The 114,008-nt window shown below is 70.0% G+C and carries 98 protein-coding genes, 1 tRNA gene, 2 pseudogenes and 1 riboswitch (2 of these 102 cut by a window edge); of the genes and pseudogenes, 63 read left to right on the forward strand and 38 right to left on the reverse strand.

Translation table 11 applies throughout. The features are described 5' to 3' along the window. Positions 1 to 488, reverse strand: a pseudogene (gene cobA, locus IB242_RS00515) (uroporphyrinogen-III C-methyltransferase) (its annotated part extends 298 nt beyond the left edge of the window); the annotation flags it as partial. Between the two features lie 206 nt (positions 489 to 694). Between cobA and IB242_RS00520 the strand changes: the two are divergent. Beyond that, a complete protein-coding gene (locus IB242_RS00520) occupies positions 695 to 1,678 on the forward strand; it encodes a LysR family transcriptional regulator (protein WP_192275247.1) in 984 nt (327 codons plus the stop codon). A gap of 135 nt (positions 1,679 to 1,813) precedes the next feature. Then, a complete protein-coding gene (locus IB242_RS00525; RefSeq protein WP_192275248.1) occupies positions 1,814 to 3,487 on the forward strand; it encodes an FAD-dependent oxidoreductase in 1,674 nt (557 codons plus the stop codon). Between the two features lie 37 nt (positions 3,488 to 3,524). Here the strand turns inward: IB242_RS00525 and IB242_RS00530 are convergent, their stop codons facing one another. From IB242_RS00530 to IB242_RS00540, 3 genes are read right to left on the reverse strand one after another with little or no spacing between them, the layout of a single operon-like run. Next, on the reverse strand, positions 3,525 to 4,259 hold the full coding sequence (locus IB242_RS00530) for a phosphoadenylyl-sulfate reductase (RefSeq protein WP_192275249.1): 735 nt from the start codon (positions 4,257 to 4,259) through the stop codon (positions 3,525 to 3,527). Positions 4,260 to 4,287: 28 nt separating this feature from the next. Then, on the reverse strand, positions 4,288 to 6,021 hold the full coding sequence (gene cysI, locus IB242_RS00535; RefSeq protein WP_192275250.1) for an assimilatory sulfite reductase (NADPH) hemoprotein subunit: 1,734 nt from the start codon (positions 6,019 to 6,021) through the stop codon (positions 4,288 to 4,290). A gap of 20 nt (positions 6,022 to 6,041) precedes the next feature. Further along, a complete protein-coding gene (locus IB242_RS00540; RefSeq protein WP_192275251.1) occupies positions 6,042 to 7,889 on the reverse strand; it encodes an assimilatory sulfite reductase (NADPH) flavoprotein subunit in 1,848 nt (615 codons plus the stop codon). Between the two features lie 206 nt (positions 7,890 to 8,095). On the opposite strand from IB242_RS00540, the gene cysD reads away from it, so the two are divergent. The 8 genes from cysD to IB242_RS20780 all read left to right on the forward strand — a co-directional run bounded on the left by cysD (position 8,096) and on the right by IB242_RS20780 (position 19,109). Next, positions 8,096 to 9,007 (forward strand): sulfate adenylyltransferase subunit CysD, encoded by a 912-nt coding sequence (gene cysD / locus IB242_RS00545; protein WP_192275252.1) that lies wholly within the window; start codon positions 8,096 to 8,098, stop codon positions 9,005 to 9,007. Next, positions 9,007 to 10,896 (forward strand): sulfate adenylyltransferase subunit CysN, encoded by a 1,890-nt coding sequence (gene cysN, locus IB242_RS00550; protein ID WP_192275253.1) that lies wholly within the window; start codon positions 9,007 to 9,009, stop codon positions 10,894 to 10,896. The genes cysD and cysN overlap by 1 nt, the downstream gene beginning before the upstream one ends. 130 nt (positions 10,897 to 11,026) lie before the next feature. After that, positions 11,027 to 12,112 (forward strand): efflux RND transporter periplasmic adaptor subunit, encoded by a 1,086-nt coding sequence (locus tag IB242_RS00555; RefSeq protein ID WP_192275254.1) that lies wholly within the window; start codon positions 11,027 to 11,029, stop codon positions 12,110 to 12,112. Next, complete coding sequence (locus IB242_RS00560; RefSeq protein ID WP_192275255.1) at positions 12,109 to 15,246, forward strand: efflux RND transporter permease subunit; 3,138 nt, start codon at positions 12,109 to 12,111, stop codon at positions 15,244 to 15,246. The genes IB242_RS00555 and IB242_RS00560 overlap by 4 nt, the downstream gene beginning before the upstream one ends. Further along, a complete protein-coding gene (locus IB242_RS00565) occupies positions 15,239 to 15,793 on the forward strand; it encodes a GNAT family protein (RefSeq protein WP_192275256.1) in 555 nt (184 codons plus the stop codon). The genes IB242_RS00560 and IB242_RS00565 overlap by 8 nt, the downstream gene beginning before the upstream one ends. Before the next feature lie 136 nt (positions 15,794 to 15,929). Then, the gene (locus IB242_RS00570; protein ID WP_192275257.1) at positions 15,930 to 17,429 is read left to right on the forward strand and encodes an alanine/glycine:cation symporter family protein; all 1,500 of its coding nucleotides are present in this window, start codon (positions 15,930 to 15,932) and stop codon (positions 17,427 to 17,429) included. Position 17,430: 1 nt separating this feature from the next. Continuing rightward, complete coding sequence (locus tag IB242_RS00575) at positions 17,431 to 18,297, forward strand: RNA methyltransferase (RefSeq protein WP_192277594.1); 867 nt, start codon at positions 17,431 to 17,433, stop codon at positions 18,295 to 18,297. Beyond that, positions 18,276 to 19,109, forward strand: a complete 834-nt coding sequence (locus IB242_RS20780) for a class I SAM-dependent methyltransferase (protein ID WP_192275258.1) — start codon at positions 18,276 to 18,278, stop codon at positions 19,107 to 19,109. The genes IB242_RS00575 and IB242_RS20780 overlap by 22 nt, the downstream gene beginning before the upstream one ends. Positions 19,110 to 19,185: 76 nt before the next feature. On the opposite strand, the gene IB242_RS00585 is transcribed toward IB242_RS20780, so the two are convergent. The 4 genes from IB242_RS00585 to IB242_RS00600 form a co-directional block, all read right to left on the reverse strand. Continuing rightward, positions 19,186 to 20,592 (reverse strand): M28 family peptidase, encoded by a 1,407-nt coding sequence (locus IB242_RS00585; RefSeq protein ID WP_192275259.1) that lies wholly within the window; start codon positions 20,590 to 20,592, stop codon positions 19,186 to 19,188. Positions 20,593 to 20,767: 175 nt separating this feature from the next. Next, the gene (gene mscL, locus IB242_RS00590) at positions 20,768 to 21,190 is read right to left on the reverse strand and encodes a large-conductance mechanosensitive channel protein MscL (protein ID WP_192275260.1); all 423 of its coding nucleotides are present in this window, start codon (positions 21,188 to 21,190) and stop codon (positions 20,768 to 20,770) included. A 76-nt stretch (positions 21,191 to 21,266) separates the two neighbouring features. After that, complete coding sequence (locus tag IB242_RS00595; RefSeq protein ID WP_192275261.1) at positions 21,267 to 21,971, reverse strand: fumarylacetoacetate hydrolase family protein; 705 nt, start codon at positions 21,969 to 21,971, stop codon at positions 21,267 to 21,269. 378 nt (positions 21,972 to 22,349) lie between these two features. Next, positions 22,350 to 22,634 carry a hypothetical protein gene (locus IB242_RS00600; protein WP_192277596.1) on the reverse strand — a complete coding sequence of 95 codons (285 nt, stop codon included), beginning with the start codon at positions 22,632 to 22,634 and terminating at the stop codon, positions 22,350 to 22,352. A gap of 66 nt (positions 22,635 to 22,700) precedes the next feature. Between IB242_RS00600 and IB242_RS00605 the strand changes: the two genes are divergently transcribed. Next, positions 22,701 to 23,051 (forward strand): Rieske (2Fe-2S) protein, encoded by a 351-nt coding sequence (locus IB242_RS00605; protein WP_192275262.1) that lies wholly within the window; start codon positions 22,701 to 22,703, stop codon positions 23,049 to 23,051. A gap of 7 nt (positions 23,052 to 23,058) precedes the next feature. On the opposite strand, the gene lepB is transcribed toward IB242_RS00605, so the two are convergent. The 5 genes from lepB to thiS all read right to left on the reverse strand — a co-directional run bounded on the left by lepB (position 23,059) and on the right by thiS (position 27,744). Beyond that, positions 23,059 to 23,688: a signal peptidase I gene (gene lepB / locus IB242_RS00610; RefSeq protein WP_192275263.1), complete on the reverse strand. Its 630-nt coding sequence runs from the start codon at positions 23,686 to 23,688 to the stop codon at positions 23,059 to 23,061. A gap of 131 nt (positions 23,689 to 23,819) precedes the next feature. After that, positions 23,820 to 25,670: an SLC13 family permease gene (locus IB242_RS00615; RefSeq protein WP_192275264.1), complete on the reverse strand. Its 1,851-nt coding sequence runs from the start codon at positions 25,668 to 25,670 to the stop codon at positions 23,820 to 23,822. Between the two features lie 147 nt (positions 25,671 to 25,817). Continuing rightward, positions 25,818 to 26,582 (reverse strand): tRNA (guanosine(46)-N7)-methyltransferase TrmB, encoded by a 765-nt coding sequence (gene trmB / locus IB242_RS00620; RefSeq protein ID WP_192275265.1) that lies wholly within the window; start codon positions 26,580 to 26,582, stop codon positions 25,818 to 25,820. Between the two features lie 124 nt (positions 26,583 to 26,706). After that, positions 26,707 to 27,501, reverse strand: a complete 795-nt coding sequence (locus tag IB242_RS00625) for a thiazole synthase (protein WP_192275266.1) — start codon at positions 27,499 to 27,501, stop codon at positions 26,707 to 26,709. A 42-nt stretch (positions 27,502 to 27,543) separates the two neighbouring features. Next, the gene (gene thiS, locus IB242_RS00630; protein WP_192275267.1) at positions 27,544 to 27,744 is read right to left on the reverse strand and encodes a sulfur carrier protein ThiS; all 201 of its coding nucleotides are present in this window, start codon (positions 27,742 to 27,744) and stop codon (positions 27,544 to 27,546) included. 143 nt (positions 27,745 to 27,887) lie between these two features. Between thiS and IB242_RS00635 the strand changes: the two genes are divergently transcribed. From IB242_RS00635 to IB242_RS00660, 6 genes are all read left to right on the forward strand, one after another. After that, positions 27,888 to 29,681: an autotransporter domain-containing protein gene (locus IB242_RS00635; RefSeq protein ID WP_192275268.1), complete on the forward strand. Its 1,794-nt coding sequence runs from the start codon at positions 27,888 to 27,890 to the stop codon at positions 29,679 to 29,681. Between the two features lie 80 nt (positions 29,682 to 29,761). Beyond that, positions 29,762 to 29,835: transfer RNA gene (locus IB242_RS00640), tRNA-Gly, on the forward strand. Between the two features lie 84 nt (positions 29,836 to 29,919). Further along, the gene (gene rimK / locus IB242_RS00645) at positions 29,920 to 30,795 is read left to right on the forward strand and encodes a 30S ribosomal protein S6--L-glutamate ligase (protein WP_192275269.1); all 876 of its coding nucleotides are present in this window, start codon (positions 29,920 to 29,922) and stop codon (positions 30,793 to 30,795) included. 331 nt (positions 30,796 to 31,126) lie between these two features. Next, positions 31,127 to 31,603, forward strand: a complete 477-nt coding sequence (locus IB242_RS00650) for a hypothetical protein (protein WP_192275270.1) — start codon at positions 31,127 to 31,129, stop codon at positions 31,601 to 31,603. Positions 31,604 to 31,614: 11 nt separating this feature from the next. After that, entirely contained in the window at positions 31,615 to 32,298 is a 684-nt protein-coding gene (locus IB242_RS00655) for a response regulator transcription factor (protein WP_192275271.1), read from the forward strand. Continuing rightward, positions 32,285 to 33,631, forward strand: a complete 1,347-nt coding sequence (locus IB242_RS00660; RefSeq protein ID WP_192275272.1) for a HAMP domain-containing sensor histidine kinase — start codon at positions 32,285 to 32,287, stop codon at positions 33,629 to 33,631. The genes IB242_RS00655 and IB242_RS00660 overlap by 14 nt, the downstream gene beginning before the upstream one ends. An 81-nt stretch (positions 33,632 to 33,712) precedes the next feature. Here the strand turns inward: IB242_RS00660 and IB242_RS00665 are convergent, their stop codons facing one another. Then, entirely contained in the window at positions 33,713 to 34,312 is a 600-nt protein-coding gene (locus IB242_RS00665) for a DUF4124 domain-containing protein (protein ID WP_225539930.1), read from the reverse strand. 71 nt (positions 34,313 to 34,383) lie between these two features. Continuing rightward, positions 34,384 to 35,211 carry a methylenetetrahydrofolate reductase [NAD(P)H] gene (gene metF, locus IB242_RS00670; RefSeq protein ID WP_192275273.1) on the reverse strand — a complete coding sequence of 276 codons (828 nt, stop codon included), beginning with the start codon at positions 35,209 to 35,211 and terminating at the stop codon, positions 34,384 to 34,386. A 204-nt stretch (positions 35,212 to 35,415) separates the two neighbouring features. Between metF and IB242_RS00675 the strand changes: the two genes are divergently transcribed. From IB242_RS00675 to IB242_RS00705, 7 genes are all read left to right on the forward strand, one after another. Further along, positions 35,416 to 36,339, forward strand: coding sequence for an alpha/beta hydrolase (locus tag IB242_RS00675; RefSeq protein WP_192275274.1), 924 nt, complete (start codon positions 35,416 to 35,418; stop codon positions 36,337 to 36,339). A 211-nt stretch (positions 36,340 to 36,550) separates the two neighbouring features. After that, positions 36,551 to 37,594, forward strand: a complete 1,044-nt coding sequence (locus IB242_RS00680) for a histidine kinase (RefSeq protein ID WP_225539932.1) — start codon at positions 36,551 to 36,553, stop codon at positions 37,592 to 37,594. Then, positions 37,591 to 38,328, forward strand: coding sequence for a response regulator (locus tag IB242_RS00685; RefSeq protein ID WP_192275275.1), 738 nt, complete (start codon positions 37,591 to 37,593; stop codon positions 38,326 to 38,328). Before IB242_RS00680 ends, IB242_RS00685 begins: the two co-directional genes overlap by 4 nt. A 157-nt stretch (positions 38,329 to 38,485) precedes the next feature. Continuing rightward, on the forward strand, positions 38,486 to 39,229 hold the full coding sequence (locus IB242_RS00690) for a metallophosphoesterase family protein (protein ID WP_192275276.1): 744 nt from the start codon (positions 38,486 to 38,488) through the stop codon (positions 39,227 to 39,229). Positions 39,230 to 39,319: 90 nt separating this feature from the next. Next, positions 39,320 to 39,883: a DUF1190 domain-containing protein gene (locus IB242_RS00695; RefSeq protein WP_192275277.1), complete on the forward strand. Its 564-nt coding sequence runs from the start codon at positions 39,320 to 39,322 to the stop codon at positions 39,881 to 39,883. 1 nt (position 39,884) lies between these two features. After that, positions 39,885 to 41,069 (forward strand): glutathionylspermidine synthase family protein, encoded by a 1,185-nt coding sequence (locus tag IB242_RS00700; RefSeq protein ID WP_192275278.1) that lies wholly within the window; start codon positions 39,885 to 39,887, stop codon positions 41,067 to 41,069. A 55-nt stretch (positions 41,070 to 41,124) separates the two neighbouring features. Then, a complete protein-coding gene (locus tag IB242_RS00705; protein WP_192275279.1) occupies positions 41,125 to 41,484 on the forward strand; it encodes a hypothetical protein in 360 nt (119 codons plus the stop codon). Positions 41,485 to 41,608: 124 nt separating this feature from the next. Here the strand turns inward: IB242_RS00705 and IB242_RS00710 are convergent, their stop codons facing one another. Continuing rightward, the gene (locus IB242_RS00710; RefSeq protein WP_192275280.1) at positions 41,609 to 42,034 is read right to left on the reverse strand and encodes a helix-turn-helix domain-containing protein; all 426 of its coding nucleotides are present in this window, start codon (positions 42,032 to 42,034) and stop codon (positions 41,609 to 41,611) included. 165 nt (positions 42,035 to 42,199) lie between these two features. On the opposite strand from IB242_RS00710, the gene IB242_RS00715 reads away from it, so the two are divergent. From IB242_RS00715 to IB242_RS00730, 4 genes are all read left to right on the forward strand, one after another. After that, positions 42,200 to 43,111, forward strand: a complete 912-nt coding sequence (locus IB242_RS00715) for an SDR family oxidoreductase (protein ID WP_225539934.1) — start codon at positions 42,200 to 42,202, stop codon at positions 43,109 to 43,111. A 156-nt stretch (positions 43,112 to 43,267) separates the two neighbouring features. Then, the gene (locus IB242_RS00720) at positions 43,268 to 44,626 is read left to right on the forward strand and encodes an MFS transporter (RefSeq protein ID WP_192275281.1); all 1,359 of its coding nucleotides are present in this window, start codon (positions 43,268 to 43,270) and stop codon (positions 44,624 to 44,626) included. Positions 44,627 to 44,653: 27 nt separating this feature from the next. Next, on the forward strand, positions 44,654 to 45,211 hold the full coding sequence (locus IB242_RS00725) for a DUF3228 family protein (RefSeq protein ID WP_192275282.1): 558 nt from the start codon (positions 44,654 to 44,656) through the stop codon (positions 45,209 to 45,211). Between the two features lie 130 nt (positions 45,212 to 45,341). After that, positions 45,342 to 46,031 (forward strand): hypothetical protein, encoded by a 690-nt coding sequence (locus IB242_RS00730; RefSeq protein WP_192275283.1) that lies wholly within the window; start codon positions 45,342 to 45,344, stop codon positions 46,029 to 46,031. A gap of 58 nt (positions 46,032 to 46,089) precedes the next feature. Here the strand turns inward: IB242_RS00730 and IB242_RS00735 are convergent, their stop codons facing one another. The 3 genes from IB242_RS00735 to ahcY all read right to left on the reverse strand — a co-directional run bounded on the left by IB242_RS00735 (position 46,090) and on the right by ahcY (position 48,994). Continuing rightward, positions 46,090 to 46,752: a polymer-forming cytoskeletal protein gene (locus tag IB242_RS00735; RefSeq protein ID WP_192275284.1), complete on the reverse strand. Its 663-nt coding sequence runs from the start codon at positions 46,750 to 46,752 to the stop codon at positions 46,090 to 46,092. Positions 46,753 to 46,863: 111 nt separating this feature from the next. Further along, positions 46,864 to 47,442 carry a hypothetical protein gene (locus tag IB242_RS00740; protein ID WP_192275285.1) on the reverse strand — a complete coding sequence of 193 codons (579 nt, stop codon included), beginning with the start codon at positions 47,440 to 47,442 and terminating at the stop codon, positions 46,864 to 46,866. 109 nt (positions 47,443 to 47,551) lie between these two features. Then, positions 47,552 to 48,994, reverse strand: coding sequence for an adenosylhomocysteinase (ahcY, locus tag IB242_RS00745; RefSeq protein WP_192275286.1), 1,443 nt, complete (start codon positions 48,992 to 48,994; stop codon positions 47,552 to 47,554). 38 nt (positions 48,995 to 49,032) lie between these two features. Further along, positions 49,033 to 49,135, reverse strand: a riboswitch (S-adenosyl-L-homocysteine riboswitch). 139 nt (positions 49,136 to 49,274) lie between these two features. Between ahcY and IB242_RS00750 the strand changes: the two genes are divergently transcribed. The 5 genes from IB242_RS00750 (at position 49,275) to IB242_RS00770 (ending at position 59,527) form a co-directional block, all read left to right on the forward strand. Further along, positions 49,275 to 51,785 (forward strand): prolyl oligopeptidase family serine peptidase, encoded by a 2,511-nt coding sequence (locus IB242_RS00750; RefSeq protein ID WP_192275287.1) that lies wholly within the window; start codon positions 49,275 to 49,277, stop codon positions 51,783 to 51,785. Positions 51,786 to 52,093: 308 nt separating this feature from the next. Continuing rightward, positions 52,094 to 54,808 carry a phosphoenolpyruvate carboxylase gene (ppc, locus tag IB242_RS00755; RefSeq protein WP_192275288.1) on the forward strand — a complete coding sequence of 905 codons (2,715 nt, stop codon included), beginning with the start codon at positions 52,094 to 52,096 and terminating at the stop codon, positions 54,806 to 54,808. Positions 54,809 to 54,829: 21 nt separating this feature from the next. Further along, positions 54,830 to 57,787, forward strand: coding sequence for a tetratricopeptide repeat protein (locus tag IB242_RS00760; protein ID WP_192275289.1), 2,958 nt, complete (start codon positions 54,830 to 54,832; stop codon positions 57,785 to 57,787). A 52-nt stretch (positions 57,788 to 57,839) separates the two neighbouring features. After that, entirely contained in the window at positions 57,840 to 59,027 is a 1,188-nt protein-coding gene (locus IB242_RS00765; protein WP_192275290.1) for an OmpA family protein, read from the forward strand. A gap of 119 nt (positions 59,028 to 59,146) precedes the next feature. Continuing rightward, positions 59,147 to 59,527: a DUF6180 family protein gene (locus IB242_RS00770; protein ID WP_192275291.1), complete on the forward strand. Its 381-nt coding sequence runs from the start codon at positions 59,147 to 59,149 to the stop codon at positions 59,525 to 59,527. A gap of 63 nt (positions 59,528 to 59,590) precedes the next feature. Here the strand turns inward: IB242_RS00770 and IB242_RS00775 are convergent, their stop codons facing one another. Continuing rightward, on the reverse strand, positions 59,591 to 60,523 hold the full coding sequence (locus IB242_RS00775) for a hypothetical protein (RefSeq protein WP_192275292.1): 933 nt from the start codon (positions 60,521 to 60,523) through the stop codon (positions 59,591 to 59,593). A 148-nt stretch (positions 60,524 to 60,671) separates the two neighbouring features. Then, positions 60,672 to 61,883: a methionine adenosyltransferase gene (gene metK, locus IB242_RS00780; RefSeq protein ID WP_192275293.1), complete on the reverse strand. Its 1,212-nt coding sequence runs from the start codon at positions 61,881 to 61,883 to the stop codon at positions 60,672 to 60,674. A 200-nt stretch (positions 61,884 to 62,083) separates the two neighbouring features. Here metK and IB242_RS00785 point away from each other — a divergent pair, with 200 nt between their 5' ends. The 3 genes from IB242_RS00785 to IB242_RS00795 all read left to right on the forward strand — a co-directional run bounded on the left by IB242_RS00785 (position 62,084) and on the right by IB242_RS00795 (position 65,807). Further along, positions 62,084 to 63,826, forward strand: a complete 1,743-nt coding sequence (locus IB242_RS00785) for a lysophospholipid acyltransferase family protein (RefSeq protein WP_192275294.1) — start codon at positions 62,084 to 62,086, stop codon at positions 63,824 to 63,826. Then, entirely contained in the window at positions 63,823 to 64,635 is an 813-nt protein-coding gene (locus tag IB242_RS00790) for a UDP-2,3-diacylglucosamine diphosphatase (protein ID WP_192275295.1), read from the forward strand. Before IB242_RS00785 ends, IB242_RS00790 begins: the two co-directional genes overlap by 4 nt. Positions 64,636 to 64,724: 89 nt before the next feature. Continuing rightward, positions 64,725 to 65,807: a metal-dependent hydrolase gene (locus IB242_RS00795; RefSeq protein WP_192275296.1), complete on the forward strand. Its 1,083-nt coding sequence runs from the start codon at positions 64,725 to 64,727 to the stop codon at positions 65,805 to 65,807. A gap of 168 nt (positions 65,808 to 65,975) precedes the next feature. Here IB242_RS00795 and IB242_RS00800 read toward each other — a convergent pair whose 3' ends face one another. The 4 genes from IB242_RS00800 to IB242_RS00815 form a co-directional block, all read right to left on the reverse strand. Then, the gene (locus tag IB242_RS00800; RefSeq protein WP_192275297.1) at positions 65,976 to 66,791 is read right to left on the reverse strand and encodes a class I SAM-dependent methyltransferase; all 816 of its coding nucleotides are present in this window, start codon (positions 66,789 to 66,791) and stop codon (positions 65,976 to 65,978) included. Between the two features lie 304 nt (positions 66,792 to 67,095). Further along, the gene (gene dusB / locus IB242_RS00805) at positions 67,096 to 68,094 is read right to left on the reverse strand and encodes a tRNA dihydrouridine synthase DusB (protein WP_192275298.1); all 999 of its coding nucleotides are present in this window, start codon (positions 68,092 to 68,094) and stop codon (positions 67,096 to 67,098) included. A gap of 52 nt (positions 68,095 to 68,146) precedes the next feature. After that, positions 68,147 to 69,112 carry a ribokinase gene (locus IB242_RS00810; RefSeq protein WP_192275299.1) on the reverse strand — a complete coding sequence of 322 codons (966 nt, stop codon included), beginning with the start codon at positions 69,110 to 69,112 and terminating at the stop codon, positions 68,147 to 68,149. A 49-nt stretch (positions 69,113 to 69,161) separates the two neighbouring features. Beyond that, positions 69,162 to 70,460, reverse strand: coding sequence for a nucleoside transporter C-terminal domain-containing protein (locus IB242_RS00815; protein WP_192275300.1), 1,299 nt, complete (start codon positions 70,458 to 70,460; stop codon positions 69,162 to 69,164). Between the two features lie 222 nt (positions 70,461 to 70,682). Between IB242_RS00815 and IB242_RS00820 the strand changes: the two genes are divergently transcribed. The 4 genes from IB242_RS00820 (at position 70,683) to IB242_RS00835 (ending at position 73,753) form a co-directional block, all read left to right on the forward strand. After that, positions 70,683 to 71,657, forward strand: a complete 975-nt coding sequence (locus IB242_RS00820) for an aldo/keto reductase (RefSeq protein WP_192275301.1) — start codon at positions 70,683 to 70,685, stop codon at positions 71,655 to 71,657. A gap of 122 nt (positions 71,658 to 71,779) precedes the next feature. Continuing rightward, a complete protein-coding gene (locus IB242_RS00825) occupies positions 71,780 to 71,974 on the forward strand; it encodes a hemin uptake protein HemP (RefSeq protein WP_192275302.1) in 195 nt (64 codons plus the stop codon). A 159-nt stretch (positions 71,975 to 72,133) separates the two neighbouring features. Then, a complete protein-coding gene (locus tag IB242_RS00830) occupies positions 72,134 to 72,736 on the forward strand; it encodes a Hemin transport protein (RefSeq protein WP_192275303.1) in 603 nt (200 codons plus the stop codon). A gap of 72 nt (positions 72,737 to 72,808) precedes the next feature. Beyond that, a complete protein-coding gene (locus tag IB242_RS00835; RefSeq protein ID WP_192275304.1) occupies positions 72,809 to 73,753 on the forward strand; it encodes a DUF6607 family protein in 945 nt (314 codons plus the stop codon). A gap of 290 nt (positions 73,754 to 74,043) precedes the next feature. Here the strand turns inward: IB242_RS00835 and IB242_RS00840 are convergent, their stop codons facing one another. Genes IB242_RS00840 through IB242_RS00850 form a run of 3 tightly spaced genes read right to left on the reverse strand, consistent with a single transcriptional unit; the run spans position 74,044 to position 76,519 of the window. Then, positions 74,044 to 75,144 carry a PDZ domain-containing protein gene (locus IB242_RS00840; protein WP_192275305.1) on the reverse strand — a complete coding sequence of 367 codons (1,101 nt, stop codon included), beginning with the start codon at positions 75,142 to 75,144 and terminating at the stop codon, positions 74,044 to 74,046. Positions 75,145 to 75,170: 26 nt separating this feature from the next. After that, the gene (locus IB242_RS00845) at positions 75,171 to 75,881 is read right to left on the reverse strand and encodes a hypothetical protein (RefSeq protein WP_192275306.1); all 711 of its coding nucleotides are present in this window, start codon (positions 75,879 to 75,881) and stop codon (positions 75,171 to 75,173) included. Next, the gene (locus tag IB242_RS00850; RefSeq protein ID WP_192275307.1) at positions 75,878 to 76,519 is read right to left on the reverse strand and encodes a sigma-70 family RNA polymerase sigma factor; all 642 of its coding nucleotides are present in this window, start codon (positions 76,517 to 76,519) and stop codon (positions 75,878 to 75,880) included. The genes IB242_RS00845 and IB242_RS00850 overlap by 4 nt, the downstream gene beginning before the upstream one ends. Before the next feature lie 130 nt (positions 76,520 to 76,649). Here IB242_RS00850 and IB242_RS00855 point away from each other — a divergent pair, with 130 nt between their 5' ends. The 8 genes from IB242_RS00855 (at position 76,650) to IB242_RS00890 (ending at position 82,380) form a co-directional block, all read left to right on the forward strand. Continuing rightward, positions 76,650 to 77,603, forward strand: coding sequence for an SPFH domain-containing protein (locus IB242_RS00855; protein WP_192275308.1), 954 nt, complete (start codon positions 76,650 to 76,652; stop codon positions 77,601 to 77,603). Between the two features lie 2 nt (positions 77,604 to 77,605). Beyond that, a complete protein-coding gene (locus tag IB242_RS00860; RefSeq protein ID WP_192275309.1) occupies positions 77,606 to 78,037 on the forward strand; it encodes an NfeD family protein in 432 nt (143 codons plus the stop codon). A 117-nt stretch (positions 78,038 to 78,154) separates the two neighbouring features. Beyond that, positions 78,155 to 79,273, forward strand: coding sequence for a glycine cleavage system aminomethyltransferase GcvT (gcvT, locus tag IB242_RS00865; protein ID WP_192275310.1), 1,119 nt, complete (start codon positions 78,155 to 78,157; stop codon positions 79,271 to 79,273). A gap of 8 nt (positions 79,274 to 79,281) precedes the next feature. Beyond that, positions 79,282 to 79,899 (forward strand): 2-hydroxychromene-2-carboxylate isomerase, encoded by a 618-nt coding sequence (locus tag IB242_RS00870; protein ID WP_192275311.1) that lies wholly within the window; start codon positions 79,282 to 79,284, stop codon positions 79,897 to 79,899. 91 nt (positions 79,900 to 79,990) lie between these two features. Next, positions 79,991 to 80,386, forward strand: a complete 396-nt coding sequence (gene gcvH / locus IB242_RS00875; RefSeq protein WP_192275312.1) for a glycine cleavage system protein GcvH — start codon at positions 79,991 to 79,993, stop codon at positions 80,384 to 80,386. Between the two features lie 160 nt (positions 80,387 to 80,546). Continuing rightward, a complete protein-coding gene (locus tag IB242_RS00880; protein WP_192275313.1) occupies positions 80,547 to 80,969 on the forward strand; it encodes a hypothetical protein in 423 nt (140 codons plus the stop codon). A 290-nt stretch (positions 80,970 to 81,259) separates the two neighbouring features. After that, the gene (locus IB242_RS00885) at positions 81,260 to 81,730 is read left to right on the forward strand and encodes a hypothetical protein (RefSeq protein WP_192275314.1); all 471 of its coding nucleotides are present in this window, start codon (positions 81,260 to 81,262) and stop codon (positions 81,728 to 81,730) included. A gap of 113 nt (positions 81,731 to 81,843) precedes the next feature. Continuing rightward, on the forward strand, positions 81,844 to 82,380 hold the full coding sequence (locus tag IB242_RS00890; RefSeq protein ID WP_192275315.1) for an SRPBCC family protein: 537 nt from the start codon (positions 81,844 to 81,846) through the stop codon (positions 82,378 to 82,380). 583 nt (positions 82,381 to 82,963) lie between these two features. On the opposite strand, the gene IB242_RS00895 is transcribed toward IB242_RS00890, so the two are convergent. After that, positions 82,964 to 84,367, reverse strand: coding sequence for a serine hydrolase domain-containing protein (locus IB242_RS00895; protein WP_192275316.1), 1,404 nt, complete (start codon positions 84,365 to 84,367; stop codon positions 82,964 to 82,966). 78 nt (positions 84,368 to 84,445) lie between these two features. Here IB242_RS00895 and IB242_RS00900 point away from each other — a divergent pair, with 78 nt between their 5' ends. The 5 genes and pseudogenes from IB242_RS00900 to IB242_RS00915 all read left to right on the forward strand — a co-directional run bounded on the left by IB242_RS00900 (position 84,446) and on the right by IB242_RS00915 (position 88,693). Further along, a complete protein-coding gene (locus IB242_RS00900; RefSeq protein ID WP_192275317.1) occupies positions 84,446 to 85,048 on the forward strand; it encodes a LemA family protein in 603 nt (200 codons plus the stop codon). Positions 85,049 to 85,139: 91 nt separating this feature from the next. Further along, positions 85,140 to 87,095, forward strand: a complete 1,956-nt coding sequence (locus tag IB242_RS00905) for a M48 family metallopeptidase (RefSeq protein ID WP_192275318.1) — start codon at positions 85,140 to 85,142, stop codon at positions 87,093 to 87,095. A 633-nt stretch (positions 87,096 to 87,728) separates the two neighbouring features. Then, a pseudogene (locus IB242_RS00910) lies at positions 87,729 to 87,842 on the forward strand (transposase); the annotation flags it as partial. A gap of 37 nt (positions 87,843 to 87,879) precedes the next feature. Beyond that, positions 87,880 to 88,005: a hypothetical protein gene (locus IB242_RS20610; protein WP_255523457.1), complete on the forward strand. Its 126-nt coding sequence runs from the start codon at positions 87,880 to 87,882 to the stop codon at positions 88,003 to 88,005. Positions 88,006 to 88,243: 238 nt separating this feature from the next. Continuing rightward, on the forward strand, positions 88,244 to 88,693 hold the full coding sequence (locus IB242_RS00915) for a DDE-type integrase/transposase/recombinase (protein WP_192275319.1): 450 nt from the start codon (positions 88,244 to 88,246) through the stop codon (positions 88,691 to 88,693). A gap of 154 nt (positions 88,694 to 88,847) precedes the next feature. On the opposite strand, the gene IB242_RS00925 is transcribed toward IB242_RS00915, so the two are convergent. Together IB242_RS00925 and IB242_RS00930 are read right to left on the reverse strand one after the other, a co-directional pair. After that, positions 88,848 to 90,020 (reverse strand): acyl-CoA desaturase, encoded by a 1,173-nt coding sequence (locus IB242_RS00925; RefSeq protein WP_192275320.1) that lies wholly within the window; start codon positions 90,018 to 90,020, stop codon positions 88,848 to 88,850. A 1-nt stretch (position 90,021) separates the two neighbouring features. After that, positions 90,022 to 91,116, reverse strand: a complete 1,095-nt coding sequence (locus IB242_RS00930; protein ID WP_192275321.1) for a ferredoxin reductase — start codon at positions 91,114 to 91,116, stop codon at positions 90,022 to 90,024. A 98-nt stretch (positions 91,117 to 91,214) separates the two neighbouring features. On the opposite strand from IB242_RS00930, the gene fabR reads away from it, so the two are divergent. Further along, entirely contained in the window at positions 91,215 to 91,880 is a 666-nt protein-coding gene (gene fabR, locus IB242_RS00935) for an HTH-type transcriptional repressor FabR (protein WP_192275322.1), read from the forward strand. A gap of 317 nt (positions 91,881 to 92,197) precedes the next feature. On the opposite strand, the gene IB242_RS00940 is transcribed toward fabR, so the two are convergent. Further along, positions 92,198 to 94,528 (reverse strand): FdhF/YdeP family oxidoreductase, encoded by a 2,331-nt coding sequence (locus IB242_RS00940; RefSeq protein WP_192275323.1) that lies wholly within the window; start codon positions 94,526 to 94,528, stop codon positions 92,198 to 92,200. A 201-nt stretch (positions 94,529 to 94,729) separates the two neighbouring features. Between IB242_RS00940 and IB242_RS00945 the strand changes: the two genes are divergently transcribed. From IB242_RS00945 to IB242_RS00980, 8 genes are all read left to right on the forward strand, one after another. Next, complete coding sequence (locus IB242_RS00945) at positions 94,730 to 96,106, forward strand: MFS transporter (protein WP_192275324.1); 1,377 nt, start codon at positions 94,730 to 94,732, stop codon at positions 96,104 to 96,106. Between the two features lie 97 nt (positions 96,107 to 96,203). Continuing rightward, positions 96,204 to 97,376: an NAD-dependent epimerase/dehydratase family protein gene (locus tag IB242_RS00950; RefSeq protein WP_192275325.1), complete on the forward strand. Its 1,173-nt coding sequence runs from the start codon at positions 96,204 to 96,206 to the stop codon at positions 97,374 to 97,376. 264 nt (positions 97,377 to 97,640) lie between these two features. Continuing rightward, positions 97,641 to 98,006 (forward strand): DUF1304 domain-containing protein, encoded by a 366-nt coding sequence (locus tag IB242_RS00955; RefSeq protein ID WP_192275326.1) that lies wholly within the window; start codon positions 97,641 to 97,643, stop codon positions 98,004 to 98,006. Next, a complete protein-coding gene (locus IB242_RS00960) occupies positions 98,003 to 98,764 on the forward strand; it encodes a 2OG-Fe(II) oxygenase family protein (protein WP_225539936.1) in 762 nt (253 codons plus the stop codon). The genes IB242_RS00955 and IB242_RS00960 overlap by 4 nt, the downstream gene beginning before the upstream one ends. 79 nt (positions 98,765 to 98,843) lie before the next feature. Continuing rightward, complete coding sequence (locus IB242_RS00965) at positions 98,844 to 100,133, forward strand: aspartyl/asparaginyl beta-hydroxylase domain-containing protein (protein WP_192275327.1); 1,290 nt, start codon at positions 98,844 to 98,846, stop codon at positions 100,131 to 100,133. Next, the gene (locus IB242_RS00970) at positions 100,111 to 100,632 is read left to right on the forward strand and encodes a hypothetical protein (RefSeq protein WP_192275328.1); all 522 of its coding nucleotides are present in this window, start codon (positions 100,111 to 100,113) and stop codon (positions 100,630 to 100,632) included. The genes IB242_RS00965 and IB242_RS00970 overlap by 23 nt, the downstream gene beginning before the upstream one ends. Further along, positions 100,632 to 102,488, forward strand: coding sequence for a tetratricopeptide repeat protein (locus IB242_RS00975; protein ID WP_192275329.1), 1,857 nt, complete (start codon positions 100,632 to 100,634; stop codon positions 102,486 to 102,488). The genes IB242_RS00970 and IB242_RS00975 overlap by 1 nt, the downstream gene beginning before the upstream one ends. A gap of 55 nt (positions 102,489 to 102,543) precedes the next feature. Then, the gene (locus tag IB242_RS00980; RefSeq protein WP_192275330.1) at positions 102,544 to 102,840 is read left to right on the forward strand and encodes a hypothetical protein; all 297 of its coding nucleotides are present in this window, start codon (positions 102,544 to 102,546) and stop codon (positions 102,838 to 102,840) included. A 173-nt stretch (positions 102,841 to 103,013) separates the two neighbouring features. On the opposite strand, the gene IB242_RS00985 is transcribed toward IB242_RS00980, so the two are convergent. The 3 genes from IB242_RS00985 to IB242_RS00995 all read right to left on the reverse strand — a co-directional run bounded on the left by IB242_RS00985 (position 103,014) and on the right by IB242_RS00995 (position 109,739). Next, on the reverse strand, positions 103,014 to 105,836 hold the full coding sequence (locus IB242_RS00985; RefSeq protein WP_192275331.1) for a TonB-dependent receptor: 2,823 nt from the start codon (positions 105,834 to 105,836) through the stop codon (positions 103,014 to 103,016). Positions 105,837 to 106,329: 493 nt separating this feature from the next. Next, positions 106,330 to 108,825, reverse strand: coding sequence for an acyl-CoA dehydrogenase (locus IB242_RS00990; RefSeq protein WP_192275332.1), 2,496 nt, complete (start codon positions 108,823 to 108,825; stop codon positions 106,330 to 106,332). Beyond that, a complete protein-coding gene (locus IB242_RS00995; protein WP_192275333.1) occupies positions 108,822 to 109,739 on the reverse strand; it encodes an alpha/beta hydrolase in 918 nt (305 codons plus the stop codon). Before IB242_RS00995 ends, IB242_RS00990 begins: the two co-directional genes overlap by 4 nt. Positions 109,740 to 109,904: 165 nt before the next feature. On the opposite strand from IB242_RS00995, the gene IB242_RS01000 reads away from it, so the two are divergent. After that, a complete protein-coding gene (locus IB242_RS01000; RefSeq protein WP_192275334.1) occupies positions 109,905 to 110,498 on the forward strand; it encodes a TetR/AcrR family transcriptional regulator in 594 nt (197 codons plus the stop codon). An 87-nt stretch (positions 110,499 to 110,585) separates the two neighbouring features. On the opposite strand, the gene pepQ is transcribed toward IB242_RS01000, so the two are convergent. The 3 genes from pepQ to IB242_RS01015 form a co-directional block, all read right to left on the reverse strand. Further along, complete coding sequence (gene pepQ, locus IB242_RS01005) at positions 110,586 to 111,908, reverse strand: Xaa-Pro dipeptidase (protein WP_192277606.1); 1,323 nt, start codon at positions 111,906 to 111,908, stop codon at positions 110,586 to 110,588. Positions 111,909 to 111,984: 76 nt separating this feature from the next. After that, positions 111,985 to 112,326, reverse strand: a complete 342-nt coding sequence (locus IB242_RS01010; protein WP_192275335.1) for a PilZ domain-containing protein — start codon at positions 112,324 to 112,326, stop codon at positions 111,985 to 111,987. Next, a protein-coding gene (locus tag IB242_RS01015; RefSeq protein ID WP_192275336.1) for a DUF1631 domain-containing protein crosses the window boundary here: on the reverse strand, positions 112,323 to 114,008 show its 3' portion. It continues 645 nt past the right edge of the window; the window shows 1,686 of its 2,331 coding nt (coding positions 646–2,331); its start codon lies beyond the right edge, outside the window; it ends in the stop codon at positions 112,323 to 112,325. The genes IB242_RS01010 and IB242_RS01015 overlap by 4 nt, the downstream gene beginning before the upstream one ends.

Here is a 114,008-nt window from a genome sequence, read left to right on the forward strand (position 1 = left end):
TCCTGCGCCAGCGCCTGCCAGTCCAGGGTGTCCAGCGACTCGCGGCAGTGCGCGGTGACCAGGCGCAGCGACTGCGCGTGGTCGCGATGGGTCAGCGGGATGCCGCTGTAGGCGGCGCAGGCGAGCGCGGCGGTGATGCCCGGCACCACCTGGAAGCCGATGCCGTGCGCGCGCAGGAACTCCAGCTCCTCGCCGCCACGGCCGAACACGAACGGGTCTCCGCCCTTGAGCCGCACCACCCGGTGGCCGGCGCGCGCTTCGGCCAGCATCAGCGCATGGATCGCGTCCTGCGGCATGCTGTGGTCGCCGGCCGACTTGCCGACCTCGACCAGCCGCGCCTGCGGACCGGCCAGTGCAAGGATCGCGGCGTCGACCAGGCGGTCGTGCAGGATCACGTCGGCCTGCTGCAGCGCACGCAGCGCGTTGAGCGTGAGCAGGCCCGGGTCGCCAGGACCGGCACCCACCAGGGCGACAGCGCCGGCAGCGAGTTCGAAGGTCGGGCCTGGACGGAACTGGGTCACGGTGGCGGGCCGGCAGCGAGGCGGAACACGACCCTAACGTCCGGTTATAAGTGGCGGAAATAACCAGTCGGCGCGGCATCATCGCGGTTGGTTATAAGGCCCGGAACGTGGTTTGATCTAGAGTCGGGCACCCGCCTCCGGTGTTCATGCTTCGTTGTCCTGACGGCCCGCCGATGACCCTGACCCAGCTGCGCTACCTCGTCGCCATCGCCGACGCCGGGCTCAACATCACCCTGGCGGCGGCGCGCGTGCACGCGACCCAGCCCGGTCTGTCCAAACAGCTCAAGCAGCTGGAGGACGAACTGGGCTTCCTGCTGTTCGTCCGCAAGGGCCGCAGCCTGGAAGCGATCACCCCGGCCGGCAGCGAAGTGCTGGACCGGGCGCGGGTGATCCTGGCCGAGACCGCCAACATCCGCGCCTACGCGGCCAACCAGCGGCGCGAGAGCCAGGGCCAGCTGACCCTGACCACCACCCATACCCAGGCCCGGTTCGTGCTGCCGCCGGCGATCGCGCAGATCAAGCGCGCCTTCCCCCAGGTCAGCGTGCACCTGCAGCAGGCGGCCGAGGGCGCGGCGCTGGACCTGCTCGGCCAGGGCGACGCCGACATGGCCGTGGTCAGCACCGCCGGCGGCGAGCCGCAGGGTGGGGTGGCCGTGCCGCTGTACCGCTGGCGGCGGCTAGTGCTGGTGCCGCGCGGACATGCGCTGGACCGCGCCGGGCGCGCGCCCGACATGGCCGAGCTGGCCCAGCAGCCCCTGATCAGCTACGAGTCCTCGACCCGGCCCGAATCCTCGCTGCAGCGTGCCTTCGGCAAGCTCGGGCTGGAGCCGACCGTGGCCCTGACCGCGCTCGATGCCGACCTGATCAAGACCTACGTGCGTGCCGGCCTGGGCGTTGGCCTGCTGGCCGAGATGGCGGTCGGCGCCGGCGACACCGACCTGCGCGGCTGGCCGGCGCCGGGCGAGATCAACGAATGCATCGCCTGGGCGGTGTTGCCGCGCGAGCGCGTGCTGCGCGACTACGCGCTGGAACTGGTCAACGTGCTCGCGCCGCAGATCGACAAGCGCGACCTGCGCCGCGTGCTGGACGGCAACCAGGAACCGGACTGGCCGGAGCCGCCGACCTGGGAATCGCTGACCCAGACCATCACCAGCTGAACCGGTACAGGCTGGCGCGGTAATGCGATGGCCTTGGCGGACCCTGTGCTGGACCGGCCGGCCATCCCATTGCGGCGGCCTGCGCCAGCCACGCATAGTGCGTACTCTCGGGTCACCGCTACCAGGAGCTGCACCATGCAGGGCGAATGCCTCACTTCCGGCGGGGATGTTCCGCGCCACACCGATGTGGCGATCCTGGGCGGCGGGCTGGCCGGGCTGACCCTGGCCCTGCAGCTGCGGCAGCGCAATCCCAAGCTTTCGGTGACCGTGCTCGAGCGCCGCGCGCACCCGGTACGCGAGGCCGCGCACAAGGTCGGCGAATCGACCGTGGAGATCGGCGCGCATTACTTCGCCGACGTGCTGGGGCTGCGCGAGCACCTGGAGGCCGAGCAGGTGCGCAAGTACGGCCTGCGCTACTTCTTCACCGATCGCCAGTACGACGTGCACGCGTGCAGCGAGATGGGCGTGAGCCGGCTGCTGCCGACCCCGTCCTGGCAGCTGGATCGCGGGCGCTTCGAGAACTTCCTCGGCGACCGGGCGCGCGAGGCGGGGGTCCGCTTCCTCGACGAGGCGGTCGTGCGCACGCTGGAACTGTCCGAGACCGACGCGCCACATGCGGTCCAGTTCGACCATGCCGGCACGCGCCACAGCCTGCAGGCGCGATTCGTCGTCGATGCGTCCGGGCGCGCCGGCCTGATCAAGCGCAAGCTCGACCTGGCCATGCCCAACGACCACGATGCCAACGCGGTGTGGTGGCGGATCGACGGCCAGACCGACCTGGACCTGTGGTCGGACGACCCGCACTGGCGGCAACGCTTCGCGCCGGCGCGCCGGGTCGATTCCACCAACCACATGTGCGGCCCCGGCTACTGGTTCTGGCTGATCCCGCTGGCGTCGGGCTCGCATTCGCTCGGCATCGTGTGCGACGCGAAGATGCATCCGCTGGAGACCATGAACACCCACGACAAGGCCATGGAGTGGCTGCGCGTGCACCAGCCGCGCGTGCACGCGGCCCTGTCGAAACCGGAGTACGCGCTGCAGGATTTCCTGTTCCTGCGCCACTTCTCCTACGGCTGCAAGCAGGTCTATTCCAGGCACCGCTGGGCGCTGACCGGCGAGGCCGGCCTGTTCCTGGATCCGTTCTATTCGCCGGGCAGCGATTTCATCGCCATCAGCAACACCTACGTGTGCGAACTGGTGGAGATGGACCAGGCCGGCACCCGGATCGGGCCTCATGCTGAGATCTTCCAGCAGCTGTACTTCTCGTTCTACGAAAGCACGCTGACCCTCTACCAGGACCAGTACCCGATCTTCGGCCACCCGCAGGTCATGCCGGTCAAGGTGCTGTGGGACTACGCCTTCTACTGGGCGCTGCTGGCGCCGCTGTTCTTCAGCCGCCGGCAGGCCGACCTGTCGATGCTGTCCAGGCTCAAGCCCGCCTTCGTCGAGGGCCGCGGCCTGAACCTGGCGATGCAGCGGCTGATGCGCGAATGGGGCACGCGCGACCACGCACCGGAGCTGCGGGAGGCGCGTGCCTTCGACCAGTTCGAGGTGGAGTGGTGCCGCGAGATGAATGGCGCGCTGACCGACGTGCTTGATGACGCGGCCTACATCGCGCGTACCCAGCGCTGGGTGGCGGGGATGCGGCAGCTGGCCGCCGAGGTGCTGGCCGTGGCCCGCGAGGCGGTGCCGGGCATCGGCGACCACGGCCTGGATGCGCTGCTGGCGGGGCACGACGTCGATGCCCATCCGCCGATGCTGCCGGCGCAGTGGTTCGCGCCGGTGGACGAGCCGGTCGCGGCGGCCTGAGCGCAGGCACGGGCGGCGCATCACGCGCCGCGGCGGCTCAGATCTCCTCGTGGATGCCGCATTCGCGCTTGATCCCGAAGAACCGGGTGTCCTCGTCGCGCATGCCCGGCTCCCAGCGGCTGGTGGTGTGGAAATCGCCGATCGAGACGTAGCCTTCGTGCCAGAGCGGGTGGTAGGGCAGGCGGTGGCGCTTGAGGTACTGCCAGACGTCGCGGTCGCTCCAGTCGGCGATCGGGCTGATCTTGAGCCGGCCGTTGCGCTGCTGCGCGACCGGCGTCACGGCGCGGCTGCTGGCCTGCGCGCGGCGCAGGCCGGTGAACCAGGTGCCGATGCCCAGTTCGTCCAGCGCGCGGCGCATCGGCTCGACCTTGCGCAGGTTGTTGTACTGCTCGATCCCGACCAGACCCTGCTCCCACAGGCGTCCGTGCCGCGCTTCCATCCAGGCGCGGCTGACCAGCGGCCGGTACACCTTGAGGTTGAGCTGCAGCTGCTGGGTGAGCTCGTCGGCGAAGCGGTAGGTCTCGGGGAACAGGTAGCCGGTGTCGATCAGGATCACCGGGATGTCCGGCTTCTGCTGCACCAGCATGTGCAGCGCCACCGCCGACTGCGCGCCGAAGCTGGAGGACAGTGCGGCCTCGGCCGGCCCGTGCGCGAGCGCCCAGGCGACGCGCTGCTCGGCCTCCATCGCCTCCAGGCGCGCGTTGAGGCCTTCCAGGTCGGCCAGTGGATCGGCGGCGGGGGCGGTCGGGGAACTCGGGGCGGGCAGGCTCATCGGGATGCTCCAGGCATCGATGGACACGTCAGGCGGCGGCGTGGACCGGTGCAGGCGGTGCCAGCACGCTGACGTGGGTGGGATAGGTGGGCAGCGCGACCAGGCCGGCGCGATGCAGGAAATCGCCGAAGCCTTCGCCGGGCTGGCGTTCGGCGGCATAGCGCGCGAACAGCGGCTCGAGCGCGTCGACGATCTCGACCTCGGTGATGTTCTCGCGGTACAGCGTGTTCAGCCGCTGGCCGCGGTGGTCGGCACCCAGCATCAGGTTGTAGCGGCCCGGCGCCTTGCCGACCAGCGCGATCTCGGCCAGGTAGGGCCGCGAGCAGCCGTTCGGGCAGCCGGAAATGCGCAGCAGGATCGGGGTCTCGACCAGGCCGTGCTTTTCCAGCAGCGGCTGCAGGCGCGCGCTGAACTCCGGGAGGTAGCGCTCGGCCTCGGCCATCGCCAGGCCGCAGGTCGGCAGCGCCACGCAGGCCATGGCCGCGCGCGCCAGCGCGCTCGGTGCGCGGTTGCCGGCATCCAGGCCATGCGCCCGGACCAGCGCGTCGATCCGCGTGCGTGCCGCGGCCGGAACCCCGGCGACGACCAGGTTCTGGTTGCCGGTCAGGCGGAACTGCTGGTCCGGATCGCTGCCGTCCAGCGCGGCGGCGATCGCGCGCAGTCCGGTCAGGTGCGGTGTGCCGGGACGGTCGGCGATGCGCCCGGACGGCAGCGACAGGGTCAGGTGCCAGCGGCCGTCCGTACCTTCGGCCCAGCCGTAGCGGTCGCCGTTGTGGTCGAAACCGAACGCGCGTGCCGGCTGGAGAGAGAGGCCGGCACGGCGTTCGATCTCGGCCACGACGGCGTCCAGGCCGTGGTCGTCGATGGTGTACTTGAAGCGTGCCCGCTTTCGCAGCGTGCGGTTGCCGAGGTCGCGCTGGGTGGTGACCACCGCGGTGGCCACCTCCAGCAGCCGTTCGCGCGGCAGCCAGCCGACCACGTTGCCGACCCGCGGATAGGTCTCGGCATCGCCGTGGGTGCTGCCCATGCCGCCGCCGATCACCAGGTTGTAGCCGTCGATGGCGTCGCCATCGAGCGTGCCGATGAAGCCCAGGTCGTTGGCGAACACGTCGACGTCGTTGACCGGCGGCAGCGCGAAGCCGATCTTGAACTTGCGCGGCAGGTAGCGCTCGCCGTAGATGGGCTCGTGCTCTTCGCCGCCGCCGGCGACCTGCTCCTCGTCCAGCCAGATCTCGTAGTAGGCGCGGGTGTTGGGCAGCAGATGCTCGGACGTGGCCGCGGCGTCGGCGTAGAGCGTGGCGTGCGCCGCCGACAGCAGCGGGTTGGCCGCCACCTGCACGTTGCGGTTGACGTCGCCGCAGGCGGCCAGCGTGTCGATCAGCGCGGCATTGATCGCCTGCATGGTCGCCTTCAGTTCGCGCTTGATCACGCCGTGGAACTGGAACGCCTGACGGGTGGTGACGCGCAGCGAGTGGTTGGCGAAGCCGGTGGCGATGGCATCGAGCGCCAGCCACTGCGCGGGGCTGACCACGCCGCCGGGGGTGCGCGTGCGGATCATGAACTGGTACGCCGGCTCGAGCTTCTGCCGGCGGCGTTCGTCGCGGATGTCGCGGTCGTCCTGCTGGTAGCTGCCGTGGTACTTGATCAGGGTCTGGTCGTCCTCGCGCAGCGCACCGGTGACCGGATCGGCCAGGCTCTCCAGCAGCGAGCCACGCAGGCGCCGGCTCTCGGCCTTGATGTCTTCGACGGAATGGGCGCTCATGGGAATCCTTGGCGTGCGCGTCAGTAGACGTCGCGGCTGTAGCGGCCGTCGGCCTGCAGGCGGGTGAGGTAGTCGGCGGCCGCATCGGCATCGCCGCCGTTGTGTTCGGCCACGATCGCAGCCAGCGCCGCATGCACGTCGCGGCCCATCGCGATCGCGCCGCAGACGTAGAGCTGCGCGCCGTTCTGCAGCCAGTCGTAGAGCGCGCGGCCGTGCTCGCGCAGGCGGTCCTGCACGTAGACGCGCTGCGTGCCGTCGCGCGAGAACGCCAGATCCAGCCGGTGCAGTTCGCCGCGGCGCAGCGCCTCCTGCCATTCGGCCTGGTAGAGGAAGCCGGTGTTGAAGTGCTGGGCGCCGAACAGCAGCCAGTTGCGACCGGTGGCGCCGGTCTCGGCGCGCTCCTGCACGAAGCCGCGGAACGGGGCCACGCCGGTGCCCGGGCCGATCATGACGATGTCGCGCGCGCCGTCGGCCGGGACCCGGAAGCGCTCGTTGGGCTCGATGTAGACCGGAACCTGGTCGCCTTCGTCGAGCCCGGCGAGGAAGCCGCTGGCCGCGCCGAGGTGGTCGTGGCCATGCGCCGCATAGCCGAGCACGTCGACGGTCAGGTGCGCCTCCTCGCCGACGCGCTTGCGGCTGGAGGCGATCGAATAGAGCCGCTGCGCCTGCGGACGCAGCGCGGCGACCAGGCTGTCCTGGTCCCAATCCGCCGGCCAGCGGCGCAGCACGTCGACCATCTGGTGGTCGGCCAGCAGCGCCGCCAGTCCGGCAGGCTGGGTAGGATCAAGCAGCTCGGCCAGGGCCCTGGCGCCGGAGCGCTCGGCGTGCGCGGCCAGGAACGGGCGCGACAGCCGGGTCAGTTCGCGACGGGTGGCCAGCCACTCGGACAGGGGCAGAGTCTCCTCGCCGGATGTGACCGCCGCATTGCCGTCCAGCGTCAGCGCCTCCAGCACGCCCTCGACCAGCGCCGGCGGGTTGCGGTGGCGGATGCCCAGCGCGTCGCCCGGCTCGTAGGCCAGGCCGGACCCTTCCAGCGACAGCTCGATGTGGCGCACGTCCTTGCCGGTTTCCGCATGGCGCTGGAAGCCGGTGCCCTTGAACTCGCGCCCGCTGATGCGCTGGTTGAGCAGCAGTTCGGCCGGGAACGGACGCGCATGCGACCACGCCGACGCGGCCGCCGGGCGCAGCGGCGTGACCGAGGCGAGGTGGTGGCCGGCGGGGGGTGCGGTCTTCAGCAGGTCGCGGGCCTGGTCGATGGCCTGCTCGCGCCAGGGACTGGCGACGGTGTCGATGTCCAGGTCGGTGAAGCCCGGGTCCGCGACCCGCCGGCCACCGAGTTCGGCCAGGCGTGCGTCGAGGCGGCGGGCGATGCCGCAGAAATCGGCGTAGCTGGAGTCGCCCAGGCCGAGCACGGCGAACTTCAGCTCGGGCAGCTTCGGCGCGCGTCTGCCGAACAGGAATTCGGTGAAGCCGATGCTGTCGTCCGGCGGATCGCCCTCGCCCTGGGTGCTGACCACTACATAGAGCAGGCGCTCGCCGGCCAGCTCGCGGGTGGGGTAGCTGTCGGCGCGGACCAGGCGCACCGGCAGGCCGGCGGCCTCGGCGGCGTGGGCGAGGGCTTCGGCCTGGCGGCGCGCATTGCCGGTCTGGCTGCCGTAGAGCACGGTCAACCGTTGCCCTGCCTGGCCGGCGGCACCGGGGCGCACGGCGGCGACGGCCGGCGCCGCGTGGCCCTGGGCCAGTCCGGCCGCATAGCCGGAAAGCCACCACAGCGATGCGGCGTCGAGTCCATCCACCAACTGGACCAGCAGGTCCTTGCGGGCCTCGTTCAGCGGGCTTGGAACCTGCGCGGTCGGTGCGGCAGTCATCCGGTAGGCTCATGGGGCGAGTGTCGAGCCGATCCTAGAAGAGCCTCGCGTGGCGCTGAAACGGCCTGTGGTTATTCGCTTATGCTCTGGGCTTATTTCACCTCGCCCCGGTGTGATCCGAGTATCTGGTCGTGGATGGATCAGGAACGGTGTTTCTGGCCCCCCGTTTCTGCCGCCGCCCGGCACCAGGGCCGATCTGGATTACGATGAGCGCTGCAACACCGTTGTCCCATCTCGACCGGCTCGAAGCCGAGAGCCTCCACATCCTGCGCGAGGTGGCCGCCGAGTTCCGCAACCCGGTGCTGCTGTACTCGGTCGGCAAGGACAGTTCGGTGCTGCTGCATCTGCTGCTCAAGGCCTTCGCGCCGGCGCCGCCGCCGATCCCGCTGCTGCACGTGGACACGCGCTGGAAGTTCCGCGAGATGATCGCGTTCCGCGACCGGCGTGCGGCCGAGACCGGGGTGGACCTGCGGGTCCACATCAATCCCGAGGGCATCGCCCAGGACATCGGGCCGTTCAGCCACGGCGCCACGGTACACACCGACGTGATGAAGACCCAGGGCCTGAAGCAGGCGCTGGACCTGTGGAAGTTCGACGCGGCCATCGGCGGTGCACGGCGGGACGAAGAGAAGTCGCGCGCCAAGGAGCGCGTGTTCTCGTTCCGCAACGAGCGCCACCGCTGGGATCCCAAGCGGCAGCGCCCTGAGCTGTGGAACCTGTACAACGCGCGCATCCGCCAGGGCGAGAGCGTGCGGGTGTTCCCGCTGTCCAACTGGACCGAGCTCGACATCTGGCTCTACATCTACCGCGAGAAGATTCCGGTGGTGCCGCTGTACCTTGCTTCCGAAAGGCCCGTCGTCGAGCGCGACGGCGCGCTGATCCTGGTCGACGACGCGCGCCTGCCGCTGCGCGAAGGCGAGCAGCCGCAGCTGCGGTCGGTGCGCTTCCGCACGCTGGGCTGCTATCCGCTGACCGGCGCGATCGAGTCGCACGCCGATACGCTGGAGAAGATCATCGCCGAGATGCTGGTCGCGACCAGTTCCGAGCGGCAGGGCCGGGTGATCGACCAGGATCCGACCGCGTCGATGGAGAAGAAGAAGCTGGAGGGATACTTCTGATGGCCGCCGACGCGACCGTGACCGCGGACATCGCCGCCTACCTCAAGCAGCACGAGACCAAGCCGCTGCTGCGCTTCATCACCTGTGGCAGCGTCGACGACGGCAAGAGCACGCTGATCGGGCGGCTGCTGTACGACAGCAAGCGCCTGTTCGACGACCAGCTGGCCGCGCTGGAGGCCGACAGCCGCCGCCATGGTACCCAGGGCGAGCGGATCGACTACGCGCTGCTGCTCGACGGCCTGGCCGCCGAGCGCGAACAGGGCATCACCATCGACGTGGCCTACCGCTACTTCGACACCGACCGGCGCAAGTTCATCGTCGCCGACTGCCCGGGCCACGAGCAGTACACCCGCAACATGGCCACCGGCGCCTCCACCGCCGATCTGGCGGTGGTGCTGGTCGACGCGCGCAAGGGGCTGCTGGCGCAGACGCGCCGGCACAGCTACATCGTCTCGCTGCTGGGCATCGGCCACGTGGTGCTGGCGGTCAACAAGATGGATCTGGTCGACTACGACCAGGCGGTGTTCGAGCGGATCGTCGACGGCTACCGCGCGCTGGCCGACCAGCTCGGCATCGCCCACGTGCAGGCGATCCCGCTGTCGGCGCTGGAAGGCGACAACCTGTCCAGCCGCTCGGCGCGGACGCCGTGGTACGCCGGGCCATCGCTGCTCGAACACCTGGAGACGGTGCAGCTGGACGTCGGCGACACCGGCCAGGCGCTGCGGCTGCCGGTGCAGTGGGTGAACCGCCCGGACCAGGATTTCCGCGGCTTCGCCGGGACGATCGCCGCCGGTGCGGTGCGCGCGGGCGACGAGGTGGTCGTGCTGCCGTCGGCGCGCCGTTCGCGGATCGCCAGCGTGCTCGGTCCGGACGGTGCGCTGGAGGTGGCCGCGGCCGGGCAGGCGGTCACCGTCACCCTGGCCGACGAGGTCGATGTCAGCCGCGGCGACGTGATCGCCGCCGCCGCCGCGCCGCCGCAGGTCGCCGACCAGTTCGCGGTGCACCTGTTGTGGATGCACGATGCCGCGCTGCTGCCGGGACGGCCGTACTGGCTGAAGATCGGCACGCGCACCGTCACCGCCACGGTCAGCGAGATCAAGCACCGGGTCGACGTGAACACGCAGGAGCACCTGGCCGCCAAGCGTCTGGAGCTCAACGAGGTCGGCTACTGCAATCTCAGCCTCGATGAACCGGTCGCCTTCGCCGCCTATGCCGAGAACCGGACACTGGGCGGCTTCATCCTGATCGACCGGCAGAACAACGAGACCGTGGGCGCGGGCACCCTGGACTTCGCGCTGCGCCGTGCCGACAACGTGCACTGGCAGCACCTGGACGTGGACCGGGCCGCGCGCGCGCGGATCAAGGGCCAGCAGCCGAAGGTGGTCTGGTTCACCGGCCTGTCCGGCGCGGGCAAGTCGACCGTGGCCAACCTGGTCGACAAGCGCCTGCATGCGCGCGGCTTCCACACCTTCATCCTCGACGGCGACAACGTGCGCCACGGGCTGAACCGCGACCTGGGCTTCACCGACGAGGACCGGGTCGAGAACATCCGCCGGGTCGCCGAGGTCGCCCGGCTGATGGCCGATGCGGGCCTGATCGTGCTGGTCAGCTTCATCTCGCCGTTCCGGGCCGAGCGGCGGATGGCGCGCGAGCGCTTCGCCGATGGCGAGTTCGTCGAGGTCTTCGTCGACGTGCCGCTGGCGGTGGCCGAGGCGCGCGACGTGAAGGGGCTGTACGGCAAGGCCCGTGCCGGCCTGATCCCGAACTTCACCGGCATCGATTCGCCCTACGAGGCGCCCGAGCATGCCGACGTGCACCTGCATGCCGACCGCGAGTCGCCCGAGGCCATGGTCGCGCGCGTGCTGGAGGCGCTGGGGCTGGCGGACTAGCCGGCCCGGTTTCCCGCGGCGCGGCCGGCATGAACGGCTTGTTCAGCCAGCCCCGCCGAATGGCACATCGCCTTGCCATGTGCGATGGCTACACTCGGTCGGTTCAGGTCGGGTGATCCGGGAATTCTTCATGTATGTGCGAGCGGCGGCCCTGCTGGGCTGCGTGGCGATGCTGGTGGGCTGCGGCAAGTCGGAAACCTCGGCAGCGGGCGGGGCGCCGGCCGCGGTCCCGGTCACCACGACGGTGGTCGCGCCACGGGCGTGGAACGACAGCCTGCAGGGGCTGGGTACCGTCAGCGCGCGCGAGTCGGTGACCCTGACCGCCAAGGTCAGCGAGATCGTCGACCGGGTCCATTTCGAGAGCGGCGACGAGGTCCGCGCCGGGCAGGTGCTGGTGACCCTCAGCGGCAACCAGCAGCAGGCGACCCTGCAGGCCGCCGAGGCCTCGGCCGAGGACGCCGAGCGCCAGTACATCCGCGGCAACGAGCTGGTCCAGGCGCAGCTGATTTCCCGCGCTTCGGTCGACACCCTGCGGGCCACCCGCGACGCCGCCCGCGCCACCGTGTCCGAGATGCGCGCCAACATCGGCGACCGCACCCTCCGCGCGCCGTTCGCCGGCATGCTCGGCCTGCGCCAGGTCAGCCCCGGCGCGCTGGTCACGCCGGGCACGCCGATCGCCACGCTGGACGACATCGGCTCGGTCTACATCGATTTCCAGCTGCCCGAGACCCAGCTCGGCGGCGTGGCGGTCGGCCAGCGCGTGTTCGGCCGCGTGGCCGCCTTCCCGGGGCGCGACTTCCAGGGCGAGGTGCAGACCATCGACGCGCGGATCGACCCGCAGTCGCGCGCGGTCACCGTGCGCGGCATCTTCGCCAACGACGACCGCGCGCTGCGGCCCGGCATGCTGGTCCAGGTCCGCCTGCAGCAGCGGGAGCGGCAGGCGCTGCTGATCCCGGAGATCTCGGTGATCCAGGTCGGCCGCGACACCTTCGTCTACCGGGTGCGCGAGGACGAGACCGTCGAGCAGGCACCGGTGGCGATCGGCGTGCGCGCCGAGGGCCTGGCCGAGGTCACCGACGGGCTGGAGCCGGGCACCCGCATCGTGGTGGACGGCACCGGCAAGCTGCGCCCGGGCATGCGGATCAGCGAGAGCACGGTGCAGGAAGCCAAATCGCAGCCGGCCGATGAAGCGCCGGCCGGGGGCGACGCGCAGTGAAGCTGTCCGACCTGTCGATCAAGCGGCCGGTGTTCGCCGCGGTGATCAGCCTGCTGCTGGTCGCGCTGGGGGTGATGGCCTTCACCCGCCTGACGGTGCGCGAGCTGCCCAACATCGACCCGCCGATCGTATCGGTCCAGGTCAGCTACCCAGGCGCCTCGGCGGCGGTGGTCGAGACCCGTATCACCCAGATCCTCGAGGACGCGCTGGCCGGCATCGAGGGCATCCGCACGATCGAGTCGCGCAGCCGCAACGGCCGCTCGGACGTCACCATCGAGTTCAACCTGACCCGCGACATCGAGGCCGCCGCCAACGACGTGCGCGACGCGATCAGCCGGGTCATGGACCGGATGCCGATCGAGGCCGATCCGCCCGAGATCTCCAAGGTCGAGGCCGACGCCGACGCGATCATGTGGCTTAACATGCGCTCCAGCGTGATGGACACGATGGAGCTCAGCGACTACGCGGACCGCTACGTGGTCGACCGGCTGTCGGCGCTGGACGGCGTGGCCCGGGTGCAGCTGTCCGGCGCGCAGCGCTACGCGATGCGGATCTGGCTGGACCGCGATGCGATGGCCGCGCGCGGCGTCACCGCCAGCGACGTCGAGCAGGCGCTGCGCAGCGAGAACATCGAGCTGCCCGCCGGCCGGATCGAATCGGAAACCCGTGACTTCACCCTGCGCGTCGAGCGCGGCTACCGCGAGCCGGACCAGTTCGCGCAGATCCCGCTGCGCAAGGGCGCCGACGGCTACGTCGTGCGCATGGGCGACGTGGCGCGGATCGAGCTCGGCGCGGCCGAACGGCGCTCCTACATGCGCAGCAACTCGATCCCCAACGTCGGCCTGGGCATCGTGCGCACCTCGATCGCCAACGCGCTGGACGTGGCCCAGGCCGCCCGCGCCGAGGCCGAGCGGATCCAGCAGACGCTGCCGGAAGGCACCGAGATCTTCGTCGCCGCCGACAACACCGTGTTCATCGATGCGGCGATCAGCCGGGTGTACTGGACGCTGGCCGAGGCGATGGCGCTGGTGTTCATCGTCATCTGGCTGTTCCTTGGCAGCCTGCGCGCGGCGCTGATCCCGGCGGTCACGGTGCCGGTCTGCCTGGTGGCGGCGTTCATCGCGCTGTACGCGTTCGGCTTCTCGATCAACCTGCTGACCCTGCTCGCGCTGGTGCTGTGCATCGGCCTGGTGGTCGACGACGCGATCATCGTGCTGGAGAACGTGCAGCGCCGCGCCGACCTCGGCGAACCGCCGCTGGTGGCCGCGCGACGCGGCACCAGACAGGTCGCGTTCGCGGTGATCGCCACCACCGCGGTGCTGGTGGCGGTGTTCCTGCCGGTCGGCTTCATGGAGGGCAACTCGGGGCGCCTGTTCCGCGAGCTGTCGGTGGCGCTGGCCGGCGCTGTCGCGCTGTCGGCCTTCATCGCGCTGACCCTGACCCCGATGATGTGCTCCAAGCTGGTGCGCCCGCACGGGCACAGGCAGACCGGTTTCAACGCCTGGACCAACCGCCATCTCAATCGCCTCGGCGAGGCCTACGGGCGCGGGGTCGGCCGGCTGGTCGCGCTGTCCGGCGTGCGCCTGACCGCGCTGATCGCCGCGATCATGGCCACCTGCGCGCTGGTGGCCATGCTGCTGTTCTGGCGCGTGCCCAGCGAGCTGTCGCCGGCCGAGGACCGTGGCCGCTTCTTCATCGGCGTCGATGGTCCGGAAGGGGCCGGCTACGACTACACGGTCGCGCAGATGCAGCAGGTCGAGAAGATCTTCGCACCGCTGGTCGGCGAGGACCGGCCGATCGAGCGCGCCAATTCGCGCGTGCCGCGCGGCTGGGGCGGCAGCGAGGACATGCACACCGGGCAGGTGATCGTGTTCCTGCGCGACTGGCGCGACCGCGATGCCAGCACCGCCGAGGTGGTCGAACAGCTGCGTGGGCGGCTGGCGCAGCTGCCCGGCGTGCAGGCGCGCGCCAACGTACCCGGTGGCCTCGTCGGCAGCCGCGGCCAGCGCTACCAGCTGGTGCTGGGCGGGCCGGACTATGCCGAGCTGGCGCAGTGGCGCGACCGGATCCTGGCGCGGATGCGTGAGAACCCGGGCATCCAGGATCCGGACTCGGACTACAAGGAGACCCGCCCGCAGATGCGGGTGGACATCGACCGCGCGCGCGCGGCCGACCTGGGCGTGTCGGTGCAGGAGATCGGACGCACGCTGGAAACGATGATGGGCCAGCGCCAGGTCACCACCTTCGTCGACAACGGCGAGGAGTACGACGTGCTGCTGCAGGCCGACCGCGACCGACGCATGGCGCCCGACGACCTGACCGGCACCTTCGTGCGCGGCCGCGACGGCGTGCTGGTGCCGCTGTCCAACCTGGTGACACTCAGCGAGATCGCCGAGCCGGGCAGCTTCAACCGGTTCAACCGGCTGCGTTCGATCACGATCGCAGGCGGCCTGGCGCCCGGTTACACGATGAGCGAGGCGATCGCCTGGACCTACCAGGTCGCCGCCGAGGAACTGCCCGACTATGCGCAGGTGGACTGGAAGGGCGAGAGCCGCGAGTTCCAGGAAGCCGGTGGCGCGGTGATCCTGACCTTCGCGATGGCGCTGCTGATCGTCTACCTGGTGCTGGCCGCGCAGTTCGAGAGCTTCATCCATCCGCTGACGATCATGCTGACCGTGCCGCTGGCGGTGCTCGGCGCGCTGCTCGGGCTGTGGGCGACCGGCGGCACGCTCAACCTGTTCAGCCAGATCGGCATCGTGATGCTGATCGGCCTGGCGGCGAAGAACGGCATCCTGATCGTCGAGTTCGCCAACCAGCTGCGCGACGAGGGCCGCACCGTCCGTGCCGCCATCGCCGAGGCCTCGGCGGTGCGCCTGCGCCCGATCCTGATGACCTCCGCGGCGACGATCATGGGCGCGATCCCGCTGGTCGTCGCCGGCGGCCCGGGTTCGGCCAGCCGCGCCACGATCGGCATCGTGGTGATCTTCGGTGTGGCGTTCTCGACGCTGCTCTCGCTGTTCGTGGTGCCGACGTTCTACGCGTTGCTGGCGCCGTTCACACGCTCGCCGGACGCGCTGGCGCAGGAGCTCGACAAGCTGGAGGCCGAGACCCCCGAGGTGGGCGGCCATGCCTGAGTCGGGGCGCTGGGACGGGCTGCGGCTGCAGGGCGAGGGCTTCGTCCTGCGCCGCTGGCATCCCGACGACCTTGACGTGCTGCTGTTGCACGCCGACGACCCGGAAGTGCCGCGCGGGCTCAGCGACCGGTTTCCGCACCCGTACACCCGCGCCGACGGCGAGGCGTTCCTGGCCGGCCATGTGGTCGACCTGGCGATGCCGGTGCTGGCGATCGAGGTCGGCGGTCACGCCTGCGGCAGCATCGGCGTGCGCGTCGGGCAGGCCGAGCGACGCCATGGCGGCGAACTCGGCTACTGGCTGGGGCGCGCCCATTGGGGGCGGGGCCTGATGAGCGCGGCGGTGGCCGTGTATGCGCCCTGGGTCATGCAGGCGCTGTCGCTGTACCGGTTGCAGGCCACGGTGCTCGCGTTCAACCGAGGCTCGGCGCGGGTGCTGGAAAAGAACGGGTTCGCAGAGGAGGGGCTGATGCGGGCGGCCGTGGTCAAGGATGGCGTGCCGCATGACCTGCGCCTGTTCGCCAGGATCCAATCGCCGGGGCCGGGCTGAGGCCATTCCCGCGGAGGCGGTGTATCGGCGATTGGCCGCGCCCCCTGTCGAGGATCCTCACGCGCGGTTATCTTGTGGTCACCTTCGCGGGTCCGCCCGCTCCTCTGCCCCGCCATCTGACTGGAGAGCTGCTCCCGTGGAAGCCTTTTTTGCCTGGATCAACGGCATCATCTGGAGCAATGCGCTGATCGCGCTGTGCCTGGGTGCCGGTCTGTGGTTCACCGTCCGCACCCGTTTCATGCAGATCCGCGGTTTCGCCGAGATGTGCCGCCTGACCCTGGCCGGGCAGAAGTCCGATGCCGGCGTGTCCTCGTTCCAGGCGCTGGCGATGTCGATGGCCGGTCGCATGGGCATCGGCAACATCGCCGGCGTGGCCACGGCCATCGCCTACGGCGGCCCCGGCGCGGTGTTCTGGATGTGGGTGATGGGCTTCCTCGGCGCGTCGACCTCGTACATCGAGTGCACCCTGGCCCAGATCTACAAGGAAAAGGACGCCGAAGGGCGCTACCGCGGCGGTCCGGCGTACTACATCGAGAAGGCCATGGGCCTGAAGTGGTACGCGATGATCTTCGCGCTCTCGACAATCGTCGCTGCCGGCCTGCTGCTGCCGGGCGTGCAGGCCAACGCCATCGCCGACAGTGCCAGCGCCGTGCTGTGCGGCGCCAATGGCTGCGCCGCGGTCGGCGGCGCCGGCGGCGCCAAGCTGTGGATCGGCCTGGTCGTGGCCGCGCTGCTGGCGACGATCATCTTCGGCGGCATCAAGCGTATCGCCACCTTCGCCGAGATCGTCGTGCCGTTCATGGCCCTGGGCTTCATCCTGATGGCCGTGCTGGTGATGGTGTTCAACGCGAACAAGGTGCCGGCGATGTTCTCCGACATCTTCTCCAGCGCGTTCGGCGCGCATGCCGCCTTCGGCGCGATCATCGGCCAGGCGATCGCGTGGGGCGTCAAGCGCGGCATCTACGCCAACGAGGCCGGCCAGGGCACCGGCCCGCACGCCGCCGCCGCCGCCGAGGTTTCGCACCCGGCCAAGCAGGGCTACGTGCAGGCCTTCGCGATCTACTTCGACACCATGCTGGTCTGCACCTCGACCGCGTTCCTGCTGCTGTCCACCGGCATGTACAACACCTTCCAGGTGGCCAAGGAGAACGGCAAGGAGGTGCTGACCGCGGTGTTCACCGGCGTGCCCGGCGTGCAGCCCGACGAGGGCGCGAAGTTCACCCAGGCCGCGGTCGAGTCGGTGCTGCCGGGCTGGGGCGCGGGCTTCGTGGCGATCGCGCTGTTCTTCTTCGCGTTCACCACGATCATGGCCTATTACTACATGGCCGAGACCAACCTGACCTACGTCGCCGGCACCCGCAAGACCCACCCGGTGGCGACCCTGCTGCTGCGCCTGGCGATCGTCGGCATGGTGGTGTTCGGCGCCTACCACGACGCGAAGATGGCCTGGACCCTGGGCGACATCGGCGTCGGCGTGATGGCATGGCTCAATGTCGTCGCGATCCTGATCCTGCAGAAGCCGGCGTTGGCCGCGCTGCGCGACTACGAGCGGCAGAAGAAGCTGGGTCTGGATCCGGTGTTCGATCCGGACGTGGCCGGTATCCGCAACGCCGATTTCTGGAAGAAGCGTGTCTGAGATGAGTGGTCCGTGGAAACAGCGTCCTCCGGCGCGCCCGCCCCGCAACGATGGCCCGCCGCGTGCGGCGGCGCCAGCGCGTGACGGGGTGCCGCGCGATCCCGCCGCGGCCGGTGCATCGGTGCCGCGGGCCGGCCGCGATGAAGTCCGCTTGTACGGCCTCAATGCCGTGCATGCGGTGTTCGCCCGGCGGCCCGAGGCGATCCGCAAGGTCTACCTGCTCGAATCGCGGATCGCCGCGCTGAAGCCGTTGCTGGCCTGGTGCGTGAAGCACCGGGTCGGGTACCGCGTGGTCGAGGAGCAGGACCTGGAACGGCTGACCGCGAGCGGCCACCACGAAGGCGTGGTGGCCGACGTGCTGAAGGAGCCGCAGGCCACGTTGGCGGACTGGCTGGCCGCGCTGCCGGCCGCCGCGCCCGCGCTGGCGATCTGGCTCGATGGCGTCGGCAACCCGCACAACTTCGGCGCGATCCTGCGCTCGGCCGCGCACTTCGGCGTGTCGGCGCTGCTGCTGCCGCAGCGCGCGTCGCTGGCCCTGTCCGGTGCGGCCGCGCGCGTGGCCGAAGGCGGCGCCGAACAGGTGCCACTGGTACGCATGGGCGACACCGACGCGGCGCTGGCCCAGCTGCGCGCTGCGGGGTTCACCACGGCTGCGACGGTCGTACGGGGTGGTGATTCGCTGTTCGCGGCGCCGTTGCCGCCGCGCCTGATTTATGTGATGGGTGCCGAAGGCGAGGGCATGGACGGCGATCTGGCCGCGGCCTGCGATCTGCGGCTGTCGATTCCCGGCACCGGCACGGTCGAAAGCCTCAACGTCGCCGCGGCAACGGCGGTGTTCCTGGCGCAGTGGGCGAGCCGCCGCGTGTGAACACGGGGTGGTCGTCGTTCGAAGACTGGAAGCGCGCCGAACCCGGCGTGGTGGCGTCGGACCCCGGCGCGTTGCAGGCCGCGGCCGGTCCGGTATTGCCGGGGCAGTGTGCGGTCTGCGGCAGCCGGGCCGGATTCCGGAACGGCCTGCATGAGGACCCGCGCGAAGGATTGCCCTGCCTGGCCTGCGGATGCAATGCGCGCCAGCGCGCGGTCGGAGCACTGGTGCTGTCCGCGTCCGGTGGCGCTCCCGGAGAGCGCATCTATCTGACCGAACAGGCCAGTCGGCTGTTCGTGTCGCTCCGCCGTCGGCGTCCGGGTCTCAGGGGAAGCGAGTACGTCTTTTCCCGGTTCACGCGGCTGCGGCTGCGGATCTGGTTGCTGCGCAAGGGCGTGTGGCCTGCGCTGATGCACGAGGACGTGACCGCGCTGCGCTTCGCGGAGGCATCGCTGGACGTGGTGGCCACGCTGGACGTGCTCGAGCACGTGCCCGACCATCGGGCTGCACTGGCCGAATTCGCGCGGGTGCTCGGGCCGGGAGGCGTCCTGCTGATCACCGTTCCGTTCTATTGGGACCGACCGCAGAACACGGTCATCGCCCATCGTTCGGAGCGCGGCGTCGTGGACTTCATCGGCGAGCCCGAGTACCACGGCGATCCCGTGAGCGGTGGCGTGCCGTGCTTCCACCACTTCGGATGGGCCCTGCTGGACGATCTGAGGGACGCCGGCTTCAGCGAGGTGGCCGCACACCGCCTGCGCGATCCGGAGGCAGGGCTTCCGGATGGCGTGTGGGTGCTCAGGGCGGTGCGCTGAGCCGCACGCCGCCGGGACGTTCGCGCAGCGCTGGGGTCGGCCTGCGGATCGAGTGGATGCCTGCCTGGGCCGATGCTCAGTCCTGCTTCACATGGCTGCCGAAGTCGCCTTCCGCCTCGGCCGCCAGCCATGCGAACACGGCGTAGGCCGCCACGTTCTGCGCCAGCGCGGCCGGGTCGATCTTGTCCAAGGTGTCGTCGGCGGTGTGGTGCAGGTGGAAATAATCGCTGCCGTCCTGCGCCAGCCACGCCCAGGTCGTGCCCTTGGCCGACAGCGGGCCGATGTCCGGACCCGGGCCGCCCTTGCCGGGTGCGTAGGCGATGCCCAGCGGCGCCAGCGCCTCGGCGATCTGCCGCGTCGCGGCCTGCGCATGTTCCGGAGCGCCGGTGTTGAACGCATAGATGCGGCCGGCACCGAAGTCGCTTTCCGCTGCGAGCACATGCCGGCTGGCGTCCGCCGCATGCCGTTCGGCATAGGCCTTGCCGCCGAACAGGCCCTGTTCCTCGTTGGCGTAGGCGACCACGCGGATGCTGCGCGCCGGGCGCTTCGGCTGTTGCCTGATCAGGTGCGCGGCGGCCATCGTGATGCCGATGCCGGCTGCATCGTCGACCGCGCCGGTGCCCAGGTCCCACGAGTCCAGGTGCGCGCCGATCAGCACCACTTCTTTCGGCCGGCTGCCGCCGGTGATCTCGCCGATCACATTCTGTGAGGTGTACTGGCCATCCCAGCCGCAGTCCAGCGCCAACTGGACGGTGACCGGGCCACGTGCGGCCAGGCGCGCGAGCTGGTCGGCGTCGGGAATGCTCAGTGCCGCCGATGGCACCGGCGTCAGCCCCTCGTCGAACCGGGTGATGCCGGTATGCGCGACGCGGTGGTTGTCGGTGCCGGCCGAGCGCATCAGGAAGCCGATCGCGCCCTTGCGGATCGCCGCCGACGGGCCGCGCGAGCGCACCGCGCCGCCGGCGCCATAGCCGCTGCCATCGCGCGCGGCCTGCATCTGGAAATCGACGAAGGCGATCTTTCCGGGCAGTGAACCGTCGGGAGCGGCCTCGAGGGCGGCCAGGTCGGCGAAGCGCACGATCTGTGCTTCCACCGTGCCGCCCGGGCTGCCGCCGAGCGCGGTGATCGCCAGCGGCTGCGCGTGCGCGCCGACCACGGCCGCGCGTTCGCTGCGGCGCTCCCACTTCGGGAAGGTCACCGGCTCGGTCCAGACCCGGTCGAATCCCAGTTCGCGGAACTTCGCCTCGGCCCAGGCCACCGCGCGGGCATCGGCCTCGCTGCCGGCCAGACGCGGGCCGATCTCGGTGGTCAGCGATTCGGTGACCTTCCAGCCGGTGTCGTCGGCCAGTGCGCGCTCACGCAACTGCGCGGCTTGCGCCAGCGCCGCATCGGGAATCCGTGTCTGCGTGGTCTGCGCCGCATGGGCGGGCGCGATGCACGCGAGGGTGGCGGTCAATGCAGCGGCGAGCAGGGCGGTACGCATGCGAGGAGTCCGGCAGGGCGACGATGGCCGGAAGACTAGCAAAGCCCGGGCGCCCCGCTCCCGTGCAGCAGGTCACGGGTGATGGCGTGTCGATCATCCGGCGCCGGCCTCCGGACGCCGATACGACCGCGGGCCACCCATCGGCGGCCCGCGGTGTCGGCACCTGCGCGGAATGTCAGACCTGGTCGCGTTTGAGCGCGTCGCGGATCTCGCGCAGCAGCAGCACGTCTTCCGGCGGCGCGGCCGGCGCCTTCTCCGGCTCGGGCTTCTTGCGCGCCAGGCGGTTGACCGCCTTGACCAGCAGGAAGATCGCGAAGGCGACGATGACGAACTGGATCACGGTGTTGAGGAATTCGCCGTAGGCGATCACCACGGCCGGGATCTCGGTACCGTCCTCCGCGACCCGGACCGGCGCCAGCGTCCAGGCCAGGTCGGAGAAGTCGATGCCGCCGATCATCCAGCCCAGCGGCGGCATGATGATCTTCTCGACCAGCGCGGTGACGATCTTGCCGAACGCGGCGCCGATGACCACGCCGACGGCGAGGTCGATCACGTTGCCGCGCATCGCGAATTCCTTGAACTCGCTGATCATGCCCATGGCGGTTCCTCAGGTGTGGAGTCGGCGACAGCCTAGCGCAGCGCGACGTGAACGAGGAGCCATCGCCGCGACGGCCTCAGCGCGCGATGTGGCCCTGCAGCTCCACCACGCCGTCCAGCCGTGCGAGGTATTGGTCGCCCGGCGACAGCGCGGCCACGCCGGCAGGCGTGCCCATGTAGACCAGGTCGCCGGCCTTGAGCGCGTACAGCAGCGACAGCTCGTGCAGGATGTCGGCCACGTCCCAGATCAGGTCGGTCAGCGGCGCGCGCTGGCGGGTTTCGCCGTTGACCTGCAGCTCCAGCACGCGGGCATCGAGGCCGTCGACCGCCGCGGCCGGCACCAGCTCGCTGATCGGCGCGGAGTGGTCGAAGCCCTTGGCCGTGTCCCAGGGCAGTCCCTTGGCCTTGGCTGCGGCCTGCAGGTCGCGGCGGGTCAGGTCCAGGCCCACGCCGTAACCGAACACCAGCGCCGGCGCATCCTCGCGCGCCAGTGGGCCGGCCGGCGCGTCGCGACCGATCGCCACGACCAGTTCGACCTCGTGGTGCAGGTCGGCGGTGGCCGACGGGTAGGGCACCGCCTCACCGGTGACGATCGCATCGGCCGGCTTCATGAAGAACACCGGCGTGCCGCGCTCGGCCTTCGAGGCCGGGGCGGTGGCGCCCATCTCGCGGGCGTGGTCGGCGAAGTTGCGGCCCACGCAGTAGATGCGGCGGACCGGGAACGTGCCGCCGCCGCGGACGGGCACGCGCGGGACGGAGGGTGCGGGGATCAGATCGGTCATGGTGGCGGAATCGACAGCGAAGGACCGGCGCAGTGTAGCGGCGGCCGGACAACGGTGATGCCCGGGCAGCCGCTGGCTCACCGACGGATGGGATCCGATGCCGGTGCGTGACGGGGCGCCTCCTGCCGGTGCCGCACCACGATCCATGCGGATGGAACTGGCGCGCCGGCGGGTGATGCGGATGCCTCGCCGGGTGTGGCCGGTCCTGGGTCCCGCCATCCAGACCCGTCGCGCAGCGACAGGATGGCTGCGCCACACCGGTCGGCCCGGAGCCGGGCCTGTGGTTGGCTGGGTCTCACACGGGGCCATCACTCGCGCGCCCAACGAAAACGGCCCGGATGAGCCGGGCCGTCGGATGCGATGCATGGCGCGGTGCGTTCAGCGCGAGCCGGGCAGGGCGGCCTTGCGCACCACGCGGTACTCGCCGTCGACCACGCGGGTGTCGCCAGCGGACGCGGTGCGGCCCCGGCCACGCAGCAGGCGCCAGGCCAGACCGGCGGCGATCATCGCCGCACCGACGAACACGCTGAAGAACACGAGCAGGGCCAGCAACCCCAGGCCGACCACGCCCAGCAGGGCGCGCAGCCACAACGCACGCGGCTTGCGCGGTGCGAACAGGCCATGCAGCGAGGCGGTATCGAAGCGGAACGAACGGGCGTGGATCATCTTGGGTCATGCCAGAATGGCGGACGAGGCGGAAGTATCGGCCCGATGCCAGGTGACAGTGTGATGACTTCGTTAAATTCAGCCCCGCTGGTTCAGCTCGACGCGTTCGCCGATGGCGAGCTCGTGGAGGCCGAAGCCGTGCTGGATGGCGACAGCGAGTCCCTGGTGCTGCACCGGAACGGCGAGGTGGTGCGGGCCTGGCTCAACGTCTGCCCGCACGCCGGACGGCGCCTGGACTGGGCACCCGGGCGCTTCCTGAAGAGCAAGGACGGGCATCTGGTCTGCGCGGCCCATGGCGCGGCCTTCGAACTGGGCGAGGGCCAGTGCGTGGCCGGTCCCTGCCGCGGCGATGCGCTGCGCGCGGTGGCGGTGGACGTGCGCGACGGCGCGGTCTGGCTGGCGACCGCAGGCTGAGCGTGGCTCAGAGCCGGCGCCAGGCCAGGCCTTCGCCGCGGCGGTAGTACACGGCCACGGCCTTGCCGTAGATCGCGTCGGCATCGACCAGGCCGAACCAGCGGCTGTCGATGCTGTTGCCGCGGTGGTCGCCGAGCACCAGCACCTTGCCTTGCGGGATGACCAGACCGTCGATGTCGGGACCGCCTCCGCGGTCGAGCTCCAGCTGGACCAGACGCGGGTCGAAGCGCTCGATCGTCGCCGCCGCGTCCGCAGCGAGAGGCCGTCCGTTGATGCTCAGGTGGCCGTCGCGCAGGCGGACGCGGTCCCCCGCGACGGCGACCACGCGCTTGATCAGCCGCGTGCCGTCCTGCGGCGAATCGAACACGGCCACGTCGCCGCGCCGTGGCGTACCGGCCTCGACCAGGATGCGGTTGCCCAGGGGCAGGCGCAGACCGTAGGCGCGCATGTCGACCACGACCCGGTCGCCGGGTTGCAGCGTCGGCTGCATCGAGCCGGTCGGCACCTGGTAATGGTTGGCGAACGAGGAGCGTGCGGCCAGCATCAGCAGCAGCATCACCACCAGCGGCAATGCCTCGCGACGCAGCCAGTGGCGCAGGCGGGCGCCGCGCTCGGAAACGGACGCATCCTGGGACATGGCGGACTCCTCTGCGGTCGGGAGGTCCGACGCTACGACGCCGCGCAGGCCCCTGCCAGTGACCGATGGCAGGGTGCGCGGTCCGGTGGGGCGTCGGGTCGAAGCACGCGAACGGCGTGCCGCCGCTGCGGTCAGTCGCCCCAGAACATCAGGTTGACCACGGTCACCGCGACCACCGTATAGATCAGCGACAGCGGCGCGCCGACCCGCCACATCTGCCGTGCGCTGTAGCCGGCCGGGCCGGTGATCATCGAGATCACCGGGTTGGAGGCGGTCATCATGTTGTTGGCCGCCGACAGCGCGGCGATCAGCGCGAACGCGGTCGGGTTGCCGCCCACCGCCAGCGCCAGGTTGATCGCGATCGGCACCATCACGATGGTCGCGCCGACGTGGCTGATCACCAGCGAGAACGCGGTGGTCAGCAGCGCGACCACGATCTCCAGCGCCCACGGTGGGGTGCCTTCCGGCAATCGGGCCAGGGTGTTGCCGGCGACCCAGGCGGCGGTGCCGCTGCTGTCCATCGCCCAGCCCAGCGGGATCAGGCCGGCGGTCAGGAACACCGTCTTCCAGTTGATCGCCGCATAGGCCTCGTCCATCTTCAGCACGCCGGCCAGCAGCATGCCGGCCACGCCGGTCATCAGGGTCAGCGCCACCGGCAGTTTGGCGAACAGCGCCACCAGGATGGTGAAGGCGAAGATCGTCATCGCGATCTTGAACTTGTGCGGGCGCTGCTCGCCCTTGGGGTAGTCGGTGACCACCACGAAGTCCCGGCTCTGCGCGGCCTGGCCCAGGTCCTGCCAGATGCTGTGGAACACCAGCATGTCGCCGGCGCGCAGCGCGACCGAGCGCACGTCCTCGCGGATCACCTGCTTGTCGCGGTTGATCGCCAGCAGGCTGATCCCGGCCTGCTGGCGCAGGCGCAGTTCGCGTGCGGTCTTGCCGATGAAGCGCGAGGTCGGCGGCACCACCGCCTCGGAGATGCCGGCGCGGCTGGGGTTGAACAGGTCGCCCAGGTTGCGCAGGCGCGAGGACATGCGCAGGAACTGGTTCTGCGAGAAGTCGGTGACCTGCTGGCGCGGGCCCATCACGCCGATCACGCTGCCGACCCAGATGCGCATGTCGGCCGGCGGCGCCAGCCGGGTGTCGTTGCCGGACTTGAGCGCAAGCAGCAGCGGCGCGTCGTGCAGCGATTCGGCCTCGCTCACCGACATGCCGACCAGCGGGCTCTCGGCCGAGACGGTCAGTTCGAACACGTCGCCGTCGATGCCGTAGGTGCGGGCGAAGTAGCTTTCGGTCCGCGCCGGGGTGACGTTCTCGCCGACGCCTTCCTCCTCGGCCAGCTTGCGGTTGCCGTAGAAACGGAAGTACAGCAGCGAGGCGACCAGCAGCACGATGCCGACCGGCGCCGGCGCGAACATCGCCAGCGGTTCCAGCGTGGCCATGCCCGAGGGCAGGTTGTTGTTGGCCGAGACCAACAGGTCGTTGAGCAGGATCAGCGGCGAGTTGCCGACCATCGTCAGCGCCGCGCCCATCACGATCGCCGCGGCGATCGGCAGCAGCAGCCGCGACAGCGCCAGGCCGGTGCGCGAGGACAGCCGCGCGGCGACTGGCAGGTACAGCGCCATCACCGACGGGTTCTGCATGAACGAGGAGTTGAGGCCGGCAATGGCCGTGGTCATCAGCAGCAGGCGCTGCTCGACCCCGTGGCCGCGGCGCAGCAGCCAGCTGGCCAGGCGGTTCAGCGCGCCGGTGCGGTCAAGACCGGCGCCGAGGATCATCGTGGCCATGATGCTCATGACCGCGTTGCCGGAGAAGCCGCTGAAGATCTCCTCCGGCGCGATCAGGCCGGTGATGCCCAGCACCACCAGCACGACCAGGGCGACCAGGTCGGCGCGGATGCGCTCGAACAGGAACATCGCCATCGTGAACCCGACCAGCCCCAGCACCAGGCGCATGTCGTTGGTCAGGGTCAGGCCGTCCATTGCGCGTGCCGGTTCCTCAGGATCCGCTGGTGGTCAGGCCGGGCGCACCGGCACTGCAGCCCGCATCCGTGACCGGCCCCGGCGCCACGGGCAGGCGGCGCCGTGGCCGGCGGCGGTTGGATGCGTCGTCGATGGCGTCGGAGGCGCTCATGCTGCCGGGGAGTGTAGCTCCGGCGCGTCGACGCGGTCGTAGAGCAGGTCCCAGACGCCGTGGCCGAGCTTCACTCCGCGCCGTTCGAAGTGGGTCTCCGGCCGCCATTCCGGCCGCGGCACGTGCCCGCGCGGGCCGGCCCGGTTGACCAGCCCGGGCGTGGCGTCGAGCACGTCCCACATCTGCTCGGCGTAGTCGGCCCAGTCGGTGGCCGCGTGCAGGCGCCCGCCGATCCGCAGCTTGCGCACCAGCAGCGCGGCGAATTCCGGCTGGACCAGGCGTCGCTTGTTGTGGCGCTTCTTGTGCCAGGGATCCGGGAAGTAGATCCGGACCTCGTCCAGCGCGCCGTCGGCGATCTCGTTGCGCAGCACTTCCACCGCATCGTGGTGGTACAGGCGCACGTGGTCGGCGGCATCGTCGGCCAGCGCGTTGAGCAGGCGGCCAACGCCGGGGGCGTGGACCTCGATGCCGATGTAGTCGCGCGACGGATCCTGGCGGGCGGCGAAGCGCAGCGCCTCGCCGTTGCCGAAGCCGATCTCCAGCACCGTGCGCGCGTCGCGGCCGAAGGTGGTCGTCAGGTCGCGCGGGGCACCGGCGTAGTCCAGGCCGAAGCGCGGCCAGCGCTCGTCGAACGCGCGCTGCTGGGCCGGGGTGAATCGGCCCTGGCGCAGCACGAAGCTGCGGACCTCGCGGCGGCCTTCGCTGACGGTGAACGGCTTGGGCGGGGCCTTGGCGCCGCTGCTGGAGAATGGATCGGTCATGACGACTCGGGTTGTGCGTGCAGTGATGGTGCCGTCCTGGCGCGGCGATGCCGCTTCCGGATGATCCGGCCCGACCATCCATGGCCGGGCATCCGCGATGCGCGCGGGTGCCGCGCGCATCGACTCATCCCACCAGGCCGTCGACCGGCGAGGAGGCGCTGGCGTAGCGCTTGCGCGGGATGCGGCCGGCACGGAACGCCTCGCGCCCGGCCTCGACCGCCTTGCGCATCGCGCTGGCCATCAGCACCGGATCCTTCGCGCCGGCGATCGCGGTGTTCATCAGCACGCCGTCGCAGCCCAGTTCCATCGCGATGGCCGCGTCCGAGGCGGTGCCGACGCCGGCGTCGACGATGATCGGGACCTTGGCGTCCTCGATGATCTGCAGCAGGTTGTAGCGGTTCTGGATGCCCAGACCGGAACCGATCGGCGCCGCCAGCGGCATCACCGCCACGCAGCCGATCTCCTCCAGGCGCTTGGCCAGGATCGGGTCGTCGGAGGTGTAGACCATGACCTCGAAGCCGTCGGCGACCAGGATCTCGGCGGCCTTCAGGGTCTGCACCACGTCCGGGTACAGGGTCTTCTGGTCGCCCAGCACTTCCAGCTTGGTCAGGTTGTGGCCGTCGAGCAGCTCACGTGCCAGCCGGCAGGTGCGCACCGCGTCCTCGGCGGTGTAGCAGCCGGCGGTATTGGGCAGGATCGTGTAGCGCTCGGGCGAGAGCACGTCGAGCAGGTTGGGCTCGCCGGGGCTCTGGCCGATGTTGGTGCGGCGGATCGCGACGGTGACGATCTCGGCGCCGGCGGCCTCGGTGGCGCGGCCGGTCTCGTCCAGGTCCTTGAACTTGCCGGTACCGGTCAGCAGGCGGGAGCGATAGGTCTTGCCGGCGATGACCAGCGGATCGGAGTGGGCTGTATTCGACATGCCCGCATTATCGCCCATCGCGGCCGGCGACGGCGCGTCGGATCAGCCACCGCCGAGCGCGTGCACGATCTCGATGCGGTCGCCCGGCTGCAGCCGGCGTTCGGCGTGGGTGCCGCGCGGGGCGATCTCGCCATTGACCTCGACCGCGACGCGGCGGCCGGCCAGGCCCTCGGCCGCCAGCAGCTCGGTGATGCTCAGGTGGTCGGCGACGCTACGTCGCTCGCCATTCAACTCGATGTCCATGGCGGCGATTGTCGCATCGTTCGATCGCCACGGAGCTGTCATCATTCCGCAACGCAGCGTGAGTGGCGCCCGTGTCGGTGGAACCATAAGGACCATGCGCGGGCGTACGCCCGCATCCGCCCCACGTGATTCCTGGAGAGTCCATGTCCCCCCGTCCGCTCCGTACCACCCTGGCCATCGCCCTGGCACTGGCCGCCGCCCCGGCGCTCGCGACCGATTTCAGCGGCACCGTGTTCTTCGGCGACAGCCTGACCGACTCGGGCCATTTCCGCACCCAGATCCCGGAAGCCGTGCGACCGGTGACCGGCAAGTTCACCACCAATCCGGGCCTGGTCTGGGCCGAGCACGTGGCCCGCTACTACGGCGGCGACGGCAGCACCGACAACACCGGCGGCGACAACTACGCCCAGGGCGGCTCCCGGGTGACGGTCCAGAACGGCCCGGCCGAGTCGACCGTCTCGCAGGTCACCCGTTACCTGGCCTCCACCGGCGGCCGGGCCGATCCCAACGCGCTGTACTCGGTCTGGACCGGCGCCAACGACATCTTCGCTGTGGCCGCCGGTGCGCCTGTCGCCTCGACCCTGCAGACCGCCGTCACCGGCGTGGTCCAGAGCGTGGGCGCGCTCGACGCGGCCGGCGCCCGCTACATCCTGGTGCCGAACCTGCCGGACATGGGCATCACGCCGCAGGCCATCGCCGCGGGCCCGGCCGGCCAGGCCGCGCTGACCCAGCTGTCTTCGACCTTCAATACCAGCATGTACGGGGCGCTCGCCCAGGCCGGCTACCAGGTCATTCCGCTGGATACCTTCGGCATCCTGCGCGAGATCGTCGCCAGCCCGGCGACCTACGGCTTCCGCAACGTCACCCAGACCGGCTGCCTGCTGGCGCCGGGCGGCAACGCGCTGACCTGCAACCCCACCTCGTACCGCACGCCGGATGCGGCCCAGGCCTACCTGTTCGCCGATGGCGTGCATCCGTCCGATGCCGCGCACGGCATGCTGGGCCAGTACGCGGTGTCGGTGCTCGAGGCGCCGACGCTCAACGCCGTGCTGTCGCAGTCGGCGACGGTGATCGGCCGCGCCCGCGCCGAGCAGGTCGCCGCGCACCTGCAGTCCGCCCCCACCGCCGATGGCACCCGCTGGTGGGGTGGCATCCGTGGCGACAACCAGCGCTACGACCACGCCGACCTGTACGACGGCATGGCGCCCTCGGGCCTGTTCGGCGTGGACTGGGCGCGCGATGGCATGGTCTTCGGCGGCTTCCTCGGCTACGGCCGTCTCGATGCCGACTTCGGCCAGAACCGCGGCGGTTTCACCCAGTCCGACGTCACCATCGGCGGCTTCGCCGGCTGGTATGGCGAACGCACCTGGGTCAATGCGCAGGCCAGCTACACCCGCCTGGACTACGACGTCGACCGTGAGGTCCACCTGGGGCCGGCGCTGCGTCGCCACTCCGGCTCGGCCGATGGCCGCAACGTGAGCGTCGGCCTGAGCGGCGGCTACAGCTTCGGCGAGGGCGCATTCACCCATGGCCCGGTCGCCAGCCTGCTGTGGCAGAAGGTCGAGGTCGACGGCTACACCGAGAGCAACACCGCCTCGACCGCGCTGATCTACGGCGACCAGGAGATCGACTCGCTGGTCGGCAGCCTGGGCTGGCAGGCCAGCTACGACATCGGCCCGGCCGTGCCGTACATCCGCGCCACCTGGGACCGCGAGTTCGAGGACCGTCCGGAGCAGGCGTTCGCCCGCCTGCAGACGCTGCCGGGCATGCAGTACGCGGTGCCGGGGATGCAGCTGGACGACAGCTACGGCACCGTGGTGCTCGGTGCCCGGACCCGCCTGCTCGGCCTGGACGCCGACATCGGTGCGCGCAGCACGGTCGGCCGCAGCGGTGCCGCGGACAACAGCGTGTTCGTCACCTTCTCCGGCGGCTTCTGAGTCGCCGGGACCGGTCGCGGCCAGGTGCCGCGGCCGGCATTGCGCGCGCGGGGGCAGGACGCATAGACTGCCTGTCCCATGCGGGTGTAGTTCAATGGTAGAACTGCAGCTTCCCAAGCTGCTAGCGTGGGTTCGATTCCCATCACCCGCTCCAGCCTTCCATGCAAGCGCCGCCTCCGGGCGGCGCTTTGTGTTGGCGGGCACCCCGGATCACTCCCACCTGCATGACGCGGTGCGCATGAAACTGGCGATCCTGTCCCGCAATGCCTCGCTGTATTCGACGCGCCGTCTGGTGGAGGCCGCGCGCAAGCGGGGACACACCGTGCGCGTGCTCGACCCGCTGCGCTGCTACCTGCGCATCGCGCCGGGCGGATTCGCGATGCGCTACAAGGGCAAACCTGTCGCCGGCTACGACGCGGTGATTCCCCGGATCGGTACCTCGGTCACCCGTTACGCCACCGCGGTCCTGCGCCAGTTCGAGCTGATGGGCAGCTACTGCCCCAATCCGTCCGACGCGATCCTGCGCGCGCGCGACAAGCTGCGCGCGCACCAGCTGCTGGCCGCGCAGGGGATCGGCCTGCCGACCACCGTGTTCGGCGACAACCCCGACGACACCGACGACCTGCTGTCGCTGCTGGGCCCGCCGCCGCACGTGGTCAAGCTCAACGAGGGCACCCAGGGCGCCGGCGTGGTGCTGACCGAGAAGCAGTCGGCCTCGCGTGCGATGGTCGAGGCCCTGCGCGGGCTCTACGCCAACTTCCTGGTCCAGGAATTCATCGCCGAGGCCGAAGGCGCGGACCTGCGCTGCTTCGTGGTCGGCGACCGGGTCGTGGCTGCGATGCGGCGGCAGGCGCCGGAGGGCGAGTTCCGCTCCAACCTGCACCGCGGCGGCCAGGCCAGCCCGGCCGATGCCAGCGCCGAGGAACAGGACGTGGCGGTGCGCTCGGCGCGTGCGCTGGGGCTTGAGGTGGCCGGCGTGGATATGGTCCGCTCCGCGCGCGGCCCGCTGGTACTCGAGGTCAATTCCACCCCGGGGCTGGAGGGCATCGAGGCCGCGTGCGGGGTCGACGTGGCGGGTGCGATCATCGAGCACGTCGCACGGGATTTCTTCTGATTATCAATGGCTTGCGTTTGATGGTCGCGGTTGACCTCGATGCGTCACATGGATTTAACGCGACTTTAATTGCCCCCGCCGTAGTCTCGCCAGAACCGCAGCTCCTCGTCTGCCTGGCCATGGTCCGACAGTCGGGAAACGGTAATCGGGGCAACAACTTTCGGCCCAGGCGGCGACAGTCGTCTGGGCCTTTTTGTATGAGCGCGATGGCTGCTCGATTTGATGGCGTGCAGGCAGACGCGGCAGAATCGAAAAGCAGCACCCTGCTGCCGGCGATCGGGACGATCGGCGTCATTACCTATCAGTGAGGTGAAGCATGATGTACAGGACTATGCTTGTTTCCCTGCTTTTCATCGCGGCGTTTGGTGTAGATGCAAAAGTGCAGGCCGGCGGTTCGACATTCTCGCCGGAGAAAGGGCTGAGCGTTTCGGGCGCGTTTGACGCTCAGCGCAGAGCGATACTCGACGCACTGAGTGATGGAAAGACGTACTCGGAGATATCCTCTGACAGCCGTTCCAAGGTGCGTGTAGCGCTTGACCGCATGGCATCCGTCATTGGCGATGTGGACAGTCTCGATGAATTGACCGAGGTTGCCCGGCTCAATGTGCTTAACGACCAGGAGCTGGTCAACGCGCTGCTCACGCAGGCGCGCGAAGACAGCCGGCTGGTCTGCATCCGCGAAAAGCAGGTCGGTTCACACCGCTCTGTCAACAAATGCGCGACCGTTGCCCAGCGGCGCCAGATGGCGACCGACACACAGCAGAAGCTGCAGAGCATGCAGCGGTTCAAGCCTGCCGAAGGCCCGTAATAGAGAACGCTATGCGCATCCTGGTAATCGAAGACAACAGCGACATCGCGGCCAACCTCGGGGACTACCTCGAGGACCGCGGCCATACCGTCGATTTCGCCGCCGACGGCGTGACCGGCCTCCACCTGGCGGTGGTCCACGATTTCGATGCGATCGTGCTCGACCTCAATCTGCCGGGCATGGACGGCATCGAGGTCTGCCGGAAGCTGCGCAACGAGGCGCGCAAGCAGACGCCGGTGCTGATGCTCACCGCCCGCGACAGCCTCGAGAACAAGCTTGCCGGCTTCGACTCCGGCGCCGACGACTACCTGATCAAGCCGTTCGCGCTGCAGGAAGTCGAAGTCCGGCTGAACGCACTGGCCCGGCGCGGCAAGGGCGTACAGACGCGGGTGCTCAACGTCGCCGACCTGGAATACAACCTCGACACGCTCGAGGTCCGCCGCGAAGGCAGGCTGCTGCAGCTCAATCCGACCGCGCTGAAGATCCTGCAGGCGCTGATGGAGGCGTCGCCGGCGGTGGTCACCCGCCAGGAGCTCGAGACCCGCGTGTGGGGCGAGGAACTGCCGGATTCCGACTCGCTGCGCGTGCACATCCACGGCCTGCGCGCCGTCGTCGACAAGCCGTTCCCGGTGCCCTACATCCAGACCCGCCACGGCATCGGTTACCGCATCGCCGCACCAGATGGCGGCAGCTGACCCGGCATCGCCGCGTCGCAGCCGGCGTTTCCGGCGCCGGCTGCGTACCCGCATCATCCTGTCCTTCCTGCTGCTCGGTTCCGGGTTGACGGCGCTGTTCGCCTTCCTGACCGACGTGGCCCGCCAGCGCGTGGAAAACCAGCTGGTCGAGGACGTGATGAACCGCAACATCGACGAGTACGCGCGCCGGTTCTATTTCGACCCCAGCAACAGCAAGCCCGACCTGCCGGTGCAGCAGATGTACGGGCGGGTGGTGTCGCGCGAGGGCTTCGAACAGCTCCGCATCGACGAGCCGGACTGGTACGACCTGCCCAACGGCAACCACAACATCAGCGGACGCGACGAGAAGGGCGAGCCGTTCGCCTACAAGCTCGCGGTGCGCAAGACGCCCAACGAGTGGTTCTTCCTCGCCTACGACATGACCCAGTCGCTGCGCGGCGAGGCCCAGCTCAAGCGCGCGCTGTACGTGTCGATCCTGCTGTTCAGCGGCCTGTCGCTGCTGATCGGCTGGTGGTCCGCATCGCGGGTGATGCGCCCGGTGACCGAACTGGCCGCGCGGCTGCGGGCCTACCGCGGCAGCAGCCAGCCCAAGAAGCTGGCCTCGCACTTCCCCGACGACGAGGTCGGCCAGCTGGCCGAGGCGCTGGACGACTATTCGACGCGGCTGACCGAGGTGGTCCAGCGCGACCGCGAGTTCAATGCCGACGTCAGCCATGAGCTGCGCACGCCGCTGGCGGTGATCAAGGGCGCGGTCGAGCTGCTGCTGTCGCGGCCGGACCTGGACGAGCGCACGCTCGCGCGGCTCTCGCGTATCCAGCGCGCCGAGCAGCAGTGCAGCGACCTGATCGGCTCGCTGCTGCTGCTGTCGCGCAACGAGCGCGGCCAGGGGCGCAGCGACGTGGCCAAGGTGGCCGAGCAGCTGCTCGATTCCCACCGCGCGCAGCTGGGTGGCAAGTCGCTGGAGCTGCGCATCGAGGGCGAGCCCGAGGCGCTGGTGGTCGAGGCGCCGGAGGCGGCGTTGTCGGTGGCGCTGGGCAACCTGATCGGCAACGCGGTCAAGTACACGCCGCATGGCGAGGTGGTCGTGCGGCTGCTACCGGCAGCGGTGCAGGTGATCGACACCGGCCCCGGGCTGAGCGAGGACGATGCGTCGCGGCTGTTCCAGCGCGGCTATCGCGGCACGCACGCCGGTCACTCGCAGGGGGCGGGCATCGGCCTGTCGATCGTGGGCCGGCTCTGCGATCTCTACGGCTGGGATGTCCAGGTCACGCCGCGTCGCGACGGGACCAGCGGTGTCGTGGCGACGCTTTCGTTCGGGCGCAGCGCCGCCTGATCGGTGCGGCGCTGCGCGTCCTCACAGGCCTCGGCCTGGTCACGCAGCCTGTCGGCTGCGCACAGGCGGTTGCCCGTCGCCCTACAGGTGGATCCAGAAGCAGCCGAAGCGGCGACGCAGGCCGAACACGGTACGCGATGGCGTGCTGCCGTTGGCGAGGGTCTGCTCGATGCGCAGGCCGGTCGGACGCGCCGCGGGCGGCGCTGCCGCTCCCGTCGGCCAGGCGTCGGCGCCCGCGGCCCGTGGGTCGGCCGGGCTTTCCACCGGCGGCATCGAAGGCGGGTCGGCGGATGGCTGCGGATGGACCGGCGCGATGTCCACCAGTGGACGCGAGACGATCGCTTCGAGACGGTCGAGCCGTTGCCGGGCGCCGGCGCTGGACACGCCCTGCCAGTCGTAGAGGCTGGACAGGCGGTTGAGGTCCCGGTTGCGGATGGCCGCGCCGATCTCCATCGACAGGTCGCCCAGCGTGCGCGCGCAGCCGCCGCGGTAGTGCCGCGCGTCGGTGGCGCCGGCATGGGTGCTGCTCGCGGGCGGGAGCCGCGGCGTCGCCCCGAGGTCGGCACAGCTGCGATCGCTGAAGACCGCCTGCCCGTCCGCGCCGACGCACCGATGCACCTGCTGCGCGGCGGCATCGGCCGCCAGCAGTGCCAGGCAGAGCAGGGGAGCGGCGCGCAGCATCGGCGCAGTCTAGGGCCGGCGTCGGCGCGGCGATAGCCGCGGAAGGATCCAGCCGGCCTGCGTACGGCCGCTCAGCCGCGCAGCCGGTCCAGCACCGCCTGGGTCGGCTTCGCCAGGTTCAGCGTATAGAAGTGCAGCGACGGTGCGCCGCCATCGACCAGACGCCGGCACAGTTCGGCGACCACGTCGGCGGCGAACTCGCGGATCGCCGCGGCATCGTCGCCGAAGGCCTGCATGCGCTTGCCGATCCAGCGCGGGATCTCGGCGCCGCAGGCTTCGGAGAAGCGGCGCAGCTGCGAGAAGTTCGAGATCGGCATGACGCCCGGGATGATCGGCACGTCCACGCCGATCCGGCGGGCGTCGTCGACGAAACGGAAGTAGGCGTCGGCGTTGTAGAAGTACTGGGTGATCGCGGCGTCGGCGCCGGCATCGATCTTGGCCTTGAAGTGCTTCAGGTCGGCGGTCGCATCCTGTGCCTGCGGATGGGTTTCCGGATAGGCGCCGACCTCGATCCGGAAGCGGTCGCCGTGCTCGGCCCGGATCAGCTCGACCAGCTCCGAGGCGTAGCGCAGGTCGCCGGCATGGCCCATGCCCGAGGGCAGGTCGCCGCGCAGGGCGACGATGCGGCGACAGCCGATCGCGCGGTACAGCTTGAGCAGTTCGCGGATCTCCTCGCGGCTGCCGCCGACGCAGGACAGGTGCGGCGCGGCCTCGAAGCCGTGGTGCTGGTTGAGGTGGCGCACCGTCTCGGAGGTGTAGCTCAGGGTCGAGCCACCGGCGCCGAAGGTGCAGGACACGTACTCGGGCGCGTACGCACGCAGCTTCCCGGCCGCGCGGTCGAGCTGGGCGCGCTGGTCGTCGGTCTTGGGCGGATAGAACTCGAGGCTGATCTGCGTCATCGCGGCATCGGCAGTGCTGGGTTGGCGCGGATCATATCTCTTTATCGCGATGAATGTGAAGTGTGGCGGCCGTGCGCGCCCGATGCCGCCTGCGCCGGGCTCCTGCCGCTCGTCCGCTCCGGTCGCCGCCCGTCATTCTTTTCCCGCATCCGGGTTGCCGCGCTTCAGCCTGTCTCCTCCGAGCCACCACCAACGAGACCGACCATGCGCCAGCGTCCGCTGTGTTCCCACCCCTTCAAGCCTGCGGTCTGGATCGCGATCGTCGTCGCGGCGGTGATCGCACCGAGCGTGGCCAGGAGCGCGCCGCAGCCGCATGGCGACCTCCGGGTCGAGGTCGTCGGCGAGGGCCGGCCGGTGCTGATGATCCCGGGCCTGAACAGCAGCGCCGAGGTCTGGCGGCAGACCTGCCAGGCGCTGCAGCCGCTGCAGTGCCACCTGATCCAGCTGCCCGGCTTCGCCGGCGCGCCGCCCGCGGTGTCCGAGCCGTTCCTCGATGGCATGCGCGACCAGGTGCTGGCCTATGCCGCCTCGCAGAAACTCCAGCAGCCTGCGGTGATCGGCCACAGCCTGGGTGGACTGCTCGGCATGAAGCTGGCGCTGGCCGCGCCGGAGGCGATCGGCCCGCTGGTGATCGTCGACTCGCTGCCGTTCTTCGCTGCGGCGACCAATCCCGCTGCCAGCGTCGCCAGCGTGCAGCCGATGGCAGCGGGCATGCGCCGGGCGATGATGGCAGCCGACGATGCGACCTATACGCGCCAGGCCGAGGCGGCGCTGGCGGGGATGACCCGTTCGCCTGAACGCGTCGAAGAGCTCAAGCGCTGGGGTGCGGCCAGCGACCGTGCGACGACCTCCCAGGCGATGTACGAGCTGCTGGTCACCGATCTGCGTGACGACCTGGCTGGCGTGCGCACGCCGACCCTCGTCCTCGGCGCCTGGGCCGCGTATGCGAACTTCGGCCAGACCCGGGAGGCGACCCGGGCGATCTTCGCCGGGCAGTACGCGAAGCTGCCGGGCGTGCGGATCGCACTGAGCGACACCGGCTACCACTTCCTGATGTGGGACGACCCGCAGTGGCTGCAGGGCGAGGTCCGCGGGTTCCTGGCCGCGCATCCGGCCAGCGGCGGCTGATGCCCGGCACGCGTCCGGTGCGGATCGACGCACGCTCGGTTCGCGGGGGCCGTCGCACAGGCTCGGCCAGCACACGCTGCGGATGGATGCCAGGGTGCTGTACAACGACCGGCACGGCGACGGACCATCCGCCGGCACATGACCGTGTCGAATGGCGCACCCATCACGGATGCGCGACGGTACCGGCAGCGCGACGGCACGGACGGACGAGATGACGATGCAGGATGGATGTGGTTCGCGCTGGTTCTGGCTGCTCAACACGCTGGCGTGGCTGGTCTATCTGGTCGCCAACCTCGCGCTGGGAGCGGCCTTCATCGGCTGGAGCTCGGGTCTGCTGCTGCTGTCGATGGCGCTGTCCGGGACGTTGTATGTGGTCTCCTCGGCGATCCGCGGCCAGGCGCTGCGACGCGGCTGGTTCGAGCTGGACCTCGTGGCGCTGGCCTGGCGCATGCTGCTGTGCGTGGCCGGCGGCGCCCTGCTCGCGCAGCTGCTCGTGTTCGTGGTGCTGCGGCCGGCGCTGTTGCTGGGGTGGGTCACGCTGCCCCGGTCCGACTACAGCGTCGGTGCGTTCATCGGCTACTGGTTCAACACCGCCGTGATCCTTGGCCTGTGGGTGGCCGGCTGGACCGGCTGGACCGCGCTTGCGCATGCGCGCACCTCGCGCCTGGCCCGTCTGCAGGCCGAAGCCGAGCGCCAGTCGCTCGAACACGAGGCGCTGCGTGCGCGGCTCAATCCGCATTTCGTGTTCAACGCGCTCAACAACCTGCGTGCGCTGATCCTCGAGGATCCGCAGCGCGCGCGCGAACTGGTCGGGCGCCTGTCCAACACGCTGCGGCACGCGCTGGAGCACAGCCAGCGCGAGCGCGTGGCGCTGGCCGGAGAACTGACCGTGGTCGATGACTACCTGGCCATCGAGGCCGTGCACTTCGAGGACCGGCTGCGGGTGGTCCGGCGGATCGATGCCGGGCTGGACGACGCACAGCTGCCGGCGATGGCGCTGCAGCTGCTGGTGGAGAACGCGGTCAAGCATGGCATCGCGGTGGCGCCGGGCGGCGGCGAGCTGCGCATCGCCGCGACGCGCGAGGGCGCGCTGCTGCGGCTGCAGGTCGACAATCCCGGCCGGCTCGGCGCGTCGGGCGCGGGTCATGGCGTCGGCCTGGCCTGGCTGCGGCAGGCGCTGGTGCGCGTGCGGGGCCGCTTCGCGCTGGAGCAGCAAGGCGAGCGCGTGGTGGCCACCCTGGAGATCCCGCAATGAGCCAGGTGCCGCTGCGTGTCCTGATCGTCGATGACGCACGCCTCGCGCGGGCCGAACTGCGCACCCTGCTGGCCCAGGTCGAGGGTGTCGAACTGGTCGGCGAAGCCGAGGACGTGCCGCAGGCGCGTGCGGCGATCGCGCGGCTGCATCCGGACCTGGTCCTGCTCGACATCCAGATGCCGTCCGGCAGCGGTTTCGACGTGCTCGCCGGCCTGGAGACGGTGCCGGCGGTGGTGTTCACCACCGCCTACGACCAGTACGCGCTGCAGGCTTTCGCCGCCAACGCGCTGGATTACCTGCTCAAGCCGGTCGACCCGCTGCGGCTGCGCGCGGCGCTGGACAAGGCGCGGATGACGCCGGCGCCGGCAGTCGCGGACGGCGCCGCACCGCGCGCCCCGCTCGGTGCAGACGACCAGGTGTTCCTGCGCGATGGCGAGCGGTGCTGGTTCGTGGCGATGGGCGAGGTGTCGCGGATCGTGGTCGACGGCAACTACGCCCGGCTCTGGTTCCGCGACCAGACCGCACTGCTGATGCGCAGCCTGGCGGCGCTCGAGGCCAGGCTGGAGCCGGCGCTGTTCTTCCGCGCCAACCGCAACACGCTGGTCAATCTGCGCCACGTGCGCGCGGTCGAGCCATCGCTCGCCGACGGCTATCTGCTGCGGTTGAAGGACGGCGGCGAGGTCGAGGTGTCGCGGCGCCAGGCCCGGGAACTGCGCGAGCGGCTGGCGCTGTAACGCATCGGCGATCGCGGACCGCGGCGATCCGCAGGCGGCTCTGCGCGGTCATCGTGGGCCGGGCATCGCGGCCGCGGTGCAGGCAGTGCGATGCCGCCGCCGGCGTGGCGCAGTGCCGGAAGGGTAGGCTGGGGCGGATCACGAGGGAGCCATCCGCATGCCGGCCATCGCCATCGTCTCGGACATCCACGGCAACCTGCCCGCGCTGGAAGCGGTGGCCGACGACATCCGTGCGCGTGGCATCCAGACCGTGTTCAACCTCGGCGACAGCCTGTCCGGCCCGCTGCTGCCACGGGAGACCGCGGCATTCCTGATCGACGCCGGCTGGGCGTCGCTGGCCGGCAACCACGAACGCCAGCTGCTGGCACTGATCGACCGGCACGACGCCCAGGGCGCGGCCTCGGACAGGTACGCGGCCGCGCGCCTGGATCCGGCCGCACTGGCCTGGCTCCGCACGCTGCCGGCCACGCTGCGCCACGGCGAGCTGCTGCTGTGCCATGGCAGTCCGCGCAGCGACGTGGAATGGCTGCTGGACCGCATCGACGGTGGGGTGCTGGTACCCGACCACGAGGAGGCGATCGTGCAGCGGCTGGGCGACGACCGGGCGCGCGCGATCGCCTGCGGCCACAGCCACGTGCAGCGGCAGCGGCGTCTCGCCGATGGCCGCCTGCTGCTCAACCCCGGCAGCGTGGGGCTGCCTGCCTACCGGGGCACCCGGCCATCCTGCTACGCGGTGCACTGCACCGTGGTGGATGCGCGATATGCGGTGATCGAGCGGATCGACGGCGTGTGGCAGGCCAGGTCGTGTGCCGTGGCCTACGACCACCCGGCGATGGCGCGGCTGGCTGCGCGCAACGGGTTCCCCGACTGGGCACGGGCACTGGCCAGCGGGCGTGCATGAAGCCGCGTTCAGCAAGGGGCGCGTGGCGATTGGCGTCGACAGGTCCGCCGCAGGCATCATTGGGGCTGGAATCACACGGGGATTTTTCGCATGAAGCGTTCCAAAGCCACCGCGCTGCTGCTGATGGGTGCCGCGCCGCTGCTGTTCACCGCGTGCCAGCGCGATGCCGTGCAGGTGCAGGAAGGCCTGTACACCTCGGTGGAGAGCTGCGTGGAGGCCACCGGCAACCCGTCCGTGTGCCGGAGCGCGTTCGAGCAGGCGCAGGCGCAGAGCGCCGACGCCGCACCGAAGTACGCCAGCCGTGCCGAGTGCGAGGCTGAATACAGCGCCGACCAGTGCGTGGAGCAGAAGACCTCGACCGGGCATTCCTTCATCGGCCCGATGATGGCCGGCTTCTTCCTGTCGCAGATGATGAACAACCGCGGCGCCGCGGCCGCCGCCCCTGCGGCTGGACAGCAGCAGGCGGCACCGGCGTTCCGCGACAAGGCCAACGGCTGGGCACGCGCCGCCGCGCCGGGCAGCGTCGCCGCGACGATGGGCAACACCGGTCGCGCCGGCCTGACGCCGGTCAACCACACGCCGAACCGCGCGGTCACCGCCAGCCGGGGCGGCTTCGGCGAGGCTGGCGGCCGTCGTAGCAGCCTCGGCGGCTGAGATGCGTCGCATCGCCATCGCCGAGCGCGCCCACTGGCGCGCCCGGGCGGCCGAGTGCGGGTTCCGGTTCCACACCATCGATGGTGTCCGGTACTGGGACGAGCGCGCGTACTACGCGTTCAGCCTGCGCCAGATCGAGAACGACCTCGAGGACCCCAGCGCCGAGCTGCACGCGATGGCGCTGGGCCTGGTGGACGAGATCACCGGCAGCCAGGAGCTGATGGAGCAGCTGGCGATCCCGGACCAGTACCGCGACTGGGTCGCCGACAGCTGGCGCCAGCGCGAGGGGCACCTGTATGGCCGTCTCGATCTGGCCTACGACGGCAACGGACCGGCCAAGCTGTACGAGCTGAACTACGACACGCCGACCTCGCTGTTCGAGGCGGCGTTCTTCCAGTGGCAGTGGCTGGAGGAGCAGCGCGACGCCGGCCTGCTGGCGCCCGATGCCGACCAGTTCAACTCGATCCACGAGGCCCTGGTCGAGCGCTTTGCCGAACTGGCCGGCGGCCTGCCGCCGCCGCTGTACTTCAGCGCGGTGCGCGCCTCCGAAGAGGACCAGGGCACGGTCGCCTACCTGCGCGACTGCGCGGTGCAGGCCGGGCTGCGTGGCGACACGTTGGCGATCGAGGACATCGGCCTGTCCGAGGACGGCCGTTTCACCGATCTGGACGACACGGTGATCGGCTCGCTGTTCAAGCTGTACCCGCTGGAGGACCTGTTCGCCGAGGACTTCGGCCGCGCGCTGCCGGAATCCGGGCTGCGCCTGCTGGAGCCGCCGTGGAAGGCGCTGCTGAGCAACAAGGGCATCCTGCCGCTGCTGTGGCAGCGGTATCCGGGGCATCCGAACCTGCTGCCGGCCGAGTTCGACCATGGCGGTGCACTGGCGCGCGGCTGGGTGCGCAAGCCGCTGTTCTCGCGCGAGGGCGCCAACATCGTGATGCACACGCGCGACGGGCAGACGCTGGAAAGCGCCGGCCCCTACGACGGGCCGTGCATCCGCCAGGCGCTGCATCCGCTGCCGGTGTTCGACGGCAACCACCCGATGGTCGGCAGCTGGATCGTCGGCGACCGTGCCTGCGGCATCGGCGTGCGCGAGGACGATGGCCCGATCACCCGCGATACGGCGCGCTTCGTGCCGCATGCGATCGTCGACGCGCCTGCCAGCGGCGGCGTGTTCTACGCCTGACGGACGCCCACGCCTTGCGTGGGCGAGCGGTCGGAGGCGTTTCTCTCCACCCTGGATGTTGCGGATCGGCACCTCGCCGATCCGCCGCGCATTGTGGCGGATCGGGACGAAGCCACCACGTGCCAACAGCGGCATCGCCAGCGCACTGGCGTCCACAGGCAGGCGCCGGATCCGGTGGGCGCGCATGCGCTTCGAGTGCCACGTACAGCGTGGGGCCGGCGTGGCGGCCTTCGGCATCCGGCGCGACCTGCAGGTCAGCGATGTGGCCATCGTCCTCGAGATCGGCGACGCCCAGCGCTGCACCGACGGTGCCAGTGCCAGACCGCATTCTTTGCAGCACTGCACGCGTTCTGCCGCGCTGACGTCGTGGCCCAGTCTTCGACCCGGGTTGCGTATACGCGCGCGGCCCGTGTGACTGACCGGGCGCGCGTACAGGTCCGCCAGCGCCGTCGCATCGTCGACGCGGACGCGCCGGATCGATACCGCACCGGCGCGGATCTGCGGCGCGCCCGGTGCGCCGGCCGCGCCGGCCATCCGCCTCAGCGCGTCTCCTGCGCGCGCTGGTCGAACGCGGCCCGGGCCTGCTCGATCTGCTCCAGGTGCTGCTCGGCCCAGACCCACACGCCGCAGAACGCCGCGCCAAGGCCCAGGCCGAGATCGGTCAGCCGGTACTCGACGCGCGGCGGCACCACCGGATGCACGGTGCGGATCACCAGGCCTTCGCGTTCCATCTCGCGCAGGGTCTGGGTCAGCATCTTCTGGCTGATGCCGGGGATCTTCTTCGACAGCTGGGTGAAGCGCTGCTCGCCATGCTCGGCCAGCACGTCGAGCACGATCATCGTCCACTTGTCGGCGACCCGGGCGATCACGCCGTTGACCAGTTCCTCGACGCGCGGATCGAGCGTGGGCTGCTGCGCGAGCATTTCCTGCACCTCGCGGTGGTGGCCGGCGAAATCGATCGGCATCGTGCACTCTCTTTCAGGTAAGTATCGAACCGGAAGGTGGGTATCGCAGTTTTCCGTGCCTTCTTCCGATCAGTGTGTGTCAGCCCTATCCTCGCTTCAAGCTCGCGACGGATCGTCGAGTGCTTCCGGAAGTCCCGCCATCGTCCATCGATAGAGGAACCCGTCATGCACCCCAGCGCCGTACCCGCGGATCGTCCGTCCGCGCCTTCCATTCCCGGTCGTCACCGTGTCGCCACCCTGGTGGCGGCGGCCATCGGCCTGTTCTCGGCCATGGCCGATGCCGCCACCGGCGCGGCGACGGCCACCCCACGCGACACCCCCAAGGAGGTCACCATGCAGGCCACGGGCAACACCATCCTGATCACCGGCGGCGGCTCCGGCATCGGCCGCGAACTGGCCCGCCGCTTCCACGACCAGGGCAACACCGTGATCGTCGCCGGACGCAGGCTCGAGCCGCTGCAGGCCACCATCGACGGACGCCCTCGGATGCACGCGATGCTGCTGGACCTGGAGCGGCCGGACGCGATCGAGGCGTTCGCGCGCAGCGTGACCGCCGAGCATCCGGGATTGAATGTGCTGATCAACAATGCCGGCATCATGCGCGTCGAGAACCTGTCCGCGCGGCGCGCGCTCGACGATGCCGAGGAAACCATCGTCACCAACCTGCTCGGGCCGATCCGCCTGACCAACGCCCTGGTCGACCACCTGCTGGCGCAGCCGGGCGCGACCATCGTCAACGTCTCGTCGGGCCTGGCGTTCGTGCCACGCACCGATGCGGCGACCTACAGCGCCAGCAAGGCGGCGATCCACTCGTACACGGTGTCGCTGCGGCATCAGCTGCGGGGCAGGGCCAAGGTGATCGAGCTGGCGCCGCCGGGCGTGCAGACCGAGCTGAATCCGGGTCAGTCCACCCGTGACGGCTACATGCCCCTGCAGGACTTCATCGGCGAGGTGATGGGCCTGTTCGCGCAGCAGCCGGTGCCGGACGAGATTCTCGTGGAACGGGTGAACTTCCAGCGCCTGGCCGAGCGCGAGGGCCGCTTCGACGACGCACTGGAGCGCGTCAACGCACGCTGAGGCGGTGTCGCGCCGCCGCCCGGCATGGCCGGGCGGCGGATGCCCGATGCGTGACGGTCGGCAGGTACCCGGCAGCGCCATGCTCCGCGACACTGCGGAGGACTCCCCGGCCACCGCTGCGGTGGCCCCCGCGATCCCACAGAGGCGGACCGATCCATGAATTCCTTCCGCGACACCGGCATCGCCGGGCCGCTGCAGACGATCTTCAACGTGCGCCGCGACGAGGTCGCCGCGGTCGCGGCCGCGATCGTGTTCTTCTTCCTGATCCTGACCGCGTTGATGCTGCTGCGGCCGGCGCGCGATGCGCTGGGCATGGAGCGCGGGATCGAGAGCATCCGCTGGTTGTTCATCGGCACCGCGGTGGTGACGCTGGCGGTCAATCCGGTGTTCGGCTGGCTGGTCGCGCGGCTGCGGCGGCTGCAGTTCATCGCGGTCACGTACGCGGCGTTCGCGCTGAGCCTGACCGGCTTCTGGGCGTTGCTGGCGTTCGCTCCGGAGGCGGTCGGCACCGTCAGCGGACAGGTGTTCTACGTGTGGTTCAGCGTGTTCAACCTGTTCGTTTCGATGGTGTTCTGGGCGCTGATGGCCGACCGCTTCGACGTCGAGCAGAGCAAGCGCCTGTTCGGCCTGATCGCGGTCGGCGGCACGCTCGGCGCCATCTTCGGGCCGTGGCTGACCAGGCAGCTCGCGCCCGCGATCGGCACTCCACCGCTGCTGCTGGTCACGGCCGGCCTGCTGGTGCTGGCCATCGCGGCGGCCTGGGCGCTGGCCCGGACCCAGCCCGCCGACGCGATGCAGGGACAGGACGGCGCATCGGCTCCGCCACCGTCGCGCGACCAGGCGCGCATCGGTGGTGGCGCGCTGGCCGGCATCCGCGCGGTGCTGACCTCGCGTTACCTGCTGGGCATCGCCGGCTACGTGGTGATCCTGTCGGTGATGGTGACCTTCGTTTATTTCACCCGGCTGCAGATGGTGGAGGCGGCCGCATCGACCCTGGACGAACGCACCGAGCTGCTCGCCACCATCGACATGTGGACCCAGATCGCGGTGCTGGTGCTGCAGCTGAGCCTGACCGGCCACCTGATGAAGCGCCTCGGCGTACCGTTCGCGCTCGCATTGCTGCCCGTCACGATGGCGCTGGGCTTCGTCGGCCTGGCCGTGTTCGGCTCGTTCCTGGTGCTGATCCTGCTGGAAGCGGTGGTGCGCGCGGTGCAGCGGGCGATCACCCGGCCGGCGCGCGAGACGCTGTTCACCGTGGTCGGCCGCGAGGACAAGTACAAGGCCAAGGCCTTCATCGACACCTTCGTCTACCGGGTCGGCGACGTGACCGGCGCACAGGTCGAGGGCGGGCTGGGCCGGCTGGGCATGGGCCTGGCCGCGCTGACCAGCGTCGCGGTGCCGCTGGCGCTGGCCTGGGCGGCGCTGGGCATCTGGCTCGGGCGCGCGCAGCGGCAGCGGTCAGCGGCGTTGCGGGACCGGGCGGGCGACGACCGGGCGGCAGCGGGTACCCTGTGAACCGCTCCGCTCCTGTCTGACTGCCGCATGTCGATCTTCCTCACCCCGTTCGCCCGTACCCGCCTGTTCCCGCGCACACCGCGTGGCAACACCATCCAGGACTGCACGCCCGAGCAGTTCGAGGCGCACCTCAACACGCATCCGTCGCTGAAGGTGCTCGACGGCTATGCGCCGTTCTGCAAGCTGCACGTGCACCGCAACTGGACCTCGACCCGCTGCCTGACAGTACCGGTCACCGAGGCCAACCGGCATCTGCTGCGCTCGGCCTACGAGGCCCGCAGCCGCGAGGAACTGCCGGTGCTGGTGCGCTGGTTCGAGGGCGTCGCGCCGCCGGTGGCCGACTACCTGGTGGTGATCCTGTACAGCCGCGAGCAGCTGGCGAAGGAGGGTTCGCCGATCGAGGCCGACTGGGGCGTGGTCGGCTGCCTCTACACCGCCGAGCCCGAGGAGGTGCCGATGGCGCCGATCACGATGATGCGCAACGCGCTGGGCGTGGAGGAGGGCGGATCCGGCGTGCCGCTGGACCGCGAGGCCTACCGGCGCGCGGTGGCGTTCTGGGAGGCCAACGCCAACTGGCGGCCCTGAGGTTCGCCGGGCGCACCGGGCGCTCAGGGCTCAGGTTATCGGCCGGGCGGTCGATCTATCTCCCGATCGCCTTGTCCCGGCTGCGGAGACCGGGCGGGGTTTTCGTCCATTCCTGGTGCGCCCCGAATCCATGAGCACGTTTCCGCTGATCCTCATGTGCGTCCTGGCCGGCTGGGCCGTGCTGACCACGGTCCTGGCGCTGGTCTGGGGCCGGCGGCTGCGCCACGAGCGGCAGGGCCACGACGATACCCGCGAGGAGAACGCGCGCTGCCGGGCCGGCCTGCAGCGGCTGCGCCAGCAGCTCGCCGCCGCGGCCGTCCGCCAGGAAACGCTGGAGCGCGAGCAGACGGAGCTGCGCCAGCTGCTGGAAAGCAGCCATGTCGCGCTGGAGGAGCATGCGGTGAGGGTCGCCGTCTCGGGCACGCTCGATGTCGGCGAGGAGGTGGGCATGCTGTTCGCCCACGTGGCGCGCGTGGCGCTGGCGGTCCGCAACTACAGCGCCTACACGCGTGGACACTACGGGCAGGAATCGGCCAAGGCGCGTTACGACCTGCTCTGGCTCGCAGACAGCCTGCATACGCTGGACCGGGTCGGCAAGGCGCTGGCGGACGGCAACCGGCGCGCCCTGTCGGAGGCCAGCACCGAGCTGCTGGCCATGTACGAGAACTATCTGCGCGACGGATCCGGCTACGACAGCCGCGATACCTTCCTGCGGCTGTCGGACCGGGTGCCGCTGGCGGAGGTCACCGCGGCTGTCAGGTCGATCGTGTCCAAGAGCGCGGCGGTCGCTGCGGCCCGGCCGGATCTGGAAACCGCCTGAGCGGTCCGCGCCGCGGCTGCATCGCGATGCGGCGGGCAGTCGGACGCACTGGGCACCCTCAGCGGCGCAGGATCGAACCGCCGTCGGCGAGCCGGACGAGCGCGGCGGATTCGTCGAGCAGCACGTAGTCGCCGATCTCCTCGCCTTCGCGTTCGTCGGCGTCCATGGCATCCCAGTCGTCGCGGTCGAGCACCGCATCGACGAGCAGCCCGGTCAGTGGCGAGGGCACGGCCGGTGTCAACGGCGTCTGGCCGACCATGACATAGTTGTCGCAGCGTGCCGCCCGGAAGGCATCGGCGGTTGCGAGCGTGAGCCAGGCGCCGGCGCCGGAAATCACCGTGTCGGCACGGACGCTGCCGCCGAGCACGGTGCTGCTGTCGGCCAGTGCGGCGACGACCGCTTCACTGGCGACCAGATCGCCGGTGACCACCAGATGCTGGTCGTGGCCGGTGATCAGGTTGCGGCAGTGCAGGTCGCCGAGCACGATCAGCACACCGTGGTCGTGCCGGCCGGTGGCGACCACCAGATTGCCTTCGGCATGCAGATCGCCGTCGATCACCAGGAACGGCGCCGGCGTGCGCCAGCTGGCGCCTTCGACGCGATGCGGGCCGGGCAGCAGCTGCCAGTCGCCGCCCATGCCGAGCAGCTGCAGTGCCTGTGCGGTGGCCGCGTTCGGCGTGGTGTCGTGCACGCGGCGGACCGCGGCCAGATGCGGGTTCACATGCAGATCCTCATTGGTGACGGGGGCAGCAGGCGGATCCTGCGCTGCTGCAGGCTGGCGGCCAGGGCGCGGAGCACGCAGGTGCTGCCCGCGTCACGGCGCCAGCGCGCATCAGGCGATGCGCACCACCCGCGCGTCGCGGCACAGCGGATAGCTGGCGATGAAGGCGGCGATGCGCGCGTGCATCTCCTCGAAGCTGCGGCCGTACATGTACAGCGCGCTTTCCGTCGGCCCCTGCCAATGACTGTGGACCATGCCGGCGCCGTCGAGCAGGCGGATGCATTCGTCGTGGACGTGATTGGCGTCGCAGCTCGCGTAGACCTCGTCGGGCAGGTCTGTGCCGTTGAGGTACAGGGCCAGGCCCTCGTGGCTTCCGAAGGCGAACTGTCCACCGTCACCGGGCAGGGTGACGCGTGAGCCGTGCGGCGCGAGCATGGCGCCGAAGATCCCGGCGATGTGCTCGGCGGTCTTGCGGGTGCAGTCGTCCAGGCTGACCTCGATGTCGCAGTTCTCGACCTCGCCATCGGCCGACAGCGCGGTGCCGCCACCGACGACGCGTGCGCCCAGCTTTTCCCGGTCGGCGATCTGGTCGAACGCATCCTCCAGCTCGGCACGGTGCATCGGCTGCAGCCGCGCATTGAGGGTGAGGACGATGGTGCCGGGGGTCTTCTTCCTGAACAGTCCGAACATGGTGCGCCTTCTGCAGTGGGCCGGCGGATCGGCATGCCTGCCAGGAACGCCGTGCCGGCCCGCAGGGATGGACCGCGGGCGCACCATGGCGCCCGCGGCCACGCATGGATCAGTAGCGGTAGTGATCCGGCTTGTACGGGCCTTCCACCGGGACGCCGAGGTAGTCGGCCTGCGACTGGCTCAGGGTGGTCAGCTTCACGCCGATCTTCTCCAGGTGCAGGCGAGCGACTTCCTCGTCCAGCGCCTTGGGCAGACGGTAGACGGTCTTCTCGTAGACGTCCTTATTGGCCCACAGGTCGATCTGGGCCAGGGTCTGGTTGGCGAACGAGTTGGACATCACGAAGCTCGGGTGGCCGGTGGCGCAGCCCAGGTTGACCAGGCGGCCTTCGGCCAGCAGGAAGATCGCGTTGCCATTGGCGAACACGAACTTGTCGACCTGCGGCTTGATGTTGATCCGCTGCGCGCCCGAGGCGTACAGCGCGTCGACCTGGATCTCGTTGTCGAAGTGGCCGATGTTGCAGACGATGGCCTGGTCCTTCATCGCCTGCATGTGCGCCAGGGTGATGATGTCCTTGTTGCCGGTGGTGGTGACGTAGATGTCGGCCTGGCCCAGGCTGTCTTCGACGGTGTTGACCTCGAAGCCTTCCATCGCCGCCTGCAGCGCGCAGATCGGGTCGATCTCGGTGACGATCACGCGGGCGCCGTAGGCGCGCAGCGAGTGCGCCGAGCCCTTGCCGACGTCGCCGTAGCCGCAGACCACGGCGACCTTGCCGGCGAGCATCACGTCCATCGCGCGCTTGAGGCCATCGGCCAGCGACTCGCGGCAGCCGTACAGGTTGTCGAACTTGGACTTGGTGACCGAGTCGTTGACGTTGATCGCCGGCACCAGCAGCTTGCCGGCCTCGGCGATCTGGTACAGGCGGTGCACGCCGGTGGTGGTCTCTTCGGAGACGCCCTTCCAGTCCTTGACCACGCGGGTCCAGTAGCCCGGGCGCTCGACCGCGACGCGCTTGAGCAGCGCCTTGATCACGCTCTCTTCGTGCGAGGAGGCCGGCTCGTCGACCCACTTGCTGCCGTTCTCGAGCTCATAGCCCTTGTGGATCAGCAGGGTGACGTCGCCGCCGTCGTCGACCACCAGCTCCGGGCCGGTCTGGGTGCCGTCGGCCAGGGTGAAGGTCAGCGCGTCCAGGGTGCAGTCCCAATACTCTTCCAGCGTCTCGCCCTTCCAGGCGAACACCGGGGTGCCGGTGGCGGCGATCGCGGCGGCGGCGTGGTCCTGGGTCGAGAAGATGTTGCACGAGGCCCAGCGCACGTCGGCGCCGATGTCCTTCAGGGTCTCGATCAGCACCGCGGTCTGGATGGTCATGTGCAGCGAGCCGGTCACGCGCACGCCCTTCAGCGGTGCGGTGGCCTGGTACTTGCGACGGATCGACATCAGGCCCGGCATCTCGTGCTCGGCGATGTCCAGTTCCTTGCGGCCCCAGTCGGCCAGGGAGATGTCGGCGACCTTGTAGTCGCCCTCGGTCGAGAAGGTCTTCACTTGCGCGTTCATTGCGGATGCTCCGGTTCGTGGGCCAGCTCGATGCTGGCTGTCGCCGGGCGCCGTTGAACATGAAGACACGCGCCGAGCCTGGCCGTCGCCCCGGCCTGGTGTCAGGCGGATGTCCGTACGGTCGCAGCGCCCCTCGGCGGGTGGCGCGCAGTATATCGGAAGCCCCGCCCACGACCCTTGCCGGCGCCTGTCCGGATGCCGGTCCGGGACTTTTGCCACTGGCTGTCGCGGGCGTCGGCCGGCTATCCAGTCCGGTTGCCACCCAAGGAGCTTCCGTCCGATGCGACCCGTTTCCGTTCACCTGCCGCGGCTGTCCGTCGCCCGGCTCGCCGCCGGCGTCCTGATCGCCGCCTGCGCCTTCCATGCGGGCGCCTCCACTCCGGCAGCCACTGCGCCCGCGGCGGCCGACGCTGGCTATCGCATGCCGGTGGACGCGCTGAAGGCGATCGTCGACGCGCCGCGCGCGCCGACCCTGAGCCTGGGGCCGAAGCGCGACATCGCGGCGATGGTGCGCACGCCGGACCTGCCGGGCATCGACGTGGTCGCCCAGCCCGAACTGAAGCTGGGCGGCCTGCGCATCCATCCGCGCGTGTATGCGGAGAGCCGATTCAGCTTCGGCAGCGACCTGTGGCTGATGGACATCGCCACCGGTGCCGAGACCCGCATCGCCGGCCTGCCGCAGCACCTGGCCATCGCCGGCATCGCCTGGTCGCCGGACCAGCGGCACCTGGCGTTCAACCACATCGACGGTGCCAGCGGCGGCAACGAGCTGTGGCTGGTCGACATCGCCGCCCGCACCGCGCGTCGTCTGGTCGCCGGCCTGAACACGGTCAATGGCGGCGGTTATGCGTGGCTGCCGGACAGCCGCGGCCTGCTGGTGCAGCTGCGTCCGGCGCGTCCGCTGCCGTTGCCTGCCGCCGACGCGGTGCCGACCGGCCCGGCGATCCAGGAAACCGAGGCCGGCGCCGGCGTGCGCTCGGTGCGGACCTACCAGGACCTGCTGCGCAACGAGACCGATGCGCGGACGCTGGAGCACTACCTGACCGTGCAGCCGGCCCGTGTCGACCTGCAGGGCAGGACCACGCTGCTCGGCGCGCCGGGCCTGTTCACCAGCCTGTCGGTCGCGCCGGGTGGCGCGCACATCCTGGCGCAGCGGGTCGAGCGCCCGTTCTCCTACCTGGTGCCGGTGTTCCGCTTTCCGCGCGTGATCGAGGTGCTCGACGCCGCCGGCAAGCCGCAGCACACCGTCGCCCGGCTGCCGCTGGTCGACGGCCTGCCGACCGGCAACGACGCGGTCGCCACCGGCGTGCGTGCGGTCAGCTGGCGCGCCGACGCGCCGGCCACCCTGGTGTGGGCCGAAGCACAGGACGGCGGCGATCCCGCGCGCGAAGCGCAGGTGCGTGACGCGGTGTTCCTGCAGGCCGCGCCGTTCACCGCCGCGCCGGTGCGCGTGGCCGATCTGGAGTACCGCTACGCCGGCATCACCTGGGGCCGCGGCGACCTCGCCCTGCTCGACGAGATGTGGCGCAAGACCCGCCGCACGAAGAGCTGGCGGATCCAGCCCGACCACCCCGCGCAGGCGCCACAACTGCTGCACGACCGGTCCTCGGAAGACCGCTACGCCGATCCGGGCGAGCCGGTGACGGTGGCCGACGCCAGCGGACGCCAGCGCCTGCTCACCGGCGCCGACGGCAACAGCCTGTACCTGATCGGCGATGGCGCCTCGCCCGAAGGCGACCGCCCGTTCCTCGACCGCTACGACCTGGCCAGCGGCACGACCTCGCGCCTGTTCCACTCGCATGAGCGGCGCTACGAGGTGCCGCGCGCACTGCTCGACGACGGCGCGACGCGGCTGCTGATCACCAGCGAATCGCCGACCGAGCCGACCAACTACCGGGTCGTGACGTTCGGCAGCGTGATCGACGACCACACCGTGCTGACCCGGTTCCCGCACCCGCTGCCGCAGCTGCGCGAGGTGCGCAAGGAACTGATCCGCTACAGCCGTGCCGATGGCGTCGAACTCAGCGCCACGCTGTACCTGCCGCCGGGTTACGACCCGCAGCGCGACGGGCCGCGGCCGACCCTGTTGTGGGCCTACCCGCGCGAGTTCAAGTCGGCCGATGCGGCCAGCCAGGTGATCGGCTCGCCGCACCGCTTCAACGCGATCAGCTACTGGGGCCCGCTGCCGTATCTGGCGCGCGGTTTCGTCGTGCTCGACGGCCCGACCATGCCGATCGTCGGCGAGGGCGATGCCGAGCCCAACGACACCTACGTCGAACAACTGGTGGCCAGTGCGCAGGCGGCGGTGGACGAGGTCGTGCGCCGCGGCGTGACCGACCCCGAAAAGGTGGCCATCGGCGGCCATTCCTACGGTGCGTTCATGACCGCCAACCTGCTCGCGCACTCGCGCATCTTCAAGGCCGGCATCGCCCGCAGCGGCGCCTACAACCGCACGCTGACCCCGTTCGGCTTCCAGGCCGAAGAGCGCAACTACTGGCAGGCGCAGCAGACCTACCTGACGATGTCGCCGTTCAACTACGCGCAGAACATCAAGGATCCGATCCTGCTGATCCATGGCGAGCAGGACAACAACTCGGGCACGTTCCCGATGCAGAGCGAGCGCCTGTTCGGCGCGATCAAGGGCCTGGGTGGCACCGCGCGTCTGGTGATGCTGCCGAACGAATCGCACGGCTACCGGGCGCGCGAATCGATCCTGCACATGCTGGCCGAAACCGACGACTGGCTGCAGACGCATGTCGTCGGCGCGCAGGGGCAGCCTGCCGCGCGCTGATGCGCGCCGTGCGTCACCCGACGATGCCCGGGCCATCCGCCCGGGCATCGTCGTTTCCATCGCAACGCATGCCGTCGCCGGGCCATCGTCGGCTGGAGCGAGAACCTGCCCCGGCCCCTGTGATGCACGCGTACGGGCCGTCCACGCGATGGCGTGCGGGACAGGGCGGGACATCGCCAGCGGCAGGGATCGCGTGCGATTCCGGGTGCGCAGGAAGGTTCTGCTGAAACCTTCTGCTGCACCGCACATCGTGCCGAAGCATCGGCTAAGCTCGGAAGGTTTCCCGCGTACGGACGGTCGTTGCCCCGATGAATGCACCACCCCAGCTGGAGTTCGCCGCACCCGATGTGCCCCTGCGTGAAGACGTGCGCCGCCTCGGCGCGCTGGTCGGCGATGTCCTCGCCGAGCAGGTCTCGCCCGGCTTTCTCGACGAGGTCGAGCAGGTCCGTACCACCGCCATCGCGCGGCGCCAGAACGGGGACGACATGGCCGCGCTGGCGGACCTGCTGGACGGGCTGCCGCCGGAGCACGCCGAGTCGCTGATCCGCGCGTTCAGCACCTACTTCCAGGTGGTCAACATCGCCGAGCGGGTGCATCGCATCCGCCGCCGCCGCGATTACCAGCGCACCGCCGCCGGCACCCCGCAGCCGGACAGCCTGCACGACGCGGTCCAGCGGCTGAAGGCCAAGGGCGTGAGCCTGGACGAGCTGGCCGGCTGGCTGCCGCGGATCGACATCGAGCCGGTGTTCACCGCGCATCCGACCGAGGCGGTGCGTCGTGCGCTGCTGGAGAAGGAACAGCTGATGGTGGCCAGCCTGGTCGACGACCTCGACGGCCAGCGCACCCCGCACGAGCGCGAGGTGGACCAGGCACGGTTCCGCATGGCGCTGACCTCGAGCTGGCAGACCGCCGACTCCTCGCCGGTGCGTCCCACCGTGGGCGACGAGCGCGAGCACGTCGGCTTCTACCTCACCCGCGTGCTCTACCGCGTGGTGCCGGCGCTGTACGAAAGCCTGGAACACGCATTGCGCGAGGCGTACGGCGATGCGCCGGCGCTGCCGCGCCTGCTGCGCTTCGGCACCTGGGTCGGCGGCGACATGGATGGCAACCCGAACGTGGATGCGTCCACGGTCACCGCCACGCTGGACGCGCAGCGTGGCGCGATCCTGCAGCTGTACCTGAAGGAACTGTGGCAGCTTGCCAGCCTGCTGAGCCAGTCGACGACGCTGGTCGCGGTGAGCGAGGCGGTGCTGGCGCGCGTGGAGCAGTACCGCGCGCTGCTGCCGGAGGCGGTCGGCCGGTCGCGGCCGCGGCATGGCGACATGCCGTACCGCCTGCTCAACGACCTGATGCGCGCGCGCCTGCAGGCGACGCTGGATGACGCACCCGGCGGTTACGCCGGTCCGGCCGAGCTGGAAGCCGACATCCAGCTGATTCTCGACAGTCTGGCCGCCAACAAGGGCCTGCATGCCGGCTGGTTCGCGGTACGCCGCCTGCTGTGGCGGGTACGGACCTTCGGTTTCCACCTGGCGCGGCTGGACGTGCGCCAGGAGTCGGGCGTGCATGCGCGTGCGGTGGCGACCGCGCTGGGCGTGGACGACTGGGAGGCGCTGGACGCGGTCGAGCGCGCGAAGCGGCTGCAGCCGCATGCCAGCGGCGAGCAGGTGTTGCCGGCGTCCGACGAGGAGGGCAACGCACGACTGGATGCGGTGTTCGCCGCGCTGGCCGACGCGCGCCAGCGCCACGGCACCGACGCGCTGGGCAGCTACATCATCTCGATGGCGCACGACCGCGCCGACGTGCTCACCGTGCTGGCGCTGGCGCGCCGCGGCGGGCTGGTCGACGACGCGGGCCAGGTGCCGCTGGACATCGCGCCGCTGTTCGAAACCATCGACGACCTCGGTCACGGCACCGGGGTGCTGCGCGACCTGCTGGCCGACCCGGTCTACCGGGCGCACCTGGCAGCGCGCGACAACGTGCAGATGGTGATGCTGGGCTACTCCGACAGCGGCAAGGACGGCGGCATCGCCGCCTCGCGCTGGGGCCTGCAGCGCGCCCAGGTGGATCTGGTCGAGGCCGCGCAGGCGCTGGGCATCCGCCTGACCTTCTTCCATGGGCGCGGCGGCTCGATCATCCGCGGCGGCGGCAAGACCACGCGCGCGCTGGAAGCGGCGCCGCGCGGCAGTGTCGACGGCCGCCTGCGGGTGACCGAGCAGGGCGAGGTGATCCACCGCAAGTACGGCATCCGCGCGCTGGCGCTGCGCTCGCTGGAGCAGTCGGTCGGCGCGGTGCTGCGCGCCAGCCTGCGGCCGCGCGAGGCCGAGCCGCGCGAGGATGCCTGGCGCGCGGTCATGGCCACCGTCGCCACCGCCAGCAGCCGGCAGTACCGGGCCTTCGTCGGCGCGCCGCGGTTCATGGACTACTTCCGCACCGCCACCCCGATCGACGTGATCGAGCGGATGACCCTGGGCTCGCGGCCGTCGCGCCGGCTGGGCCAGGATGCGGCACTGACCAACCTGCGCGCGATCCCCTGGGTGTTCGCCTGGAGCCAGGCGCGCGCGGTGATCCCCGGCTGGTACGGCGTCGGCAGCGGCCTGCAGGCCGCGGTGGATGCGCATGGCGAGGACGCACTGCGCGAGATGGCCCGCGACTGGCCGTTCTTCAAGACCTTCCTCGACGACATCGCGATGGTCCTGGCCAAGGGCGACATCGGCATCGCCGGGATGTTCTCGCGGCTGGCCGGCGATGCCCTGCACCAGGCCTTCTTCCCCCTGATCCAGCGCGAGCTGGAGCTGACCCGGCGCTGGGTGATCGCGCTCAACGGCGGTGGCTGGCTGCTCGAGCACGACCAGCGCCTGGCGTTGTCGATCCGGCTGCGCAATCCGTACGTGGACCCGATCAGCGTGCTGCAGGTGGACCTGCTGCAGCGCTGGCGCGCCAGCGGCCGCGAGGACGACGCGTTGCTGCGTGCCCTGGTCGCCAGTGTGAACGGCGTCGCACAAGGGGTGCAGAATACGGGCTGAGCCGGCGTGGGGACGCCGGGCATGGGGATGCAGGTGGAACCGGAGTCGACAGGGCGGTACCAGCAGGTCAAGCGCATCGTGATGGATGCGCTGGACCATCAGGGGAAGGCGCGGGAGGAATGGATCGCCGCGCAGTGCGGGGGCGACGCGGCGCTGGAGGCCGAAGTGCGCGCGCTGCTGGCCGGCATCGAGGGCGACGCCACGCTGGCGATCTCGATGGACGCGCTGGCGGTGCCGGCCGGTGGGGCGGCGACACCGGATCTGAGCGGGCAGGGGGCCTCCGCGCAGACTCCGCGCGTGTACCGGCTGCTGCGCCGGCTCGGCGCCGGCGGCATGGGCGTGGTCTACCTGGCCGAGCGCAGCGATGGCGGCTTCGTCCAGCGCGTGGCGCTGAAACTGCTCAACGCGGTGGCCGAGGCCTCGCCCGAGCTGCGCGAGCGCTTCGCCCGCGAGCGTGCGCTGCTGGCGCGGCTGGAACATCCGGGCATCGCCCGCCTGCTCGACGGTGGCATCCTCGGCGACGGCCGCCCGTTCCTGGCGATGGAATACGTCGAAGGCGAGCGGATCGACGTGCATGCGGCCGGGCTCGCGCTGCAGCAGCGGATCGCGTTGTTCCTGAAGGTCTGCGATGCGGTCGCCGATGCGCATCGCTGCCTGGTGATCCACCGCGACATCAAGCCGGCCAACATCCTGGTCGATGCGCGCGGCGAGCCGAAGCTGCTGGATTTCGGCATCGCCCGCCTGATCGAGGAAGGCGACGTGGCCGCGGCACGGACCGAGACAGGCCAGCACGCGCTGACCCTGGCCTACGCCAGCCCCGAGCAGGTCGCCTGCGAGCCGCTGACCACCGCGACCGACGTCTATTCGCTCGGTGCGGTGCTGTACCAGCTGGTCTGCGGCAGCGCGCCGTTCGCGAACGTCGACACGCCCGCCGGCCTCTACCAGGCGATCATCCATACCGACGTCACTCCGCCCAGCCGCCGTCTGGCGCGCGGCGACGCCGGCCCGCCGCGCGGGCAGGGTGCGGCGGTGCCTGCCGACGTCGATGCGATCGTATTGAAGGCGCTGCGCAAGGAGCCGGCGCAGCGCTACGCGTCGGTGGCGGCGCTGGCCGACGACCTGCGCCGCTACCTGGAACGCAGGCCGGTGCAGGCACGCGATGGCCAGCGCTGGTACCGCGCACGTCGGTTCGTGCAGCGCAACGTCTGGGCGATCGCGGCCTCGCTGGTGGTGGCGACCTCGGTGGTCGGTGGCCTGGTCGCGTCGCTGACCGCGCTCGACCGTGCCCGCACCCAGCAGGCGATGGCCGAGGAACGCGGCCGCCAGCTGCAGAAGATGGTCGAGTTCCAGCAGTCGATGCTGCTGGGGATCGACGTGGAAGCGGTGGGCATGGCGATGGCCGATGCGCAGCGCGGGGCATTGCTTGCCGCCGATGCGGCCGACGGCAGCGGCCAGCGGCTGTCGCCGGAGCGGCTGGAGCAGGCGTTCGCGCTGGCCGATCCCAGCGGCATCGCCCGTGAGGTGCTCGACCGCTACATCGTCACCCACGCGCTGGAGCAGATCGACCGCGACGTCGCCGGCGATCCGGTGCTGGCGGCGGACCTGCGCCAGCGCCTGGCCAGGGTGGCCGCCGCGTTCGGCAGCAACGAACGTGCGGAGCAGGAGATCCGGCGCGTGCTCGACGCGCGTGCGGAGCTGCCGGCGGAGAGCGACGAGGTGCTGTCGGCGCGGCTGGATCTGGCGATCTTCCTGAACGCCCTCGGACGGACGGACGAAGCCGAGCCGCTGTACCTGGAGCTGCTCGCGGCGACGGACGGGCGGGATGTCGAAGACCCGCTGCGACGGCAGGCGCTGGCCGGTGTCGCCGCGATCGACGCCCAGCGCGGACGTTTTCCGGAAGCGCTCGAACGCTACGCTCAGCTCCGCGATGCACTGGCACGCTCGCGCACGGAGACGGACAAGGACCTGCTGCAGGTCAGGCGCCTGCGCGCCGAAGTGCTGACCCAGGCCGGCAGGCGCGACGAAGCGGCGGCGGAAACGGAGGCCCTGTTGCCGTTGTTCCGCGCGACTCTGGGCGACGAGCATCGCGAGACGCTGAGCGCGATGTTCGCGCATGCGCGTCTGCTGCGCGACCTGAAGCGCTTCGAGCCTTCGCTGGCGCTGGCGAACGAAGCGGTCGAGGTGCTGACCCGGCGTTACGGGCGGGGCCATCCCGAAACGCTCGATGCCCGCTATCTTGCAGCCACCAACGCCCTGCGCCTGGCCACGGACGATGCCGGCCTTGCCCGCATCCAGGCGGAGGCCGAGGACATCGTGCTGCGCCGGCGCCTGCTGTTCGGTGCCGAGGCGCCGCAGACGATCTCGCCGCTGACCGTGATCGTGGTGATCCTGGACAGGCGGGCGGGATTGAGCGAGGCCGGTTCGCCCGCGGAGCATGCATTCCTCGACCAGGCCATCGCCGTGCAGCGGCGCATCCTCGCCGCGCATCTGCAGGGACGGGGGGCCGACCATCCCAACACGCTGCTCGCCCATGGCAGCCTGGCCAGCGTCCTGCGCAAGCGCGGCCGGTACGGCGAAGCGCTGGAGCAGGCGCAGATCTGCCGGGAGGGGCAGGAACGCGTGCTGGGCCTCGAGCATCCGATGGTCTCCGGCATCTGGGACCTGATCGGCGACATCCATCGCGACAACGGTCAGCTCGAGCAGTCGCGGATCGCGCACGAAACCGCGCTGGGCCTGCGCCTGAAAACGACGCCGGGCGATTCGCCGGACGTGCTCGAGAGCGCGATCCGGCTGTACGAAATCCTGCAACTCCAGGGCCGGCGTGCGGAGGCCGACACGCTGAAGGCCCGGCATCTCGATGCGCTGCTGGCGATGGATCCCGCGGCGCTGGATTCCACGATGACCAAGGTGCGCGACGAGGCGCTCAGGACCCTGCAGGCCGCCTCTGCGGATGCCGTCGGCACCACGTCCAGCAGATAGCATCGAGTCATCTTCGGCTTCCTATGATCCCTGCTCCGACCAAGGAGCAGGAATGGACACGATGCGCAATGCACGGGTGTGGCTGGCAGTGGCGGCGGTGACGGTGCTGGCGGGCTGCGGCAAGGCGCCACCTGCGGAAGAGCAGGCCGCACCCGCCCCTTCCGCAGGGGCCGCCGCACCGGCGCCGGAGGCAGCCGGGGCGGTCGCGCAGGATGAGGCAGGCGCCCCCGAGTTTCCGGCGATCCCGCTGATCGTGGTCCCCGAGATCGCCGGGGTGACGCCGGCCCAGCGCGCGCTGGAGGCGTCGATGCAGCCGATCCTCGATCCCATCGCCGGCATCAGCGTCGCGCCGGCGCGCTGCGACGCCGCTGGCGCGCTGCTGGTCGACGCGGGCATCACCAGCGTCGACGCGCAGGGCAACCTGCTCCGCAATGGCGACGAGGGCCTGTTCGAGATCGGGCCCGACGGCAGTGGTACCGCCAACTTCGCCGGTGGCCTGGTCACGGTCGCGTCCGATGGCAGCGGCACCATCAATGGCGAGCAGGGCCTGCTGCAGGTCGAAGCCGATGGCGCCGGCACCTACAACGGACCTGCCGGGCTGATCACGCTCGATGGCAAAGGCGCCGGCAGCTGGAACGGCAAGAGCGGTCTGGTGCTCAACGAGGGCGATGGCGGCGGCACCTGGAACGGGCCGCTGGGCCTGGTCGAGATCAAGGCCGATGGCTCGGGCACATGGAACGGCCCGCAGGGCCTGGTGATCAACAACGGCGACGGCACCGGCACGGTCGACATGCGCGAGGTGCGGATGCCGCCGCTGCCGAGGGTGCCGCCGGCCGGCCGCTTCCCGCCGCTGCAGAAGTTCGCGCCGCCGGGGGCGCCCTGCGGCTACCTGATCACGCTGAACGACCGGGTGCTGTTCGACTTCGACAAGTCCGACATCCGCGGCGCTGCGGCGCAGGTGCTCGATACGCTGGCCGCTGCGCTGAAGGGCGTGCAGGCGCGCGGCATCGAGGTGCGCGGACACACCGACAGCAAGGGCAGCGACGACTACAACCAGTCGCTGTCCGAACGTCGCGCGCAGTCGGTGGTGGCCGCCCTGCGCCAGCGCGGGACCGCGACCGATGCCAGCGCACGCGGCTACGGCGAGGCGCAGCCGGTGGCCCCGAACGAGGTCGCGGGCGTGGACAATCCAGGCGGGCGCCAGCTCAACCGCCGGGTCGAGATCTTCGTGCGGACCTGAGCGGTGCCGGGGCGTCGGGCCGGCGCTGGCCGTGACGTCCGCCGCACCGCATGCACGCGGCGGCAACGCGCCCGGTGGCACAACGATCGCCCCGTGCACTGCAACCACCAGGAGCCCGCATGATCCGCATCCTCGCCGCCGCCGGCGTCGCCGCCCTGCTGGCGCTGCCGACCCGGGCACAGGCCGGCGACTTCAGCCTGAGCTACGACGTCGACCGCGTCCCGACCGCGAAGCTGAGCCTGGGCGCCTGCCGCAGCGCCATCGCCCGCGCCGCCGATGCGCTCGGCTACACCACCCGGGTCGACCAGAACCAGGGCACGCTGGTCACCCACGTGTCCGGGCCGCGCCAGGACGGGCGTTCGCTGGTCGCCTACTGCATCGCCGCCGGCGACCAGACCGTGTTCGTGGTGCAGGCCTTCGACTACACCGGGCCGGGCAGCGCCGATGTGGACCGGATCAAGGCGCAGGTCGCGACGGAAATCCGCAAGGCCGCGCGCTGAGGATTGCCGCGGCGCAACGAGAACGGGCTGCACCGCGTCGGCCCGTTCCGGCGTGGCGGCGGATCAGGCCGACGCGTGGCCGATCCGCTGCCAGCGGATTCCGTCGTGCGAGCAGGCCAGATGCTGCGGGCCGACGCTCCACAGCAGCGTGTCGCTCGCAGAGAGACCACCGCAGGTGGCATCGGGACCGAGCCCCGTGTCCACCGGTTCCAGCGTCCTTCCTGCCAGTCGGTACACCCGGCGCGGACCGGCGAGGAAGACCTGTCCGGCGAAGCCGATGACCGACCAGAGCCCACCAGCGGGCGCCGGCGCGTCCAGCGTGGGCACGAATCCGTCACCGCGATCGGCGTAGACCATGCCGTCCTGGTCGCAGGCATAGGTGATGCCATCGATGTGCGCGGCTGCATTGAGCGTGGATGCGGTCGGCACGATGCGCCGGTGCCATGCATCGCCATCGAACAGCAGCGCGATGCCGTCGAAACCGACAGCGAGCACACCGCCTGGCGTCGCACACAGGGCCTCGATGCCCAGCAGCCGATCCGGGATCGATGCGCCCGAGCGTGAGACGTCGATGGTGCCGGTCACCGGCGAGATGTCCTCCCACGCCGGCGCACCCACCTGCCGCCGATAGACCTGGCCCGACATGCCGGCGACGTACAGCGTGTCGCCCAGGCGCAGGCCGCTGCGCATGATGCCGCGTGCACTGGACCGGCTGCCGGTGTCGCCGAGGTCTTGCCAGCCGTCGCGGTCGGCCAGCAGCAGCTCCGCCTCGGCACCGAACAGGTACAGCGCCAGCGATGGGGTGGTCGTTGCGTGCAGTGCGACCGGATGCCAGTGCAGAGCGAAGCACCGCCAGGTGTCGCCGCGCAGCTGCAGCAGCAGGGGCGCGCCGTCGGCGTCCTCTGCCAGCAGCCAGACCCGGTCGCCACTGGCCGTGGTCGTGACGCTGGCGAACGTCAGCGCCGGCGACGCCGGCAGATCCGGCACGGGGCTCATCACGGGCGTCTTCCGGGGTCCAGCGAAGGGGAAGTGCCCAGTATCGGCCAAGGCCGCGTGCGGTGCGGGTGCGGATCGCCGCGCACCGGAAAAGCGGAAGGCCACCCTGCGGTGGCCTTCCGGACTGGCTCACGACGTGATGCGCGGCTTACTTCAGTTTGGCATCGGCGCGCAGCGCGTCGGCGCGGTCGGTCTTCTCCCACGAGAACGCGGTGGCGGTGTGCTGCTTGCCTGCGCCGTCGGTGTAGGTGAATTCCTTCGGCTTGCGGCCGAAGTGACCGTAGGACGCGGTCGGCTGGTACATCGGATGGATCAGGTCCAGCATCTTGATGATGCCGTACGGGCGCAGGTCGAAGTGCTTGCGGATCAGCTTCTCGATCTTCTCGTCCGGTATCTTGCCGGTGCCGAAGGTGGTGACCGAGATCGAGGTCGGCTCGGCCACGCCGATCGCGTAGGAGACCTGCACTTCGCAGCGGTCGGCCAGGCCGGCGGCGACGACGTTCTTGGCGACATAACGCGCGGCGTAGGCGGCCGAACGGTCGACCTTCGACGGATCCTTGCCCGAGAATGCGCCACCACCGTGACGGGCCCAGCCGCCGTAGGTGTCGACGATGATCTTGCGGCCGGTCAGGCCGCAGTCGCCCACCGGGCCGCCGATGATGAACTTGCCGGTCGGGTTGATGTGGAACTTGGTGCCCTTGTGCAGCCACTTGGCCGGCAGCACCGGGCGGATGATCTCCTCGCGGACGGCCTCGACCAGGTCCTTCTGCTTGATGCCCGGATCGTGCTGGGTCGACAGCACCACCGCGTCGATCGCGGTCGCCACGCCGTTCTCGTAGCGCAGGGTGACCTGCGACTTCGCGTCCGGACGCAGCCACGACAGCGGCGAGTTCTTCTTCTTGCGGATCTGCGCCTGGCGCTCGACCAGACGGTGCGACAGGTGGATCGCGGCCGGCATGTAGCTGTCGGTCTCGTTGGTCGCATAGCCGAACATCAGGCCCTGGTCGCCGGCACCCTGCTGCTCGGGGTTCTTGCGGTCCACGCCCTGGTTGATGTCCGGCGACTGCTTGCCGATCAGGTTCAGCACGCCGCAGGTCTCGCCGTCGAAACCGACGTCGGAGCTGTTGTAGCCGATGTCCAGGATCACCTTGCGGGTCAGGGCTTCCAGGTCGATCCAGGCGCTGGTGGTCACTTCGCCGGCGACGATGGCCACGCCGGTCTTGACCAGGGTCTCGCAGGCCACGCGGGCACGCTTGTCCTGGGCGAGGATCGCGTCCAGCACCGCGTCGGAGATCTGGTCGGCGATCTTGTCCGGATGGCCTTCGGAGACCGACTCGGAGGTGAAGAGATAGCTGGACATCGCTATATCCTTGTATTCGGATGGAAAGATGGGCGCGCATGATACACAGGTGCGGGCCGGTGTGCATGATGCCCTGCCGGGGGTTGAAGGCGGGTTAAGACCGGCGGCGTCCCGCGTCATCGCCGGGTCGCACGCCTGCAACATGGCTGTCGCCGCCCGGGCGCAGGCTGCCGGCCATCCCGCCGACGACGACGCAGCGCATGAGCGCGATCGAACGCCACCTGCAGGACCGCTACCCGCACTGGTTCCATGGGCGTCGCGTCCTGGTGGTGCGCCCGTTGCTCCGCGGCCTGCAGCGCTGGTCGCGGCTGGACCGGGCCGAGGCCTTCCTGGCCGAACATGGCGGTCTGCGCGGTTTCGACTTCGTCCGTGCCGCGCTGGCCCATCTGGGCGCCGTCCACCATGCGGCGCCGGCCGACATCGCGCGGATTCCCGCCAGCGGCCGGCTGCTGATCATCGCCAACCATCCGTCCGGCGCGCTCGATGCGCTGGCCCTGCTCGACTGCGTGGGCCGGGTCCGGCAGGACGTGCGGATCGTGGCCAACGACCTGTTGTCGATGCTCGACGGCCTGCAGCCGCTGCTGCTGCCGGTGCGGATCCTGGGCGGTACGCCGGGTGCGTCCAGTCTGGCGGCGATCGAGCAGGCGCTGGAACGCGAGCAGTGCGTGATCGTGTTCCCGGCCGGTGAGGTGTCGCGGCTGGGCCTGCGCGGCATCGCCGATACCCGCTGGCGACATGGCGTCGTCCGCTTCGCGCGGCGCACCGGTGCGCCGGTGCTGCCGGTGTGGATCCAGACGCGCAATTCGGCGCTGTTCTACGGCGCGTCGGCCGTGTTCAAGCCGGCCGGCACGGTGCTGCTGGCGCGCGAGATGTACACGCCGCGGCGGCAGCCGATCGCGCTGGCGTTCGGCCAGCCGCGGCAGCTGCCGGCGGATGTGCCGGCAGAGCTGCTGCTGCGCGCACTGCGCCGCGAACTGTATGGCCTGGCGAAGCGGCGCAAGCCCGGTCGCCTGCCGGTGGCGGATGCTGGCGCCGCGACCGGCCCCGAAGCGCTGGCCGAACCGGTCGATCCGCAGCAGGTGGCCGCCGGCATCGCCGCGCTCGACCTGCTCGGCAGCACCCGCGACGGCCGCCAGATCCGGGTCGGGCGGCTGGCCGCCGGTGCGCCGCTGCTGCGCGAACTCGGCCGCCTGCGCGAGCTGACCTTCCGCGCGGTGGGCGAGGGTACCGGCCGCGCGCTGGACCTGGACCGCTACGACGCCTGGTACGAGCACATCGTGCTGTGGGACGCGCCGACCGCGCGCGTGGTCGGCGCCTACCGCGTGGCCCGCGGCGCGCGCGTGCTGGCCGAGCGTGGGCTGGGCGGTTTCTACACCGCCGCGTTGTTCCGCTACGGCGAGGCGATGCTGCCGAAGATCGCGGCCGGGATGGAGCTGGGCCGCAGTTTCGTCGTCCCGGACGAGTGGGGCGGGCGCAGCATCGACTACCTGTGGCAGGGCATCGGCGCCTACCTGCGGCGGCACCCGCAGGTGCGCCACCTGTTCGGTCCGGTGTCGATCAGCGCGGCGCTGCCGGAAGCGGCGCGCGCGCAGATCGTCGGCTACTACGCGCGCTACTACGGCACCACCGACAGCGGCGATGCGATCTCCGCGCAGCCGTTCCCGTGTCCCGCCGCGCTGCCGCAGTTCGACGGACTCGACGCGGAGACCGCATTCCGTGTGCTGCGGCACAACCTCGATGCGCTCGGCGCGACCCTGCCGATGCTCTACAAGCAGTACACCGAACTGTGCGAACCCGACGGCGTGCGCTTTCTTGCCTTCGGCATCGACCCGGACTTCGCCGACGCGGTCGATGGCCTGATCGAGGTCGACCTGCAGCGGCTGCGGCCGCACAAGCGCCGCCGCTATCTCGGCACCACCGTCACCGGGGAGGCCACCGCATGAGCCCCGCGCCCGTCGCCTTGCCGGTTCACCGCACCGTGTTCCTGTCCGACGTGCACCTTGGTTCGCGCCACTGCCACGCGGCCGAACTGGCCGATTTCCTCGGCACGCTGCGCTGCCGCCAGCTGTACCTGGTCGGCGACATCGTCGACCTGTGGTGGATGGCGCAGCGGCGCGCCGCCTGGGGCCCGGCCCACCAGCGCGTGGTCGACGCGCTGCACCGGCTGGCGCGCGAGGGCACCGAGCTGATCTACGTGCCGGGCAACCACGACCGCCCGCTGCGGCGCCTGTGCGGCCTGGTGCTGCCGGCGATGCAGGTGCGCCGGCGTGCGATCCACGCCACCGCCGATGGCCGCCGGCTGCTGGTGGTGCATGGCGACGACTATGACGCGGCGACGCATTTCGGCGGGCTGCAGGAAAAGTTCGGCGACTGGCTGTATTACCGCATCCTCACCGGCAACCAGTGGTTCAACCGCGCGCGCCGCCGATTGGGCTTGCGCTACTGGTCGCTGTCGGAATTCCTGAAGCGGCGCAGCGCGGCGGCCGAGCGCTACATCGACCGCTTCGTCCAGGCCGGGCTCGACGATGCGCGCCGGCGCGGGCTGGATGGCATCGTCTGCGGGCACATCCACCGGGCCGGCCTGTTCGAGCGCGATGGGCTGGTCTATGCGAACGATGGCGACTGGGTCGAAAGCCTGACCGTGCTGGCCGAGGCCGCCGACGGCAGCCTGCGCCTGCTGGCGCACAGCGGCGAGACGCTGGCCGAGCTGCTTGCGCGGCCGCAGCCGGGCCACCTGCCGCAGGCGGCATGAACGGCGACGCCGCCGGCCCGGTGCGATGGCAGCGGCGGCGCAGGGCGACACGGTAGGATCGGTGTCCTTCTCCTGCTGCCGGCCCACGCGTGGATTCACTGACCCAGATCGTTCTTGGCGGCGCCGTCGCCGCCGCCATCGCACCGGCCGGCCACCGCCGCGCCGCGCTGCTCGCCGGTGCCGCGCTCGGCACCTTGCCCGACCTCGACTCGCTGCCGCTGCTGCTGCTCAGCGACAACCCGGTGACGCTGATGACCGCGCACCGCGGCTTCAGCCATTCGCTGTTCGTGCTGCCGCTGTTCGCCACGCTGCTGTGGTGGCTGTTCCTGAAGTTCGGCAACGGCCGCGTGGCGGCCTCGCCGCGGCGCTGGTTCTGGGCGATCCAGCTGGCCCTGATCACCCATCCGCTGCTCGACGCGTTCACCGTCTACGGCACCCAGCTGTGGTGGCCGCTGATGCCGCCGCCGGCGATGTGGTCCAGCGTGTTCATCATCGACCTCGGCTATACGCTGTGGCTGCTGATCGCCTGCGCCATCGCCTGGTTCGCGCGCGCGCGGCCGCTGGCGCAGAAGGCGTTGCTGGCCGGTCTGGTGCTGAGCAGCGCCTACCTGGGCTGGTCGCTGATCGCCAAGGGCATGGTCGAGCGCGAAGCGCAGCGCAGCCTGGCGGCGATGGGCCTGGGCGATGCGCCGCGTTTCTCGGTGCCGTCGCCGTTCAACACGCTGCTGTGGCGGGTGGTGGCGATGACGCCGACCGGCTACGTCGAGGGCGAGCGTTCGCTGGTCGCCGACAGCGGGCCGATCGTGTTCCGCGGCTACCCGTCCAACACCCAGGCGCTGGGCGAGGCCGGCGACGTGCCCGACGTGCAGCGCCTGCTCTGGTTCAACCGCGGCTTCATGCGCGTGCGCGAACGCGACGGCGTACTGGAACTGTCCGACCTGCGCATGGGCAGCGAGCCGGACTACAGCTTCGTGTTCGCCGTGGCCCAGCGCGACGCCGACGGGCGCTTCCAGCCGCTGGCGCCGTCGCGGCAGCTCCGTGAGCCGGTGCGGGTGCGGCGCGAACTGTCGCGGATGTGGGAGCGGATCTGGGTGATGCCGCTGGCCGCACCGCTGCATCCGGACGCGGCGGCTCCGGCGCCTGCTGCAGGGACAGGCGGCGCCGCGGAGTGAGCGCAACGCGTCGAGCGCCCGGACTGCTTCAGTGGCTCCGGGCGTCGCGCTGGCCCGGCCGGATCGGTGGAGCGTGGCGTCGTGCGGTCCGGGCCGGGTCAGTACACCGCGGCATCGTGCCGGCCGGGCCAGGTCAGTAGACCGCGGCGTCGTGCCAGCCGGGCCAGGTCAGTACACCGTGGCCCGGGCCTGCACGAACGAGTAGAAGAACACGGCGTCGGGGTCGTTCTGGACCCGGCGCATCTCGGCGCGCACGCCGGCGACGGTGTCGGCATCGACCGCACCGGCGGCCAGCAGCTGGTCGGCCGCCGACAGCAGCAGGTCTTCCCAGAACGCGATCATCGTCTTGCGCCGGGCCGGTTCGCGGTTGTCCAGGTGCAGGGTCTTGATCGAGGTGGCGACATCGCGGAAACCACCCGCCAGCAGCAGGTTGCCGAGCTTGGCGCCGACGAAGGGATCGCCGCCGTGGTCGTGCTGGAAGTCGTTGAAGGCCATCCAGTAGCGCCACACGTTGGGCGAGTACGGATGCAGCAGGAACGAGGCGTTCATCACTTCGGTGATGTACACCGGCGAGCCCGGCGCCAGCACCCGGCGCACCTCGTTGAGCACCCGTGCCGGCGAGGGCACGTGTTCCAGCACCCAGCACAGGAAGGCGGCATCGAACTGGCGCGGCTCGAACGGCAGGTCGGCGGCGTCGGCCTGGTGCAGGGTGTAGCGGTCGCGGCACCACGGCGTGCGTTCGAGATTGCTGCGGGCGGTGTCCAGCTGCGCCGGGCTCAGGTCGACGCCGGTGACGTGCAGCTCCGGGAAGCGGCGCAGCAGGATCTCGGTCTGCGCGCCGACGCCGCTGCCGACCTCCAGCAGGCGGCGCGCGCCGCTGTAGTCGATGTCGCCGAACAGCGTGGTTTCGAGCAGGCGCGCCTGGCGGACCAGACGGTGCTGTTCGACGTCGGAGAATCCGTGCAGATAGGTCGGCGTGGTCATCGTGGCGCTCCGGGATCGACTGGCGCCGAGTGTAGGCCCGGCCGATGCATCCCGGATGCGGCGGAGCGGCATGCCGGCGGGACGATCCGTTGCAGGTGTCCGCAACGGTGACCCGGAAACTGCTCGATGTCCTGCTGCGCTCGCCGGCCTGTGCGCGTGGGGTGCCCGGCATCGCGCAGCGATGGCTCACAGGATGGCCGCGATGGAACAGGCGTCATGTCGCATTCATCGCCCACAAGCCGCACTTCCGGCGCTCGGTCGCGGGGCATCCGCCGCCGCGCGCGACAGCCCCTGGACGTGATCGTCAGGCCGCGCTGGCCAGCTCCGGGCGGACCCCGGCGATCAGCGCATCGAAATAGTCGCGGGTCAGCGCCAGCTGCGCCTCCGGCGTCTCGGCGCGGTTGACCACGGCGCGGAACGCGGCGTTGTCCGGATGGTCCTTCGCGTACCAGCCCAGGTGCTTGCGCGCGATCCGCACGCCCTGCGGTTGCCCGTAGAACGCGTGTAGCGCCTGCAGGTGGCCGAGCAGGGTGTCGCGGACCTCGGCCAGCGACGGCGGCGCCAGCAGTTCGCCGGTGGCCAGGTAATGGGCGACCTCGCGGAAGATCCACGGCCGGCCCTGTGCGGCGCGGCCGATCATCACCGCGTCGCAGCCGGTCTCGCGCAGCACCTGCGCGGCCTTCTGCGGCGAATCGATGTCGCCGTTGGCGGTGACCGGAATGCGCAGGTCGGCCTTGATCGCGGCGATCGTCGCGTACTCGGCCTGGCCGGTGTAATGCTGGTCGCGGGTGCGGCCGTGCACGGCCAGCGCGGCGATGCCGCAGTCCTCGGCGATGCGCGCGATCACCGGTGCGTTGCGGTGGTCGCAGTCCCAGCCGGTGCGGATCTTCAGGGTCACCGGCACGTCGACCGCGCCGACCACCGCCGCCAGGATCCGCGCCACCAGCGCCTCGTCCCGCATCAGCGCCGAGCCGGCCCAGGCGTTGCAGACCTTCTTGGCCGGGCAGCCCATGTTGATGTCGATGATCTGCGCGCCGTGGTCGACGTTGTAGCGGGCGGCCTCGGCCAGCTGGGTCGGCTCGGTGCCGGCGATCTGCACGTCGATCGGGTCGGGCTCGCCGTCGTGGTCCATCCGGTGCAGCGACTTGCGCGTGCTCCAGAAGCGCGGGTCGCTGATGGTCATCTCGGACACGGCAAGACCGGCGCCCAAGCGCTTGCACAGCTGCCGGAACGGCTTGTCGGTGACCCCGGCCATCGGGGCCAGGATCACCTTCGGTTCGATGCGGTAGGGGCCGATCTGCATGGTGCGGAGTGTAGCGGCGCCGGTGTCCGGGCCCGATCACGGGCCCGTGGGCTCAGCCCTCGAAGCGCGCGCGGACCTCGTCCAGCCGCGGCATCGCCTCGGCGGCGCCGGCGCGTTCGGTCGACAGCGCCGCATAGCGGTTGGCGAACCGCACGTGGGTGGCGAAGGCGGCGTTCGGCTCCTGCGCCAGCGAGGCGACCAGCGCACCGTTGAACGCGTCGCCGGCACCGGTGGTGTCGCTGGCGGTCACGCTCTCGGCGCCGACCCGGTAGTAGGGCTGCGCGTCGCCACGCGGCTGTTCCTCGGAATGCGAGACGAACACGCCGACCGAGCCGAGCGTGACCACCACGGTGCCGTGCGGCAGCAGCTTGCGGCACAGGCCATGCAGGCTGACACCGTCCAGCGCGGCCACCGCGTCCGGCTCGATGCGCTCGCCGACATGGCGTACCAGCAGCGCGGCGAACTCGGTCTCGTTGGGGGTCAGCAGGTCGGCCAGGCGCAGCAGGCCGATGCTGGTGCTGGCATTGGCCGGCGCCGGATTGAGCACGGTGGTGACGCCGGTTTCGCGGGCCAGGCCCAGCGCCGCCTCGATCGCCTCCACCGGCGATTCCAGCTGGGCGAGCAGGGCGCCGGCATCGCGCAGCACCGGGCGGATGTTCTGTACGTGGTCCGCGCTCAGCGTGCCGTTGGCACCGGCGCCGACGACGATGCTGTTGCGGCCGCGGGCGTCGACGTAGATGCCCGCGGTGCCGGTCGGCTGGTCGCTGGCCTCGGCATGCAGCTTGATCGCATCGCCTGCGGCCAGGTCGCGCGCCAGGGCGCCGCCGACATCGTCGCCGAGCGAACAGACGAACCGGGTATTGGCGCCGGCGCGCGCCGCGGCCACCGCCTGGTTGAAGCCCTTGCCGCCCGGGCCGGTGCTGTACTGGCCGGCGATGGTCGCGCCGACGGCGGGCAGGTCGGCGCAGCGCCAGACATGGTCCACGTTGAAGGAGCCGACGACGATGACGGAATGCATGGGGCCTCGCGATGCTGCAGTGGTGCGGAAAGAATGTGCCGGACGCGGATCAGCCGAAGTGCGAGAGCACGCCGGCGATGGTCGCGGTCATCAGGGTGGCGATGCTGCCGCCGAGCACGGCGCGCAGGCCGAAGCGGGCCAGGTCCTGGCGACGCTCCGGGGCCAGGCCGCCGATGCCGCCGATCTGGATCGCGATCGAGCTGAAGTTGGCGAAGCCGCACAGCGCGTAGGTCGCGATCAGGCGGCCTTCCTCGCTCAGCGACATCCCGGCGACGCGGCCGTTGACGATGTCGGCCAGCTGCAGGTACGCGACGAACTCGTTGATCACGACCTTTTGGCCGATCAGCGAACCGACCGTGGTCGCATCGGCCCACGGCACGCCGATCACCCAGGCGATCGGGGCCAGCACGTAGCCGAAGATGGTGGCCAGGTCGGTCGGGCGGCCGATCGCGGCCTGCAGGCCGGTGACTTCGCCGATCCAGGTCAGCGGCCAGTTGACCATCGCGATCAGGGCGATGAAGGCCAGCAGCATCGCGCCGATGTTCAGCGCCAGGCGCAGGCCGTCGCCAGCGCCGGCCGCGGCCGCGTCGATGATGTTGGCGGTGTTCTTCTCCACCTCCATCTTGACCGTGCCGCGGGTCAGCGGCTCGCCGGTCTCGGGGATCAGGATCTTGGCCACGACCAGGGTCGCCGGCGCGGCCATGATGCTGGCCGCCAGCAGGTGCTTGGCGTAGAACGCCTGCTGTTCCGGATCGCCGCCGCCGAGCATGCCGACGTAGGCCGCCAGTACGCCGCCGGCGATGTGGGCCATGCCGCCGATCATCATCGTGATCAGCTCCGACTCGGTCATCTTCGGGATGTACGGGCGCACGGTCAGCGGTGCTTCGGTCTGGCCGATGAACACGCTGGCGCAGACGCTGGTGGTTTCCGCACCGGACACGCGCATCACCTTGGTGATCGCCAGCGCCATCACCCGGACCACCGCCTGCATGATGTTCAGGTGGTACATCACGCCCATCAGCGCGGCGAAGAAGATGATCGTCGGCAGCACCTGGAAGGCGAAGATGAAGCCGTACTTCGAGGTGTCCATCAGGTCGCCGAAGATGAAGGTCGAGCCGGCGTTGACGAAGGACAGGATGTGGACGAAGCCATGTCCGAGCGCGTCGAACACCTCGCGGCCGCCCGGCACCAGCAGCACCAGCGCGGCGAACGCGATCTGCAGGGTCAGGCCGGTGGCGACCAGCTTCCAGTCGACGCGGCGCTTGTTGTTCGAGAACAGCCAGACGATGCCGATCAGGACAGCCAGGCCGAACAGGCCGAAACCGACGCGTCCGAAAGCCTCGAGCATGTGGATATCCCCAGAAGGAATGTTAAAGAATCGCGAAAGCGTAGCAGGTTGAGCGGTCGCGGTGGGTAAGCCGCCGCGACGACAGGAAGATGAACGCGCGTTCGCACGCCATTGCCTGCGCGATGGACGCCGCCGCGCGGTGCGTGGGTGCTCGCCCGACGCCCGTGGCGGATGCCGGGTGCGGGTCCTCTACACTGCCCGCCTGTCACGTGGAGAGCACACATGCATTACCGTCGCCTCGGCGCTTCCGGCCTGCAGCTGTCGGCCCTGTCCTTCGGTGCGTGGGTCACCTTCGGCCGCCAGATCGGGCGGGGCCAGGCGCGCGAGCTGGTCGCCACCGCCTGGGATCATGGCGTCACCTTCTTCGACAACGCCGAGGTCTATGCCAACGGCGACGCCGAGCGGGTCATGGGCGACGTGATCGCCGACCTGCGCCTGCCGCGCGATGGCTACTGCGTGTCCAGCAAGGTCTACTTCGGTGCCGCCGAGGATCCGCGCCCGACCCAGCGCGGCCTGTCGCGCAAGCATGTGGTCGATGCCTGCCATGCCGCGCTCAAGCGTCTGCGGGTCGATTACCTGGATCTCTACTACTGCCATCGCCCGGATCCGGACACCCCTGTCGAGGAGACGGTCGCGGCGATGGACCTGCTGGTCCGGCAGGGCAAAGTGCTGTACTGGGGCACGTCGGAGTGGCCGGAGGCGTTGATCCGCGAGGCCGCACGCGTGGCGCGCAGCCAGCACATGGCCGCACCGACGATGGAGCAGCCGCAGTACAACCTGCTGCACCGCGACCGGGTCGAACTCGAGTACGCGCCGCTGTACTCGGAGCTGGGCCTGGGGACCACCGTGTGGTCGCCGTTGGCCTCGGGCCTGCTGACCGGCAAGTACGCCGATGGCGTGCGCGATGCGGGCCGCCTGGCGGAGCCGGGCCTGGAATGGCTGCAGCGGATGGTGGTCGGCGAGGCCGGCGAGCGCCGGCTGGAGCGTGCCGCACGCGTCGCCGCGGTCGCCCGCGAGCTGGGCGAGGCGCCGGCCACGCTGGCCATCGCGTGGTGCCTGCGCAATCCGCACGTCAGCAGCGTGATCCTCGGTGCCAGCAGCACCGACCAGTTGCTGCAGAACCTGCAGGCGCTGGACGTCGCGGCGCGTCACGACGACTCCGTCTGGGCACGGCTGGAAGTGGCCGCGGCCGCCTGAGCGGGTGGTCGTCGGCGCTACCTGCAGGGCGGGCGACGGGCCGGCATCCGACCGGTCCGACAGATGCTTGACACGAGAATGCGAATAATTATCATTAACTCCGAATCAACCGGAGCGTCGCCATGAACGTGCATCGCCTGACCCTGCCCAACGTCGAAGCCCAGCGTGTCCACGTCGCCCCGCCCGCCATCGGCGAAGAGCCGGTGCTGAGCAGCGAGACCCTGTTGAACGGGCGCCGCGAGATCCTGATCCGCCATGGCGACAAGCTCTATCGCCTGCGCCACACCAGCAACGACAAGCTGATCCTCACCAAGTAAGCCGGGCCGGCGCGCCGTTGCCGGCGCCTTGGACCAGCGCGGTGTCGATCGTCCCGTGACGTGCCTGGCCGTCCCCGCGTGGCGGCCACCGTGGCGGCGGTCGGCACCGGTCTCGATGCCGCATGTGCCGCCGGCCAGCGCCGGCGCAGGGAGGTCGCGATGGCAGGCCTGCTTCATCACGCAACGATCCTGTCGCCACCGGTGCCGGCCGTTCTGCCCGCACCGCGGCAACTGGCCGAGCTGGGGACGGTGCTGTGCCTGTACCGGCCCGAGGATGGCGGCGAACTGGGCGGCTGGCTGCAGGCGGTCCGCGCCGAGGCCAGCATCGGGATGGACAGCGACGGGCCGCATGAGAGCCTGTCGTTCTACGACGCACGCGACCGCTGCTGCTGGCGGCTCTATCTGCTGCCCGACAGCGATTTCCTGGCCTGGGACACCCTGAGCGCGCGTCTTCCGGCCTGTCGCGACGTGGCGGCCAATGGCGTCGCCGAACGCCTGTGGCGGCGGCTGGCCGGGCGGCTTGGTGGCGGCCACTGGCGGATCGGCGCGCTGCGGTTGCATGCACTGCCCGGTGCCGGAACCCTGGCATCGAGCCAGGCGCCGGTATCGGCGCTGGGGATCGCGGCCGCGCGCCGGATCGCGCGCGCCGAAGGTGCCGAAGGCGACATCCGCTACGACGACTGCTGCTGCGCGCGTGCGGCAGCGGCGCGATCCACGTTCTCTCCGGCCGGTGGCAGCGAGGTGCCGCTGGTCAGGCTCTAGGAAACGCGCGTTCCCGGAGCTCCCCGGACCTCGACCGCCATGGACGGCACTCCTTCATCCGGCTCGCCACAGATGACCCCGACGACCCTGCGCTCCACGTTTCTGCCGGCCTGCCTGCTCGCGCTGTGCCTGCCCGCGCTGGCGGCACCAGCGACCGAGCCACCGCCGCACGACCGCGACAGCATCCTGGCGATGCAGGGCGAGTACGCGGTCGACTTCGCGTTCGACGAAACCGTGCTGCTGCGCCCAGGCTACGAACGTGCACCGGCGATGCGCAGCGGTGGCGACGAACTGGTGCTGGTGGTCGAGGACACGCCCGGGCGGATCGTGCTGCAGCACCTGCTGGTCGACGCCGGCAGTGGTCACGTGACCAAGCACTGGCGGCAGGACTGGACCTGGCAGGCCGGCCAGCGCTTCGAGTACGGCGGGGAACAGACCTGGCGCGTGCGCGCGATTCCCGCCGACACCACGCAGGGCGCGTGGACCCAGTGCGTGTACGAGGTCAGCGACGCGCCGCGCTACTGCGGCACCGGCCGCTGGCGCCACGACGACGGCATCGCCACCTGGACCAGCGACCTGTCCTGGCGCCCGCTGCCGCGGCGCGAGTACACCCGCCGCAGCGACTACAACGCGCTGGCGGTGATCAACCGGCACACGATCACGCCCGGTGGATGGACCCACGAGCAGTTCAACACCAAGGTGCTGCGTCATGCCGACGGCCGCCAGGAAGAGATCGCGCGCGAGTTCGGATTCAACGACTACGTCAGGACCGACGCCATCGATTTCGCGCCCGCCCGCCGCTACTGGGCCGGCACGGCCGATTACTGGGCGCGTGTGCGCGCCCGCTGGGACCGGCGGCTGGTCCAGCCGCCCGGCCTGCGGTTGAAGACCGGCATCGATGGCATGGGCCTGATCATCCCGCTGTTCACCCAGGCCGGCGAAGAACAGGAAGGCAGGCACGTGCCCGATGCGGAGATCGATGCGCTGTTCGACCGCTGGGTCGAGCCCGCACGCTGAGACGCGACCGGTGGCGCGTATCGTCCGGTGCCGCGCGCCGAAAAAAGACCCCCGCATCCTTGCGGGGGAGGGGATCGCATCGGGGATCCCGGCATCGGGGCCGGGTATCCGGTCGCGCCCGGGGGTCGGGCGGATCGATGGGTGTCACGCGGCGGCCTGTCAGCCGCTCCGGCCACGACGCGGTGACTCGCCGGCCGGATCGGGGCAGGGCGCTGCATGTCCGCAGCGGCGTCCGCACGGCCGCCACGCCATCGCGCACCGCAGGCGGTACGCGGCGACGCCTGTGCCGCTCAGGCGAAGACCTGGATGCGGCTGCCTTCGGCCGCTGCGGGAGCCGGTGGCGGTGCGGGCGGCGCCGGCGGCGTCGGCGCATGTCGCGGTGCGGGTGGAGCGGCGGGCGCAGGCGGTGCCGGTGGCGCCGGAGGTGCCGGGGGCGGCATGAACCCACCCAGGCTGGGCACCCGGTCCGGCACCGTCACCAGCACCTCCTGGCTGCGCTTGTCGCGCATCAGCCGCACGCGGCTCTGCTGGCCCGGCGGGCGTGCGCTGATCGCGCGCATCGCCTCGTGCGGCGAGCTGACCGCCTTGCCGTCGATTTCCCGGATCACGTCGCCGGCCTGCAGATCGGGCAGCGTGCCCTGGCTGAGGATCAGCACGCCGCTGTCGGTGCCGAAGTAGCGGCCGAGCTGCGGGTTCAGCGCGGTCAGGTTGAGCCCGTTCCAGCGCAGCGCCTCGATCAGCAGCGGCGAGCCGCAGTCGCCGCTGTCGCAGCCGGCGCCCCGGCTGAAACGCAGCACCTCGCCGCTGATGCGCGGCGCCAGGCCTTCCAGGTCCAGCGGCTGGCCATCCACCAGCGCCAGCGCGGCGGCGCTGGCGGGCTGTGCGTGCGCGCGGCCGATCACGAGCGGGCCGCTGATGCGGGGCGTCGCCTCGACCTCGTGGCGCCTGCCGTCGCGCTCGTAGGTCAGCCGCAGCGGACGGTCGCGGGACAGGTCGGACAGCAGGTCGCGCGCGGCGTCGACACGCGCCTCCGCATGCGCACCGGTGATCGACGTGCCACCGATCTTCAGCAGCCGGTCGCCGGTCTTCAGGCCGGCCTCCTCGGCGCCGCTGCCGGGCGTGACGCCGCTGATCCGCACGCCGTCCTTCCGGTCAGCCTCCAGCAGCACGCCCAGGCGCGGCCGGCCGGTACCCAGCTGGATCGTGCGCGACGAGGAGGCGATGCCGTGCGCGGACAGCTCGGCCACGCGGCGGGCCGCGGCCTGCAGGTCCGCGCGTGCGGCGGCGAGCTCGGCCTGATGGCCGGTGACGCTCTCGGCGGCGAGCGCCGGGCCGATCGTGCAGGCCAGCAGCAGGGCAAGCGGGGTGAGGCGGAAGGCGAGCGGATGCATGGTGGACTCCGTGGGCATCGGGGACATCAATAGACGGGAAGGACGGCGTAGTCGGCGCCGCCGCCATGGAGCACGGCCAGGCGCTGGTCGGCGGCCAGTCCGGTGAGCTGGCGCAGCACATCGACCCGCTCGCGCCACAGGCCGGTGCGCGCGGCGGCATCGAGTTCGCCCCAGGCCAGCGCGTCGTCGATGCCGGCCACCTGCGCCTGCAGCGAGGCGGCCAGCGCGAGCTGCACCGCATCGCCGCTGTCGCCGCTGGACAGTGCGGAGAGCAACGCTTCCAGTCGCGCCGACTCGCCGTGGAGCTGCTGCAGTTCGCTGGCCGTTGCGGTCGGTGGCGCGGACGATGGCGGCATCGTGGCTGCAGCCGTCGTGGGGGCCGTCGTCCGGCGCGCGTCCGGTGCCGGGAGCGGCGCATCGGAGGTGTCCGCGCTGGGCGTGGGGACGTGCTCGACCGATGCCGGAGTCTCGACCGCGACAGCGTGGCGCGTGGGAGCGGTGCCCGACGCGGTCGCCGGTGGCGTATCCGCCTGCCGGGGTGCATCGACCAGAAGCAGGGCAGGGGCCGCCGCGAGCAGGCAGACCGCCGCGGCGATCGCGGGCAACCGCCAGCGTGGCGGGCGCCTGCGTGCATGCAGCTGGCTTGCGAAGCGGGCGGCCGCCGCCGGAGGAGGCGTTTCCAGCGGCAGGGCGGCGAATGCCTGCTGCCAGTCCTGGGGAGGGCGGATGTCGGTCATGGCGATTCCTCGACCTGCAGCAGCATGCGCAGGCGGCGGGTGCCGCGCGCCAGCTGCGATTTGGAAAAACTCTGGGTGCGCTGCATCAGTGCGGCGATCTCCTCGTGGGTGTGGCCCTCGGCGTGGTACAGCCACAGCACGCTGCGGGTGGCCGCCGGCAGGGCCAGCAGCGCGCGCTGAAGGGCCGCGGCATCGGCAACGGCCGGTGGTGGCGCGGCGGTGTCTTCCGGGTCGTGCCCGTCCAGCGGCAGCGCCTCGTCGATCCGCCGGTTGCGACGCATGTATTGCAGCGCCTCGTTGATCGCCACCTGCCGCAACCAGCCCCAGAACGGACCCTGCCCACGGTAGTCGCCGACCCGATGCAGCAGCCTGAGCATCGTGTCCTGCAGCACTTCGCCCGCCGCTTCACGGTCGCCGCACAGGCGCAGCGCCAGGGTGAACACCGGGCGCTCGAACCAGCGGTAGAGCTGCTCGAACGCCGCCGCCTCGCCGCCGCGCGCGCGTCCGAGCAGCGACTCGGGGACGTCGATGGCGAAACCGGAGCGGGGAGCGCCCGCGGCGCGCGTATCGGCCGCGGCGACCGCAGGAGCGGATGCGAGGCAGCGGGTGGGCGCGTGCAAGGCGGGTTCGGTGCTCATATGACCGTGTGGATGCAGCTGGCGGCGAAAGCGTCGCAGGCGACGATGCGGTCCGCGGCCGGCGGCGATGGCGACCGCCTATACTGGGCCGACTGGGGATCACGGGCCATCGGGCCGCAAGGAGCTGGGGATGTTCGAATCGAGTTTTCTCGCCATCGTGCTGCTGGTGGCCGGCATCATCATCCTGTTCAAGACCGTGCGCATGGTGCCGCAGGGCTTCGAGTGGACGGTGGAGCGCTTCGGCCGCTACACCCACACCCTGACCCCGGGCCTGCACTTCCTGGTGCCGGTGATCTACGGCGTCGGCCGCAAGATCAACATGATGGAACAGGTGCTGGACGTCCCCAGCCAGGACGTGATCACCAAGGACAACGCGGTGGTGCGCGTGGACGGCGTGGTCTTCTTCCAGGTACTGGACGCCGCCAAGGCCGCCTACGAGGTCGCCAACCTGGAAGTGGCGATGATCGCCCTGGTCCAGACCAACATCCGCACCGTGATCGGTTCGATGGACCTGGACGAATCGCTGAGCCAGCGCGAGACGATCAACGCGCAGCTGCTCAACGTGGTCGACCACGCCACCAATCCGTGGGGCCTGAAGGTCACCCGCATCGAGATCCGCGACATCCAGCCGCCGCGCGACCTGGTCGATTCGATGGCGCGGCAGATGAAGGCCGAACGCGACCGCCGCGCGGTGATCCTGGAGGCCGAGGGCCACCGTCAGTCCGAGATCCTGCGCGCCGAAGGCGACAAGCAGGCGGCGATCCTGCAGGCCGAGGGCCAGAAGGAAGCCGCGTTCCGCGAGGCCGAGGCCCGTGAGCGCCTGGCCGAGGCCGAGGCCCGCGCGACCGCGATGGTGTCCGAGGCGATCGCCAACGGCAACGTGCAGGCGATCAACTACTTCGTCGCGCAGAAGTACGTGGAAGCGTTCGAGAAGCTGGCCACCGCGCCGAACCAGAAGTTCGTGCTGATGCCGATGGAGGCCAGCGGCATCATCAGCTCGATCGGCGGCATCGCCGAGCTGGCCAGGGAGGCGCTGGGCAAGGATGAGGCGCCGGCCCGTACGCCGCCGCGCCTGAGGGACTGACCATGCGCTGGGATGCCGTTGGCTGGGGAGCGGTGGCGCTGCTGCTGTTCGCGGCGGAGACGCTGGCACCCGGCGCCTTCATGCTGTGGATGGGCTTCGCCGCCGCAGTGGTGTTCGTCGGCGTGCTGCTGATGCCCGGGACCACGCTGCTGATGCAGGTGGTGGCGTTCGTCGTGCTGAGCTTCGTCTCGATCCAGATCTACCGGCGCTGGTTCCGCAAGCGCGCGCGCCAGAGCGACCAGCCGCTGCTCAACCGCCGCGCCGAGCAGCTGGTCGGCACCGTGGTGCCGCTGGAGCAGGCGATCGCCGGCGGTCGTGGCCGGGTCCGCATCGGCGATGCGTTCTGGGTGGTGGACGGGCCGGACCTGCCGGTCGGCACCCCGGTGCGGGTGATCGCGGTCGACGGCATGACCCTGAAGGTGCAGCCGGCCTGACGGCACGCGGCCGGCCGTAGCCGCGTCGCGCCAGCAGCAGGCGCGATGCTGCAGGGCGGCTAGGGGACGACGCGACGCATCGGCGATAATGGCGGTCTTTCCCAGCGAGACTCCGCGATGACCCGCAAGACCGTCCTCAACGACACCCACCGCGCGCTCGGCGCCAAGATGGTCGACTTCGGTGGCTGGGACATGCCGATCCACTACGGCTCGCAGCTGGACGAACATCATCTGGTCCGCCGCGACGCCGGCATGTTCGACGTCAGCCACATGACCGTGGTCGATCTGCGCGGTGCGCGCGTGCGCGAGTTCCTGCGTCACCTGGTCGCCAACTCGGTCGACAAGCTGAAGGTGCCGGGCAAGGCGCTGTACACCTGCATGCTCAACGCCCAGGGCGGCGTGATCGACGACCTGATCGTCTACTTCATGGGCGAAGAGTTCTTCCGTCTGGTGGTCAATGCCGCGACCCGCGACAAGGACCTGGCATGGATCACCGCGCAGGCCGCCGCATTCGACGTGCAGGTGAGCGAGCGCGCCGAGTTCGCGATGATCGCCGTGCAGGGCCCGACCGCGCGCGAACGCGTGATCGGCCTGCTGCGCGACGCCGACCGCGAGGCCGCCGGCAAGCTCGGCCGCTTCGCCGCGCTGGAGGCGCAGTCCGGCACGGGCGTGCCCCTGTTCCTGGCGCGCACCGGCTACACCGGCGAGGACGGCTTCGAGATCGTGCTGCCGGAAGCCGAAGCGGTCGCGTTCTGGAACGCGCTGCTGGAGGCGGGCGTCAAGCCGGCCGGCCTCGGAGCGCGCGACACGCTGCGCCTGGAGGCCGGCATGAACCTCTACGGCCAGGACATGGACGAGGCGACCTCGCCGTATGAAGCCGGCCTGGCCTGGACCGTGGCCCTGGACGAGGGCCGCGACTTCGTCGGCCGCGACGTGCTCGAGGCGCAGAAGGCCGCCGGCGCGCCGCGCCAGCTGATCGGCCTGGTGATGGACGAGAAGGGCGTGCTGCGCCATGGGCAGACCGTGCTGACGCCTGCGGGCGAGGGCGAGATCCTGTCGGGGACGTTCTCGCCGACGCTGGGCAAGGCGATCGCGTTCGCACGCGTGCCGGCCGGCGACCTGGCGCCGGGCACCGACGGCGTGCGCGTGGACATCCGCGGCCGCGAAGTGCCGGTGCGCGTAGTGCGCTTCCCGTTCGTCCGCGAAGGCCAGGCCCAGCCTGGCGTGCTGGGCTGAGCGCCTGCATGGCCGTCGTCGACTATTACTACAGCCTGATTTCGCCATGGTCGTACCTGGGCCATGACGCGCTGCTGGCGACGGCCGCGGAGACCGGTGCCACCATCGTGCATCGGCCGGTACGGATCTTCGAACTGTTCGCGGCCAACGGCGCGGTGCCGTTGCCGCAGCGGGCGCCGGCGCGGCAGCGCTACCGGCTGATCGAACTGCAGCGCTGGCGCGAACAGCGTGGCCTGCCGCTGAACCTGCAGCCGGCGTTCTATCCGGTCAACGTCGCCGATGCCGACCGGATCGTGATCGCGCTGGCCGGCATGGAGATCGATCCGTCCGGCTTCGCAGGCGCGGCATTCCGCGCGCTGTGGGCGGAGGAACGCAACCTGGCCGACCGCGCGACGCTCGCCGCGCTGCTGGACGCCTGCGGGCATCCGGTCGAAGCGGTGCTCGCCGCCGCGGCAACCGAGGTGGTGGAGGAGCGTTACGTCGCCAACACCCGGGCGGCGATCGCGGCCGACCTTCCCGGTCTTCCCGGTTACGTGCTGGCCGGAGAACCGTTCTGGGGCCAGGACCGGATCGAGCAGCTGCACGTGGCACTGGCCGGCGGGCGTGCGCCTTACGGCGCCGGCTGAGCGGGCCGCCGCCGCGCCCGGTTCCGGTGCGGCGGAATCCTCCGTACACTAATCGCCCATTCCGCATCGAACGCGTTACCGGAGCACACCCATGAGCGAGATCCCAGGCGATCTGAAGTTCCTCAAGTCCCACGAGTGGGCCCGTGTCGAAGGCAATGGCCGCGTCACCGTCGGCATCTCCGACCACGCGCAGGGCCTGCTGGGCGACCTGGTCTACGTCGAGCTTCCCAACGTCGGCGACAGCGTCGAGGCCGGCAACGCGGTGGCGGTGGTCGAGTCGGTCAAGGCCGCCTCCGACGTCTACGCGCCGGTGGGTGGCACCGTCGTCGAGGTCAACAGCGCGCTGGCCGACAAGCCGGAGACGATCAACGAGGACGCCTACGGCGAAGGCTGGCTGTTCGTGCTGGAGATCGGCGATGCCGACCAGCTCGCCGAACTGCTCGGCCCGGACGATTACGCCGAGCTGATCGAGAACGGCGACGACTGACCGGTCGCCACCGGCAGCCGCCGCAGAACGCCCGCCATCCGGCGGGCTTTTTTTTTTGCGCGGCGAACCCGGGCGCGCGGAGGTGGCCGACGCCTTGGTCGAAGGCAGGAGTCGCGTCCTGTGCAGGCGTTCGGCAGCGAGAGGTATTCCGGAGCGCATCGTGCCGTCCGATGTCGCCGTCGGGTGTGCCTCGTGCGTCGCCGATCGCCTCCGGCGCGCGCCTGCAGGTGCGTCGTTCTGGTCGAGCGACGGCGCAGGCGGGCAAATTTTTTTGCGCAAATCGACTTGTGCGACGCGATACGGCGTGCGTGCGGCAAAAAAAAATGCACCCGCGTCCGCAGCGCGTGATCGCTGCGTGGACGACGTCGGAGTGCTGTCGCCTGGTGATATTTTCATCACCATATTTTTTTCCTGTTTCAGGAAACGGCTTGTTTTTGGCTGCGGTTCGCAACGCCACGCGATGAGCGCATGCAGCGTGCCGATACGCGGGGTCGGCGCATCTGGCTGGTACCGGTCCGATCCGGGTGAACCACCGCAAAAAAAAACTGCGACGGGTGTTGACAGTGAAAAAAACCGTGATTAGGTTTCGCCCAGCAGACGCTGCCTGCCGAAGCGAGTGAGTCGAATCAACACCACAACGCGAAGCACAACTCGGTCATCCACCAGGAACCTCACGACGGTGGAACAGGCCCGCTTCCCCCAGAGAAAAGCAGCGACCCCCGAATCCAACGCCTGCAGTCACCGCGACTGCAGGCGCACCCGTATCCGGATCGACGCGCGTATCGCGCCGACGGACTCACCGCGGCAGGTCATGCCGCGGTTTTGTGCGACTGGGCAGTACACCCCATAAAGTTCACTGACGAGGAGCCACCCATGGCAACGAAGAAAGCTGCTGCGAAGAAAAAGCCCGCCGCCAAGAAAGCGGTGAAGAAGGTCGCCAAGAAGGCCACCGCCAAGAAGGCGGTGAAGAAGGTCGCCAAGAAGGCGACTGCCAAGAAGGCCGCCCCGAAGAAGGCAGTGAAGAAGACTGCGAAGAAGGCGACCGCCAAGAAGGCAGTGAAGAAGACTGCGAAGAAGGCGACTGCCAAGAAGGCCGTCAAGAAGACCGCCAAGAAGGCGACCGCCAAGAAGGCAGTGAAGAAGACTGCGAAGAAGGCGACTGCCAAGAAGGCCGTCAAGAAGACCGCCAAGAAGGCTGCTGCCAAGAAGCCGGCCGCCAAGAAGGCCACCGCGAAGAAGGCCACCGCGAAGAAGGCCGCCAAGAAGCCTGCCGCGAAGAAGAAGGTCGCCAAGAAGAAGCCGGCTCCGGTCGCTCTGCCGGCGACCCCGGCGCCGCTGATCTGATCCAGCCCCGATAGCCGTACCCGAATGGCTCCCTCCCCGACGCCCAGCGGGGAGGGAGCTTTTTTGTTGGGCCGCGGTTACCCTGCGCGGCAACGGAAGCGAGGGAGACGGGCGTGCGGTTGATCAGATGGCTGCTGGCCGTGGTGCTGCTGCTGGGTGTGGTGTTTCTCGGCGGCGCGTTCCTGCTGCCGTCCACGACGGTGGTCGAGCGCAGCCGGACCGTCGCCCTGTCGCCGTCCGACAGTTTCGCGCTGCTCGATTCGTTCGAGCATTTCACCGCATGGTCGCCGTGGACCGCGTTCGACCCGCAGGCCCGCTATGTTCGCTCCGGACCGGCCAGTGGCGTCGGTGCCCGCCTGGCCTGGAGCGGCAACCAGGCGCTGGGAAGCGGCAGCCAGGAGATCGTCGCGCATGACCGCGCAGCCGGCACGATCGACGTCGCGCTGGACTTTGGCGGGCATCCGGCGCGCACGCGCTACCTGATCGCGCCTGCCGCCGACGGCAGCCTCCTGACCTGGCGTCTGGAAATGGACCATGGCTACGACCCCTTTGCGCGCTGGGTCGGCCTGCTGATGGACCGCATGATGGGGCCGGACCTCGAGCGCGGCCTGGCCATGATCGATCAGGTGGAGCCCTCGCCGGCGCGTTGAGCACGCACTGCGTGGCAGGCTGTCCTTGATCGGCCAACCGGGATGCGGGGCTGGCCGCAACTCGGCAATCGGCCGCGCCGGCGCACGCGCCATTCGGCTGCTCTCGCGACACGTCCCGGTGTCGTGCGTGCGCAGACGCATCGCTGCTCGTCGTGCCCTGGATCTTCGTGGTCTGACCGCCGTCCCTCGGCGCTGCGCGCGCACGGAGACGCCGCAGGGTGCTGGATCGGCCTTCGTCGTGGCCTGCTCCCACCTGCTGCTCTCCCTTCGTGCAGGAGCGCGCACGTCGTTCATCAGGGTGGCCCTGGCCGATCATGGCCGGCGGCCTGGCATCGCTGGTCTTAGCCGGATGAGTGCGCCGTGCCGATCCGCCGCAACGATCCGCGGGCATGCAGCATGGCGCCACGCCGTGGATCGGTCTGCCGCGCAATGCCGATGCGCAGGTGCGCGCGGACGCTGACGCTGACGCCCACCGGAGGGCATGAGGCGATGGCGGGGACGCAGCAAACGGAAACGGCCCCGAGGCGATCGGGGCCGTCATGCTGTGACAGGAGCCATCCTGCGCGCATCGCGCGCCGGGACTTCAGTGCGGCGAGGCGGTGGCGCTGCTCGACGAGGCGCCGCGCGCTGCCGGCGCGCTGTCGGCGTCGGCAGGCGTGTTTTCGGCCATCAGCGTGTCGGCGCCGAAGTCGAAGTCGACATCGAGCCAGCGATGCGCCGGCAGGCCGACCGCCTGGTCGATGATCGTCGGCAGCAGGCCCGAGGGCAGGGGGCTCTCGCTGTTCCAGAGGATCGCGATGCCCAGATCGCGGCCGGGCAGCAGCGCGGTCAGTCCACGATAGCCCTGGACCGCGCCGGCGTGGAACACGACCTCCTCGCCGGCATAGTCGAACACCCGCCAGCCCAGCGCATAGCTGGCCGCGTTGACGCGGTCGCGGCGCCAGCCCGAGCGCATCTCGCCCGGCGTGGACACCACCGGTGCGTGCAGCGTGGCCAGCAGCGGGGCGGAGAGCACGTCGGGACGATGGCCGGTATGGGCCAGCAGCCACTGCGCCATGTCGCTGGCGCTGGCATTGACGCCGGCCGCCGGCGGCAGCCGGTAGTAGGTGGGCTTGGGCGACAGCGACACCCAGCCGTTGCGGCTGCGCACGTGCGGACGCGCCCAGCTGGCGCTGGACTCGATGCCGGCCAGGCCCAGGCTGGCGTCGTGCATGCCCAGCGGTTCGAACAGGCGGCGCTGCACGGCCTGCTCGTAGAAGTTGCCCGACGCGGCGAAGACCACGTCGCCGACCAGGCTGAAGGCGACGTTCTGGTAGGCGTAGCAGTCGCCCGGGGCGCAGGCCAGTGGCGCCGAGCCGAGCTTCTGCGCGACCTGGTAGTACTCGGCGTTGGCCTCGATGTCGCGGTCGTAGGCGTTGTGCGCCTTCAGGCCGACGCTGTGGCTGAGCAGGTCGGCCACGGTGACCTGGCGGGTGTAGTCGGCGTTGCCCAGGTGGAAGCCGGGCACGTAGTCGGCGACCTTGCTGTCCCAGCGCAGGCTGCCGTCGTTGACCAGCAGGCCGGCCATGGTGCCGGCGAAGGCCTTGGACAGCGAGGCCAGGCGGAACACGGTGTGCGCGTCGACCTGCTGCGGGCGGACCACGTCGGTCACGCCGTAGCCGCGTGCGCTGAGGATGCGGCCGTCGTGGACGATCGCGACCGCCAGGCCCGGCACGCGCTGGCCGTAGGTGAGCTGTTCGGCCATCGCCTCGAAACGGGCGATGTCGAAGCCTTCCGCCAGCGGCTTGACCTCGGCCGCCGGATACTGGCGATAGGCCTGCGGCTGGATCGGCGGAGGCAGTGCGCCGGCATCCAGCGTCGGCGTCTGCGCGGTGGAGGGCAGGGCCGTGCCAAGCAGCAGGCCGAGCGAGCAGGCGATCAGCGTACGAGTGCCGAGCGACCGGAGGGAGGACGACCTTCCTGGCCGACGTGCGTGCGCGTCTTTCATGGGATTTGTGCCTGTAAGCTACCGCTTCGGGCGATTCTAGCCCCGCTTTTCGCAAATGCACAAACAGGGAGAAGATGAATGGGCAGTTTGTTGATCCTGTTGGTAATTCTCGGCCTCGCGCTCGCTGTGGCGCTGTGGGGTGTGGGGATCTACAACGGCCTGGTCACGGCCCGCAACAGGTTCAGGAACGCCTTCGCCCAGATCGACGTGCAGCTGCAGCGCCGCTTCGACCTGATCCCCAACCTGGTCGAGACCGCCAAGGCCTACATGGCCCACGAGCGGGAGACGCTGGAAGCCGTGGTCGCGGCGCGCTCGGCGGCGCAGTCGGGCCTGGCCGCGGCCAAGGCCAACCCCGGCGACGAAGCGGCGATGGCGCAGCTGGCTGCCAGCCAGGGCCAGCTCAACGGCGTGCTCGGCCGGCTGATGGCCGTCGCCGAGGCCTATCCGGACCTGAAGGCCAACCAGACCATGATGCAGTTGTCCGAGGAGCTGACCAGCACCGAGAACCGGGTGGCGTTCGCACGGCAGGCCTACAACGACGCGGTGATGGGCTACAACAACCGGCGCGAGACCTTCCCGTCCAGCCTGGTGGCCGGCGCGTTCAATTTCGCCCCGGCCGCGCTGCTCGACATCCCCGCCGACCGGCCGCAGGTGCGCGAGGCGCCGAAGGTCAGCTTCTGATGCGGACCGGCCGCGCCTGGCGCGGTGCCCCGTCCATCCCCGGCGGATCCACGCGGACGGCAGACACCCGCCGCGGGCATGGGGACGGACGATGAACTTCTTCGAACACCAGGCCGCGGCCCGGCGCGGTGCCGGCCGCCTGATCGTCCTGTTCGCCCTGGCCGTGCTCGGCATCGTGCTGGCCGTGGATGCGGCGGTGCTGCTGACCACGGGAAGCTGGAAGGCGGTGCTCGCCGCGACCGTGGCGACGCTGGCGGTGGTCGGCTTCGGCTCGCTCTACCGGATCGCCTCGCTGCGCGGTGGAGGCGCGGCCGTGGCCGCGCAGATGGGCGGGACCTGGGTGCCCGAGGACACGCACGACCCGGCGCTGCGCCGGCTGCGCAACGTGGTCGAGGAGATCGCGATCGCGTCCGGCGTGCCGGTGCCGCGGCTGTTCGTGCTCGAGCAGGAAAGCGGCATCAACGCCTTCGCCGCAGGCTATTCGCCCTCCGACGCGGCCGTGGCCGTGACCCGCGGCGCGCTGGACCGGCTCAACCGCGACGAGCTGCAGGGCGTGATCGCGCACGAGTTCAGCCATGTGCTCAACGGCGACATGCGGCTGAACATCCGTCTGATGGGCGTGTTGTTCGGGATCATGATGATCAGCCTGATCGGCCAGCGCATCCTGCTGTACGGGCGCGGCGGTGGACGCAGCAGCCGCAACGTCAGTGTGGTGCTGATCGCCGCGCTGGTCGCCGTGGTGGTGGGCGGCATCGGCACGTTCTTCGGGCGGATGATCAAGGCCGGCGTCAGCAGGCAGCGCGAGTACCTGGCCGATGCGTCTGCAGTGCAGTTCACCCGCCAGACCGCCGGCCTGGCCGGTGCGCTGAAGAAGATCGGCGGCCTGCCTGCGGGTGCGCAGCTCAACGAACGCCCGGACGCCGAGGAAGTCAGCCACATGCTGTTCGGCCAGGGGATGGCGCTGTCCGGATGGTTCGCCACGCATCCGCCGCTCATCGACCGGATCCGGCGTCTGGATCCGGCGTTCAACGAGGCCGCGCTGCAGACGCTGAAGGCGCGATGGCTGCGCGAACCGCCCGACGGGCTGCGCGAGGACGTGGCGCTGGGGTTCGCGTCGGCGTCCGACCTGCCGGCCCCCGCCGCGGGCGCGACGCCGCCGGCGTTGCCCGCGCGTGATGCGAACCTGCCGCTGACCCCGCCGATGGTGGCCGCCCAGGTCGCCTTGCCGGCCGACGACGACTACCGGCATGCGCACGACCTGGTCGAAGGTCTGCCGGATGCCCTGCGCGATCTGGCACGCCGGCGCGATGCGGTGATGCCGCTGCTGGCCGGTCTGCTGCTGGATGCGGATCCCGCGCTGGCCGCGCGCCAGCGCACCGAAATCGCCGCCCGCTGCGGCGAGCCGCTGGCCGCGCAGGCGGTGGAGCTGCGCCAGGCGTACCTGGCGCAGCTGCATCCGATGCAGCGCCTGCCGCTGGTGCAGATGGCCTTCCCGACCTTGCGCCAGCGTCCGCGCCCGGAGCTGGAGCGCTTTCTCGGTGCGATCGACGCGATGGTGCACAGCGACGGCGCGGTGTCGGTGTTCGAATACTGCGTGTCGCAATTGCTGCAGGTGCAGGTGCGCGAGGCGCTCGACCCGAGCCGCTATGCACGTTTCGGCCGGCGCAAGCCGGGCGGCGTGAAGCAGGAGTTCGCCACGCTGCTGGCGGTGCTGGCGCAGGCCGGGCATCCGGGCAGGCCGCAGGACGCGCAGCGCGCGTACCTGGCCGGCCTGCAGCGGGTGCTGCCGCGTGATCATGTGCCGTATGCGCCGCCCGCCGAGGGCGTACGTGCGCTCGACGCCGTCTGGGAGCCGCTGGATGCGCTCGAGCCGCTGGCCAAGCAGGTGCTGGTCGAGGCGCTGACCGATGCGGTCTCGCATGATCGCAGGGTCGCCGTGTCCGAAGCGGAGTTGCTGCGTACCGTCTGCGCGGTACTGCACTGCCCGTTGCCGGAAGAGCAGCGGTATTCGGAATTCTTAGACGTTCTGATCCAGGATGATCATTAAAAATAGGAACTCAAGCATTCTGTTTGAGTCGCGCCTGAACGTTGCAATTAGGGGTTCACGGATCCGTAGCCGCGCCGGGTACGGTCGACGTCGGATTTGGTGTTGCAATCAGTAAGTTCGATATATGGAACTCACGGGGGGGTAATAGGTCACGAATCAATTAATGCAATGTCAGTGAACTTGTTCCTTGCCAGCTTGTTTATAGGTCCGGCGGGTTTGGCCTAGGTTTGGGGGCTGGGGGTGGTGGATCTGCTGGATTTACGGAAATAAATATCTATGTCGTTGACCGCCATGAAGAATAACTCCATTTTTTTCATTTCTTTAGCCCTTGCTGCTCTAGGTATATTTTCTTTATTTGGCGTTAGGCCTTATTTGATGGAATTGTACCTCACTGGTCCAAGGGAGGTCGATTTTGTCAATGGGTATATTTACCCCTACGATGCCCATGGAGTTACTGTTTATTTTTCGTTGAGACAGGTTCTGTTTATAAATACTTCAATGGTGTTTGGGGTTTTATCCCTTGTTTCTTCCGGGGTCCTTTTAAGTAAATGTCCCCCCCCATCCAAGGGGTTCTGAATATAGGTAATTTTTATCAATAATCTGTTGGGATTTAGTTGTCGTGCGACAATATGGTTGCGGAAATTTTCTTCGTTAACTCAGATTACTCAAGAACAGATAGTCTGGATCCTGAAAGAGGTTGAGGCCGGAGCCAAGGTTGCCGAGACCTGTCGCAAGCACGGGATCAGCGGTCGACGGTCTAGGTCCGGAAATCAAGTGCGCCTTCATGAAGGTGTCGCAACTGCGACAACTGAAAGAAGTTGAAGCAGAGCTGGCGCGGATGAAGCGCATGCGTGCCGAACTGGCGCTGGAGCACCATGAGATTAAAGACGTGCTGTCGAGAAACGGTTGAGCCAGGCTCGGCGACTGGAGCTCAGTCTGGCGATGCGACGCGGGCATGGACTTGGCGCCCGACGGGCCTATCAGGCCTTGAGATTGTCACGTTCGGCGCGACACTATCGTCCGCACCCGCGCGGCGACACACAGTTGATCGAGGCGATGGAGCCGCATATCAAGCACAATCCCGGACATGGCTTCGGGCTGCTCGTAGACTGTGCGTTGCGCGCGCAGGGTTGGGGCAAGACACATGCATGACGTGTCTACAGAACTTGCCTCGTCGCAGCAAGCGATGTCTGCCTGACCGAATCGGTGAGCCGCTGGAGATTCCCAAGCTCGCCAACCACACCTGGCCGTCTGATTTCGTGATGGACGCTCTGTGGTCCGGTCGCAGGTTACGGACGCTCAACGTCAACGATGACTTCAATCGTGAGTCGCTTCGGATCGAGATCGACACCAGCCTGTTTTCGGCACGGATGATCCCGGCGCTTGACGAGTTGTTGGAGCTGCGTTGTGCGCCCAAGCGGTTGCGCTTGGACGACGGCCCGGAATTCATCAGCGCCGCGCTGGCGCAATCGGCACAGCGGTACGGCGTCAGTCTGATCCACATCCAGCCGCGGAAGCCGACCCGGAACGCCTACATCGAACGTTTCAACCACACTTCCATACGAGGTGCTGGACCGTTTCGTCTTCACGATACTTGACGAGGCACGTTGCATGGCCGAAGGCTGGCGACACTGCTACAACCATCAACGGCCACATCGATCACTGGGCGGGCTGTCGCCCGTCCATTTCGCATTGGCACAATCCCGATCTCTAACTGACTCGAAGAAACTATGCCGCTTCAATGGCGCTAGATCAGCCCGGCTGCCGTGCCGGTCCGGCCGCGATGTCCATACCCATATCGAGCGGCGGCGTTGTTGCGAGCGGTTGCGCGCGGCGCGGCGGCCTGCTGGGGAAGGCGTGGCGCAGGATCCGCCAGCTGACCTGGCCGAACTGCCGGAACAGCGAGCCGGTGTTGTAGTGCTGGCCATAGCGGGCGCAGATCTCGCGCACCTCCACCGCCATGTCGGCGTACCGGTTGGCCGGCACGTCCGGAAAGAAGTGATGCTCGATCTGGTGGCTGAGGTCGCCGGTCAGCACGTCGATCGCCTTGCCGCCGCTGATGTTGGACGAGCCGCGCAGCTGGCGCAGGTACCAGTGGCCACGGGTCTCGTTGCGCAGCACCTCCTTCGGGAAGGTCTGCGCATCGGCGGTGAAGTGGCCGCAGAAGATCACCACGTAGGTCCAGATGCTGCGCATCACGTTCGCGGCGAGGTTGCCCAGCAGCACCGGCAGGAAGAACGGACCGGCCAGCAACGGGAACAGCACGTAGTCCTTCAGCACCTGGCGGCCGGCCTTGCGCGCCACCGGACGGGTCTGCGTCCACAGCTTTTTCAGCGACATCTTGCCGGCGAAGAAGCGGCCGATGCGCAGGTCCTGGATCGCCACGCCCCATTCGAACAGCAGGCAGAACACCACCGCGACCGGCGGCTGCAGCAGGTGGAAGGGCTTCCACTTCTGCTCGGGGAACAGGCGCAGCAGCCCGTAGCCGATGTCGTCGTCCATGCCCCGCACGTTGGTGTAGGTGTGGTGGCGGAAGTTGTGGGTCTTCCTCCAGTACTCGCTGGTGGCGACGATGTCCCACTCGTAGGTGCGGCCCTGCAGCTGCGGGTCGCCCATCCAGTCGTACTGGCCGTGGATCACGTTGTGGCCGACGGTCATGTTCTCCAGGATCTTGGCCAGGCCGAGCAGCAGCACGCCGGCGATCCACGCCGGAACCAGGATGGCGTGGATGAAGGCGCCGGCGAACAGCAGCCCGCGGCCGCCCACCTCCAGCCAGCGCACCGCCGAGATCGCACGGCGGATGTAGCGCGCGTCGCGCGCGCCCAGCGTGGCCAGGGTACGGGTGCGCAGCGCGTCCAGTTCCTCGCCGAAGCGGCGTTCCTCGTCGGGTCCGAGGTCGCGGTGGCGGGCGGTGATCGAAGCCATGTCAGAGATCCAGGACCAGGTCGGAGACCGCGCTGCTGACGCACAGCTTGAGCGCGGCGGTCGGTTCGTCGTGCAGCGCGCCGGTGGACAGGTCGCGGGTGCGTCCGCTGGCCTTGCCGCAGGCGCAGGTGTTGCACAGGCCCATGCGGCAGCCATGTGCGGGCTTGAGGCCCTGCGCTTCGAGTGCCTCGAGCAGGTTCACGCCGCGGGGCAGGGTCAGGTGCCGGCCGCTGCCGGCCAGCGTCACCTGCACGCTGCCGTCGGTGCGGTCGTCGCGCGCCGGTGGAGTGAAGGCTTCGCTCATGAAACGCGCGACCTGTCCGTCCAGCAGCGTCGCCGCGGCGGCGGTGAAGCCCGACGGGCCGCAGGCATAGGCGCAGTGCGTCTGCAGCGGGCCGAGGGCGGCCAGCTGCGCGGCATCGATGCGGCCGTCGGCCTCGTCGTCCGCGGTGGCGGCCTCGCCGGTCAGGACGAAGCGCACCGTGAAGCCGGCATGCTGCGCGGCCAGTGCGCGCAGCTCGGCGACGAAGCACAGCTCCTCGCGCCTGCGCGCCCAGTACAGCAGGGTGACCGGTGCGGACATGCCCTGGGCGGCACGCGCGCGGATCAGCGCCATCAGCGGCGTGATCCCGCTGCCGGCCGCCAGGAACAGGCAGGGCGTCGACGCGGACGGCAGCAGCATCGCACCGAAGGCCGGACCGATGTCCAGCAGGTCGCCGACCTGCGTGCGCTCGGCCAGATGGGTGCTCAGCCTGCCACCGGCGATGCGCCTGACCGTGATCGACACGCGGCCGGCCCGGTCGGTGGCGCTCGGGCTGTAGCTGCGGCGCACCAGCGCACCGTCGATCTCGGCACCGACCAGCACGTGCTGGCCCGCCTGGACGCCCTGCCAGTGGCGGTTGGGCTGCAGCACCAGGGTGACCGCATCCGCCGAGGCGGGGTGCTTTTCCACCACCCGGGCCAGCGGCCGGTCCCAGCGCCAGAGCGGATGCACGCGCGAGGCCCAGTAATCGAACACGACCGGGGTGACCAACGGGCCGATCAGGCGGCGCAGGCGGCCGGGACGGGAGGCGGGCGGGGCGGGGAGGGCGCTCATCGGTGCCGACTATACAGGCGCATAAACAGGTGTGTATACAACTGTATATTTTGATCGCCGCTATCATTAAGCCGGATCCTCCGAAGCGAACCCCTGCCTTGCAGCCCCTAGCCGACCTCCAGCCCAGTGCCGACGCGACGGAAACCCCCGTCCGCAAGGCCTCGATCTCGCGCGAGGACCTGCTGCTGGCCGCCCTGCGGCTGCTCGGCCCGCACCGCAGCGTGTCCTCGCTGAGCCTGCGCGAGGTCGCCCGCGAGGCCGGCATCGCGCCGAACAGCTTCTACCGCCAGTTCCGCGACATGGACGAGCTGGCCATCGCCCTGATCGACCTGGCCGGCAGTTCGCTGCGGCGGATCATCGGCCAGGCCCGCCAGCGTGCGGCCAGCAGCGAGCGCAGCGTGATCCGCCTGTCGGTGGAGACGTTCATGGAGCAGCTGCGCGCGGACCACAAGATGCTGCACGTGCTGCTGCGCGAGGGCGCGGTCGGTTCGGACGCGTTCAAGCAGGCGGTCGAACGCGAGCTGACCTATTTCGAGGATGAGCTGAAGGTCGACCTGGTGCGCCTGGCCGCGGCCGCCAACGCGCCGCTGTACGAGCCGGCGCTGGTGTCCAAGGCGATCACGCGCACGGTGTTCTCGATGGGCGCCGCGGCGATGGACCTGCCGCCGGAGAAGGATCCGGAACTGATCGAGCAGATCTCGCAGATGCTGCGGATGATCATCACCGGCTCGCGCGCGCTGGCGCGTCATCCCGTCGTCGACTGATCCGGGCGTCGCGCGCGGCTCCGTGTCGCGGGAATCGGTGCGACTGCGGCGCTGGCTGCGGTTCCCGGGTGCGGCATGGGCGCGATCTGCGGCCGGACGTTCCAGTAACGACGCTGCGGGCGGGAGCGGGGCCTGCCGCTGCCACGTCTCCACCTGCACCACGACGGGATCCCGTACGCACCGCGACCGCGGGTCCGCAGAACGCAGTCAATCGCGTCCACATCCCGGGACCCGCTCCAGAACCTCTCCGGCAAGCCGGGCCGGCATGCTGATGCACGAGGCGATCCCACCGATCGCCGGCACCGGCGCCCGCTCGGTCAGTGATCGCTCTCCACCGGTGACGGCCCCGCGGGGACCGGCGCCTGCTGCCCGCGCCGGATGCGCACCGGGATGCTCTTGCCGGCCGGGACGTGGCTGTCGATCGCATGGTGGGCGTTGGCCAGCAGTGGGTTGCACTCGGGGTAGTAGCCGGCGATGCAGCCGGGCGGCAGGTCCATGCGGGTCACGCGCAGGCCGCCGACCGCGCGTTCGACACCGTCGTCGTAGTCGCCGACCAGATCGACCAGCTCGCCTTCCGTCAGGCCCAGCCGGCGCATGTCCTCGTCGCACAGCATGACCACCCGGCGCGTGCCGTCGATGCCACGGAAGCGGTCGCGGTAGCCGTAGATGGTGGTGTTGAACTGGTCGTTGCTGCGTACGGTCACCAGGCGCAGCCGTTCGGGCGCCTCGTCGATGCCACTCGCATCCAGCGTGGTCGGCACCATGAACCCGGCCTTGCCGCTGTCGGTCTCCCAGCGGCGTTCGCGTGCGGCCACCGGGCGCGGGAAGCCGCCGGGCGTCTTCAGGCGCGCGTTGAAATCGCGGAATTGATCGGGATAGGTCGCCTCGATCGCGTCGCGCACGCGCGCATAGTCGTCGACCCAGGCCTGCCAGGGAATGTTGGGGTTGTCGGGGAGCGTGGCGCGGGCGATGCCGGCGACGATGGCCGGCTCGGACAGCAGCGTATCGGCGGCCGGATCATGCGTGCCGAACGAGGCATGGATGCAGGTGGTCGAGTCTTCGGTGGTCACGGTCTGGTCGCCGCTGGCCTGCGTGTCGCGCTCCAGCCGGCCCAGGCAGGGCAGCAGCAGCGTCACCTCGCCGCAGACCAGATGACTGCGGTTGAGCTTGGTCGCCACCTGCACGCTCAGGCGCAGCCGGCGCCAGGCGTTCTCCAGCCGCGCGGTCTCCGGCGCGGCGCGGACGAAATTGCCGCCCAGGCCGATGAACGCGCGCACCGAGCCGTCGAGCACGCCGGCCACGGTGCCGACGGTGTCCAGCCCCTTGGTGCGTGGCGGCAGGAAGGCGTACTGCTGCGCCAGCCGGTCCAGCGGAACCAGCTCGGGCTTCTCGCTGATGCCGACGGTGCGCTGGCCCTGCACGTTGGAGTGGCCGCGCACCGGGCAGATGCCGGCGCCGGGCCGGCCGATGTTGCCGCGCATCAGCAGCAGGTTGCACAGCATGCGCACGCTGTCCACGCCGTGGCGGTGCTGGGTGATGCCCATGCCGTAGACGAGGATGGTCGATTCGGCGCGTGCATAGACCTCGGCGGCGGCGACGATGTCGGCGCGCGCCATTCCGGACACGCGCTCGATGTCGCCCCACGCGGTGTCGCGTACCGAGGCGGCGAAGGCGTCGAAGCCGCTGGTATGGGTCTGGATGAACGCGATGTCCAGCACCCGCGGCGCGCCGGCGCGCTGGGCCGCCTCGTCCAGTTCCAGCAGTGCCTTGCACATTCCCTGGACCACGGCGATGTCACCACCGGCGCGCATCTGGTAGTACGCGCTGCCGATCCGGGTCGAGCCGCCGGTCAGCATCTGTCCGGGCTCCTGCGGATTGGTGAAGCGTTCCCAGCCGCGTTCGCGCAGGGGATTGAAGACCAGGATCGGCACCTCGCGCCGGCTGGCCTCCTGCAGCTGGTGCAGCATGCGCGGGCTGTTGGTGCCCACGTTCTGGCCGAAGGCGAGGATGCAGTCCGTCTTCTCGAAGTCCTCCAGCAGCACCGTGCCGACCGGCACGCCGATGCTGCGCGGCAGCCCCACCGAGGTGCTCTCGTGGCACATATTGGAGCTGTCGGGCAGGTTGTTGGTGCCGTACAGGCGTGCCAGCAATGCGTACATGTACGAGGTTTCCAGCGAGGCGCGGCCGGAGGCATAGAACACCGCGCTGTCCGGCTCCAGTGCCCGCAGCTCGCGCCCGATCAGGGCGAACGCCTCGTCCCAGCCGATCGGCACGTAACAGTCGCTGCCGTGGTCGTAGCGCATCGGCTCGGTCAGCCGGCCCTGGCGTTCCAGGTCGTGGTCGGCCCACTGCAGCAGGTCGGACACCGTGTGCCCGGCGAAGAAGCCGGCATCGACGCGGTTGCGGTCCAGTTCCCAGAACGTGGCCTTGGCGCCGTTCTCGCAAAACTCGAACCGGTGCGGGTCGCGCGGCTTGGCCCAGGCGCAGCTGACGCACATGAAGCCGTCCGCCTTGTTCTGCCGCCCCAGCTGCTCCATCGCCTCGGCGGTGGGGACGCTGGGATGGCCGCCGAAGCGCAGCAGCGAATGCACCGACCCCCAGCCGCCTGCGGGATGGTCGTACTCCTTGAACCGTGGTTTGGCGGACATGGCGATGCCTCGGTGCGGGAATGCCCCATGGATAGCGCAACGGCGGTCCAGCGAAGGTGAACCGGCAGCCGCATCGCTGCCGGGCGTGACATGGCGCCCGCATGCGGTGAAGGCGCTGGCGATGTTGCAGTGCATCGGATACCGTGCGCGCGTGGCGGCCGGGCTGGTGCCGCATGACGCTTCCCACAGGCCGTTCCCCCGATGTCCGATCCCGCGCCCTCCGGCCCACGACCCGGCGATTTCCGGCAGACGCTCGCATCGCTGGGCGTGGATTCGCCCGCGCTGTGGTGGTCGCTGCTGTACTTCTTCTGCCTGCTGACCGGCTATTACGTGCTGCGTCCGGTCCGCGACGCGATGGGCGCGTCGGCCGACGTGGCGGCGGTGTTTCCGCAGGCGGCCATCGCCTGGACCCAGGCGCGTGGCATCGCCTTGGGCGAGTTCACCCTGCAAGCGCTGTTCACCGGCACCTTCATCTGCATGGTGCTGCTGCAGCCGGCATATGGGGCGCTGGTATCGCGCTTTCCCCGGCGTGTGTTCCTGCCGGTGCTGTATCTGGCGTTCATCGCCTGCCTGGGCTTTTTCTACTGGGCGTTCACCCATGCGCTGCCGGGCCGCGGCGCCGCGTTCTTCATCTGGGTGGCGGTGTTCAACCTGTTCGCGGTGAGCGTGTTCTGGAGCTACATGGCCGACGTCTTCGACAACGAGGGCGCGAAGAAGGTCTATGGCTACATCGGCGCCGGCGGCACCATCGGCGCGCTGACCGGGCCGACCATCACCGGGCTGCTGGTCGAGCGCATCGGCGTGGCCAACCTGCTGCTGGTCTCGGCCGGCTTCCTGCTGGTCTGCGTGCTGTGCATCGTGCAGCTGCGCCGGTTCGCGATGGCGCGCGAGCGCGCGCACCGCGAGCGCAGCGGCGAGGAGGCGATGGGCGGTTCGGTGCTGGCCGGCCTGCGCCTGGTCTGGAAGGACCCGTTGCTGCGCGCGCTGGCCGCGCTGATGTTCTTCGCGGTCGGCGTCGGCACCCTGCTGTACAACGAGCAGGCGGCCATCGCCCGGCGCCTGCTCGACGATGCGACCCGCACCGCCTACTACGCCAACCTCGATCTGGCGATCAACCTGCTGACCATCGTCGTGCAGCTGTTCCTGACCCGCTGGCTGCTGCGCCGCTACGGCATCGCACCGCTGCTGCTGGTGCCGGCCGGCCTGATCCTGCTGGGCTTTTCGATCCTGGCCGCTTCGCCGCTGCCGGCCCTGATCTGGGTGGTGCAGGTGATGACGCGTTCCTGCGAGTTCTCGCTGGCCAAGCCGGCGCGCGAAACCATCTACACCCGGGTCGACCGCGAGGCCCGCTACAAGGCCAAGGCGGTGATCGACACCATGGTCTACCGCGGTGGCGACCTCAGCTTCGTGTGGCTGCACAAGGCCCTGTCGGGTTTCGGTTCGCACATCGTGTTCCTGGTCGGCATCGGCGTGGCCGGCGGCATGGCCGCCAGCATCTGGCGGGTGATCCGCGCGCAGCGCGCATTGTCGGACGGCCCGGCGGCCACGGAATCGCCAGTTGCCAGCGGCCACCGCTGAGCCGCCGCATGCCGGTGGTCGCCATGACTTCCGGCCGATGGGCGCCGTCCGCGCCGGTGCCACCATCGCGCCGTTCCCACCAGGGCAGGTGCAGGGCATGGCGACACGACGCGATTTCATCCTCGGCGGTGCCGCGCTCGCCGCCGCGCTGGCCATTCCCGGTCGGTTGCGGGCAGCGCCCCGGCCGCTGACGATCCTGGTCCTTGGCGGCAGCGGATTCCTCGGGCCGCACTTCGTCGATGCCGCGCTGGCGGCCGGGCACCGTCTCACCCTGTTCAACCGCGGCAAGCGCAATCCGACGCGCTTCGACGGCCAGCAGTACAGCGGCCTCGAGCAGCTGCGTGGCGACCGCCGCAGCGATCTGTCCGCGCTGGAGGGCGATCGGCGTTGGGACGCGGTGCTCGACACATCCGCCTATTTCCCGGCCGATGTGCGGCGCAGCGCCGGCCTGCTGGCGTCACGGGTCGGCCGCTACATGCTGATTTCCTCGATCTCGGCCTACGCCGACCACGCCACGCCCGGTGCCGACGAGACCGCGCCGGTGGCGGTGCTGGCCGGTGCCGAAACGGCCACCGAAATCACCGGCGAAAACTATGGCCCGTTGAAGGCCCTGTGCGAGCAGGCCGCCGAACAGGCGCTGCCCGGGCGCAGCATCGTGGTCCGCCCCGGCCTGATCGTGGGTCCTGGCGACACCACCGACCGCTTCACCTACTGGCCGGTGCGCGCCGCGCGGGGAGGTGAGGTGCTCGCTCCCGGCGCGCCGGATGATCCGATCCAGTGCATCGACGTCCGCGACCTGGCCGCCTTTCTGCTACGTCTGATCGAACAGGACGTGGCCGGCACCTTCAACGCCGACGCGCCGCCGGGCACGCTGACGATGGGCGGGCTGCTCGACGCCAGCCTGCAGGCGGCCGGCGAGGCCAGCGGCCTGCGCTGCATCCGCGCGCCCTGCCTGCCGCCGGACACGCCGGTGACCTGGGTGCCCGCGGACTTCCTCAAGGCGCAGGGCGTGTCGCCGTGGAGCGACCTGCCGGTGTGGATGCCGGCGGCGGGCGAGAACGCCGGCTGGGGCCGGCGCAGTACCGCCCGCGCGCAGGCGGCCGGCCTGCGGTGTCGCCCGTTGCACGACACCGCGCGCGACACGCTGACCTGGTGGAACGCGCTGCCGGAGGCACGTCGTGCGACGCTCCAGGCGGGGCTGTCCGAAGCCCGGGAGCGCGGTGTCCTCCAGGCCTGGCATGCACGGCAGACAGCAGGCGGAAACGGCTGAGCGGGCTGCCTTGCCTGTCGCGTGAACCGCCGGGGTGCACCGGCGCTGGGTGCCGGCGCAGCCGGTACGTTCCCGACGCGGTCCCGCCAGGCGCACGCCGTGTTCCGTCACCGCTTGCATCCGTGCGGTGACGCGGCAGGCCAGCGCATGCGTTCCAGCGGACATGCCGTTGGTCGGCATGCCGGGATGGACGTGTACGCAGTGCCGTCGCAGGCTCTAAGCTTGGCGATCCAACACCGTGCCCGTCGGCCGCAAGGAGATGCGATGACCGTGCTTGCCCTGTCCCTGGCCGTGGCCGTCGGCCTGCTGCATGTCTGGATCCTGGTGCTGGAGATGTTCCTGTGGACCCGACCGGCCGGGTTGCGCGCGTTCCGCAATACCCCCGAACGCGCCCGCGCCACGCGTGTGCTCGCCGCCAACCAGGGCCTGTACAACGGATTTCTCGCTGCCGGCCTGTTCTGGGGTGCGGCGACCCAGCAGTGGCCGGTGCTGCTGTTCTTCCTCGGCTGCGTGGTCGTCGCGGGCTGCTACGGCGCGTGGAGCGTCAACCTGCGGATCTTCTTCATCCAGGCGCTGCCGGCCCTGCTGGCGATCGTCGCGGTGGAACTGGCGATGCGGGGCGGTGCTTGAGCGAGGCCACGGCCGGCGCGGCGGCGCTGGACGATGCGGCGCTGCTCGCGCCGCGCAGCGACATCGCACAGCTTTCCAGCGAGTTCCGCGAGCAGGGGCGCGTGGTGGTCCGCGACCTGTTCGTGCCCGCATTCGCCGATGCGCTGCACCGGACCCTGAGCGGATGGATGCGCTGGAGCCTGGTGACCCGCGCGGGCGGACAGCATCGGCGATTCGATGCAGCGGCTTTCGACCAGTTGCCGCCCGAGGGACGGCAGGCATTGGACGCGCTGGTGTTCGCCGAGGCCCGCGGCGGATTCCAGTATCTCTACGAACGCCAGCCGCTGTACGACCCCGACCAGGTCGAGGACGACCACGGGGCCGCCGATCCCGTGCTGGCGCGCATGCGTGGCCTGCTCCGGCAGGGGCCGCTCATCGCGCTGGCACGCCAGATCACCGGCCTGCCGCACATCGCCCATGGCGATGGGCAACTGACCCGCTACCGGCGTGGCCACTTCCTGACCCTGCACGACGACGCGGCCGAGGGAAAACACCGGCTCGCCGCGTATGTGCTCGGCATGACCCGCGACTGGAACGCCGACGCCGGTGGACAGCTGCAGTTCCTGGCCGCTGACGGACGGGTCGAACACAGCCTCGTCCCGGCCTTCAACACCCTGACCCTGTTCCGCGTGCCGCAGCCGCACCTGGTGACCGCGGTCGCCCCGTTCGTCGAGCATGCACGGCTTTCGGTCACTGGCTGGCTGCGGGGTCCTGGCTGAGTTTCAGCACAGGGCGAGCACGCGGGCGCGGCGTGCCCTAGTATCGGATCCGGGAGGCCACGCAAGTCCGAGTAGGGGAATGCTCGTGGACGATCGGGTCGAGACGCTGGTTTCGGCGGCAGCCGCGGCTGTCGCCGGAGGACGCTGGAGTGAGGCCGAGCACCTGTGGGGACAGGTGCGGGCACGGGAACCGGACAACACGCAGGCGCTCTACAGCCTGGGTGTGCACGCCTATCGACGCGGCGATCATGCCGCTGCGCTTGAGTTGCTGCATGCGGCGCGGCGAGGAGCGCCCAGCGATCCGATGCTGCTGCTGACAATCGGTGTCGTACATCGTGACCGTGGCGAGGATGCACTTGAGTGGGAGGCGATCATGGCGGCGCTGGCGGCCGATCCGTACTTCCTGCCGGCGCTGCTGGCCAAGGCGGAATGCCTGGAACGGGTGCGCGGCAGCGCGGTGGCTGCCTCGGTGTTCCGCGATGCGCTTCGGGTGGCACCTGCCGAGCCGCACTGGCCGCCGGCGCTGCGGCGCCGGCTGGCGCACGCGTCCGATGTGGTGCGACGTGACACGGATGACCTGTTCGACTATCTGCACGGGCGCCTGGCGAATGAGAGGACTGGCGTCGAGGCTGCGCTCGATGGTCGCTGGGCCGAGGCGGTGTCGATCCTCTCCGGCAGGAGCCGACCCTACCGCTCCGAGTGCAACCAGTTGCACATACCACGATTGCCAGCGCTGACGTTCTACGACCCGGCGCTGTTTCCCTGGATTCCCTCGCTGGAGGCCAGGACCACCGATATCCGGGCCGAACTGGCGTGCCTGGTCGCCGAGCGCTTCGACGCGTTCGTACCCTACATCGCCTATCGGCCGGGCGATCCGGTCAACCAGTGGACGGCGCTGAACCATTCGCGGAACTGGAGCTCGTTCCATCTGTGGGCGCACGGTGAGCCGGTCCAGGACAATCTGGCTCGCTGCCCGGCCACGGCCGAGGCGCTGGCGGGTCTGGACGCGGTCCGCATCGCGGGGCTGTGCCCGAATGCCATGTTCTCTGCGCTGGCGCCGCGCACGCATATCCCGCCGCACACCGGCGAGACCAATGCGCGCCTGGTTGCGCACCTTCCGCTGGTGGTGCCGAACGGCTGTACGCTGCGTGTCGGGAATGACAGGCGCAGCTGGCAGGAAGGTCGGGTGATGGTGTTCGACGATACGATCGAACACGAGGCGCGCAATGACAGCGACGCACTGCGCGTGGTGCTGATCTTCGATGTGTGGAATCCATTGCTGTCGCTGGAAGAGCGGGCGATGGTCGAGACGCTTGCCAGCGCGATGCGCGAGTATCGCGAGGGACGTGAATCAGGCGACGGACGATGACGTCCGATGCGGGCGCGGGCTGGATCAGGAGGGGACGATGAATTCGAAGCGATGGTGGATCGTATCGATGGCGGCATCGATGGCGTGGCTGCCGGCGGCTGCCGCGACGCACCCGTGCGCGGCGACGCTGCTGCCGGCCGAGCGCCTGGCCTGCTATGACGCGGCGTTTCCGCCGACCGGCGATGTGCAGGCCGCGGCGAGGGAGCAGGCCGCCCGGGCATTCGGGCAGAAGGAGCCCGGCCCGGCGCTGCGCAATCCCGGGCAGCCTGCGGCCGATGTCGATCCCGACCGGATCGAAGCGCGGGTCGCGCGGGTCGACCATGGTCCTGGTGGACGGTTGGTGGAACTGGCGAATGGACAGTCCTGGCGGGTGCTCGATGGAAGCAGCCAGGGCCACCTGGCCGAAGGCGATCTCATCACCGTCCGCAAGGCTGCACTTGGCGGTTACCAACTGGTGACTGCGGCGGGAGTCGGCCTGCGCGTCAGGCGTGTGCACTGATGGGCGTGCCGAACCACGCGCTCGACGCACGCCAGGCCGGGCGCTTTCGGGCAGCGATGCACCTGCTGCAGGCCGGACAGGCCGCGCGTGCGCTCGACGAGGCCGAGCGTCTGGTCCGGGAGGCGCCGGATGCGGCCGATGCGCAGCAGCTGCTCGGCATGGTGCTGTCCGATAATGGTCAACCCGAGCGTGCGGAGCAGGCGTTCCGGCGTGCGCTGTCGCTGGCGCCGGAAAGTCAGGTGATCGCCGCTAATGTGTCCGCGTGGCTGATCCGGCAGGGGCGCGGCGGGGAGGCGCTGGAGGTGCTCGCCGCCGTTCCTGCATCGGCCCAGGCCGCGCTGCAGTATGGTCTGGCGGCGCTGCAGCTCGGCGACCACGCCCGCGCGCGGACGGCCTTCGAGCGCGCCATCGGGTTCCAGCCTGATCTCGCCGTAGCCTGGCACGGGCTGGGCAGCGCGTTGCGGGCGCTGGGTGACCTGGAGGCTGCCGAGGCGGCGTTCCGCCGTCTCACCCAGCTGCAGCCGGACCAGCCCTCGGCCTGGATCAACCTGGGCGCGGTCCTGCGCCTGCTCGGGCGGATCGCCGAAGCGTTGGTCTGCATGCGCCGTGCGGCGGACCTGGGCCATACAGGGCCGGAGCTGCTCGATGCGATCAACGGCCTGCTGCTCGATGCCGGCCGGCCGGCTGAAGCGCTCGATGGCGCACGTGCTCTGGTCGATGCGGCACCGGCCTATGTCCCCGGGCTGGTGACGCTGACGCATCTGTTGTGGGAGCACGGAGACGCGTTGGGTGAATGCGGCGATCCGCTCGCGATGTTCGTACGGAGTGTCGCAGCGCATCCGCAGCATCGCGAAATGGCGCATGGGCTGGTACGCATGTTGCTGGAAACCAGGCGGCCGCAACAGGCGCTGACCGCACTGGCATCGATGCGCGCCACCTTTGCCGGCGATCCCGTGCTCGACTGGTTCGCGGCCGAAGCGCTGGACGCGCTGGGCAGGCACAACGAAGCCGGCCGCGTGTACGCGCATGTGCATCGCCTCCTGGAAGGCAGCAGCGCGTTCCTCAATGCGCGCACGCGGCATGCATTCCGTATCGGAGACCACGCGCAGGCGCAGGTCCATGCTACCCGTGCCGTCGGTCTGGCCCCTGGCGACCAGGAGGCCTGGGCCAATCTGGGCACCGCATGGCGCCTGCTGGGCGACGCGCGCGAGGACTGGCTGCTGGACTACGACAACCTGATCGGTGAACTCGATATCGAGCCACCACCGGGGACCACCTCGATGGCCGATTTCCTCGCCGAACTTGCAGGAACGCTCGAGTGCCTGCACTTCGCCGCGCGCGAGCCGATCAGCCAGAGTGTGCGACAGGGCACACAGACGACGGGCAGGCTGTTCGGACGCGACGACCGCCCGCTGGCAGACGCCGAGCAGGCGCTGCGGACGGCGGTGGAAGGGTGGCTGGCGCGGATGCCGGTCGATGCCTCGCATCCGTTCCGGGCCCGGCGACAGGACGGCATCCGGTTCGTCGGCTCCTGGTCGGTACGCCTGACCTCGTCGGGCCGTCACTCGAGCCATATCCACAACGAGGGCTGGTTGAGCTCGGCGTTCTACGTATCACTGCCGCAGTCGGTCAGGGTGCCGGCGCCGGGAAGCCAGGCCGGCTGGATCCAGTTCGGCCAGCCGCTGGAAGACCTGGGGCTGGACCTCACGCCGAGGCGGGTGTTGCGGCCCGTTCCCGGGCGCCTGGTCGTGTTCCCCTCCTACATGTGGCATGGCACGGTTCCCTTCGAGGATGCGGAGCCACGCCTGACCATCGCGTTCGACATGCAGCCCGCGGTCCACAGTGGACGCGGGTGACGTCATGCCGTTCGCGGCCCATCGTGTCATCAGCCAACCGACGAGGAGATCGATGATGTTCCGTATGTCCTGTACCGCCGTCCTGCTTTTTCTCGCCATTGCCCCGGTATCGGCGCAGTCATCCGGTCAGCAGCCGGCGCCAACCGTCAGCGACGCTGCCGCCGTGGAGCCCGCGGCGGAAGCCCCGAAGGAGGACGGCAATGAAAAAGTGTGCAAGGCCACGGAAGTAACCGGTAGCCGCTTCCGGAAGCGGGTCTGCCATACCCGCGAGCAGTGGCGGGAGATCGAGCTGGCAACCGAGCGGCAGATGCGTGAATTCGATCGCCAGCCGGTGGGCGAACGGCAGCAGTAGGCCGGTCGTCGTCGTCCGCCGGCGCATGTGCTGCGGGAACGTGCGCCGTCGATGCGTCTTGCGATGCGGAACCGATGGTCCCGACTGGACACCGGAGAACACCGGCACCGAATCACGCGATGAAAAAAAGACGGCGGCAGGAGTTCCTGCCGCCGTCGTCCGTCAAGCATCCATCAGAAGCGGAAGCTCACGCTCGAGAAGATGTAACGACCGGCCTGGTCGTAGCCACCCACCGAGTTGCCGTTCAGCACGAGGCTGCCACCCACCATCGGCGGCTCGCGATCGAACACGTTGTTGACGCCGAAGGTCAGCGTCGCGAAGCTGCCCAGGCTGACCGAGCTGGTCAGGTCCAGATAGTTCTGCGCCCCGATGCCGTTGCCCTCCAGCAGCTTGTCCGTGGTCAGACCTTCGCCGGTGAGCTCATCCTTGTAGTCCAGTTCGCCGATGTAGCGCCAGCGCAGGCCGACGCTGTAGCGGTCGAACGAGTAACGCAGGTTGGCGAAGTGGCGCCACTCGGGCGTGTTGCACGCCGGGTTGATCAGACCGGCGCAGTCGTACGACACCGTGCTGGCGCCCACGATCGGCTCGTAGTAGTCCTTCAGCACGTAGCTGCCGGCGAACGAGGCAGTGAAGCGACCCGGGCCGGCCTCCCAGGCGTACGAGGCGGTCAGGTCGACGCCGGTACGCTCGAAGATGCCATTGTTGCCCGTCGGGTTGATGACCATGCCGGCGGTCGCGATGTCCTGCGAGGTGCCCGACCACAGGTCGCCGGTCAGCGGGTCGCGGCGGATCGCGTCGCACATCAGCTCCGAGGCCATGCAGGCGTTGATGATCGTCGCCGCGGGGACCTCGGTGATCGCGTTCTCGATGCGGATGTTGAAGTAGTCGATCGCCAGGTTCAGGTTGCGGATCGGCTCGGCGGCCAGGCCGACGGTCCAGGTGCTGGCCTTTTCCGGCTGGAGATTGGCGTCGCCACCGAGGAAGCGGTTGTACTGGTCGGCCGGGCTCTTGGGAATGTTGCCGTACTGCGCCGCGGTCACGCCGGTGCGGGCGCATTCGGCGAGGCTGGCGACGGGGTTGGCACCAGCGCACGGGTCGTCACCGCCCCACAGGCCCATCGTCTGTGGCGTGTAGAGGTCGTTCAGGCCCGGGGCACGGATGGCGCGGTTCCAGCTGCCGCGGAACAGATAGTTCTCGGCGAACTGGGCGCTGAGACCGAACTTGAAGGTGTCGGTCTTGCCAGAGGTGCTGTAGTCCGACGAACGGTAGCCCAGTTCCACGCCCGCGCGGTCGAGTACGCCCAGGTCGGTCACCAGCGGCAGTGCCGCTTCGAGGAAGTACTCGGTGACGCTGACGCTGGCGTCGAGGTTGGTGTCGGCGCCGCCGGCACCGGCGAAGTTGCCAGCCAGCGAATCGCTGTCCGACTGGCGGGTGAAGCTGTTGGTGCGGCGCTCGTAACCGAGCACCAGGCCGGCGTTCTCGCCATTGGCCCACGGCAGGCTGAAGCCGAGGTCACCGGTGACATAGGCGTTGACCGCCGAATAGTCGGTGTTGCGGATCTGGAAGCTGGTGCCCGCCAGCGCAGCGGCCGCTTCCGGCGAGACGTTGTCGTTCCAGATGTCGTACGGCAGGCATCCGGCGAAGGAGCCGGCCGGGCATCCCATGGCCGCCTCGTTGATGCGGCTGAACAGGAAGTCGTTGTGGCCGGTGTTGACCCAGTTGGTGCGACCGGTGGTGTAGGACGCGTCGTAGGACCAGGCATCGTTGATCGCGCCCTGGAGGCCGGCGACGATCCGGTAGGTCTCGGTTTCCGAATCCTGGATGCGCGGGCCGCCCTCGACGTTGCGCTTGTACATCGCGATGCGCACGGTGTCGGTGGTGACTCCGGCGTCGGCGCAGAGGCTGCCGATGTAGTCGGTGTCGCAGGCCACGGTGATGGCGGAACCGAAGGTGCCCGACTCGGCGATCTGCATCGAGCTCTTGCGGTTGACGAACATCGCCTCCGCATAGGGCTTGAAGTGTTCGTTGATCTCGTAGTTGGCCATGAAGCCGGCGGTGAAGCGGGTATCGGGCCGCTGGTAGTAGTTGACCGGCGCGTAGTTGTAGACGTTCTGCCCGCGTGAGAACGTGCCGTTCCCGTTGGAGACCATCCAGACACTGCCGGGCAGCAGGAAGTTGCCCGGATCGGCCGTGCCCGAACCGCCGCATGCAGTACCGGCGGCGCTCAGGGCGCACGAGGAGTAGTCGCGGTCGCCTTGCATCAGCGCATCGTTCTCGCGCCAGGTCGCCCAGGCGACCGCATGACCGTTTCCGCCGAAGCTTCCGCCGATCGCCACGTCGACGTTCTTCGAAATGCCGTCAAAGCCGGAGTCGCCGCTCGGGTACGTGAAGTCCCGCTGGTCCATCAGGCCCTGGATGTAGGAGTTGTCGTTCTTGTGCTGATAGGCCGAATAGCCGAGGTTGACGCTGACGCCTTCGAACTCGTCGTCGAGAACGAAGTTCACCACGCCGGCAACCGCATCGGCGCCGTAGACCGCCGAGGCGCCGCCGGTCAGCACGTCGACGCGCTTGACCATCGCGGCCGGGATGATCGACAGGTCGGTGGTTTCGAACGCACCGGACGGCATGCGGCGCCCATTGACCAGGGTCAGCGTGCGTTCTGCACCGAGGCCACGCAGCGACGCGGTGGCGTAGCCGGTGGACGGGTTGTTCTGGAAGTTGTCGAAGCTCAGGTCGAGCTGTGGGTACTGGTTGACCAGGTCCTCGACCGTGGTCGCGCCAGTCAGCTTGAACTCTTCCGCGCTGATCTCGGTCACCGGGCTGGTGGCCGTCATCGTCTGGCTCTTGATGCGGGTACCGGTGACGCTGATGGTGTCGAGCTGGGTAACGCCCGCACTGTCCTGTGCGAGGGCGATGCCGGTTCCGGCGAGGGTGGTGGTGCTGACGGCAAGCGACAGGACGATCGCATCACGCAGTTTGCTGGTACGACACTTCATCTGGCTCTCTCCAAAGGGGTGGAAGTGCTTGTTCGTGTCCAGTGGGGCCTTGTCAGCCTGTGGGGGCGTGGGGCCTTCGAGTGGCGGACGGATCGATACTAACCACAGAAACTTGATTATTAAAGAAGCGTGAATGGGGTGCGTCAAAATGGTGAAGTGCATGACTTCATGCACTGTCCTGGTGCGCCGTAAAGTTTCATCTGTTACCGAGATTGGTAACTCTTGGAGTGCTCTGAGTGCCTTGCCCGCGACGTGGCCGGCCATCGCGTAACCGGCAGGTGCCGATACGAGGCGGTGCCCGCAAGGCCTTGTCCTGCCGGTCTCAACGCGGACGGGGGCGCCCAACGTCTGTGGATCGGGCAGTCGGGATCGTCCCGGCGCCCCGCGCGCCGGCAGCGGGCGGTCGCGCCAGCTGGATGGATCCCGGGCGCCGGACACGATGACGGCGGGCCTGGGCCCGCCGTCGGTTGGTGTCAGCAGCGTTCTGGAGCGGTCAGGCCACTTCGCGTTCCTGCGCCGGGCTGGCGGCCTCGGTCTGCGGCGGGGTCTTGTCGTAGTAACTGGCGGCGCGCAGTTCGTGCGCGTCGAAGTCGTCGACGGTGATGGTTTCCAGCGTGATCTGGCGCAGCTCTTCGAGCAGCGCACGCTCTTCGAGGGTGATCACGCCTTCGCGCACGGCTTCCTCCAGCTGTGCACCGAACTCCAGCGCCTCGATGCCCTTGGTCTTGAGCGCCTTGAGGAACTTGCGCTCGACCGGCTCGGCTTGCACGGCCTTGGCCAGATAGCTGTCGATGCGGCCGCCGGGGTTGTTCTCGCACGGGGTGAGGAACACGCCGGTGCCGAGGCGGTCGCGGGCCTCGTTCGGGGTCATCAGCAGCGAAGCGACGCGGTGGTTGAGACGGTCGCCCGGCGCTTCGGCGCGACGACCGAACGGGAACACCAGCACCCACAGCGCCCAGCCCACCGGGCGGATCGGGAAGTTGCGCAGCGCATCGCTGAGCGCGGTCTCGATCACGTGGAAGCTGTTGTACATGCTCCAGGCCAGCAGCGGCTTGTCCGCTTCCGGCGCACCTTCGTCGTGGTGGCGCTTGAGCACCGCGCCGGCCATGTACAGGTGGCTGAGCACGTCGCCCAGGCGGCCCGACAGCGATTCCTTGAACTTCAGCTTGCCGCCCAGCAGCAGCATCGACACGTCGGCCATCAGCGCCAGATTGGCTGCGTAGCGGTCGAGCTTGCGGAAGAACGGGCGGGTGTAGTCGTCCCCCGGAGCGCTGCCGACCTTCGCCCCGGTGATCGCGAACCACAGCGAGCGCACCGCATTGGAGATGCCGAAGCCGATGTGGCCGAACAGGCTGCGGTCGAACTCGTCCAGGCCGGCCTTGCGGTCCGGGTCCTGCGCGGCCTTCATTTCCTTCATCACCCACGGATGGCACAGGATCGCGCCCTGGCCGAAGATCAGCAGGCTGCGGGTCATGATGTTGGCGCCCTCGACGGTCACGCCGATCGGCGCGGCCTGCCAAGAGCGGCCGGCGAAGTTGCGCGGGCCCAGGATGATGCCCTTGCCGCCGATCACGTCCATCACGTCGGTGATGACCTCGCGACCCATCGTGGTGCAGTGGTACTTGGCGATCGCCGACGGCACCGACGGCACGTCGCCGCGGTCCACCGCGGCCGCGGTGGCCTGGGCCAGCGCGCTCGCCGTGTAGGCCTTGCCGCCGATCCGGGCCAGCGCTTCCTCGACGCCTTCGAAGCGGCCGATCGACAGGCCGAACTGCTTGCGGATGCGCGCGTAGGCGCCGGTCACGCGCGCGCCGATCTTGGCGCCGCCCGAAGCGGTGGACGGCAGGGTGATCGAGCGGCCCACGGCCAGGCACTCGTTGAGCATGTTCCAACCCTTGCCGGCCTTCTCGGCGCCGCCGATCAGCTGGCTCAGCGGGATGAACACGTCCTTGCCGCGGATCGGGCCGTTCTGGAACGGCGAGTTCAGCGGGAAGTGGCGGCGGCCGATCTCCACGCCGGGCGTCTCGCGCGGCAGCAGCGCCAGGGTGATGCCGATGTCCTTGGTGTCGCCGATCAGGCCGTCCGGGTCGTACATGCGGAAGGCGAGGCCGACCAAGGTCGCGACCGGCGCCAAGGTGATGTAGCGCTTGTCGAAGGTCAGGCGCACGCCGAGCACGTTGGCGCCGTTCCACTCGCCCTTGCAGACGATGCCGAAGTCCGGGATCGAGGTCGCATCCGAGCCGGCGAACGGACCGGTCAGGCCGAAGCAGGGCACTTCCTGGCCGACCGCCAGGCGCGGCAGGTAGTAGTCCTTCTGCTCCTGGGTGCCGTAGTGGTTGAGCAGCTCGCCCGGGCCCAGCGAGTTGGGCACGCCGACGGTGGAGCTGACCACGCTGGAGACCGAGGCGATCTTCTGGATCACCTTGTGGTGGGCCAGCGCGGAGAAGCCCAGGCCGCCGTACTGCTTGGGAATGATCATGCCGAAGAAGCGGTTCTTCTTGATGAAGTCCCACAGCTCCGGCGGCAGGTCGGCGTGGACGTGGGTGATCTCCCAGTCGTTGATCATCCGGCACAGCTCTTCGGTCGGGCCGTCGAGGAAGGCCTGCTCCTCGGCGCTGAGCTGCGGCTTGGGATAGTTCAGCAGCTTGTTCCAGTCCGGATCGCCGGTGAACAGCTCGCCCTCGAAGCCGACCGAGCCGGTTTCCAGCGCGATGCGTTCGGTCTGCGACAGCGGCGGCAGGATCTTCCGGAACACGCCGATCAGCGGCGCGGTGATCAGCGGCTTGCGGATCGCCGGGATCAGCAGCGGCACCGCGATCAGTGCGGTGACGACCGCGACCACGCCCGTGGCGACCGGATGCGCGCCCAGCAGCAGGCAGGCGACCAGGGCACAGGCGACCAGGGCGGTCCAGGTGGCAAGGCGCAGCCGGTGATAGGCGGCGAACAGACTGACCAGCAGGAAGGCCAGGATGGGTGCGGCGATGCTCATTGGATGACTCCGGTAACGGGCTGTGCGGCCCGGTGCGCGGCGGAGGTCCCGGCCCCCTCGGTCCGGGAGAGCTCCGCCATGTATTCCAGCACGGTGGCGGTAAACGCGGTGTTGTCGTCGCCGGCGACCATGTGGGTGGCCTGCGGCAATTGCACATGGCGCGCGTGTGGCGCCAGGGCGAGGAAGTCGTCGATGGTGTGCGCCGACACCAGATCGCTGCGGCCGCCGCTGACCAGCAGCAGCGGGCACCGCACGGCACGCGCGGCCTCCGCGATGGCGTCCTGGTGGCGATCGCTGTCGCGCGCCAGTTCGTCGACCAGGCGCGGATCCCAGTGCCAGTGCCAGCGGCCGCCGGCGTCCTCGCGCAGCAGTTCGCGCAGCGCCTCGGGCGATTTGCGGCCGCGGCGCTGCGGCAGATAGGCGGCGATGGCGTCGGCAGCGGCGTCCAGCGACGCGAAGCCGTCCGGGAAGGCGGTCATGAAGCCGAGGATGCGCTCCAGCCCGGCGCTTTCCCAGCGCGGCGTGATGTCCACCAGCACCATCGCCCGGAACAGGCCCGGCCAGCGCGCTTCGGCCAGCAGACCGAACAGCCCGCCCATCGAGGCGGCCACCAGCACCGGCGGCTGCGGCAGTTCGCCGGCCAGCACGATGAGGTCGTCGGTGAACTGCCCGCCGCTGTAGGCCAGTCCGTCCGGATTGCGGCCGGATCCGCCGTGCCCACGTGCGTCATAGGTGAGGCAGGGGTGCCCGTGCGCGGCGAGGACGTCGGCGCTGGAGGACCAGGCACGACGTGTCTGGCCGAACCCGTGCGCGAACACCAGCGTGGTGTCGGCCTGTTGCGCATCGCGCTGCCACAGGCTCGCCGCCAACGGCATGTCGGCACCCTGCAGCTGCAGTTCGCGCACAAGCGGCATCGCGTTCTCCGGAAAGTCCGTACCTGATGGTATGGATCGCCGGCGGGAGAAGTCAATACGACTGCGTATGGCCTGTCCCGCGACATGCCGCCGAGCCAGCGGTGGCGCGGTTTCCGCGGCAACCAACGTACTGCAACGAACTGCGGCGTATGGTTAAATCCGGCCATGACCACGACGCCCGTTCCCGACCAGACCCCGTCCTCTCCCCGCAGCGGCCGCCTCAGCGCCAATGACTGGGCGCAGGCCGCCCTCGACGTGATCGCCGAACAGGGCGTCGCGGCGGTGGCGGTCGAACCACTGGCACGCCGTCTCGGCGTGACCAAAGGCAGCTTCTACTGGCACTTTCCATCGCGCGATGCGCTGCTGCAGGCGGCGCTGGAGCGCTGGGAGGACGTCGAGCAGCAGCAGGTGTTCGGCAGCCTGGAGGAGGTGCCCGATCCGCGCGAGCGGTTGCGCGCGCTGTTCCAGCTGGTCGGCCACGAAACCAAGCCGCATGCGATCTACAGCGAACTGCTCAAGGCGCTGGACCATCCGGCCGTGCAGCCGGTCGTCGAGCGCGTCTCGCACCGCCGGCAGGAGTACCTGACCGCCTCGTTCCGCCAGGCCGGGCTGGGGCGCAACGAGTCCCAGCACCGCGCGCGGCTGACCTACGCCGCGTACGTGGGCTTCCTGCAGCTGCGCGCGCAGCAGCCGAAGATGACGCACGAGGAATTCGAGGAGTACCTCGAGCACGTGATCAACACGCTGATCCCGGTGTAGACGCCGACGCACCGGAGCCACGCCGGGTGCCGCCGGCCCGCGACCCGCCGGCGAGCGGTCGCCGGCAGGCCGCCTCTCACGGCGACGTCACTGCGCGAAGGCGGGACGGGTCAGGTTCTCGGGCGCATCTCCGGTGCACAGCACCTCGTCCTCGATGCGGATGCCGCCGTAGGGGCGGAACGCGTCGATGCGCGCCCAGTCGATGCTGTCGGCGTGGCCGTTCCGCTTCACTTCGTCCAGCAGCATGTCGATGAAGTACACGCCCGGTTCGATCGTGACCACCATGCCGGGCTCGAGCACGCGGGTCATGCGCAGGTAGGGGTGGCCGTCCGGGCGCGGAATGGTGCCGCCGCGGTCGCTGGCGGCGAAGCCGGCCACATCGTGCACCTGCAGGCCGATCGGGTGTCCCAGGCCGTGCGGGAAGAACGCGGCGCTGACGCCGGTGGCGACCGCGGCTTCGGCCGACGCCTTCAGCACGCCGAACTGCTTCAGCACGCCCATCAGCGCCAGATGCGCATCGAGGTGCAGTTGCCGGTAGTCCGCGCCCGGACGCACGCTGGCGCACATCGCGCGCTGGGCCGCATCCACCGCATCGATCATCGCCTGGAACTCGCTGTTGCGTTCGGCGGCGTAGGTGCGGGTGATGTCGCTGGCGTAGCCGTGGTGGCTGGCGCCGGCGTCGATCAGGAAGCTCAACGGCGTCTCCGGCGCCTGCCGGTCCAGCTCGGTGTAGTGCAGCACCGCGTTGTGCTGGTTGAGCGCGACGATGTTGCCGTAGGGTACTTCGGTCGCGTCCTGGCCGACTGCGCTGCAGTAGGCCATGTGGATCTCGAACTCGCTGGCGCCGGAACGGAACGCACGCTCGGCGGCGAGATGGCCGGCGGCGGCCTTGTGCTGTGCCACCCGCATCAGCGCGACCTCGTACGGCGTCTTGTACGAGCGCTGGTAGTGCAGGTAGTCGAGCGCGGCCTGCGGATTGTTCGGCGCGTAGTCGCCCAGCGTGCTCTGCGCCTCGCCCAGGATCGCGCAACGCGCGACCGGACCGGGCAGCAGCGCCAGCGCCTCGTCCGGGGTACGGATCACGTGCACGTCCATGTGCTCGACCCACCAGCCGTTCGGCGCCTCCGGCACCACGTGCCAGTAGTCGAACGGCTGCAGGTAGATCACCTTCGGGCGCTGGCCGGGCGTGTACACCAGCCAGCTGTCGGTGACGCGGGTCAGCGGCAACCAGTGCTTGAAGTGCGGATTGGCCGCGAACGGATAGTCGCGGTCGTCGAACAGCTGGTAATGGCGGCTGCCACTGGGAATCAGCAGATGGTCGTGGCCACTGCGCGCCAGCGCCTCGTCGGCGCGGGCGCACAGGACGGACAGATGCTGCGGATAGAGGGCGGAAGGATCGGCGGCGTTCATCGGCATCGATGCCTGCATGGAAACCGCTAGTGTGCCCCATCCACCCGCCGCGGCGCCGCGCGTGGGCGGCATCCGTTCAGTGCGCGGCCGTCTGTCCCGCTTCGACCCAGGCACGGATGCGCATGCGTTCGCTGTCGGCGATGGACAGGAAGCGGAATCCGCACCAGCTCTGCCCGGGCGTGTTGGCTGCGCCCAGCCAGAGCAGGTGCACGCCCGCCGACAACGGCGGCCCACCGTCGTCGAGCTGGAAACGGAACTGGTACAGCGCATCCTCGTGCAGTTCGGTGCCGGCCAGCAGCAGCATGCCGCTCTCCGACAGGTTGCCGAGGTGGCCGACGACCGTGTCGGTCATCGTGTCGAGCACCGGCGTGCTCTGGGCGACGTTGCGGCGCGGTGCGCGTCGCGACTCGTTGATCATGCGCCTGCGCCTCCCAGCGCGGGTTCGGACGTGCGTCCGGCCAGACCACGCAGTGCGCGCAACGTGGCATGCCAGGCCCGGTCGATCAGGCGCCCCTTGTCCTCGGTCACGATCCGCGCCTGGCCATGGGCCATCAGGCGCGACAGCGCATCGAGCGAATGCTCGCCCACCTTCTGGCCGCGTGCGTTGACGAACAGCGCGTTGTCGGTGACCGGGCTGTACCAGGACAGGCGCTGGCGGCGCACGTCGCCCTGCTGGTTGAGCACGAACTCGAACCAGGTGCCGAACGGCAGCGTGCGCAGGTGTTCGTAGCTGGCCTGTTCCTGCGCGTTGCGCGGCGGCGGGGCCGGCTTCTTCGCCTCGCCCTGGTCGCCGAGGCGGGCGCGTGCCTTGAGCTTGGCGGTGAGCTCGGTGCGCGAGGTGGTCTCGTCGTCGTCGCTGCGCGAGAGCCGTCGCGCGATCGCGCTTGCCTCGTCTTCGTGGTAACCGACCTGGCGCAGTGCGGTATCGATCTGGCCGGCGAGCACGCCGTCCGGCGTCGCCTGCGGATCGCAGGTGGTCGCCACGATGCGCGCGGTGGCGGCGTCGCGCTCGCGCCATTCGGCCGAGTTCTCGCCATGGCGCAGCGCGGTCAGGGTCAGTACGTCGGCCCACGCCTGTTGCAGCAGCGCCTGCACGAACTGCGGCGGTCTGCGGCCTTCCAGGTGCGAGGCGATGGTGCGTGCGGCGCCCTGTTTGGCGGTCTCCAGCCGGTCGCGACCACGCGCGGCCTCGATCTGCCGCCGCTCGCTGACCTCGGCCTTGCGCGCCTGTGCGCGGTGGTGCTCCTGCACCTCCTGGTTGGCGCGCTCGAACACGGTTTCGTCGCCGTCGTACTCGTCGACCACGCGGCCGACCGCCTGTTCAAGCTTGAGCACCAGCTGCGGATCGGCGTCGTCGTCGGCCAGCCAGGTCGCACCGGACTCGGCGACCGCGTTGAGCAGTTCCCGTGCCGGATGCTGGTCGCGCACGAAGAAGCTGCTGTCCTGCACCGCCGCGCGTGCGACCGGTACCTGCAGGCGTTCCAGCAGGTCCTGCGCCGGCGTGTTGGCGCGTACCTCGCGGCCGACCTCGCGATAGAGCATGCCGAGCAGGTCGAAGGTGTCCGCATGCTCGGGCGACAGCCCGGCCTTGGGGCCGTGCGCGCGCCGCATGCGTTCGAGCATGGTGCGGCGCAGGTCGTCCATCGTCCGGTGGCCGCTGCCCGGCTCGCGTGCCGGCGGCATCGCCTGCAGCGCGCCGAGCGTGTCCACCACCGCCTTGAGCGGCATGGTGAGGCCCGAGGCGGGCGCGGTGCCCTCGGCCGCGGTCTGGCCGCGATGCCCGGCGAGCAGATCGCGCAGGGCCGAGTACACGGCCTGCTCGGGAATGGCGGGCGATGTGGCCGATGCGGTGTCGGCGCCTCCGCTGGCCGCTTCGGCACGGGTGCCGACCAGGCCGTTGAGCAGGGCGCCACTCCAGGCCGAGCGATGGCCCTGGCCCTGCCAGCCGGTCAGCGGCTTCTGGCTGGCGGCGCCGGCCGATCCCGTGACCGGCGGGCGGGGCCGATGCTGGCCCTGCGTGCGTGGCCGGTAGGGCAGGTAGACCAGCCCGGGCAGCACGCCTTCATGGGCCAGGTGTACGTTCATGCGCTCGACCAGTTC

It is taken from the genome of Xanthomonas sp. XNM01, from assembly GCF_014851915.1.
GTDB lineage: Bacteria > Pseudomonadota > Gammaproteobacteria > Xanthomonadales > Xanthomonadaceae > Pseudoxanthomonas.

Coding starts and splice junctions, on each gene's coding strand:
- IB242_RS00520 (WP_192275247.1), top strand. CDS start 695: ATGACCCTGACCCAGCTGCGCTACCTCGTCGCCATCGCCGACGCCGGG.
- IB242_RS00525 (WP_192275248.1), top strand. CDS start 1,814: ATGCAGGGCGAATGCCTCACTTCCGGCGGGGATGTTCCGCGCCACACC.
- IB242_RS00530 (WP_192275249.1), bottom strand. CDS start 4,259: ATGAGCCTGCCCGCCCCGAGTTCCCCGACCGCCCCCGCCGCCGATCCA.
- cysI (WP_192275250.1), bottom strand. CDS start 6,021: ATGAGCGCCCATTCCGTCGAAGACATCAAGGCCGAGAGCCGGCGCCTG.
- IB242_RS00540 (WP_192275251.1), bottom strand. CDS start 7,889: ATGACTGCCGCACCGACCGCGCAGGTTCCAAGCCCGCTGAACGAGGCC.
- cysD (WP_192275252.1), top strand. CDS start 8,096: ATGAGCGCTGCAACACCGTTGTCCCATCTCGACCGGCTCGAAGCCGAG.
- cysN (WP_192275253.1), top strand. CDS start 9,007: ATGGCCGCCGACGCGACCGTGACCGCGGACATCGCCGCCTACCTCAAG.
- IB242_RS00555 (WP_192275254.1), top strand. CDS start 11,027: ATGTATGTGCGAGCGGCGGCCCTGCTGGGCTGCGTGGCGATGCTGGTG.
- IB242_RS00565 (WP_192275256.1), top strand. CDS start 15,239: ATGCCTGAGTCGGGGCGCTGGGACGGGCTGCGGCTGCAGGGCGAGGGC.
- IB242_RS00575 (WP_192277594.1), top strand. CDS start 17,431: ATGAGTGGTCCGTGGAAACAGCGTCCTCCGGCGCGCCCGCCCCGCAAC.
- IB242_RS00585 (WP_192275259.1), bottom strand. CDS start 20,592: ATGCGTACCGCCCTGCTCGCCGCTGCATTGACCGCCACCCTCGCGTGC.
- mscL (WP_192275260.1), bottom strand. CDS start 21,190: ATGGGCATGATCAGCGAGTTCAAGGAATTCGCGATGCGCGGCAACGTG.
- IB242_RS00595 (WP_192275261.1), bottom strand. CDS start 21,971: ATGACCGATCTGATCCCCGCACCCTCCGTCCCGCGCGTGCCCGTCCGC.
- IB242_RS00605 (WP_192275262.1), top strand. CDS start 22,701: ATGACTTCGTTAAATTCAGCCCCGCTGGTTCAGCTCGACGCGTTCGCC.
- lepB (WP_192275263.1), bottom strand. CDS start 23,688: ATGTCCCAGGATGCGTCCGTTTCCGAGCGCGGCGCCCGCCTGCGCCAC.
- IB242_RS00615 (WP_192275264.1), bottom strand. CDS start 25,670: ATGGACGGCCTGACCCTGACCAACGACATGCGCCTGGTGCTGGGGCTG.
- trmB (WP_192275265.1), bottom strand. CDS start 26,582: ATGACCGATCCATTCTCCAGCAGCGGCGCCAAGGCCCCGCCCAAGCCG.
- IB242_RS00625 (WP_192275266.1), bottom strand. CDS start 27,501: ATGTCGAATACAGCCCACTCCGATCCGCTGGTCATCGCCGGCAAGACC.
- thiS (WP_192275267.1), bottom strand. CDS start 27,744: ATGGACATCGAGTTGAATGGCGAGCGACGTAGCGTCGCCGACCACCTG.
- IB242_RS00635 (WP_192275268.1), top strand. CDS start 27,888: ATGTCCCCCCGTCCGCTCCGTACCACCCTGGCCATCGCCCTGGCACTG.
- rimK (WP_192275269.1), top strand. CDS start 29,920: ATGAAACTGGCGATCCTGTCCCGCAATGCCTCGCTGTATTCGACGCGC.
- IB242_RS00650 (WP_192275270.1), top strand. CDS start 31,127: ATGCTTGTTTCCCTGCTTTTCATCGCGGCGTTTGGTGTAGATGCAAAA.
- IB242_RS00655 (WP_192275271.1), top strand. CDS start 31,615: ATGCGCATCCTGGTAATCGAAGACAACAGCGACATCGCGGCCAACCTC.
- IB242_RS00660 (WP_192275272.1), top strand. CDS start 32,285: ATGGCGGCAGCTGACCCGGCATCGCCGCGTCGCAGCCGGCGTTTCCGG.
- IB242_RS00665 (WP_225539930.1), bottom strand. CDS start 34,312: ATGCTGCGCGCCGCTCCCCTGCTCTGCCTGGCACTGCTGGCGGCCGAT.
- metF (WP_192275273.1), bottom strand. CDS start 35,211: ATGACGCAGATCAGCCTCGAGTTCTATCCGCCCAAGACCGACGACCAG.
- IB242_RS00675 (WP_192275274.1), top strand. CDS start 35,416: ATGCGCCAGCGTCCGCTGTGTTCCCACCCCTTCAAGCCTGCGGTCTGG.
- IB242_RS00680 (WP_225539932.1), top strand. CDS start 36,551: ATGACGATGCAGGATGGATGTGGTTCGCGCTGGTTCTGGCTGCTCAAC.
- IB242_RS00685 (WP_192275275.1), top strand. CDS start 37,591: ATGAGCCAGGTGCCGCTGCGTGTCCTGATCGTCGATGACGCACGCCTC.
- IB242_RS00690 (WP_192275276.1), top strand. CDS start 38,486: ATGCCGGCCATCGCCATCGTCTCGGACATCCACGGCAACCTGCCCGCG.
- IB242_RS00695 (WP_192275277.1), top strand. CDS start 39,320: ATGAAGCGTTCCAAAGCCACCGCGCTGCTGCTGATGGGTGCCGCGCCG.
- IB242_RS00700 (WP_192275278.1), top strand. CDS start 39,885: ATGCGTCGCATCGCCATCGCCGAGCGCGCCCACTGGCGCGCCCGGGCG.
- IB242_RS00705 (WP_192275279.1), top strand. CDS start 41,125: ATGTTGCGGATCGGCACCTCGCCGATCCGCCGCGCATTGTGGCGGATC.
- IB242_RS00710 (WP_192275280.1), bottom strand. CDS start 42,034: ATGCCGATCGATTTCGCCGGCCACCACCGCGAGGTGCAGGAAATGCTC.
- IB242_RS00715 (WP_225539934.1), top strand. CDS start 42,200: ATGCACCCCAGCGCCGTACCCGCGGATCGTCCGTCCGCGCCTTCCATT.
- IB242_RS00720 (WP_192275281.1), top strand. CDS start 43,268: ATGAATTCCTTCCGCGACACCGGCATCGCCGGGCCGCTGCAGACGATC.
- IB242_RS00725 (WP_192275282.1), top strand. CDS start 44,654: ATGTCGATCTTCCTCACCCCGTTCGCCCGTACCCGCCTGTTCCCGCGC.
- IB242_RS00730 (WP_192275283.1), top strand. CDS start 45,342: ATGAGCACGTTTCCGCTGATCCTCATGTGCGTCCTGGCCGGCTGGGCC.
- IB242_RS00740 (WP_192275285.1), bottom strand. CDS start 47,442: ATGTTCGGACTGTTCAGGAAGAAGACCCCCGGCACCATCGTCCTCACC.
- ahcY (WP_192275286.1), bottom strand. CDS start 48,994: ATGAACGCGCAAGTGAAGACCTTCTCGACCGAGGGCGACTACAAGGTC.
- IB242_RS00750 (WP_192275287.1), top strand. CDS start 49,275: ATGCGACCCGTTTCCGTTCACCTGCCGCGGCTGTCCGTCGCCCGGCTC.
- ppc (WP_192275288.1), top strand. CDS start 52,094: ATGAATGCACCACCCCAGCTGGAGTTCGCCGCACCCGATGTGCCCCTG.
- IB242_RS00760 (WP_192275289.1), top strand. CDS start 54,830: ATGGGGATGCAGGTGGAACCGGAGTCGACAGGGCGGTACCAGCAGGTC.
- IB242_RS00765 (WP_192275290.1), top strand. CDS start 57,840: ATGGACACGATGCGCAATGCACGGGTGTGGCTGGCAGTGGCGGCGGTG.
- IB242_RS00770 (WP_192275291.1), top strand. CDS start 59,147: ATGATCCGCATCCTCGCCGCCGCCGGCGTCGCCGCCCTGCTGGCGCTG.
- IB242_RS00775 (WP_192275292.1), bottom strand. CDS start 60,523: ATGAGCCCCGTGCCGGATCTGCCGGCGTCGCCGGCGCTGACGTTCGCC.
- metK (WP_192275293.1), bottom strand. CDS start 61,883: ATGTCCAGCTATCTCTTCACCTCCGAGTCGGTCTCCGAAGGCCATCCG.
- IB242_RS00785 (WP_192275294.1), top strand. CDS start 62,084: ATGAGCGCGATCGAACGCCACCTGCAGGACCGCTACCCGCACTGGTTC.
- IB242_RS00790 (WP_192275295.1), top strand. CDS start 63,823: ATGAGCCCCGCGCCCGTCGCCTTGCCGGTTCACCGCACCGTGTTCCTG.
- IB242_RS00800 (WP_192275297.1), bottom strand. CDS start 66,791: ATGACCACGCCGACCTATCTGCACGGATTCTCCGACGTCGAACAGCAC.
- dusB (WP_192275298.1), bottom strand. CDS start 68,094: ATGCAGATCGGCCCCTACCGCATCGAACCGAAGGTGATCCTGGCCCCG.
- IB242_RS00810 (WP_192275299.1), bottom strand. CDS start 69,112: ATGCATTCCGTCATCGTCGTCGGCTCCTTCAACGTGGACCATGTCTGG.
- IB242_RS00815 (WP_192275300.1), bottom strand. CDS start 70,460: ATGCTCGAGGCTTTCGGACGCGTCGGTTTCGGCCTGTTCGGCCTGGCT.
- IB242_RS00820 (WP_192275301.1), top strand. CDS start 70,683: ATGCATTACCGTCGCCTCGGCGCTTCCGGCCTGCAGCTGTCGGCCCTG.
- IB242_RS00825 (WP_192275302.1), top strand. CDS start 71,780: ATGAACGTGCATCGCCTGACCCTGCCCAACGTCGAAGCCCAGCGTGTC.
- IB242_RS00830 (WP_192275303.1), top strand. CDS start 72,134: ATGGCAGGCCTGCTTCATCACGCAACGATCCTGTCGCCACCGGTGCCG.
- IB242_RS00835 (WP_192275304.1), top strand. CDS start 72,809: ATGACCCCGACGACCCTGCGCTCCACGTTTCTGCCGGCCTGCCTGCTC.
- IB242_RS00840 (WP_192275305.1), bottom strand. CDS start 75,144: ATGCATCCGCTCGCCTTCCGCCTCACCCCGCTTGCCCTGCTGCTGGCC.
- IB242_RS00845 (WP_192275306.1), bottom strand. CDS start 75,881: ATGACCGACATCCGCCCTCCCCAGGACTGGCAGCAGGCATTCGCCGCC.
- IB242_RS00850 (WP_192275307.1), bottom strand. CDS start 76,519: ATGAGCACCGAACCCGCCTTGCACGCGCCCACCCGCTGCCTCGCATCC.
- IB242_RS00855 (WP_192275308.1), top strand. CDS start 76,650: ATGTTCGAATCGAGTTTTCTCGCCATCGTGCTGCTGGTGGCCGGCATC.
- IB242_RS00860 (WP_192275309.1), top strand. CDS start 77,606: ATGCGCTGGGATGCCGTTGGCTGGGGAGCGGTGGCGCTGCTGCTGTTC.
- gcvT (WP_192275310.1), top strand. CDS start 78,155: ATGACCCGCAAGACCGTCCTCAACGACACCCACCGCGCGCTCGGCGCC.
- IB242_RS00870 (WP_192275311.1), top strand. CDS start 79,282: ATGGCCGTCGTCGACTATTACTACAGCCTGATTTCGCCATGGTCGTAC.
- gcvH (WP_192275312.1), top strand. CDS start 79,991: ATGAGCGAGATCCCAGGCGATCTGAAGTTCCTCAAGTCCCACGAGTGG.
- IB242_RS00885 (WP_192275314.1), top strand. CDS start 81,260: ATGGCAACGAAGAAAGCTGCTGCGAAGAAAAAGCCCGCCGCCAAGAAA.
- IB242_RS00895 (WP_192275316.1), bottom strand. CDS start 84,367: ATGAAAGACGCGCACGCACGTCGGCCAGGAAGGTCGTCCTCCCTCCGG.
- IB242_RS00900 (WP_192275317.1), top strand. CDS start 84,446: ATGGGCAGTTTGTTGATCCTGTTGGTAATTCTCGGCCTCGCGCTCGCT.
- IB242_RS00905 (WP_192275318.1), top strand. CDS start 85,140: ATGAACTTCTTCGAACACCAGGCCGCGGCCCGGCGCGGTGCCGGCCGC.
- IB242_RS20610 (WP_255523457.1), top strand. CDS start 87,880: ATGAAGGTGTCGCAACTGCGACAACTGAAAGAAGTTGAAGCAGAGCTG.
- IB242_RS00915 (WP_192275319.1), top strand. CDS start 88,244: ATGACGTGTCTACAGAACTTGCCTCGTCGCAGCAAGCGATGTCTGCCT.
- IB242_RS00925 (WP_192275320.1), bottom strand. CDS start 90,020: ATGGCTTCGATCACCGCCCGCCACCGCGACCTCGGACCCGACGAGGAA.
- IB242_RS00930 (WP_192275321.1), bottom strand. CDS start 91,116: ATGAGCGCCCTCCCCGCCCCGCCCGCCTCCCGTCCCGGCCGCCTGCGC.
- IB242_RS00940 (WP_192275323.1), bottom strand. CDS start 94,528: ATGTCCGCCAAACCACGGTTCAAGGAGTACGACCATCCCGCAGGCGGC.
- IB242_RS00945 (WP_192275324.1), top strand. CDS start 94,730: ATGTCCGATCCCGCGCCCTCCGGCCCACGACCCGGCGATTTCCGGCAG.
- IB242_RS00950 (WP_192275325.1), top strand. CDS start 96,204: ATGGCGACACGACGCGATTTCATCCTCGGCGGTGCCGCGCTCGCCGCC.
- IB242_RS00955 (WP_192275326.1), top strand. CDS start 97,641: ATGACCGTGCTTGCCCTGTCCCTGGCCGTGGCCGTCGGCCTGCTGCAT.
- IB242_RS00965 (WP_192275327.1), top strand. CDS start 98,844: ATGCTCGTGGACGATCGGGTCGAGACGCTGGTTTCGGCGGCAGCCGCG.
- IB242_RS00975 (WP_192275329.1), top strand. CDS start 100,632: ATGGGCGTGCCGAACCACGCGCTCGACGCACGCCAGGCCGGGCGCTTT.
- IB242_RS00980 (WP_192275330.1), top strand. CDS start 102,544: ATGTTCCGTATGTCCTGTACCGCCGTCCTGCTTTTTCTCGCCATTGCC.
- IB242_RS00985 (WP_192275331.1), bottom strand. CDS start 105,836: ATGAAGTGTCGTACCAGCAAACTGCGTGATGCGATCGTCCTGTCGCTT.
- IB242_RS00990 (WP_192275332.1), bottom strand. CDS start 108,825: ATGAGCATCGCCGCACCCATCCTGGCCTTCCTGCTGGTCAGTCTGTTC.
- IB242_RS00995 (WP_192275333.1), bottom strand. CDS start 109,739: ATGCCGCTTGTGCGCGAACTGCAGCTGCAGGGTGCCGACATGCCGTTG.
- IB242_RS01000 (WP_192275334.1), top strand. CDS start 109,905: ATGACCACGACGCCCGTTCCCGACCAGACCCCGTCCTCTCCCCGCAGC.
- pepQ (WP_192277606.1), bottom strand. CDS start 111,908: ATGAACGCCGCCGATCCTTCCGCCCTCTATCCGCAGCATCTGTCCGTC.
- IB242_RS01010 (WP_192275335.1), bottom strand. CDS start 112,326: ATGATCAACGAGTCGCGACGCGCACCGCGCCGCAACGTCGCCCAGAGC.